This window comes from Streptomyces sp. NPDC050508 (assembly GCF_040655155.1).
GTDB lineage: Bacteria > Actinomycetota > Actinomycetes > Streptomycetales > Streptomycetaceae > Streptomyces.
Map to the genome: position 1 here is coordinate 1 of NZ_JBFAJJ010000009.1, position 109555 is coordinate 109555.

General features: G+C 69.3%; 126 protein-coding genes and 1 rRNA gene (1 of these 127 cut by a window edge). 70 read left to right on the forward strand and 57 right to left on the reverse strand.

Features of this window, described 5'->3' with window-relative positions; genetic code table 11:
• Both rrf and AB0I69_RS25115 read left to right on the forward strand, forming a co-directional pair.
• Window positions 1–93, forward strand: a 5S ribosomal RNA gene (rrf, locus tag AB0I69_RS25110); the annotation flags it as partial.
• Window positions 94–164: 71 nt separating this feature from the next.
• On the forward strand, window positions 165–710 hold the full coding sequence (locus AB0I69_RS25115; protein WP_363097927.1) for a GNAT family N-acetyltransferase: 546 nt from the start codon (window positions 165–167) through the stop codon (window positions 708–710).
• Window positions 711–734: 24 nt separating this feature from the next.
• Here the strand turns inward: AB0I69_RS25115 and AB0I69_RS25120 are convergent, their stop codons facing one another.
• From AB0I69_RS25120 to AB0I69_RS25160, 9 genes are all read right to left on the reverse strand, one after another.
• A complete protein-coding gene (locus tag AB0I69_RS25120) occupies window positions 735–2189 on the reverse strand; it encodes a type IV secretory system conjugative DNA transfer family protein (protein ID WP_363097928.1) in 1455 nt (484 codons plus the stop codon).
• 16 nt (window positions 2190–2205) lie between these two features.
• Window positions 2206–3639, reverse strand: coding sequence for an ATP-binding protein (locus AB0I69_RS25125; protein WP_356060163.1), 1434 nt, complete (start codon window positions 3637–3639; stop codon window positions 2206–2208).
• 7 nt (window positions 3640–3646) lie between these two features.
• The gene (locus AB0I69_RS25130) at window positions 3647–5206 is read right to left on the reverse strand and encodes an SCO6880 family protein (RefSeq protein WP_363097929.1); all 1560 of its coding nucleotides are present in this window, start codon (window positions 5204–5206) and stop codon (window positions 3647–3649) included.
• Window positions 5203–6519 carry a hypothetical protein gene (locus AB0I69_RS25135; protein ID WP_363097930.1) on the reverse strand — a complete coding sequence of 439 codons (1317 nt, stop codon included), beginning with the start codon at window positions 6517–6519 and terminating at the stop codon, window positions 5203–5205. Before AB0I69_RS25135 ends, AB0I69_RS25130 begins: the two co-directional genes overlap by 4 nt.
• Window positions 6509–7348, reverse strand: coding sequence for a hypothetical protein (locus AB0I69_RS25140; protein ID WP_363097931.1), 840 nt, complete (start codon window positions 7346–7348; stop codon window positions 6509–6511). The genes AB0I69_RS25135 and AB0I69_RS25140 overlap by 11 nt, the downstream gene beginning before the upstream one ends.
• A 168-nt stretch (window positions 7349–7516) precedes the next feature.
• The gene (locus AB0I69_RS25145; RefSeq protein WP_014673544.1) at window positions 7517–7825 is read right to left on the reverse strand and encodes a hypothetical protein; all 309 of its coding nucleotides are present in this window, start codon (window positions 7823–7825) and stop codon (window positions 7517–7519) included.
• A 374-nt stretch (window positions 7826–8199) separates the two neighbouring features.
• Window positions 8200–9513: a S53 family peptidase gene (locus tag AB0I69_RS25150; RefSeq protein ID WP_363097932.1), complete on the reverse strand. Its 1314-nt coding sequence runs from the start codon at window positions 9511–9513 to the stop codon at window positions 8200–8202.
• 332 nt (window positions 9514–9845) lie between these two features.
• Window positions 9846–11219, reverse strand: a complete 1374-nt coding sequence (locus AB0I69_RS25155; protein WP_363097933.1) for a peptidase S8 — start codon at window positions 11217–11219, stop codon at window positions 9846–9848.
• Window positions 11220–12044: 825 nt separating this feature from the next.
• Entirely contained in the window at window positions 12045–12644 is a 600-nt protein-coding gene (locus AB0I69_RS25160; RefSeq protein ID WP_363097934.1) for a TetR/AcrR family transcriptional regulator, read from the reverse strand.
• Between the two features lie 81 nt (window positions 12645–12725).
• Here AB0I69_RS25160 and AB0I69_RS25165 point away from each other — a divergent pair, with 81 nt between their 5' ends.
• Window positions 12726–13670 carry an oxidoreductase gene (locus AB0I69_RS25165; protein ID WP_363097935.1) on the forward strand — a complete coding sequence of 315 codons (945 nt, stop codon included), beginning with the start codon at window positions 12726–12728 and terminating at the stop codon, window positions 13668–13670.
• A gap of 140 nt (window positions 13671–13810) precedes the next feature.
• Here AB0I69_RS25165 and AB0I69_RS25170 read toward each other — a convergent pair whose 3' ends face one another.
• Window positions 13811–14398, reverse strand: a complete 588-nt coding sequence (locus AB0I69_RS25170) for a TetR/AcrR family transcriptional regulator (RefSeq protein WP_363097936.1) — start codon at window positions 14396–14398, stop codon at window positions 13811–13813.
• A 56-nt stretch (window positions 14399–14454) separates the two neighbouring features.
• On the opposite strand from AB0I69_RS25170, the gene AB0I69_RS25175 reads away from it, so the two are divergent.
• Window positions 14455–15216 (forward strand): SDR family oxidoreductase, encoded by a 762-nt coding sequence (locus AB0I69_RS25175; protein ID WP_363097937.1) that lies wholly within the window; start codon window positions 14455–14457, stop codon window positions 15214–15216.
• 27 nt (window positions 15217–15243) lie between these two features.
• Here the strand turns inward: AB0I69_RS25175 and AB0I69_RS25180 are convergent, their stop codons facing one another.
• Complete coding sequence (locus tag AB0I69_RS25180; RefSeq protein ID WP_363097938.1) at window positions 15244–15627, reverse strand: VOC family protein; 384 nt, start codon at window positions 15625–15627, stop codon at window positions 15244–15246.
• The gene (locus AB0I69_RS25185; RefSeq protein ID WP_363097939.1) at window positions 15620–15901 is read right to left on the reverse strand and encodes a DUF397 domain-containing protein; all 282 of its coding nucleotides are present in this window, start codon (window positions 15899–15901) and stop codon (window positions 15620–15622) included. The genes AB0I69_RS25180 and AB0I69_RS25185 overlap by 8 nt, the downstream gene beginning before the upstream one ends.
• Window positions 15902–16107: 206 nt before the next feature.
• Here AB0I69_RS25185 and AB0I69_RS25190 point away from each other — a divergent pair, with 206 nt between their 5' ends.
• From AB0I69_RS25190 to AB0I69_RS25200, 3 genes are all read left to right on the forward strand, one after another.
• Window positions 16108–16893: a trypsin-like peptidase domain-containing protein gene (locus AB0I69_RS25190; RefSeq protein ID WP_363097940.1), complete on the forward strand. Its 786-nt coding sequence runs from the start codon at window positions 16108–16110 to the stop codon at window positions 16891–16893.
• A gap of 183 nt (window positions 16894–17076) precedes the next feature.
• Window positions 17077–18021, forward strand: coding sequence for a bifunctional lytic transglycosylase/C40 family peptidase (locus AB0I69_RS25195; protein WP_363098293.1), 945 nt, complete (start codon window positions 17077–17079; stop codon window positions 18019–18021).
• 167 nt (window positions 18022–18188) lie between these two features.
• Window positions 18189–18896, forward strand: a complete 708-nt coding sequence (locus AB0I69_RS25200; RefSeq protein WP_363097941.1) for a phosphatase PAP2 family protein — start codon at window positions 18189–18191, stop codon at window positions 18894–18896.
• A 119-nt stretch (window positions 18897–19015) separates the two neighbouring features.
• Here the strand turns inward: AB0I69_RS25200 and AB0I69_RS25205 are convergent, their stop codons facing one another.
• Both AB0I69_RS25205 and AB0I69_RS25210 read right to left on the reverse strand, forming a co-directional pair.
• On the reverse strand, window positions 19016–20587 hold the full coding sequence (locus AB0I69_RS25205) for an FAD-binding oxidoreductase (protein ID WP_363097942.1): 1572 nt from the start codon (window positions 20585–20587) through the stop codon (window positions 19016–19018).
• 66 nt (window positions 20588–20653) lie between these two features.
• Window positions 20654–20833: a hypothetical protein gene (locus tag AB0I69_RS25210; RefSeq protein WP_363097943.1), complete on the reverse strand. Its 180-nt coding sequence runs from the start codon at window positions 20831–20833 to the stop codon at window positions 20654–20656.
• A gap of 149 nt (window positions 20834–20982) precedes the next feature.
• Here AB0I69_RS25210 and AB0I69_RS25215 point away from each other — a divergent pair, with 149 nt between their 5' ends.
• Window positions 20983–21825, forward strand: a complete 843-nt coding sequence (locus AB0I69_RS25215; RefSeq protein ID WP_363097944.1) for a hypothetical protein — start codon at window positions 20983–20985, stop codon at window positions 21823–21825.
• 107 nt (window positions 21826–21932) lie between these two features.
• Window positions 21933–22115 carry a hypothetical protein gene (locus AB0I69_RS25220; RefSeq protein ID WP_363097945.1) on the forward strand — a complete coding sequence of 61 codons (183 nt, stop codon included), beginning with the start codon at window positions 21933–21935 and terminating at the stop codon, window positions 22113–22115.
• A 10-nt stretch (window positions 22116–22125) separates the two neighbouring features.
• On the opposite strand, the gene AB0I69_RS25225 is transcribed toward AB0I69_RS25220, so the two are convergent.
• Window positions 22126–22479: a metal-sensitive transcriptional regulator gene (locus AB0I69_RS25225; protein WP_363098294.1), complete on the reverse strand. Its 354-nt coding sequence runs from the start codon at window positions 22477–22479 to the stop codon at window positions 22126–22128.
• A gap of 197 nt (window positions 22480–22676) precedes the next feature.
• On the opposite strand from AB0I69_RS25225, the gene AB0I69_RS25230 reads away from it, so the two are divergent.
• Both AB0I69_RS25230 and AB0I69_RS25235 read left to right on the forward strand, forming a co-directional pair.
• Window positions 22677–23297 carry a DUF47 family protein gene (locus tag AB0I69_RS25230; RefSeq protein WP_026151758.1) on the forward strand — a complete coding sequence of 207 codons (621 nt, stop codon included), beginning with the start codon at window positions 22677–22679 and terminating at the stop codon, window positions 23295–23297.
• Window positions 23298–23304: 7 nt separating this feature from the next.
• Window positions 23305–24303 (forward strand): inorganic phosphate transporter, encoded by a 999-nt coding sequence (locus AB0I69_RS25235; RefSeq protein WP_363097946.1) that lies wholly within the window; start codon window positions 23305–23307, stop codon window positions 24301–24303.
• Between the two features lie 349 nt (window positions 24304–24652).
• On the opposite strand, the gene pstB is transcribed toward AB0I69_RS25235, so the two are convergent.
• The 5 genes from pstB to AB0I69_RS25260 form a co-directional block, all read right to left on the reverse strand.
• Window positions 24653–25429: a phosphate ABC transporter ATP-binding protein PstB gene (gene pstB / locus AB0I69_RS25240; protein WP_363097947.1), complete on the reverse strand. Its 777-nt coding sequence runs from the start codon at window positions 25427–25429 to the stop codon at window positions 24653–24655.
• Between the two features lie 46 nt (window positions 25430–25475).
• Complete coding sequence (gene pstA, locus AB0I69_RS25245) at window positions 25476–26537, reverse strand: phosphate ABC transporter permease PstA (RefSeq protein ID WP_363097948.1); 1062 nt, start codon at window positions 26535–26537, stop codon at window positions 25476–25478.
• Window positions 26534–27541, reverse strand: a complete 1008-nt coding sequence (gene pstC / locus AB0I69_RS25250) for a phosphate ABC transporter permease subunit PstC (protein WP_363097949.1) — start codon at window positions 27539–27541, stop codon at window positions 26534–26536. Before pstC ends, pstA begins: the two co-directional genes overlap by 4 nt.
• A gap of 108 nt (window positions 27542–27649) precedes the next feature.
• On the reverse strand, window positions 27650–28777 hold the full coding sequence (gene pstS / locus AB0I69_RS25255; protein ID WP_363097950.1) for a phosphate ABC transporter substrate-binding protein PstS: 1128 nt from the start codon (window positions 28775–28777) through the stop codon (window positions 27650–27652).
• 224 nt (window positions 28778–29001) lie between these two features.
• Window positions 29002–29196 carry a hypothetical protein gene (locus AB0I69_RS25260; protein ID WP_363097951.1) on the reverse strand — a complete coding sequence of 65 codons (195 nt, stop codon included), beginning with the start codon at window positions 29194–29196 and terminating at the stop codon, window positions 29002–29004.
• A gap of 109 nt (window positions 29197–29305) precedes the next feature.
• On the opposite strand from AB0I69_RS25260, the gene AB0I69_RS25265 reads away from it, so the two are divergent.
• A complete protein-coding gene (locus AB0I69_RS25265; protein WP_363097952.1) occupies window positions 29306–29740 on the forward strand; it encodes an NUDIX hydrolase in 435 nt (144 codons plus the stop codon).
• Window positions 29741–29902: 162 nt separating this feature from the next.
• Entirely contained in the window at window positions 29903–30877 is a 975-nt protein-coding gene (locus tag AB0I69_RS25270; protein WP_363097953.1) for a winged helix-turn-helix domain-containing protein, read from the forward strand.
• 8 nt (window positions 30878–30885) lie between these two features.
• On the opposite strand, the gene AB0I69_RS25275 is transcribed toward AB0I69_RS25270, so the two are convergent.
• The 8 genes from AB0I69_RS25275 to AB0I69_RS25310 all read right to left on the reverse strand — a co-directional run bounded on the left by AB0I69_RS25275 (window position 30886) and on the right by AB0I69_RS25310 (window position 39105).
• A complete protein-coding gene (locus AB0I69_RS25275; RefSeq protein ID WP_363097954.1) occupies window positions 30886–31314 on the reverse strand; it encodes a hypothetical protein in 429 nt (142 codons plus the stop codon).
• Window positions 31315–31481: 167 nt separating this feature from the next.
• Window positions 31482–32612, reverse strand: a complete 1131-nt coding sequence (locus tag AB0I69_RS25280) for a CHAD domain-containing protein (protein WP_363097955.1) — start codon at window positions 32610–32612, stop codon at window positions 31482–31484.
• Complete coding sequence (locus AB0I69_RS25285; RefSeq protein ID WP_363097956.1) at window positions 32593–34962, reverse strand: RNA degradosome polyphosphate kinase; 2370 nt, start codon at window positions 34960–34962, stop codon at window positions 32593–32595. Before AB0I69_RS25285 ends, AB0I69_RS25280 begins: the two co-directional genes overlap by 20 nt.
• Before the next feature lie 139 nt (window positions 34963–35101).
• Window positions 35102–36058 carry a hypothetical protein gene (locus AB0I69_RS25290; RefSeq protein ID WP_363097957.1) on the reverse strand — a complete coding sequence of 319 codons (957 nt, stop codon included), beginning with the start codon at window positions 36056–36058 and terminating at the stop codon, window positions 35102–35104.
• Entirely contained in the window at window positions 36055–36810 is a 756-nt protein-coding gene (locus AB0I69_RS25295) for a hypothetical protein (protein WP_363097958.1), read from the reverse strand. Before AB0I69_RS25295 ends, AB0I69_RS25290 begins: the two co-directional genes overlap by 4 nt.
• The gene (locus AB0I69_RS25300) at window positions 36807–37835 is read right to left on the reverse strand and encodes an ABC transporter permease (RefSeq protein WP_363097959.1); all 1029 of its coding nucleotides are present in this window, start codon (window positions 37833–37835) and stop codon (window positions 36807–36809) included. The genes AB0I69_RS25295 and AB0I69_RS25300 overlap by 4 nt, the downstream gene beginning before the upstream one ends.
• Window positions 37832–38722: an ABC transporter ATP-binding protein gene (locus tag AB0I69_RS25305; RefSeq protein ID WP_363097960.1), complete on the reverse strand. Its 891-nt coding sequence runs from the start codon at window positions 38720–38722 to the stop codon at window positions 37832–37834. The genes AB0I69_RS25300 and AB0I69_RS25305 overlap by 4 nt, the downstream gene beginning before the upstream one ends.
• Entirely contained in the window at window positions 38719–39105 is a 387-nt protein-coding gene (locus AB0I69_RS25310) for a GntR family transcriptional regulator (RefSeq protein WP_363097961.1), read from the reverse strand. Before AB0I69_RS25310 ends, AB0I69_RS25305 begins: the two co-directional genes overlap by 4 nt.
• A gap of 124 nt (window positions 39106–39229) precedes the next feature.
• Between AB0I69_RS25310 and AB0I69_RS25315 the strand changes: the two genes are divergently transcribed.
• The 5 genes from AB0I69_RS25315 to AB0I69_RS25335 are packed head-to-tail and all read left to right on the forward strand — an operon-like array spanning window position 39230 to window position 43759.
• Complete coding sequence (locus AB0I69_RS25315; RefSeq protein WP_019064514.1) at window positions 39230–39772, forward strand: RNA polymerase sigma factor; 543 nt, start codon at window positions 39230–39232, stop codon at window positions 39770–39772.
• On the forward strand, window positions 39769–40608 hold the full coding sequence (locus AB0I69_RS25320) for a zf-HC2 domain-containing protein (RefSeq protein ID WP_363097962.1): 840 nt from the start codon (window positions 39769–39771) through the stop codon (window positions 40606–40608). Before AB0I69_RS25315 ends, AB0I69_RS25320 begins: the two co-directional genes overlap by 4 nt.
• Before the next feature lie 54 nt (window positions 40609–40662).
• A complete protein-coding gene (locus tag AB0I69_RS25325) occupies window positions 40663–41523 on the forward strand; it encodes an ABC transporter ATP-binding protein (RefSeq protein ID WP_363097963.1) in 861 nt (286 codons plus the stop codon).
• Window positions 41520–43049, forward strand: a complete 1530-nt coding sequence (locus AB0I69_RS25330; protein WP_363097964.1) for an ABC transporter permease — start codon at window positions 41520–41522, stop codon at window positions 43047–43049. Before AB0I69_RS25325 ends, AB0I69_RS25330 begins: the two co-directional genes overlap by 4 nt.
• Window positions 43050–43108: 59 nt before the next feature.
• Window positions 43109–43759 (forward strand): ABC transporter, encoded by a 651-nt coding sequence (locus AB0I69_RS25335; RefSeq protein WP_363098295.1) that lies wholly within the window; start codon window positions 43109–43111, stop codon window positions 43757–43759.
• Between the two features lie 111 nt (window positions 43760–43870).
• Here AB0I69_RS25335 and mshD read toward each other — a convergent pair whose 3' ends face one another.
• Window positions 43871–44800, reverse strand: a complete 930-nt coding sequence (mshD, locus tag AB0I69_RS25340; protein ID WP_363097965.1) for a mycothiol synthase — start codon at window positions 44798–44800, stop codon at window positions 43871–43873.
• Between the two features lie 145 nt (window positions 44801–44945).
• Between mshD and AB0I69_RS25345 the strand changes: the two genes are divergently transcribed.
• Window positions 44946–46751: a bifunctional metallophosphatase/5'-nucleotidase gene (locus AB0I69_RS25345; RefSeq protein WP_363097966.1), complete on the forward strand. Its 1806-nt coding sequence runs from the start codon at window positions 44946–44948 to the stop codon at window positions 46749–46751.
• 1305 nt (window positions 46752–48056) lie between these two features.
• Complete coding sequence (locus AB0I69_RS25350) at window positions 48057–49904, forward strand: ABC transporter ATP-binding protein (RefSeq protein ID WP_363097967.1); 1848 nt, start codon at window positions 48057–48059, stop codon at window positions 49902–49904.
• Window positions 49905–49907: 3 nt separating this feature from the next.
• Here AB0I69_RS25350 and AB0I69_RS25355 read toward each other — a convergent pair whose 3' ends face one another.
• The 5 genes from AB0I69_RS25355 to AB0I69_RS25375 form a co-directional block, all read right to left on the reverse strand.
• Entirely contained in the window at window positions 49908–50651 is a 744-nt protein-coding gene (locus AB0I69_RS25355) for a response regulator transcription factor (protein ID WP_363097968.1), read from the reverse strand.
• A gap of 44 nt (window positions 50652–50695) precedes the next feature.
• Window positions 50696–51433, reverse strand: coding sequence for a PH domain-containing protein (locus AB0I69_RS25360; protein WP_363097969.1), 738 nt, complete (start codon window positions 51431–51433; stop codon window positions 50696–50698).
• Window positions 51434–51502: 69 nt separating this feature from the next.
• Window positions 51503–51742 carry a hypothetical protein gene (locus AB0I69_RS25365; protein ID WP_363097970.1) on the reverse strand — a complete coding sequence of 80 codons (240 nt, stop codon included), beginning with the start codon at window positions 51740–51742 and terminating at the stop codon, window positions 51503–51505.
• A complete protein-coding gene (locus AB0I69_RS25370) occupies window positions 51739–52065 on the reverse strand; it encodes a DUF6247 family protein (protein ID WP_363097971.1) in 327 nt (108 codons plus the stop codon). Before AB0I69_RS25370 ends, AB0I69_RS25365 begins: the two co-directional genes overlap by 4 nt.
• A 98-nt stretch (window positions 52066–52163) precedes the next feature.
• Window positions 52164–52475, reverse strand: coding sequence for a hypothetical protein (locus AB0I69_RS25375; RefSeq protein ID WP_363098296.1), 312 nt, complete (start codon window positions 52473–52475; stop codon window positions 52164–52166).
• A gap of 178 nt (window positions 52476–52653) precedes the next feature.
• Between AB0I69_RS25375 and AB0I69_RS25380 the strand changes: the two genes are divergently transcribed.
• From AB0I69_RS25380 to AB0I69_RS25410, 7 genes are all read left to right on the forward strand, one after another.
• Window positions 52654–53478 carry a helix-turn-helix transcriptional regulator gene (locus AB0I69_RS25380; RefSeq protein ID WP_363097972.1) on the forward strand — a complete coding sequence of 275 codons (825 nt, stop codon included), beginning with the start codon at window positions 52654–52656 and terminating at the stop codon, window positions 53476–53478.
• Window positions 53475–53684, forward strand: coding sequence for a DUF397 domain-containing protein (locus tag AB0I69_RS25385; protein WP_363097973.1), 210 nt, complete (start codon window positions 53475–53477; stop codon window positions 53682–53684). The genes AB0I69_RS25380 and AB0I69_RS25385 overlap by 4 nt, the downstream gene beginning before the upstream one ends.
• Window positions 53681–53890: a DUF397 domain-containing protein gene (locus tag AB0I69_RS25390; protein ID WP_363097974.1), complete on the forward strand. Its 210-nt coding sequence runs from the start codon at window positions 53681–53683 to the stop codon at window positions 53888–53890. Before AB0I69_RS25385 ends, AB0I69_RS25390 begins: the two co-directional genes overlap by 4 nt.
• Window positions 53887–54054 carry a DUF397 domain-containing protein gene (locus tag AB0I69_RS25395; protein WP_363097975.1) on the forward strand — a complete coding sequence of 56 codons (168 nt, stop codon included), beginning with the start codon at window positions 53887–53889 and terminating at the stop codon, window positions 54052–54054. The genes AB0I69_RS25390 and AB0I69_RS25395 overlap by 4 nt, the downstream gene beginning before the upstream one ends.
• Before the next feature lie 202 nt (window positions 54055–54256).
• Window positions 54257–54607 (forward strand): hypothetical protein, encoded by a 351-nt coding sequence (locus AB0I69_RS25400; RefSeq protein ID WP_363097976.1) that lies wholly within the window; start codon window positions 54257–54259, stop codon window positions 54605–54607.
• Complete coding sequence (locus AB0I69_RS25405) at window positions 54604–54963, forward strand: hypothetical protein (protein ID WP_363097977.1); 360 nt, start codon at window positions 54604–54606, stop codon at window positions 54961–54963. The genes AB0I69_RS25400 and AB0I69_RS25405 overlap by 4 nt, the downstream gene beginning before the upstream one ends.
• 2 nt (window positions 54964–54965) lie before the next feature.
• Window positions 54966–55136: a hypothetical protein gene (locus AB0I69_RS25410; protein WP_363097978.1), complete on the forward strand. Its 171-nt coding sequence runs from the start codon at window positions 54966–54968 to the stop codon at window positions 55134–55136.
• 161 nt (window positions 55137–55297) lie between these two features.
• Here the strand turns inward: AB0I69_RS25410 and AB0I69_RS25415 are convergent, their stop codons facing one another.
• The 4 genes from AB0I69_RS25415 to AB0I69_RS25430 all read right to left on the reverse strand — a co-directional run bounded on the left by AB0I69_RS25415 (window position 55298) and on the right by AB0I69_RS25430 (window position 59146).
• A complete protein-coding gene (locus tag AB0I69_RS25415; RefSeq protein ID WP_363098297.1) occupies window positions 55298–56710 on the reverse strand; it encodes a HAMP domain-containing sensor histidine kinase in 1413 nt (470 codons plus the stop codon).
• A gap of 62 nt (window positions 56711–56772) precedes the next feature.
• Window positions 56773–57510, reverse strand: coding sequence for a response regulator transcription factor (locus AB0I69_RS25420; RefSeq protein WP_019064547.1), 738 nt, complete (start codon window positions 57508–57510; stop codon window positions 56773–56775).
• Between the two features lie 140 nt (window positions 57511–57650).
• Window positions 57651–57857, reverse strand: a complete 207-nt coding sequence (locus AB0I69_RS25425; protein ID WP_363098298.1) for a hypothetical protein — start codon at window positions 57855–57857, stop codon at window positions 57651–57653.
• A 56-nt stretch (window positions 57858–57913) separates the two neighbouring features.
• On the reverse strand, window positions 57914–59146 hold the full coding sequence (locus tag AB0I69_RS25430) for a trypsin-like peptidase domain-containing protein (protein WP_363097979.1): 1233 nt from the start codon (window positions 59144–59146) through the stop codon (window positions 57914–57916).
• A 342-nt stretch (window positions 59147–59488) separates the two neighbouring features.
• On the opposite strand from AB0I69_RS25430, the gene AB0I69_RS25435 reads away from it, so the two are divergent.
• Entirely contained in the window at window positions 59489–61249 is a 1761-nt protein-coding gene (locus tag AB0I69_RS25435; protein ID WP_363097980.1) for a trypsin-like serine protease, read from the forward strand.
• A gap of 28 nt (window positions 61250–61277) precedes the next feature.
• Here the strand turns inward: AB0I69_RS25435 and AB0I69_RS25440 are convergent, their stop codons facing one another.
• Together AB0I69_RS25440 and AB0I69_RS25445 are read right to left on the reverse strand one after the other, a co-directional pair.
• Entirely contained in the window at window positions 61278–62303 is a 1026-nt protein-coding gene (locus AB0I69_RS25440; RefSeq protein WP_363097981.1) for a LacI family DNA-binding transcriptional regulator, read from the reverse strand.
• Between the two features lie 118 nt (window positions 62304–62421).
• Window positions 62422–63222, reverse strand: a complete 801-nt coding sequence (locus tag AB0I69_RS25445) for a response regulator transcription factor (protein ID WP_363097982.1) — start codon at window positions 63220–63222, stop codon at window positions 62422–62424.
• A gap of 203 nt (window positions 63223–63425) precedes the next feature.
• Between AB0I69_RS25445 and AB0I69_RS25450 the strand changes: the two genes are divergently transcribed.
• From AB0I69_RS25450 to AB0I69_RS25480, 7 genes are all read left to right on the forward strand, one after another.
• A complete protein-coding gene (locus AB0I69_RS25450; RefSeq protein ID WP_363097983.1) occupies window positions 63426–64328 on the forward strand; it encodes an alpha/beta fold hydrolase in 903 nt (300 codons plus the stop codon).
• A gap of 61 nt (window positions 64329–64389) precedes the next feature.
• Window positions 64390–64644, forward strand: a complete 255-nt coding sequence (locus tag AB0I69_RS25455) for a MoaD/ThiS family protein (RefSeq protein ID WP_363097984.1) — start codon at window positions 64390–64392, stop codon at window positions 64642–64644.
• Window positions 64645–64652: 8 nt separating this feature from the next.
• A complete protein-coding gene (locus AB0I69_RS25460; protein WP_363097985.1) occupies window positions 64653–65786 on the forward strand; it encodes a hypothetical protein in 1134 nt (377 codons plus the stop codon).
• Between the two features lie 155 nt (window positions 65787–65941).
• The gene (locus tag AB0I69_RS25465; protein ID WP_363097986.1) at window positions 65942–66685 is read left to right on the forward strand and encodes a DUF2993 domain-containing protein; all 744 of its coding nucleotides are present in this window, start codon (window positions 65942–65944) and stop codon (window positions 66683–66685) included.
• Window positions 66686–66869: 184 nt separating this feature from the next.
• Window positions 66870–66980, forward strand: coding sequence for a putative leader peptide (locus AB0I69_RS25470; protein ID WP_363097987.1), 111 nt, complete (start codon window positions 66870–66872; stop codon window positions 66978–66980).
• A gap of 115 nt (window positions 66981–67095) precedes the next feature.
• Window positions 67096–67935, forward strand: coding sequence for a sulfurtransferase (locus tag AB0I69_RS25475; protein WP_363097988.1), 840 nt, complete (start codon window positions 67096–67098; stop codon window positions 67933–67935).
• 41 nt (window positions 67936–67976) lie between these two features.
• On the forward strand, window positions 67977–68264 hold the full coding sequence (locus AB0I69_RS25480; RefSeq protein ID WP_019064558.1) for a DUF1416 domain-containing protein: 288 nt from the start codon (window positions 67977–67979) through the stop codon (window positions 68262–68264).
• 88 nt (window positions 68265–68352) lie between these two features.
• Here AB0I69_RS25480 and AB0I69_RS25485 read toward each other — a convergent pair whose 3' ends face one another.
• Window positions 68353–69096, reverse strand: a complete 744-nt coding sequence (locus AB0I69_RS25485) for a hypothetical protein (protein ID WP_363097989.1) — start codon at window positions 69094–69096, stop codon at window positions 68353–68355.
• A 49-nt stretch (window positions 69097–69145) separates the two neighbouring features.
• On the reverse strand, window positions 69146–69712 hold the full coding sequence (locus AB0I69_RS25490) for a hypothetical protein (RefSeq protein ID WP_363097990.1): 567 nt from the start codon (window positions 69710–69712) through the stop codon (window positions 69146–69148).
• A gap of 195 nt (window positions 69713–69907) precedes the next feature.
• Between AB0I69_RS25490 and AB0I69_RS25495 the strand changes: the two genes are divergently transcribed.
• Both AB0I69_RS25495 and AB0I69_RS25500 read left to right on the forward strand, forming a co-directional pair.
• Complete coding sequence (locus AB0I69_RS25495) at window positions 69908–70168, forward strand: DUF3099 domain-containing protein (RefSeq protein WP_363097991.1); 261 nt, start codon at window positions 69908–69910, stop codon at window positions 70166–70168.
• A 29-nt stretch (window positions 70169–70197) separates the two neighbouring features.
• A complete protein-coding gene (locus AB0I69_RS25500) occupies window positions 70198–70572 on the forward strand; it encodes a VOC family protein (RefSeq protein ID WP_363097992.1) in 375 nt (124 codons plus the stop codon).
• 37 nt (window positions 70573–70609) lie between these two features.
• Here AB0I69_RS25500 and AB0I69_RS25505 read toward each other — a convergent pair whose 3' ends face one another.
• Window positions 70610–71239 carry a TetR/AcrR family transcriptional regulator gene (locus AB0I69_RS25505; RefSeq protein WP_363097993.1) on the reverse strand — a complete coding sequence of 210 codons (630 nt, stop codon included), beginning with the start codon at window positions 71237–71239 and terminating at the stop codon, window positions 70610–70612.
• Window positions 71240–71343: 104 nt separating this feature from the next.
• Between AB0I69_RS25505 and AB0I69_RS25510 the strand changes: the two genes are divergently transcribed.
• Window positions 71344–72402 carry an aldo/keto reductase gene (locus tag AB0I69_RS25510; RefSeq protein WP_363097994.1) on the forward strand — a complete coding sequence of 353 codons (1059 nt, stop codon included), beginning with the start codon at window positions 71344–71346 and terminating at the stop codon, window positions 72400–72402.
• Here AB0I69_RS25510 and AB0I69_RS25515 read toward each other — a convergent pair.
• Together AB0I69_RS25515 and AB0I69_RS25520 are read right to left on the reverse strand one after the other, a co-directional pair.
• Window positions 72392–72589, reverse strand: a complete 198-nt coding sequence (locus tag AB0I69_RS25515; protein WP_363097995.1) for a hypothetical protein — start codon at window positions 72587–72589, stop codon at window positions 72392–72394. The two genes, AB0I69_RS25510 and AB0I69_RS25515, sit on opposite strands and share 11 nt — an antisense overlap.
• Before the next feature lie 62 nt (window positions 72590–72651).
• A complete protein-coding gene (locus tag AB0I69_RS25520) occupies window positions 72652–73017 on the reverse strand; it encodes a hypothetical protein (RefSeq protein WP_363097996.1) in 366 nt (121 codons plus the stop codon).
• A gap of 171 nt (window positions 73018–73188) precedes the next feature.
• Here AB0I69_RS25520 and AB0I69_RS25525 point away from each other — a divergent pair, with 171 nt between their 5' ends.
• Together AB0I69_RS25525 and AB0I69_RS25530 are read left to right on the forward strand one after the other, a co-directional pair.
• A complete protein-coding gene (locus tag AB0I69_RS25525) occupies window positions 73189–74031 on the forward strand; it encodes a helix-turn-helix transcriptional regulator (RefSeq protein ID WP_363097997.1) in 843 nt (280 codons plus the stop codon).
• Entirely contained in the window at window positions 74013–74210 is a 198-nt protein-coding gene (locus tag AB0I69_RS25530; RefSeq protein ID WP_363097998.1) for a DUF397 domain-containing protein, read from the forward strand. Before AB0I69_RS25525 ends, AB0I69_RS25530 begins: the two co-directional genes overlap by 19 nt.
• On the opposite strand, the gene AB0I69_RS25535 is transcribed toward AB0I69_RS25530, so the two are convergent.
• Window positions 74204–74566, reverse strand: coding sequence for a DsrE family protein (locus AB0I69_RS25535; protein WP_363097999.1), 363 nt, complete (start codon window positions 74564–74566; stop codon window positions 74204–74206). The two genes, AB0I69_RS25530 and AB0I69_RS25535, sit on opposite strands and share 7 nt — an antisense overlap.
• 129 nt (window positions 74567–74695) lie before the next feature.
• Here AB0I69_RS25535 and AB0I69_RS25540 point away from each other — a divergent pair, with 129 nt between their 5' ends.
• The 6 genes from AB0I69_RS25540 to AB0I69_RS25565 all read left to right on the forward strand — a co-directional run bounded on the left by AB0I69_RS25540 (window position 74696) and on the right by AB0I69_RS25565 (window position 79590).
• Complete coding sequence (locus AB0I69_RS25540) at window positions 74696–75418, forward strand: hypothetical protein (RefSeq protein ID WP_363098000.1); 723 nt, start codon at window positions 74696–74698, stop codon at window positions 75416–75418.
• Entirely contained in the window at window positions 75415–76260 is an 846-nt protein-coding gene (locus tag AB0I69_RS25545; RefSeq protein ID WP_363098001.1) for a hypothetical protein, read from the forward strand. The genes AB0I69_RS25540 and AB0I69_RS25545 overlap by 4 nt, the downstream gene beginning before the upstream one ends.
• A gap of 254 nt (window positions 76261–76514) precedes the next feature.
• Window positions 76515–77327, forward strand: coding sequence for a hypothetical protein (locus AB0I69_RS25550; RefSeq protein ID WP_363098299.1), 813 nt, complete (start codon window positions 76515–76517; stop codon window positions 77325–77327).
• A gap of 222 nt (window positions 77328–77549) precedes the next feature.
• On the forward strand, window positions 77550–78125 hold the full coding sequence (locus AB0I69_RS25555) for an FABP family protein (RefSeq protein WP_363098002.1): 576 nt from the start codon (window positions 77550–77552) through the stop codon (window positions 78123–78125).
• 15 nt (window positions 78126–78140) lie between these two features.
• Window positions 78141–78614, forward strand: a complete 474-nt coding sequence (locus AB0I69_RS25560) for a transcriptional repressor (RefSeq protein ID WP_363098003.1) — start codon at window positions 78141–78143, stop codon at window positions 78612–78614.
• Between the two features lie 10 nt (window positions 78615–78624).
• Window positions 78625–79590 (forward strand): folate-binding protein, encoded by a 966-nt coding sequence (locus tag AB0I69_RS25565; RefSeq protein ID WP_363098004.1) that lies wholly within the window; start codon window positions 78625–78627, stop codon window positions 79588–79590.
• Window positions 79591–79594: 4 nt separating this feature from the next.
• Here the strand turns inward: AB0I69_RS25565 and dtd are convergent, their stop codons facing one another.
• A complete protein-coding gene (dtd, locus tag AB0I69_RS25570; RefSeq protein WP_363098005.1) occupies window positions 79595–80020 on the reverse strand; it encodes a D-aminoacyl-tRNA deacylase in 426 nt (141 codons plus the stop codon).
• A gap of 159 nt (window positions 80021–80179) precedes the next feature.
• On the opposite strand from dtd, the gene AB0I69_RS25575 reads away from it, so the two are divergent.
• From AB0I69_RS25575 to AB0I69_RS25590, 4 genes are all read left to right on the forward strand, one after another.
• Window positions 80180–80782 (forward strand): aerial mycelium formation protein, encoded by a 603-nt coding sequence (locus tag AB0I69_RS25575; RefSeq protein WP_363098006.1) that lies wholly within the window; start codon window positions 80180–80182, stop codon window positions 80780–80782.
• 12 nt (window positions 80783–80794) lie between these two features.
• Window positions 80795–81760 (forward strand): asparaginase, encoded by a 966-nt coding sequence (locus tag AB0I69_RS25580; protein ID WP_363098007.1) that lies wholly within the window; start codon window positions 80795–80797, stop codon window positions 81758–81760.
• Window positions 81761–81943: 183 nt separating this feature from the next.
• Entirely contained in the window at window positions 81944–83212 is a 1269-nt protein-coding gene (locus AB0I69_RS25585) for a GNAT family N-acetyltransferase (protein WP_363098008.1), read from the forward strand.
• Window positions 83213–83439: 227 nt separating this feature from the next.
• On the forward strand, window positions 83440–84360 hold the full coding sequence (locus AB0I69_RS25590) for a winged helix-turn-helix domain-containing protein (protein WP_363098009.1): 921 nt from the start codon (window positions 83440–83442) through the stop codon (window positions 84358–84360).
• Between the two features lie 40 nt (window positions 84361–84400).
• Here AB0I69_RS25590 and AB0I69_RS25595 read toward each other — a convergent pair whose 3' ends face one another.
• The gene (locus tag AB0I69_RS25595; RefSeq protein ID WP_363098010.1) at window positions 84401–84589 is read right to left on the reverse strand and encodes a hypothetical protein; all 189 of its coding nucleotides are present in this window, start codon (window positions 84587–84589) and stop codon (window positions 84401–84403) included.
• 156 nt (window positions 84590–84745) lie between these two features.
• Here AB0I69_RS25595 and AB0I69_RS25600 point away from each other — a divergent pair, with 156 nt between their 5' ends.
• The 5 genes from AB0I69_RS25600 (at window position 84746) to AB0I69_RS25620 (ending at window position 89303) form a co-directional block, all read left to right on the forward strand.
• Window positions 84746–85621, forward strand: coding sequence for a winged helix-turn-helix domain-containing protein (locus AB0I69_RS25600; protein WP_363098011.1), 876 nt, complete (start codon window positions 84746–84748; stop codon window positions 85619–85621).
• A gap of 29 nt (window positions 85622–85650) precedes the next feature.
• Window positions 85651–86364, forward strand: a complete 714-nt coding sequence (locus AB0I69_RS25605) for an HAD family hydrolase (protein ID WP_363098012.1) — start codon at window positions 85651–85653, stop codon at window positions 86362–86364.
• Window positions 86365–86772: 408 nt separating this feature from the next.
• Window positions 86773–87873: a phosphotransferase gene (locus AB0I69_RS25610; RefSeq protein WP_363098013.1), complete on the forward strand. Its 1101-nt coding sequence runs from the start codon at window positions 86773–86775 to the stop codon at window positions 87871–87873.
• Window positions 87870–88058: a hypothetical protein gene (locus tag AB0I69_RS25615; protein ID WP_363098014.1), complete on the forward strand. Its 189-nt coding sequence runs from the start codon at window positions 87870–87872 to the stop codon at window positions 88056–88058. Before AB0I69_RS25610 ends, AB0I69_RS25615 begins: the two co-directional genes overlap by 4 nt.
• A 201-nt stretch (window positions 88059–88259) precedes the next feature.
• On the forward strand, window positions 88260–89303 hold the full coding sequence (locus AB0I69_RS25620) for an ATP/GTP-binding protein (RefSeq protein ID WP_363098015.1): 1044 nt from the start codon (window positions 88260–88262) through the stop codon (window positions 89301–89303).
• An 18-nt stretch (window positions 89304–89321) separates the two neighbouring features.
• Here AB0I69_RS25620 and AB0I69_RS25625 read toward each other — a convergent pair whose 3' ends face one another.
• Complete coding sequence (locus tag AB0I69_RS25625) at window positions 89322–89606, reverse strand: hypothetical protein (protein WP_363098016.1); 285 nt, start codon at window positions 89604–89606, stop codon at window positions 89322–89324.
• 83 nt (window positions 89607–89689) lie between these two features.
• Between AB0I69_RS25625 and AB0I69_RS25630 the strand changes: the two genes are divergently transcribed.
• The 5 genes from AB0I69_RS25630 to sigJ all read left to right on the forward strand — a co-directional run bounded on the left by AB0I69_RS25630 (window position 89690) and on the right by sigJ (window position 93193).
• Window positions 89690–90313 carry an RraA family protein gene (locus tag AB0I69_RS25630; protein WP_363098017.1) on the forward strand — a complete coding sequence of 208 codons (624 nt, stop codon included), beginning with the start codon at window positions 89690–89692 and terminating at the stop codon, window positions 90311–90313.
• Window positions 90314–90355: 42 nt separating this feature from the next.
• Window positions 90356–90841: an HAD domain-containing protein gene (locus tag AB0I69_RS25635; RefSeq protein WP_363098018.1), complete on the forward strand. Its 486-nt coding sequence runs from the start codon at window positions 90356–90358 to the stop codon at window positions 90839–90841.
• A 35-nt stretch (window positions 90842–90876) separates the two neighbouring features.
• A complete protein-coding gene (locus tag AB0I69_RS25640) occupies window positions 90877–91341 on the forward strand; it encodes a GNAT family N-acetyltransferase (RefSeq protein WP_363098019.1) in 465 nt (154 codons plus the stop codon).
• 134 nt (window positions 91342–91475) lie between these two features.
• The gene (locus AB0I69_RS25645) at window positions 91476–92261 is read left to right on the forward strand and encodes an NAD(P)H-binding protein (RefSeq protein WP_363098020.1); all 786 of its coding nucleotides are present in this window, start codon (window positions 91476–91478) and stop codon (window positions 92259–92261) included.
• Between the two features lie 59 nt (window positions 92262–92320).
• Window positions 92321–93193: an RNA polymerase sigma factor SigJ gene (gene sigJ, locus AB0I69_RS25650; protein ID WP_363098300.1), complete on the forward strand. Its 873-nt coding sequence runs from the start codon at window positions 92321–92323 to the stop codon at window positions 93191–93193.
• 32 nt (window positions 93194–93225) lie between these two features.
• Here sigJ and AB0I69_RS25655 read toward each other — a convergent pair whose 3' ends face one another.
• Both AB0I69_RS25655 and AB0I69_RS25660 read right to left on the reverse strand, forming a co-directional pair.
• Entirely contained in the window at window positions 93226–93762 is a 537-nt protein-coding gene (locus AB0I69_RS25655) for a DinB family protein (protein ID WP_363098021.1), read from the reverse strand.
• 50 nt (window positions 93763–93812) lie between these two features.
• Complete coding sequence (locus AB0I69_RS25660) at window positions 93813–94760, reverse strand: LysR family transcriptional regulator (protein ID WP_363098022.1); 948 nt, start codon at window positions 94758–94760, stop codon at window positions 93813–93815.
• 173 nt (window positions 94761–94933) lie between these two features.
• On the opposite strand from AB0I69_RS25660, the gene AB0I69_RS25665 reads away from it, so the two are divergent.
• On the forward strand, window positions 94934–95461 hold the full coding sequence (locus AB0I69_RS25665) for a DUF6817 domain-containing protein (RefSeq protein ID WP_363098023.1): 528 nt from the start codon (window positions 94934–94936) through the stop codon (window positions 95459–95461).
• Between the two features lie 53 nt (window positions 95462–95514).
• Here AB0I69_RS25665 and AB0I69_RS25670 read toward each other — a convergent pair whose 3' ends face one another.
• Entirely contained in the window at window positions 95515–96207 is a 693-nt protein-coding gene (locus tag AB0I69_RS25670) for a TetR/AcrR family transcriptional regulator C-terminal domain-containing protein (RefSeq protein WP_363098024.1), read from the reverse strand.
• Window positions 96208–96274: 67 nt separating this feature from the next.
• Between AB0I69_RS25670 and AB0I69_RS25675 the strand changes: the two genes are divergently transcribed.
• The 4 genes from AB0I69_RS25675 to AB0I69_RS25690 all read left to right on the forward strand — a co-directional run bounded on the left by AB0I69_RS25675 (window position 96275) and on the right by AB0I69_RS25690 (window position 99102).
• The gene (locus AB0I69_RS25675) at window positions 96275–97393 is read left to right on the forward strand and encodes an NAD(P)/FAD-dependent oxidoreductase (protein WP_363098025.1); all 1119 of its coding nucleotides are present in this window, start codon (window positions 96275–96277) and stop codon (window positions 97391–97393) included.
• Between the two features lie 81 nt (window positions 97394–97474).
• On the forward strand, window positions 97475–97924 hold the full coding sequence (locus AB0I69_RS25680) for a helix-turn-helix transcriptional regulator (protein WP_363098026.1): 450 nt from the start codon (window positions 97475–97477) through the stop codon (window positions 97922–97924).
• 75 nt (window positions 97925–97999) lie between these two features.
• Entirely contained in the window at window positions 98000–98647 is a 648-nt protein-coding gene (locus AB0I69_RS25685) for a hypothetical protein (protein WP_363098027.1), read from the forward strand.
• Window positions 98648–98760: 113 nt separating this feature from the next.
• Window positions 98761–99102: a DUF2516 family protein gene (locus tag AB0I69_RS25690; protein WP_363098301.1), complete on the forward strand. Its 342-nt coding sequence runs from the start codon at window positions 98761–98763 to the stop codon at window positions 99100–99102.
• A 34-nt stretch (window positions 99103–99136) separates the two neighbouring features.
• Here AB0I69_RS25690 and AB0I69_RS25695 read toward each other — a convergent pair whose 3' ends face one another.
• The 3 genes from AB0I69_RS25695 to AB0I69_RS25705 form a co-directional block, all read right to left on the reverse strand.
• A complete protein-coding gene (locus AB0I69_RS25695; RefSeq protein ID WP_363098028.1) occupies window positions 99137–100540 on the reverse strand; it encodes a fused response regulator/phosphatase in 1404 nt (467 codons plus the stop codon).
• Window positions 100541–100829: 289 nt separating this feature from the next.
• Entirely contained in the window at window positions 100830–101876 is a 1047-nt protein-coding gene (locus AB0I69_RS25700) for an NlpC/P60 family protein (protein WP_363098029.1), read from the reverse strand.
• Window positions 101877–102132: 256 nt separating this feature from the next.
• Window positions 102133–102945: a class I SAM-dependent methyltransferase gene (locus AB0I69_RS25705; protein ID WP_363098030.1), complete on the reverse strand. Its 813-nt coding sequence runs from the start codon at window positions 102943–102945 to the stop codon at window positions 102133–102135.
• 133 nt (window positions 102946–103078) lie between these two features.
• Between AB0I69_RS25705 and AB0I69_RS25710 the strand changes: the two genes are divergently transcribed.
• From AB0I69_RS25710 to AB0I69_RS25725, 4 genes are all read left to right on the forward strand, one after another.
• On the forward strand, window positions 103079–103603 hold the full coding sequence (locus tag AB0I69_RS25710) for a hypothetical protein (protein ID WP_363098031.1): 525 nt from the start codon (window positions 103079–103081) through the stop codon (window positions 103601–103603).
• Window positions 103604–103779: 176 nt separating this feature from the next.
• Window positions 103780–105117 carry a D-inositol-3-phosphate glycosyltransferase gene (gene mshA, locus AB0I69_RS25715; RefSeq protein WP_363098032.1) on the forward strand — a complete coding sequence of 446 codons (1338 nt, stop codon included), beginning with the start codon at window positions 103780–103782 and terminating at the stop codon, window positions 105115–105117.
• Window positions 105110–105622: a YbjN domain-containing protein gene (locus AB0I69_RS25720; protein ID WP_363098033.1), complete on the forward strand. Its 513-nt coding sequence runs from the start codon at window positions 105110–105112 to the stop codon at window positions 105620–105622. Before mshA ends, AB0I69_RS25720 begins: the two co-directional genes overlap by 8 nt.
• Before the next feature lie 110 nt (window positions 105623–105732).
• Entirely contained in the window at window positions 105733–107361 is a 1629-nt protein-coding gene (locus tag AB0I69_RS25725; RefSeq protein ID WP_363098034.1) for a glycosyl hydrolase family 28-related protein, read from the forward strand.
• 1 nt (window position 107362) lies between these two features.
• Here AB0I69_RS25725 and AB0I69_RS25730 read toward each other — a convergent pair whose 3' ends face one another.
• A complete protein-coding gene (locus tag AB0I69_RS25730) occupies window positions 107363–108184 on the reverse strand; it encodes an AraC family transcriptional regulator (protein WP_363098035.1) in 822 nt (273 codons plus the stop codon).
• A 49-nt stretch (window positions 108185–108233) separates the two neighbouring features.
• Between AB0I69_RS25730 and AB0I69_RS25735 the strand changes: the two genes are divergently transcribed.
• Entirely contained in the window at window positions 108234–108671 is a 438-nt protein-coding gene (locus AB0I69_RS25735; protein ID WP_363098036.1) for a DUF2000 domain-containing protein, read from the forward strand.
• Window positions 108672–108673: 2 nt separating this feature from the next.
• Here the strand turns inward: AB0I69_RS25735 and fxsT are convergent, their stop codons facing one another.
• Window positions 108674–109555 carry the 3' end of an FxSxx-COOH system tetratricopeptide repeat protein gene (gene fxsT / locus AB0I69_RS25740; RefSeq protein WP_363098037.1) on the reverse strand. 1626 nt of this gene lie beyond the right edge of the window, so 882 of the gene's 2508 nt are visible here — the last part of the coding sequence; its start codon lies beyond the right edge, outside the window — the gene reads right to left on this strand; the stop codon is at window positions 108674–108676.

A 109555-nucleotide genomic window follows, 5' to 3' on the forward strand; every position in this document is an offset into this window, starting at 1 on the left:
ACGCCCGGTTACATTCCGAACCCGGAAGCTAAGCCTTACAGCGCCGATGGTACTGCAGGGGGGACCCTGTGGGAGAGTAGGACGCCGCCGAACAAATATTGCGAAAACCCCTGTACCGTTTATTCGGTACGGGGGTTTTCTGCGTTTCGGCTACCGTTGCTGGCATGAACTACAAGATCCGTTCGATACGCGCCGACGAGTGGGCCGCGGCGAAGGAGCTGCGGCTCGTTGCCCTGCAGGATCCCGTCGCGCACCTTGCCTTCCTGGAGACCTACGACACGGCGCTGGCCAGGCCTGACTCCTTCTATCAGGAGCGGGCCGTAGGAGCCGCTGAAGGTGCTGAAGGGGCTCAGCAGGTCATTGCTGAGGGGCCGGACGGGGAGTGGGTCGGTACGGCGACCGTGCTGCTTGAGGAGGCCGGGACCGTCGACTGGGCCGGCTTTGCGGTCGAGCGGAAGCAGGGGCACATCGTCGGGGTGTTCGTGCGGCCGGAGGTCCGGGGCATCGGACTGACCGAGGTGCTCTTCGACGCGGCGCTGGAGTGGGCCTGGGGGCGCGGTGTCGAGCGGGTGCGGCTCATCGTGCATGAGGACAACGAGCGGGCCCGGCGGTTCTACGGCAAGATCGGCTTCATCCCCACGGGCATCACCGTGCCGCTCGGCGCGAACGCGGACGAACGTGAGCTTGAGATGGCGGTCGAGCGGCCGTAGCCGTAGTCGACGTAAGTCTGCTTGCTAGACCGGTAGTTCGTGGTGGGGCCAGCGGGCCCTGGCCTGTTCTCTGGAGCGGAGCAGGGCCAGGGTCGGCAGGCCTCGGTCCGCTCCCGTGGCGAGGAGCTCCGGGAGTTGGGGGAGCGGGGCTACAGCCGCTACGTCGTCCAGGACAAGCGTCATTGGTGGGTCGAGGCGACCGGCCGATGACCGTTCGGCCATGTGCCGGCCGCGCTCGACCACGCTTGATGCGAGGGCGGTGAGGAGAGGCATCGCGCCCGGATTCGTACGGGGGTCCTCGATGGATTCACCGACCAGATAGAGCGTGCCCCCTTCGTTCGCGAAGGAATCCAAGGAGAGGGCGTCAGTTCTGTTGGGTGTGCAGGCTTCGCGGATGTTGACCGTGAAGAGGGAGGACAGTGCGCGGCTCGTCAACTCCTGGGCGATGTCCCGGCGTTCGGGGTGGGACGTGAGTGCCGCTTCCAGTTCGCCTGCTGCGCCGGGGGCTGCCTTGGGGTTCGTGCGGAGGATGCGTACCGCGTCCTGGATCTGGGTGCCCTGGGACCAGCGGTGCACGTGGCGGATGGTGCGGCCGTCGATCGCGGCTGCGTGCAGGTAGCTCCGCAGGAGCGTTTCGGCTGTGTCGGCCACCGCCTGGTCGATCTTTGCCGTCGGTCTTACCGGGGCGAGCAGCGCGGTGGCTCTTTTCACCGCCGTTTGTTTGTCCTCGCAGCCTGTGGTGGGGGACCAGTGGAGGCGGGCCGGGGTGTCGCAGAGGTGGGTGGGGTCGTAGAGGAGGACCGGGCCCAGTTTGGCTCTGGCGTCTTTTGTGTCCTGCCAGACCGTTTTGTTGGACGTGACTACCAGGGCTGGGCCTTCTGCGTCCCGTACGGCTTGGGTGGCTGTGGACTGGCGACTTTCCGCCGTCGCCAGGAAGACTTTTTCCCACCCGCCCACCCGTTCGCCGTTGGACAGAGAAGTCCCCAAGTGCGGTGCAGGGGGCGCCTGTTCCAGGAGGACCGTCGGCTGCGGTTGTTGTTGCTGTGGTGGTTCCGGGCGCTGTATCGGTACCTCTTGGGGCTCCGGTGAGGGCGGGGCGGCCAGGCTCTTCGCCCGCGCCCTCGCCCGTACCGCCCGCCATCTCGCCACCGTGCCCATCACGAACACCGCCAGGACGACCAGGATCATCAACTGGCCGATGAACAGGCCCCAGAAGAGGCCGTAGCCGGAGAACTGGGCGGGTGGGGACTGCGGCCAGGCGCCGGTGATGTCGTGGGGCTGGGCGATCAGGTGGCGCATGGCCATGGGGGTGCGGGCGAAGGTCACGCCCGTCGGCCAGGCGCCCTTGGAGAACAGGGCGGCCAGGCCTGTGGCCGACCACACCAGCAGGGTCATGCCGATGAGGAACGCGAGCAGGCCCACCAACAGGCCGTCGGGGATGCCCCCTTGGCGCTCGCGTCCGCCGTCGTCCGGTCTCATGTCATGCCACCGCCGTTCACGCCACCGTGGACTCGGAGGAGCCGTCGAGATCGCTCAGGTGCTGTTCCATGAAGGCCGCCGCGCGTTCCTCCGCCTCCAACTCGGCGGCGCGCAGGGCGTCGTCGGTCAGTTCGCGGTCGTGGTCGCGGGAGGACTGGGTCATCGCGCGGTCGGTGAAGACGAGGGGGCGTTCCGTCTCGGTGATCAGGTGTTTGACCACCTGGACGTTGCCGTTGACGTCCCAGACCGCGATGCCGGGGGTGAGGGTGGGGATGATCTCCACCGCCCAGCGTGGCAGTCCCAACACCCGCCCGGTTGCTCGGGCTTCGTCCGCCTTTTGGGCGTAGATCGTTCGCGTCGACGCCATTTTCAGGATTGCTGCGGCTTCCTTTGCCGCGGCTCCGTCGACCACGTCCGACAGGTGGTGGACCACCGCCACGAACGACAGACCCAACCGTCGGCCGAACTTCAGCAGGCGCTGGAAGAGTTGGGCCACGAAGGGGCTGTTGATGATGTGCCAGGCCTCCTCGACCAGGAAGATGCGCTTCTTCCGGTCGGGGCGGATCCAGGTGTGCTCCAGCCAGACGCCGACGATCGCCATCAGGATGGGCATGGCGATGGAGTTGCGGTCGATGTGGGACAGGTCGAAGACGATCAACGGCGCATCCAGGTCGATGCCCACCGTCGTCGGGCCGTCGAACATGCCGCGGAGGTCGCCGTCGACCAGGCGGTCGATGACGAGGGCGACGTCCAGGCCCCAGGCCCGTACGTCGTCTATGGCGACATTCATCGCCTCGGCCGACTCCGGTTCGGGGTGGCGTAGTTGCTCGACGATGTCCATGAGGACCGGCTGGCGTTCGACGATCGTCTCGTTGACGTAGGCGTGCGCCACCTTCAGCGCGAAGCCGGAGCGTTCGTCGAGGCCGTGGCCCATCGCCACCTCGATGATGGTGCGGAGCAGGGCGAGTTGGCCCGTGGTGGTGATCGCCGGGTCGAGGGGGTTGAGGCGGATTCCCATGTCCAGGGCGGCAGTTGGGTCCAGGCGGATGGGGGTTATCCCCAACTCTTCCGCGATCAGGTTCCATTCGCCGACGCCGTCCTCGCCCTGTGCGTCGAGGACGACGACCTGGCGGTCGCGGAAGCGCAGTTGTCGTAGGACGTACGTCTTCTCCAGGGCCGACTTGCCGTTGCCCGACTCGCCGAGGACCAGCCAGTGGGGGGCGGGGAGTTGCTGGCCGTAGAGCTGGAAGGGGTCGTAGATGTAGCCCTTGCCGGAGTAGACCTCGCGGCCGATGATGACGCCCGAGTCGCCGAGGCCGGGGGCGGCCGTGGGCAGGTAGACCGCCTGGGCCTGGCCTGTTGAGGTGCGGACCGGGAGTCGGGTCGACTCGATCTTTCCGAAGAGGAAGGACGTGAAGGCGTCGGTGAGGATGGACAGCGGATCCCGCATCTGAGCCCTACCTCCGGATGCCGGTGGCGAACGGCAGTGTGTTCACAAACGCGCGGTGGTGCTCGCGGTCGCACCACTCCAGCTTCAGATACGACTTGCCGGCGGACGCCCTTATCGTGCGCTTGTCGCGCGCGAGGGCCTCGGGGTTTCGGGAGGAGACGGTGATGTAGCCGACGAGGTTCACGCCGGCCGCGCCGCTCGCCAGGTCCTCGCCGCGCTGGTCCATGCGACCGTGGGCGGCGACGTCGCGGGGGTCGACGGTGCGGTTCATCTTGGCGGCGCGGGAGGCGTCGGCCTCGTCGTTCGTCTTTTCGGTCAGCATGCGCTCGATGGCGACCTCTGTGGGTTCGAGGTCCATCGTGACGGCGACCGTGCGGATGACGTCCGGGGTGTGGACCAGCAGCGGGGCAAGGAAGTTGACGCCGACCGGGGTCATCGGCCACTCCTTCACCCAGGCCGTGGCGTGGCACCACGGCTCGCGGGTCGACGACTCACGGGTCTTCGCCTGGAGGAACGTCGGTTCCATGGCGTCGAGTTCGGCCGGCCAGGCGTTGCGCTTCGTCATCGCCTGGAGGTGGTCGATGGGGTGGTCCGGGTCGTACATGGAGTGGATGAGGGAGGCGAGACGGCCCTGGCCGAGGGGCTGCCGTACGCGGATGTCGGCTTCCTGGAGGCGGGAGCAGATGTCCGTCAACTCGCGTGCCATGACGACCGCGAGGCCCGCGTCCCGGTCGAGTTTGCGGCCCGCCTGGGGGCGCGAGGCGCGGGCCATCGCGTGGGCCTCGGCGGAGAGTTCGCGGTTGAAGTGCATGCAGGCGACGAGGTAGGCGCGGTGCTGCTCGCTGCTGGTGGACACCATCGACTGCAGTTGGTCGTACGACTGTTGCAGCCAGGTCAGTGCCTTCTCGTCGCCGCGCATGGCCACGTCCTTGGCGTGCGCGTCCGGGTCGGCGGGGAGGGTGCGGGCGAGCATCTGGATGCGGGTGACGAAGCCGTCGCCGTTCGCCACGTGCTTGAGGAGCGTGCCGAAGCGGTCGACGAGGGCTTCCTGGTCCTCGCTGTCGCGCAGGCCGACGCCCGGGCCCTCGATCTCGATCGCCGCGGTGACCGTACGGCGGTCGGCGTGCAGGAGTACGGCGATCTCGTCCGGGCCGAAGGGGGCGGCCAGCCAGTTGATGCGGCCGATGCCCGGCGGCGGGCCGATCTCGACCTCGCGCCCGTCGAGGTGGACGCCGGCCTCCATGACGGAGGAGCGGTACGTCGTGCCGTTGCGCAGGGTCCGCTTGTAACTGCGGTTGATCTCGAACCACTTGTAGAACGTGCGGCGCTTGTACGGCACGTAGACCGCCATCAGCGCCAGCATCGGGAAGCCCGTCAGCAGCACGATGCGCAGGGACAGGACGGGGACGAGGAGTCCGCTCATCATGCCGAGGAACGCGCCCATGATGATGAGCGCGATCTCGCCGGTCTCGCGATTCTTGCCGACGATCGCGTTCGGCCGGGCTCGGCCGATGAGATATGTCCGGCGGGGCGTGATCGGATGGGACAGGTGGGACTCTGTCGTCAACGCCCTTCACCTCCCGTGCGGTTGTTGCGGGCGTTGCTGGCGTGCGGGGTGTTCGCCGGGCTCTGGCGGGGCGGGGGCGCGGCGGAGGGGACAGCTCCGCCGCCACCGCTCGACGGGCGGCTGCTGTGGGCCGCGACGCCGCCGGAGACCGGATTGGACGGGCGGGCGCCGCCGCCGGACGAGGACTGGCCGCCCCCGCCGTCGTTCGTGCGGGCGCTGTGGGTCTTGATGCCCTGGGCGACCATGGTCGCCGGGGAGCTGATGACCGCGGCGGCCTTGCCCTCGGCGCCCTGCATGATGCGGTTGTTGCGGCCGTTGGCGATGTCGTCGCCGAAGCCGGGGACGAAGCGGTAGATCATCGCGCTGGCGAAGATGGCGAGCAGGATGATCGCGAGGCCGGAGACGACGGCGGAGAAGGAGTCCGGGCCGTCGGCGGTGGACAGGGCGCCGGCCAGGCCCAGCACGATCACGATGACCGGTTTCACCAGGATCACCGCGATCATGATGCCGGCCCAGCGGCGGACGTGGCCCCACAGGTTCTTGTCGACGAGGCCCGCGTAGACGACGGTGCCGAGGAGGGCGCCGACGTAGAGGAGGGCGGCGCGGATGACGAGCTCCAGCCAGAGGACGCCGGCGGCGAGGATGCTGACCAGGGAGACGACGATCAGCATGATCGGGCCGCCGCCGATGTTGTTTCCCTTGGCGAGGGCGCCGGAGAAGTTGCCGAAGAAGGTGTCCTGGTTGCCGGTCGTCTTCGCGAGGACATCCGTGATGCCGTCCGTGGCGGAGACGACGGTGTACAGGATCAGGGGGGTGAACGCGGAGGCGATGACCGTGAGCCAGAGGAAGCCGACGGCCTCGGAGATCGCGGTGGTGAGGGGGACGCCTCGGACCGCGCGCTTCGCTACCGCGAGGAGCCACAGGAGGAGGGTGAGGATCGTGGACGCGGCGAAGACGACGGCGTACTGCTGAAGGAACTTGGAGTTCGTGAAGTCGACGGTCGCGGTGTCCTTGACGGCGACGCTGAGCTTGTCGATGGTCCAGGAGGCGGCTTCGGCGCAACCCTTGGCGAGGGAGGAGAGGGGGTCGAGGGTGTCGGTGGTGCTGGGGGTCGTGCCGGAGGTGGCACCACCCTTGCCGGTCTCGCAGATGTCCTTGGCCTGGCCGACGAGGAGCTTGCACTGTGCGGACTTCGAGGGCGACGGGGTCGGTGAGGGTGCCGCGACAGCCTGGGTGGCCCACAGCACGGCAGTGGTCTGTACGGCGGTGAAAGCGGCCGCGACCTTGAGTACGCGACGCGAGCTACCGGGCATAGGTGAACCCTCCGTACTCCTGGACGGCCTTGGCCATGTCGTCGGCGGTGGATGCCTTGTTGTCGCCGGGGACCGGGGCGGGGCCGTCCTTCTGGGAGAAGCTGTCGGCCTTCCAGTCGTTGTCGCTCCAGCGCAACCGGAGGGTCAGGGTGAACCAGTCGCTGGTCACCGGGTTGGTCGAGGTCGTGCCTGCTGTGCCGTACAGCCCGGTGCACCAGACTTCGACCGTTGCTGCGGTGTCCGAGTAGCCCGTGACCTTGGTGCCGATGGGCACGGTGCGGGAGATGTAGGTGTTGCCCGCGGTCGCGTTGCCGTTCGCGTCCAGGCCGAGCTTGCCCAGGAAGTCCTTGGAGTAGGCGTGGTCGAGGCTGTTCTCCAGCGAGACCTGCTTGTCGGCGGCGAAGACCTGCTGCACGATCTCGCTCCGCCGGGCCGGCTTGAGGATGTCGGCCGAGACGAGCACTGTGGCGTAGTTGGTCGCCGCGCTCTCCGCGCCCTGCTGAGTGTGTGCGAACCCGGCCGGAATCCCGCTCGTCTTCGACTCCACCGGCTTCGTCCCGCTCGCTGCCGTGGAGGCGGCATCCGGCTTCGAGCCGCTTGCCGTGTTGCCGTCGGTCGATGAGGAATCCCCTCCTCCGCGGTTCGCGAAGGCGATTGCGGCAATGAGGAGTACTACGACTCCGACCACCGTCACCAGGCTTCTTGATGACGATCGGCCGCCTCGGCGGGCGCCGCCGTACACGTCTCCGCCGCCCTGTGGCAGACGTGTGCGGGTCTGGCCGGTGCCGCCGTAACCGCCGGAGGTCTCGTGCTCGTCTCCGGGACTCATGCCGGGTACGCCCCTTCGCCGTCGTCCAGAAACATCTGGAAGTACGACGGTAGCCGTGCTGGTTCCCGCGCGGGCGCGGTGTGGTGACTCGACATCAGGGAAACGCAACCTCAGCCGGTGGGCGCGACGGGCGGGTGGGGTGGGAAGCGGGGGACCTACCGGGCTTGGCTATACGGCCATGCCGTACACGATCGTGAAGAGGGTGCCGAGGGAGCCGATGATGAAGACCCCGGTCAGACCGGCGATGATGAGGCCCTTGCCCTGCTCCGCGCTGAAGGTGTCGCGGAGCGCCGTCGCGCCGATGCGCTGTTTGGCGGCACCCCATACGGCGATTCCGAGGCAGAGCAGGATGGCGACCGCCATCACGACCTCGATCATCACCTTCGCCTCGTTGCCCAGGCTGCCGAAGGGGCCCCAGTCCGGAGCGATCCCGCCGATGATGGTGTTGATGTCTCCCTTGTCGGCCGCAAAGAGCATGTAAGTCACCGCCCCTGGTGGGTAGTTCCGCATCCCCTGCAGGTGCGCAGAGGTCAGGCATCATTGTCGCCGACAAAGACGCCGTCGGATGTCGACTTGGCGTCATTGGTTGGCGGGTTTCGTACGAATACTACGTACGGTCACTCTGTGTATCACGGTAGGTAACGCCGGGCAATGAGGCCTGGGCGGAACCTGTGTCCGGTTCGGTCGTTAGCCCCTGATTACCGGGTTGCTCGTGCTGATGTTCTCATGATGAACGGGCCGCGGCTGGATGCCGCGGCCCGTTCTCCCGTGCCAGGTGTGGCCCCCACGACCCACTGTGGCACGACATGTGACTGGTGATCAGTTCAGGGTGGGGGGCAGGTCACCGTCCGTCAGTTGGCGAAGGCGGACACACCTTCCGGGGTGCCCCAGCCGGTCGGGCCGTCGTAGCCGGTCTCGGCGGTGCAGAAGTACGCCGTCGAGCAGGAGCCGTTGTAGCCGCTGGTCACGTCGTTGAGGGACGAGGTGCCGGCGTAGTCGTAGGGGTACTGCGCCGGGTAGGTGCCGCTGGCCGGGGTGCCGGCCAGGGCGTAGACGCCGGCGATGATCGGGGCGGAGACGCTGGTGCCGCCGAAGGTGTACCAGCCGGCGGTGACGCCGTAGGAGTCGTAGACGGAGACGCCGGTGGCGGGGTCGGCCACGGCGGAGACGTCGGACTCCATGCGCTTGGTGCAGCCGGTGTCGGTCTGCCAGGTGGGCTTGGCGTCGTAGGAGGAGCAGCCGGAGCCGGTGCCCTCGGTGCTGGAGGTCCGCCAGACGGCCTCGGTCCAGCCGCGGGTGGTGGAGGAGGTGGAGAGCTTGGTGCCGCCGACTGCCGTCACGTACCGGGACGTTGCCGGGTACTCGGCGCCGTAGGCGCTGTCACCGGAGGAGACGGTGATGGCCACGCCCGCGTGGTTGTAGTACGAGGTGTCGTACGTCGTCTGGGAGGAGGACTCCGAGCCGCCGTAGCTGTTGGAGACGAACTTGGCGCCGAGGGCTACGGCCTCGTTCTCGGCGGTGCCGAGGTTGGCGTAGCTGGCGCTGGTGGCCTCGACGAGGGTGATGTTGCAGAGCGGGCAGATCGCGCTCGCCATGTCGAGGTCGAGGGAGATCTCCTCGGACCAACCGGCGTCGGACGAGGGCAGGGAAGTCGTCGAGCCGGTCTGACTGACCTTCTTGAAGCAGCCGTTGGCCGTCGTGCAGGCCGAAAGGCCGTAGTACGAACGGTAGGTGGCGAGGTCGGACTCCGCGTTCGGGTCGTTGTACGCGTCGACGATCGCGATCGTCTCACCGGAGCCGTTGGAGGCGGCGGCGGAGGTCAGGCCGTAGGCGGACCGGAGGTTGGTCGGGCTGTAGCCGGAGGGGGTCGTCGCGTCGGCCGCCTTGGGGGTGATGCCGGTCTTCGCGGCCTGCATCTTCTGGAAGGCGGTGAGGCCGCCGGTGACGCGGTAGGACTTGCAGGTGAGGTCGCCCGTGTGCTTGGGGGTCGCACAGGGGGTGGCGGCGTAGGTCACCTTCGTGGAGGTGGTGGCGCTCTGTGCGGCGTCGGCCTGTACGGCGGTGCCGAGGCCGGTGAAGACGAGTGCGGCTGTGGCTATGGCGACGGACCCGATGCGGCGCCATCTACCGTGCGCGTGGGGGGAGTTGGGGGTCGTGGTACGCAAGGTGCAGCCTCCTGAGTTGGTGGAACAGGGGCGGTGCGGGTGCGTCTCGCCGGTGCGGTTTCCCCGGCGGTGGGGGGCGGCCCGCGATGACCATCTCTTGTTGAGTACGCGACAACAAGAGGCTGCTGGAATCCTGACTTCCGGCTTACCGAACAGGGTCTGGCTCTTTACCAAACCCACAGGTTTTTCATGGGAGTCGGCGGCTGCGGAACGGCGAACGGGCCGCGGCTGGTTGCCGCGGCCCGTTGCCACTTGCTCCGCCAAGGGGACCCCACGTCCCCCTCTTGCCGGCGGCTCCCCGTGACCCGACGGGGAGGCTCTGCGGGGAGGTGTCAGCCGGTGAAGGCGGACACGCCCTCCGGGGTGCCCCAGCCGGTCGGGCCGTCGTAGCCCGAGCCGGCGGTGCAGAAGTAACTCGTCGAGCAGGAGCCGTTGTTGCCGCTCGTCACGTCGTTCAGGGCGGAGGTGCCGGCCGCGGCGTACGGGTACGAGGCCGGGTAGTCGCTGGTGCCCGGGGTGCCGGCGAGGGCGTAGACCGAGGCGATGATCGGGGACGAGGCGCTGGTGCCGCCGTAGGTGCCCCAGCCGGTGCCGTCTGAGCCGTAGGTGTCGTAGACGGAGACACCCGTGGCCGGGTCGGCGACCGCGGAGACGTCGGAGATCATGCGCTTGGTGCAGCCGGTGTCGGTCTGCCAGGTGGGCTTCGCGTCGTACGCGGAGCAGCCGGAGCCGGTGCCCTCGGTGCTGCTGGTCTTCCAGACGCTCTCGGTCCAGCCGCGGCTGTTCGAGGAGGTCTTGAGGGCGGTGCCGCCGACCGAGGTGACGTACCGGGAGCCGGCCGGGTACTCGGCGCCGTAGGCCTCGTCGCCCGCGCTGGCGGTGATGGCGACGCCCGCGTGCTTGTAGTACGAGGTGTCGTACGTCGTGTCGGAGGAGGACTCCGAGCCGCCGTAGGAGTTCGAGACGAACTTGGCGCCCAGCTTCACGGCCTCGTTCACCGCGGTGCCCAGGTTGGCGTCACTCGCCGACTTGGCCTCGACGAGGAGGATGTTGCAGTTCGGGCAGGTCGCGCTGACCATGTCGAGGTCGAGGGACTCCTCGCCGGCCCAGCCGCTGTCGGCGGTGGGGAGGGAGGTCGTCGACCCGGTCTGGCTGACCTTGCTGAAGCAGCCGTTGTCCGTGGTGCAGTCCGAGAGGCCGTAGTACGACCGGTAGGTCGCGAGGTCGGCCTCGGCGTTCGGGTCGTCGTAGGCGTCGACGATGGCGACGGTCTCGCCCGAGCCGCTGGAGGAGGCGGCGGACGCCAGGCCGTAGGCGGACTGGATGTCGGTGGGGCCGTAGCCGGTGGGGTCGGCGGAGGCGGCCTTCGGGGAGATGGTCTTGGGCGCGATGCCCTTCAGCGCGGCCTGCTTCTCCATGAAGGCGGTGGTGCCGCCGGTGACGCGGAGCGCGTTACACGCGGCGTAGCCCTTCTTCGGGGTCGCGCCGCAGCCGGCCTTCGTGTACTGCACGTGGGCCTTGGCGACCTGCGCGGCGATGGTCTTGGCGCTGACCTTCGTGGTGCTCGTGGTGGTGTCGGCGACCGCGCTCGCGTGGGCCGCGGTGCCGAGTCCGGCGATCAGGAGCGCGGCGGTCGCGGCGGCGGCAGAACCGATTCTGCGCCAGTTGCCGCGTATGTGGGGGGAATTGGGGGGTGACGTACGCAACGTACAGCCTCCAGAGAGAGGTGGGCAGAGGCCTGCGGGTGGGGGGTCCACCGGTGAGGTTCCCGGTGGGGGCGGCGGCCCGCGATGACCATCTCTTGTTGAGTACGTGACAACAAGGAGGGTTCCGGAATTCTGACTTCCGCGTTACTCAAGGGGGTTGGGGGATTGCTGATCAATGGCGCCGGGATGGCGTGGGGATGGCTCGGGCTTGACTCTCTCCACGGGAAATCCACAGTGGGACGCGCGTTGACAAGGGGGCGGGTGGGTGGAGCGGGGCCGGGTCGGGGGTGGGTGGTTCGGGTTGTTTGCGGGGTGCGGGTGGGTGGGGGTTGGTCGCGCAGTTCCCCGCGCCCCTAAGGGCATCAGGGCACGCGGGGTGAGGGGGTGAGGGTGGCTTGTCGTGGCCGTGCGGTGGAGCCGCATATCGACACAGTCCCGTGCCCCTGAGGGCATGAGGGTTGGGGTGTGTTGGGAGTGCGTGGGGGCTGGTCGCGCCCTCGCGGCGGCGCCGCATATCGACACAGTCCCGCACCCCTAGGGCATCAGGGCGTGCGGGGTGCGGGTGTGCGGGTGTGTGGGGGTGTGGGGGTCGGTTGGACCCTCGCGGTGGAGTCGCATGTCGATGCAGCCCCGCGCCCCTAAGGGTGTTGCGGTGGGGCGGGGTGACGGGGTGCGGGCGGCTTGTCGTGGCCGTGCGGTGGAGCCGCATGCCGACACGGCCCCACGCCCCTAGGGCATCGGGGCTCGCGAAGCCGTCGGCCCAGTCGTAGGGCGGCTCGTTGAGTTACGGGGCGGTCGGAAGCGCCGGCAGGTAGTTGTCGTTCGTCACTCGCTCTCGCGGGGCTTGAGGCCGTTCAGCAAGTGGTGGATCAGGGGTGGGATGCCGGTCACCGCGGCCTCCGGGGTGAGGGTGCCCTGGGCTGTGAAGGAGGCTGTGCCGTGCAGGGCGGCGCCGATGACGAGGGCGATGGTCCAGGGGTCGCCGGGGATCACCTCGCCCCGCTCCTGGGCGTCGGCGACGATCCGTACGAAGTGGGTCGTCGTCCCCTCCACGGCCGCCCGCAGCTGCTCGGAGATGTCCGCGTCGTGCTTGCGGGAGTACATGACCTCCAGCAGCTCGGGGTTCGAGACCGCGAAGTGGACGTAGGTCTTGGCCAGTTCGGTGAGGCGTGCTTCGAGTGTCAGCTCGGGGCTGTCGGCGGCGTTCAGCTCCTTGGTCATGCGCTCGAAGCCGGTCAGGGCCAGGGCGTCGAGCAGCGCCTGCTTGTCCTTGAAGTGGCGGCCGGGGGCGGCATGGCTGACCCCCGCGTCCCGGGCGAGTTCGCGCAGGGACAGCGCCGCGACCCCCTTCTCCAGCAGGGTGCGCTCCGCGCTCGCGAGCAGGGCGGAGCGCAGGTCTCCGTGGTGATAGGGGCGTACGGGCATGCGAACCATCGTATCCCGATGTTGGCGGTGCCAGCATTGTTGTCATTGACATCATTGTAGTCGTTGCCTACATTGGGAGGCATGGACAAGACCAGCAGCAGTAAGAGCACGAGCAAGTGGGACGTGAGTCGGATGCCCGACCTCTCCGGCCGTACGGCGGTCGTCACCGGTGCCAACAGCGGTATCGGCTTCGCGGCCGCCGCCGAGTTGGCCCGCGCGGGTGCGCATGTCGTGTTCGCCGTACGGGACCTGGAGCGGGGGCGGGCCGCGGCGGCCAAGGTGAGGGGGAGTGCCGAGGTGCGGCGGCTGGATCTCGCGGATCTGGCGTCCGTACGGGAGTTCGCCGCGGGGTGGGACGGGCCGCTGGACCTGCTGGTCAACAACGCGGGCGTGATGATGCTCCCGGAGCAGCGGACGCGGGACGGCTTCGAGATGCAGTTCGGCACGAACCACCTGGGCCACTTCGCCCTCACGAACCTGCTGCTGCCGCACATCACCGACCGGGTGGTGACCGTCTCCTCCGGCGCCCACCGGATGGGCGACGGCTTCATCCACTTCGAGAACCTGAACCTGGACGGCATCTACAGCCCGCAGCGCGCCTACTCCCAGTCCAAGCTCGCCAACCTGCTCTTCACGCTCGAACTCCAGCGCAGGCTCACGGAGTCGGGCTCGCGCGTCCGCACCCTCGCGGCGCATCCGGGCTGGGCGGCGACCAACCTCCAGAGCCACACCGCGAACCCCGTCAGCCGCGTGCTCATGGCCGTCGGCAACAAGGTCGTGGCCCAGGACGACAAGGGGGGTGCCCTGCCGACGCTCTTCGCGGCGACGCAGGACCTCCCGGGCGCGAGCTACGTCGGGCCGAGCGGGCCGATGGAGATGCGCGGGGCGCCGACGCTGGTGGGTCGGAGCACGGCGGCGAGTGACGTGGCGGCGGCGGAGCGGCTGTGGGAGGCGTCGGAGGGACTGACGGGAGTGGGCTTCCCGGTGCTGAGCCTTCCGGCGCGGGCGGAGTCGGGGCAGGCGTGAGGTCGGTGGCGGTGGTATCGGGTGCTCGGCGGTCGGTGGTCGGCGAGCAGTGGTCGGCGGATCCGGGCCACCGGGAATCGGATTCGCCCAGCGTCCCGGCGCACCGCCGGCTCGCGAGGGAATCCCGGTGCACCGACGGTTCACAGCTGCCAGGTGTGGCCCGCGGCCGTTCTCACCCGGCCGTCGTCTCCGCAGGCCAGTAGGTCGAGCAGGAGGCCCCGGATGAGGGCCAGTGCCCGGGTGGCCCTGGTCTCCGCCAGCGCGGGCGGTGTGTCGGGGGGCTGGGCCCGTACGAGGAGGTCGAGCCAGTCCCGGGCCGCCTCGCCGGCGAAGCCCGCCCAGGGGCCGGGATCGTGGCTGAGGGACAGCAGGAAGGCCTCGTACGTCAGCCGCACCATGGGGCGTTGTTCCGGTGCGGAGAGGAAGGTCCACAGGCTGTCGGTCAGGGCGTCGAAGCCGTCACCGGCCGTACCGGCTTCGTTGTTCGGCTCCGCCAGGACCGCGGCCATCATCCCGAGCTGTTCGCGGCGGGCCCGGGCGAGCAGTTGCCGTAGGAGCTCGTCCTTGCTGCCGAACAGGTAGAGCAGGACGCGCGGGCTGGTGCCCGTGGCAGTGGCCAGGGGGCGCAGGGACAGGCCGGTGAGGCCGTGTTCGAGGAGGTAGCCGTAGCAGGCGTCGAGGAGTTCGGTGCGCCGGGGAGAAGACGGTGATGACGGTGTCGTACCCACTGCGCTACCGTAACTGAAACGGGTGTTTCAGTGTCGGCTTCGGTGGAGGTCGCGGTATGGGTGGTCACGACGACTTCTCGCTCGGTGGGCGTACGGCTCTGGTGACCGGCTCGGTGCGCGGGCTGGGCCTGGAGATGGCGCGGGGCCTGGCCAGGGCGGGCGCCCGGGTGCTGGTCAACGGGCGGGATCCGGTCACCGTGGAGGCGACCGTCGCCGCGCTGCGGGACGACGGGCTGGACGCCGCTGCCGCCGTCTTCGACGTGACCGAGCGGACTGCGGCGCGGGAGGCGGTGAGCGGGCTCGGGGACATCGACGTACTGGTCAACAACGTCGGCCACCGGGACCGGCGGGGCCTGCACGAGATGACCCCGGACGAGCTGGCGCGCATGCTGGACGTCCACCTGACCTCGGCGTACGCGCTGAGTCAGACGGTCGCCGAAGGGCTGGCCGGGCGCGGCACTCCCGGCCGCATCATCAACGTCTCCTCGGTCATCGGCCAGTTGGGCCGCACCGGCGACGTCGCCTACGCCACCGCCAAAGCCGGCCTCGACGGGCTGACCCGGGCGCTCGCCGCCGACCTGGGGTCCAGCGGCACGACGGTCAACTCGGTGGCACCGGGGGCGTTCGCTACAGAGGTCAACGCCCGGCTCGCGGACGACCCCGAGTGGGGACAGTGGCTCAAGACCCGTACCGCGCTGGGGCGTTGGGGGCGGCCGCCGGAGATCGCCGGGATCGTCGTGTTCCTGGCGAGCGACGCGGCGTCGTTCGTCACGGGGCAGACGATCGCGGTGGACGGCGGGATGACGACGAAGCTCTGAGTCGTTCCCCAGCTCCCCTGGCTCGCCTCAATTCCAGGTGTGCGCCTGCGCGTTGAAGACCGCCGGGTCGCTGTGCACCGGCAGGACGCACAGCAGGTGGCCGCCCGGGGCGCGCAGTACCCGGCACTCCAGCCAGCGGGCGACCTGGGTCGCGCCCAGGGTGAGGAGGCGGGCCGTTTCTGCCTCCACGTCGTCCGTCTCGATGTCGATGTGGAAGCGCGGGTCGGTGTCGTCGATCGACTGAACCGCCGTGACCAGACCGGGAATTGCCTCGTGCAGGCTGGTGAACTGTTCCTCCCCGGGGACGGGTTCGGCGGGGGCGCCGAGTGCCGCCGACCAGAAGGCCGCCGCCGCGGCGGCCTCCGGTCCCGGCGTGTCGATCAGGAGGGCGAAGACGCGGCTCCTATGCATGCGGGGAGTTGCCCGGATCTTCCTCCACGCCCTCCACGCCCTCCACGCCCTCCACGAAGTGGTCGAACTCGCCTGCCTGTACGCCTAGTACGAAGGCGTCCCACTTGCGGCGGTTGGTGGTGACCACGTTCTCCGGGTCGCTGGTCTCGCGGATGTAGACCGGGGTCTCGCCGTCGTCTCCCTCGCCGAAGGCGATCTCGATCCAGGGGCCGGGGCCGGTGGCGTCCGGCGGGGCGGCCCGTTCCCAGGTGAGGTCGGGGGGGATGTCAGACACGGGGTTTCCTTCGTCGGGTGCCGGGGAGACGTCGAGTATCGCGCAGGAGAGGCGAGAGGGCAGGAGAGGCGGGAGTGACGGGTGGACAGTACGGTGGACTGACCACCGGACCAAACGTCGATCCAGGCGCCGAACGCGCAGTCCACAGCGAAATCTCAGTAAACGTCGACGTCCTTTCTCACCTTCGTGGGACAGAGTGGGGCCCGATGAAGCGCAGCTCACGCATCTCCCGTTCCGCTCGCCTCGCGGGCAACCGTAGGTACGCGCTGTTTGTCGCCGTGGTCACGCTGGCCCTGACCTCGGCGTCCGTGGCGACCGCCGACGACGGTCCAGGGCCCTTCGGGGTGACCACCGTGGCCGAGGTGAGCAAACAGAGCCTCCGGGTGGGCGCCCTGTTCGGGGCGGGCCATGCCTCCAGCCTCGCCGGCGGGCACCACTGCACCGCGTCCGTGGTGCACAGCGCCGGGCGCGACCTCATCGTCAGCGCGGCGCACTGCCTGGACGGGGACCCCGGCGACGTGTTCGTACCCGGCTACCGGGACGGCACGGCACCGTACGGGGTGTGGAAGATCGAGCAGCGGTTCCTGCCGGACGGGTGGTCCAAGGGGCAGGCGGAGGACAGCGACATCGGTTTCGCCACGCTCGTCGAGGTGGACGGTAAGAACATCGAGGACGTGGTCGGGGCCTACCGGTTCACGACCGGGATGGCGACCGGGGCCACCGCTGTGACCGTCACCGGGTACCCCTCCGCCACCGACCAGCCGATCAGCTGCACCAACAAACCCACCCAGCACAGCAGCACACAGCAGCGCATCGACTGCCCGGCCTTCACCGGCGGCACCAGCGGCAGCCCCTGGGTCAACGGGGACGAGCAGGTGGTGGGCGTCATCGGCGGGCATGAGCAGGGCGGACTGACACCCGACATTTCCTACAGTGTCGTGCTCGGCAAAGAGGCGGCCGAGTTGTACAAGGACGCCACGACTGCCCCGTAATAAGGCCAGGTGCAAGGCACCGCCGACTCGCTGAATACGCGTCAGATGTGGCGGAAGCACGGCGAAATGCCGCCACCCTCCCCGGAAATGGCCTTGAACAGGGCTGACATGGGGGAGGGTTGAGCCGTGCGAAAAGTATGGGTGGCCGGTGGGGTCGCGGTTGGGCTGGGGCTCAGCTTTGTGATGCTGCTCGTCGTCGGGGTGTACCTCGTCGCCGGGAACCTCGTGAACGGGGCCGGCGGCGGGAGCGTCGCGCTCGCCAAGGGCGCGGTGCCGACGGCGTACTCGGCGCTCGTGCAGAAGTGGGGCAACCTCTGCCCCGCCCTCAACCCCGCGCTGCTCGCCGCCCAGCTCTACCAGGAGAGCGGGTTCAACCCGAACGCGAAGAGCCCGGCGAAGGCCGAGGGGATAGCGCAGTTCATCCCGGGGACCTGGGCCACGCACGGGATCGACGGCAACGGCGACGGCGTACGCAACGTATGGGATCCGAATGACGCGATTCCGTCGGCCGCGACGTACGACTGCCAGCTCGCCTCGTACGTGAAGGACGTGCCGGGGAACCAGAGCGAGAACATGCTCGCCTCGTACAACGCGGGGGCGTACGCGGTCATCAAGTACGGGGGAGTGCCGCCGTACTCGGAGACCAAGAACTACGTGAAGACGATCACGTCCCTGGAGCAGAGCTTCGCCGCGCCCGTCAGCCGGGTCGATCCCTCCCAGCAGGCCGCCACCGCCATCACCTACGCCCAGGGCAAGCTCGGCACCCCCTACCTGTGGGGCGGGAACGGCACCGCCGACCAGGGCGGGCGCTTCGACTGCTCGGGGCTGACCAAGGCCGCGTTCGAGAGTGCGGGAATCACGCTCCCGCGGGTCGCCAACGACCAGTACAACGCGGGACCGCATCCGCAGCGGGCCGAATTGCTGCCGGGAGATCTGGTGTTCTTCTCGGACGACCTGACCAATTCCCGGGCCATCCGGCATGTGGGGATTTATGTCGGCGGCGGGTACATGATCGACGCACCCCGGACGGGTGCTGTGATCCGTTTCGACCCCATTGACACCCCCGATTACTTCGGCGCCACCCGGGTCACCGAAGATGGCGCGAAAGCACTCCCCACGACGGTGTGAACCGAGCGTGAACCCACCCCCTGAGCTGCGGCGATGAGTCTCTCTTCGATAACGTCTGAGTGATCATTCGGTGGAGTGTGGAACGTACTAAGTGAGACCGTGCGTTCCTATTGCGACAGCGCGCACGCGAGGTGCGCCCGGAACCACGACGAAGGAGCCGCAGCACCATGGCTGTACTCGCCGAATCCGGGTCGAACCCCGACGTCGATCTGCTCTACGACATCAATGGCCTCGCCAAGGACGCACCGCACTGGTTCGACCGGGGCGTGGAGTTCGTCGGTGAGTACGGGCTGCTCGTCGCCATGGTGCTGCTGGTGGTGTGGTGCTGGTGGTCCGTACGGCGGCGGGGAGCCGAGGACTCCGCCTCGTCCGTCGCGGCGCTTGTCTGGGCCCCGCTGGCCGCCGCGCTCGCCGTCCTCGTGAACGTGCCCATCCGCGGGTTCGTCGAGCGGCCCCGGCCCTTCCTCGATCACACCGGGCTCGACGTCCTCATCTCCGGGAAGACCGACTACTCCTTCGTGAGCGACCACGCCACCATCACCATGGCGATGGGAGTCGCGCTGTTCGTCGCGGACCGGCGGTTCGGGCTGGTCGGGATCGGGCTCGCGCTGCTCGAAGGGTTCTGCCGGGTCTATATGGGCGTGCACTATCCGACTGACGTGATCGGCGGTTTCGCGCTGGGTACGGCTGTGGCTCTGCTTCTTTCTCCGCTTGCCATGGCTCTGCTTACGCCGGTGCTCAAGGCGGTCGAGGGCTCGTCGTGGGGTGGGTGGTTGGTTCGGTCGGCCTACGCCCGGGGGGTGGGGCGGGATGCCGTGATTCCGGGGGCCCGTGCTGAGTCGTCCGGTACTGAGGAGCGGGACCTCGCGGCGTAGGGCTCCGCCGGGAGGTCGGTTCGTCGTCTGCGGGTCCGATGTGGCTGGTCGCGCCCACGCGGCGGAGCCGCATATCGATACAGCCCCGCGCCCCTAGGGTGCTGCCGAACCGGGGCTGACTAGAGGCCCTGGGGATACGTGAAGAAGTGACTCGGGTCGTACTGCTTCTTCAGAGTCGCCAGGCGCGTCGCCGCATCGCCGTAGTACGCCTTGCGCCAGTCGGTGAGGGTGGGGTCGGTGTAGTTCTGGTAGGCCGCGCCCGAGGCGTACGGCTTCATCGCGTTGTGGAAGGACGTCAGCCAGGACTGGGCCGACGTGCCGGCCGTGCCGGAGGGCCAGGAGACTATGTACTGGGCCAGGATGCGGGAGCGGCGGTGGACGAAGGCCGTCGCCGTGGGGGAGACCCGGTTGACCGCGCCGCCCAGGGCCGTCAGCGCGATGTCGCCGGAGTTGCCGCGGACCGCCTTCATCTGGTTGAGCATCGTCTGGATGCCCGTGGCCGAGATCGAGCGGTCGAAGAAGTCGGAGCGGCCCACGTAGGTCTCCCGCGCCAGCGCGCCCTGCGGAGAGCGGCCCGGGGTCGAGCCGGGGAGGTGGCACTGGGCGTCCGTCGAGAACGACGAGCAGCCCGCGTACGCGTTCATCGACTCCTCGTACGTGTGCCGCTTCAGCGAGACGCTCGACGCGTTGCCGCCGACCAGGTGGGCCAGCTTGTCGACCGCGTTCTGGAGCTCGTTGTAGGTGCCGAGGGAGAAGGCGGCGACGGAGACGCGGGGCGTGCCGCCGGGCGTGTTCGTCAGGTGGCAGGACGACCAGATCTCGTCGGGCTGGTCCGGGCCCCACTCCTGCCAGGCCTTCACCACGGCCGCCGCCATCGACGACGGCCAGGTCAGGTAGCCCGATACGGCCTGGGGCGCGGGGTGGGTCCTGAACTGCAGCTCGGTCACGACGCCGAAGTTGCCGTTGCCGGCGCCGCGCAGCGCCCAGAAGAGGTCCTTGTTCTCGCTCGCGTTGGCGACGAGCTGCTTGCCGTCCGCGGTGATCAGCGTGGCCTGCGTGAGGCTGTCGCAGGTCAGGCCGTACGCGCGGGAGACCACGCCGTGGCCGCCGCCGAGGGTGAGGCCGGAGACGCCGACCGTCGGGCAGGAGCCGGCGGGTATCGTCACGCCCTTGGCGGCGAGCCCCCGGTACACGTCGATCAGTTTGGAACCGGCGCCGACGACCGCGCTCGAACCACTCGCCCGGATCTTGTTCAGCTTCGACACGTCGACGATCAGGCGGCCGTCGCCGGAGGACCAACCCGCGTAGGAATGGCCGCCGTTGCGGATCGCGACGCGGATGTTGTGGGCACGGGCGTAGGAGAGGACCGAGCGGATGTCGTCGGGGTTCGCGACGTACGCCACCGCGGCCGGCTTCAAGGAGTCGAAGCGGGTGTTGTAGAGCTGGTGGGCCGTCTTCCAGGAGGCGTCACCGGGGCGGACCAGGGTGCCGTCCAGCTCCCGGGCCAGGGCGGCCCAGTTGGCGGCGGCGGAGGCGCTGGTGGTGCGCAGTCCCGCCGTGCCGGTCGCCTTGGAGGCGTTGTTCGCGGTGGCGGTCGCGTCACCGCCGCCCATGTTCTTGCCGTTGCACGCGGTCGTCGCGACCGCGGCTATCGCGGCCACGCCGCCACCTATGAATGAACGCCGTTCCATTACGCCTCCTGTGGGGGTTCCGTGAAGTGAGATACGTCCGGTGCCCCACAAGTTCTCGTGGCCATGTCACGGATTCGGAACAGCCGAGTGCCCCGCCGCGTCCGTCCTGGCCTGGCTTCTCGCCCGTCTCGCCGGCCCCCGCCAGCCACAGACGCAGCGGGCCACACAGAACGGTCCCTGTTCGACCGTCGTCGTGCGATGTTCCGGGTGTTCGGGGGGAGCCTCTCGGCTGTCCGGCTGAGCCACTCCGACAACGTTACCGATGTTCGGTAAAGGGTTCGTATGGCGGTCCTACGTCCTTGTCCGTGCCCCTGATCCGCGTGACGGGGCCACCTACCCGCTCGTTAGGCGGAACGACAGGGGGCCCGTGACGATGTACCGGGGGTACGGCAGCTATGGAGCGGCAGCACAGGCGGACCGGCGGGGCGGTCGTCGCGGCGGGACTCGTGGTCGGGGTCTGTGTCGGAACCGGTGGATGCGGTGCCGGTGACGGGGCGGCGACCGCGGACGCGCGAGGTGGCGGGGACTCCGTCGCGGTGGTGCGGCGCGCGGCCGACTCCCTTGTGGCGGCGGGGAGTTCGCAGGCCCGTACGTCCATGGAGATGGCCACCGGCGGCACCCGCGTGACCATCCGCGGCGAGGGTGTCTACGACTTCCGCCGGCAGCTCGGCCGGCTGAAGGTGCAGTTGCCGCAGGACCCGGCCGGTGCCAGTGAGCACCGCCCGATCACCGAACTCCTCGCGCCGGGCGCCCTGTTCATGAAGAACCGGGGTGCCGGGGTGCCCGCCGACAAGTGGGTACGGGTCGACACGGGGACGCTGTCCGACGGGAACCTCGTGACCGGCGGCGCCACCGACCCCTATGCCGCCGCCGAGTTGCTGCGCGGGACGACTAGGGCGACGTATCTGGGGAAGACGGAGGTGGCCGGGGCTTCCGTGCGTCACTATCAGGGGGTCGCCGATCTCGCCGTCGCCGCACGGAGCGCGTCGGCGGGGAACGAGGCGGCCCTGAGGTCGGCGGCGAAAGGGTTCGCCACCGCCCGGGTGCCCTTCGACGTCTACCTCGACGACCAGGGGCGCATCCGCAAGGTCCGGCAGCGGTTCAGCTTCGTCAACGGGCAGCGCCGCAGCACCGTGGCGGTCGCCTCGACGACGCTGCTGTACGACTTCGGGGCCCCCGTGGACGTACGGCTTCCGGCGTCGAAGGACATCTACGCCGGGCAGATCGCCGAGAAGTGACCTGAACCGGTCGGTGTGGGTCGGGGTGAGGACTAGCCCGTCCGTGCCATGCGCGTTGTGTAGACCGCTCCCTACTCTAGGAAGTCGGTGACGGCAGAGAAGAGGTGATGCACGTGGCTCCGGTCGGCGGTACGGCAGTTCAGGACCACGTGGCCCTCGCCGAGATCGAGCTGTGCGGAGACCTGATCATCGCGGCCTCGGCCGCCGAGGACCGGCTCAGCCTGGAGAGCATCGACGAGGTGCTGAAGGTCGCCGAGGAACGGGATGCCCCCGGCGGACCCAGGGGCTAGGTGCCAGGGGTTAGGTGCGGAGCAGTCGGGCGATCGCCTTCGTCGCCTCTTCGACCTTCGCGTCGATCTCCGTGCCGCCCTTGACGGCCGCGTCGGCGACGCAGTGCCGGAGGTGTTCCTCCAGGAGCTGCAGTGCGAACGACTGCAGGGCCTTCGTGGAGGCGGACACCTGGGTGAGTATGTCGATGCAGTAGACGTCCTCGTCGACCATGCGCTGCAGTCCGCGGATCTGGCCCTCGATCCGGCGCAGGCGCTTGAGGTGCTCGTCCTTCTGCTTGTGGTAACCGTGCGTCACCGGCTCGTGTGCCGGTTCCTGTGCCGGTTCGGAGGGCGCTGCCGCCGCGCCGGCCTCGGTGGTCGTCATCGCGTCCATCGCGTCCTCCAGACATATACCCCTAGTGGGTATATCGTAACGAACTTTGCTGGGTATAGGGCCCTTGGTACGCCCCCGTGCGGATCACTGTGCCTGATGGGCGACACTGGGGGACGGCCCATTAGCCGTGGCCGGATGATGCACTTAGCATCAGCCTGACCGAAACCGATGCATCCCGAGGACCCCTTGTGCGCTTTCGTCTGACCCCCAGGGAGACGAGCTTCTACGACATGTTCGCCGCATCCGCGGACAACATCGTCACGGGCTCGAAACTCCTCATGGAACTGCTCGGGGCGGACACCGCCGGCCGGGCCGAGATCGCAGAGCGTATGCGGGCCGCGGAACACGCCGGTGACGATGCCACGCACGCGATCTTCCATCAGCTGAACTCCTCGTTCATCACGCCCTTCGACCGCGAGGACATCTACAACCTCGCTTCCTGCCTCGACGACATCATGGACTTCATGGAGGAGGCCGTCGACCTGGTCGTCCTCTACAACGTGGAGGAACTGCCCAAGGGCGTCGAGCAGCAGATCGAGGTGCTGGCGCGGGCGGCGGAGCTCACCGCTGAGGCCATGCCGAACCTGCGCACGATGGACAACCTCACCGAGTACTGGATCGAGGTCAACCGCCTTGAGAACCAGGCCGACCAGATCCACCGCAAGCTGCTGGCCATGCTCTTCAACGGCAAGTACGAGGCCATCGAGGTGCTGAAGCTCAAGCAGATCGTGGATGTGCTGGAGGAAGCGGCGGACGCGTTCGAGCACGTGGCGAACACGGTGGAGACCATCGCCGTCAAGGAGTCCTGACCTCTCCATGGACACCTTCGCTCTGGTCGTGACCATTCTGGTCGCGCTCTTTTTCACGTACACGAACGGTTTTCACGACTCTGCGAACGCCATTGCTACGTCCGTCTCGACGCGGGCGCTGACTCCGCGCGCGGCGCTGGCGATGGCCGCGGTCATGAATCTCGCCGGTGCGTTTCTCGGTTCCGGGGTCGCCAAGACGGTCAGCGAGGGGCTGATCGAGACGCCCCAGGGGTCGAAGGGGATGGGGATCCTCTTCGCGGCACTGATCGGTGCGATCACCTGGAACCTGGTGACCTGGTACTTCGGGTTGCCGTCGTCGTCCTCGCACGCGTTGTTCGGCGGGATGGTCGGGGCCGCGCTGGCCGGCGGTACCGACGTCCTCTGGCACGGTGTCGTCGACAAGGTCGTCGTCCCGATGTTCGTGTCGCCGGTCGTCGGTCTGATCGCCGGTTATCTGGTGATGACCGCGATCATGTGGATCTTCCGGAAGGCCAATCCGCACAAGGCCAAGCGCGGGTTCCGTATCGCGCAGACGGTGTCCGCGGCGGGGATGGCTCTGGGGCACGGGCTCCAGGACGCGCAGAAGACCATGGGTGTCGTGGTGATGGCCCTGGTGATCTCCGGGCATTCGACCTACGGCGACCCGATCCCGGTCTGGGTGAAGATCGTCTGCGCGCTGATGCTGTCGCTGGGGACGTATGCGGGTGGCTGGCGGATCATGCGGACGTTGGGGCGGAAGATCATCGAGCTGGATCCGCCGCAGGGATTCGCCGCCGAGACGACCGGGGCGGCGATCATGTTCACCACGGCGTATCTCTTCAAGGCGCCGGTGTCGACGACGCATGTCATCACCTCGGCGATCATGGGTGTGGGCGCGACAAAGCGGGTCAACGCTGTTCGGTGGGGTGTTGCCAAGAACATCGTGATGGGGTGGTTCATCACGATGCCGGCGGCTGCGATTGTCGCGGCGCTGGCGTTCTGGGTCGTGGACCTGGCGTTCCTGTAGGCGCTGAATGCCGGGGGCTGCGCCCCCTGGCCCCCCGTTTCCCACCCACCCACCCGTTTACGGTGGGTTGAGAAGGCGCCGTAGAAGCAGAACGGACGGGCTCGGGTCTCCTGAGCGGCTCACCTGCTGACCGACCGCAAACGGGTGGGCGGGTGGGAAAGCATGGACGCGCACTCCCACTCACCCGCGCAAACGAACGGCCCCCGAAGGCACCTCTCGGCCCACCGAGTCGGGTGGGTGGGTGGGAGAACAAACGAACGGGCCCGCCCCCGGGAGCCAGGGGCGGGCCCTTTTCGTCCTCGCGGTGGCACCGCCATGCAGCACCGCGAGGGGTTCTTGAGGCCGGCGTCTAGCCGAAGCGGCCCGAGATGTAGTCCTCCGTGGCCTGGACCGACGGGTTGGAGAAGATGCGCTCCGTGTCGTCGATCTCGATCAGCCGGCCGGGCTGGCCGACCGCTGCCAGGTTGAAGAAGGCCGTACGGTCCGAGACGCGCGCCGCCTGCTGCATGTTGTGCGTCACGATGACGATCGTGAAGCGTTCCTTCAGCTCGCCGATCAGGTCCTCGATGGCCAGGGTCGAGATGGGGTCGAGGGCCGAGCAGGGCTCGTCCATCAACAACACCTTCGGCTCCACCGCGATCGCGCGCGCGATGCACAGCCGCTGCTGCTGGCCGCCCGACAGGCCCGAACCGGGCTTGTTCAGGCGGTCCTTGACCTCGTTCCAGAGGTTCGCGCCCTTCAGGGACTTCTCGACCACGTCCGACAGCTCGCTCTTCTTGTACGAGCCGGCGAGGCGCAGGCCCGCCGCCACGTTGTCGAAGATCGACATCGTGGGGAACGGGTTCGGGCGCTGGAAGACCATGCCGATCTCGCGGCGGACCGACACCGGGTCGATGCCGTGGCCGTAGAGGTCCTCGTCGTCCAGGAGCACCTTGCCCTCGACCCGGCCGCCGGACGTCACCTCGTGCATGCGGTTGAGCGTGCGCAGGAACGTCGACTTGCCGCAGCCGGAGGGGCCGATGAAGGCCGTCACCGAGCGCGGCTCGACCGTCATCGAGATGTCTTCGATCGCCTTGTGTGAGCCGTAGAAGGCGGTGAGCCCGCTTACGTCGATTCGCTTGGACATGACTGCTTCACTTCCAGAGTTCAGAACGGTCGCTGAGGGGGTCGCGTCAGCGACCGGACTTGGGGGCCTTCCAGCGGGCGATGCCGCGAGCCACCAGGTTGAGGATCATCACGAAGGCGATCAGGCTGAGCGAGGCCGCCCAGGCACGGTCGTAGGCCGCACCGGCGCCCGCGCTCTGCGCGAACTGCTGGTAGATGTACAGCGGAAGCGACGCCTGCGCCCCGTGGAACGGGTCGTTGTTGATGAACGGGTTGCCGAACACCAGCAGCAGGACGGGCGCGGTCTCACCGGCGATACGGGCGACCGCCAGCATGATGCCGGTGGTGATGCCGCCGATCGCGGTGGGGAGGACGACCTTGAGGATCGTGCGCCACTTCGGGATGCCGAGGGCCAGCGATGCCTCGCGCAGCTCGTTCGGTACGAGCTTCAGCATCTCCTCGGTGGAGCGGACCACGACCGGCATCATCAGGATCGCCAGGGCCATCGAGCCGGCGAAGCCGAAGGGCTGCATGTCCCACATGAGCATGAGGGACAGGATGAACAGACCCGCGACGATCGACGGGATGCCCGTCATGACGTCCACGAAGAACGTGACCCACTTGGAGAGGGCGCCGCTTCCGTACTCGACCAGGTAGATCGCGGTGAGGACACCGATCGGGGCGCCGATCAGGGTGGCGAGGCCGACCTGCTCCAGGCTGCCGATGATGGCGTGGTAGATACCGCCGCCGGGCTCGGTGTCGGCGACCACACCCATCGAGTGGGTCAGGAAGTAGACGTCGAGGACCTTCACACCGCGCGAGATCGTCGTCCAGAGAAGGGAGACGAGCGGGACGACGGCGAGGAGGAACGCGACCCAGACCAGGCTGGTCGCGATCCGGTCCTTGGCCTGGCGGGTGCCCTCGACGCGGGAGGCGATGACGAACGTACCGACGACGAAGAGGATCGCCGCGATCAGGCCCCACTGGATCTTGCTGTCGAGGCTGCCGACCAGTCCGATGAGGACGGCCAGGACGATCGACCCGCCGGCGATCGCGTACGGCGACCACTTCGGGAGGGTGGCACCCTGCAGGGTGCTCGCGGGCTTTGCCGCTACGGCTGCGTTGCTCATGCGTTGGCCCCCGAGTACTCCGCGCGGCGGGCGATGATGAGCCGGGCCGCGCCGTTGACCAGCAGGGTGATGACGAACAGGACGAGACCGGACGCGATGAGCGCGTCCCGGCCGTCCTGCGACGCCTCGCTGAACTTGCTGGCGATGTTCTGGGCGAAGGTGCCGCCGCCCGGGTTGAGCAGGCTGCCGTGGATGATGAAGTCCGGGGAGAGCACGGTGGCGACGGCCATCGTCTCGCCGAGCGCGCGGCCGAGGCCGAGCATCGAGGCGGAGATCACACCGGAGCGGCCGAAGGGGATCACCGCCATGCGGATGACCTCCCAGCGGGTGGCGCCGAGGGCGAGGGCCGCCTCTTCGATCATCTGCGGGGCCTGCTTGAAGACCTCGCGGCTCACGTTGGTGATGATCGGCAGGATCATGATCGCGAGCAGGATGCCGACGGTGAGCATCGAGCGGGGCGCGCCGCCGTCCCAGGAGAAGATCCCGGTCCAGCCGAAGTAGTCGTTGAGCCAGCCGAAGAGCCCGACCATGTGCGGTACGAGGATCAGGGCGCCCCACAGGCCGTACACGATGGACGGTACGGCGGCCAGCAGGTCGATCACGTAGGAGACCGGGCCGCGGAGCTTGCGCGGGGCGTAGTGCGTGGTGAAGAGGGCGATGGCGACCGCGACCGGGACCGCGATGACCATGGCGATGATCGAGGACACCACGGTGCCGAACGCCAGGACGGCGATGCCGAACTTCGGCGGCAGCAGGTTGGTGTTCCACTCGAAGGTGGTGAGGAAGTTCGCGTGGTCCTTGCTGATCGCGAGCGAGGCGCGATAGGTGAGGAAGACCGCGATGGCGGCCATGATCACCAACAGCAGGATGCCCGACCCACGGGAGAGACCGAGGAAGATCCGGTCACCGGGTCGGGTGGCGCTGCGGGCTGTGCGCTTCTGCACGGCGGCGGGTGAGGGGGTGGGGGGAGGTGCTTCTTCAGGGTTCTTCGTCGATATATCCATCGGGTTTCTCCGGTCTGCGGGTCCACACGTGCTGTGTGCGGTCCGTGGCGGCGGTGCACCGGACGGTGCGGCCGGGTCCCTGACGCGGGACCCGGCCGCACACTCGGACTAGCTGATGCTCGCGATGGTGCTGCGAACCTTGGCGATGATCGCGTCGGGGATCGGCGCGTAGTCGATGGTGGAGAGGACCTTCTGGCCGTCCGCGCTGGCGATGTAGGTGAGGAACGCCTTCGTGGCGGGCAGCGTGTCGGCCTTGTTGCCCTTGTCGCAGACGATCTCGTACGTCACCAGGGTGATCGGGTACGCGCCCTCGGCCTTGGTCTTGTAGTCCAGCTTCAGCGTCAGGTCGGAGCCGGTGCCCACGACCTGGGCGGCGGCGATGTCCTTGGTGGCGCTGTCGGTGCTGGGCGCGACCGGGGCCGAGGCGCCGGTGTTGATGCTGACGGCCTTGACGCCGTCGGCGACGTACGAGAGCTCGAAGTAGCCGATGGCACCCGAGGTCGCCTTGACCTGCTGGGCGACGCCCGCGGAGCCGGCCGCGGACTGGCCGCCCTTGGCCTGCCAGGCCTTGCCGCCGGTGTACTTCCAGTTGTCCGGGGTGGTGGCGATCAGGTACTTGGTGAAGTTGTCCGTGGTGCCGGACTCGTCCGAGCGGTGGAACGCCTGGATCTTGAGGTCGGGCAGCGTGGCGGACTTGTTCAGCGCCTTGATGGCCGGGTCGTTCCACTTGGTGATCTTGCTGTCGAAGATCTTGGCGAGCGTCGGGGCGTCCAGGACCAGGTTGTCGACACCCGGGACGTTGTAGCCGAGCGCGATCGGGCCGCCGACCATCGGGAGGTCGATGCCCTGGCCGCCGGAGCAGACCTGCTTGGAGGCGGTGACCTCTTCGGGCTTCAGCGCGGAGTCGGAACCGGCGAAGGCCAGCTGACCCTGGTTGAAGGAGGTGACACCGGCGCCGGAGCCGCCGCCCTTGTAGTTGATCTGGACGCCACAGGCCTGGCTGAACGCCTTGACCCACGCGTCGATCGCGTTCTTCTGCGCGGACGAGCCGTCGGCCAGCAGCTGCTGGCCCTTCTTCGCGGTGCCGCAGCTGGCGGAGTTGGCGTTGGCCGACGTGGAGCTGTTGCCGGTCGCCGTGCCGTTGTCGTCCGAGCCGCACGCCGTGAGGGCCAGGGCGCCGGAGACGGCGAGAGCACCGAGGGTGAGGGCCCGCCGGTTCATGCGCTGAAGCTTCACTTGAGGGATTTCCTTCCGAGAGCCGCCGTCCTGAATTACGGCGGCGTGCGAAGACGGGGTGACGCGGGTGGCGACCCCCAGGTCGCGGCTCGCATCGCGTAAGGCCGAAATTAGGCAGAACAGGTGAAGGCGCCTATGGGCATAAGTGAACGGAGGGTGAACCCCTGTGGGCGGTGCGGTTAGGTCACGGAACGCTCACGTCGAGGACACGGGCTGATTCCGGACTATGCCAGGTGTAGCGCGGTCCGCAGGGTGTCCACGAGGGTGCCGTCCCTCGGCTGGGTGAGGCGGTTGCGGGCGGCCGTCGGAGGGGGCCGCAGGGTGCGGTCCACCTCGGTGTTCGGTGTGAAACCGCCCTCGCCGGCCTCGGCCGCCCGGTCACGGACTCGCTCCGGCCGCTCGTTCGTAAGGTAACGCACGGTGGGCGGTGCGGCACCGGTAGTAGCCGTGTGCCGGTCTCCTTCGCGACCTCGCGCCGGGTGCGGCAGGTCAGAGGTCAATCAGCGGCAGCGCGGGAACATAGGGGTCATGGGATGTGAATCTCCGGTTCGTGCGGCGGGTTGCGTGCTGTGGCGCCGCTCGTCCGACGGCAGGGTGGAACTCGCGCTGGTCTACCGGCCCAAGTGGGCCGACTGGTCCTGGCCCAAGGGGAAGCTCAAGCGAGGTGAGACCTCCGAAGAGGCGGCTCGGCGTGAGGTGCTGGAGGAGACCGGTCACACGTGCCGCTTGGGGACGGGGCTCCCCTCGGCTCGGTACATCGACCATCAGGGTCGGCCCAAAGAGGTCCGCTACTGGGCGGCGGAGGCAACCGGGGGAGCGTTCCAGCCCAACGAGGAGGTCAGCGATCTCGTCTGGCTCTCGCCGGACGAAGCCCGTGATCGCCTCACACGGGAGATGGATCGGAGCATGATCTCCCTCGCGCTCATCGCCATCGGCACGGACGAGGGCATGAGGGGGCTTTGACGCCGGAGCGACAAGAACGCCGTCCGTGGCGGCGAACCGTACGACTCCCTCTTGTCCGGGTGCGGGGCGGGCCAATGGCCCGTAAAGCAGCCTGCCAGTCCCACCCGGGCATGAGCATGCTGATTCCACTGGCCGTCAAAGACCAGGTCGGAGGGGAATCTGATGCTCCGTATCCATTTCACCGACGCGGACCTGGCGCGTACCCGAATGGCGGCCGAGCCGGATCCCCTGTGGGAGATCGGGCTGAGCCTGTGCCGGTTCCAGACCCGGCAGGGGCGGTGGGCGTACGCCGACTGGTACCGGGACACCAGGCAGCGGCTGGCCGAGACCGGGCTGGACCGCATCGTGCGCACCACGCTCATACCGTTGTTCCCCAGAGCCACGTATTACCCGGACTTCCTCAATCCCGCCGAGGCGGCGGACGGCCTCGACGCGGGACTCACGGCCATCGTGGAGACCCCGCCGGACCGCATCCGGCGCGAAGTGAGGCACTTCGCGGACATCACGACCGCACCCTCCTGGGCGGAGCGCCTGGTGGAACGCGACGTACGCGAAGACATAGCCGACTGCCTGCGGCGGTACTACGACACGGCCATCGCGCCCTACGGCGAACGCGCCCAGGCCCGGATCGACGCCGAGCGGTCGATCCGGGCCCGCGCACTTCTGCACGGCGGCACGGAGGCGCTTCTGGGCGACCTCGGACCCACCATGCGATGGCAGGCCCCCGTACTCCACGTCGAATATCCCGCCGATGACTGCGACCTCCACCTCGGCGGACGCGGGCTGCTGCTCGTGCCGTCGTACTTCTGCTGGGGATGGCCGATCGCGCTGGCGGATCCCCTGCTTCCGCCAGTTCTCGTCTACCCCCTGCTCCACGAGCACCCCGCCCCCACCGGTACCGCCGCCCCCCTCACCGCACTGCTGGGACGGACCCGCGCCCTGGTGCTGCGAGCCACGGCGGCCGGGGCCACCACCGGGGAACTCGCACGCGCGGCCGGGGTCTCGGCGCCGGCCGCCAGCCAGCACACGACCGCCCTGCGGGACGCGGGCCTGATCAGCAGCCACCGGCACGGTCCGATGGTCCTGCACACCCTCACACCTCTTGGCGCGTCCTTACTGCGCGCCGCCACGAGATGAACGAGTCGTCAGACGCCGATCGAGACGGGCGGGCTGCAGTGCGCGGCTCCGAGTGACGATCCCCAGTTGAACCGGAAGCAGATTCTGGCCTGGTAGCCGGAACCGTTCCAGATGTTGGGGGTCTGGACGACTCCGCTCGGCGCGATGGCCGTGGTGCTGCCGACCTGGTACCACCCCGTGCTGTTGACGTTCCGTTCCATCCAGAAATCGCAGGTGTACCCGGCGTTCTGGTTCTCATAGAAGCCGCCGGCGAAGTTCCCGTACAGGTAGTAGTTCTCGTTCGCGTCCGTCTGGTTGATGAGGGCCTGGCAGTAACCGCTGCCCATGTCCTCGTACACCTCGCACACGCCCTGGCTGCAACTGGAGACGATGGCCGCGTTGGCCACGCCTGAGAAACCGATGACGGCCGATCCCGCGAGCAGGGTCGCAGCTGCCACTGTGGTGAACCTACGCATCTTCTTCTGCATGTTCTCCCCATGTTTTTCGGTGGGCCACGCAGCGCGCGTGATGAGTAGCAGAAGGGTGCCCGTGGTGGACGTCGGGCGGCCATGCTCTGTCGCCTGGACTTAAAAGCCCAGGTCAGAGGAGGGAGCGCGGAGTTCCGCTAGGGCGTGCCCACCGTCTGTTTCTGCCAGGACTGCTGGAAGGCGAAGCGGGCCGCCTCCACCTCGTGGCGCTGGTCGGCGTGCAGTACTCCGAGCGCGTACGCGGTCGCCGGGGCGATGCGCGGGGTGCGGGCCGCCGACGCGGCGGCTGCGGCGGCCTCCGAGGCGTCCCGGTGCAGATTGAGGGCCTGGCCGGCCGTCAGCAGGCGTACGTCCGTCGGAGCGCCGTCCCGGTGGAGGACCTCGATGGCGTAGCGGTGCAGGCGCAGCAGCAGGCGGACCTGGTGCCAGGGGCCGTCCTGGGGGTGCGGGGCGGTGTCGGGGGAGAGGCCGTGGATGAGGGCCTCCGCGTTGTACGGGTGCCCGGCGGTGACCAGGGGCAGTGCGGTGACCGCGTCCGTGAGGCGCTCCCCGGCGGCTGCGGCCAGCGGGCGCAGGTCGGCGAGGGCCGCGGCCGGGGTCAGGGGCACCTCGCTGGCCAGTACGGCGACCTTGTCGGCGACCGCGTGGAAGCGGGAGGAGCCGAGGGCCTGGAGGGCGGTGGAGTGGGCCCGGGTCCGGGCCAGGGTGAGCTGGCGCTCCAGCAGGGCGCCCGCTTTCGCGGCGCCCACGGTGAGGTTGCCGCGCTCGGCGGTGGCCGTCGGTGTCGGGATCGGTCCGCTGCCGCCGGCCCGGCCCGCGCCGATGACCCGGCCGCCGACCGCCGAGGCCGCCGACTGCGCGGGGAACGCTGTGGAGCCCGACAGCCGGTGCAGGGCCAGCAGCAGCCGCTCCAGCCGGGCCGCGCAGGCGTGCTCCAGGGCCAACGTGCCCGACAGCCACGCCAGTTCGGGGCGCATCTCCTCGGACCAGTCGGCGTCGAGCAGGGGGCGGAAGGTGTGCAGGCTGCCGCTGATGCGGCGGGCCGAGCGGCGCAGGGCGCGCGCCGCGTCGACGGACTCCTCGGCGCCGTTCTGCCCGCTGCCGGTCTCCCGGTGCAGCCGCAGGGCACGGAGGAACTCCGTGGCCTGGCCCCGCAGGTAGCCCGCGAGGGCGTCACCCGTGGGGGCCCCGCCCGCCCGGCCGGGGCCGGGAGCGGGGGAGGGCCTGGCCGTGGCCGGGTCCGTCGGGTCAAGGTGTTGCTGTGCCACGCCGGCGCCTCCGGGCGTCTATGAGCATCTCCTGGACGTTGCGCAGGGGTTGGCCCTCCGCGTCGGTCGCGTGCCGGGTCCACTCGCCGTCCGGGCCCAGGTGCCAGGAGGAGGTGGTGTCCGACATACCGGTTTCCAGCATCCGGTTGATCGTGGCGCGGTGGGCCGGGTCGGTGACCCTGACCAGGGCCTCGATACGACGGTCGAGGTTGCGGTGCATCATGTCGGCGCTGCCGATCCACACCTCGGGTTCGCCTCCGTTGCCGAAGCCGAAGACCCGGGAGTGTTCGAGGAAGCGGCCGAGGATGGACCGTACGCGGATGTTCTCGGACAGGCCGGGGACGCCGGGCCGTACCGCGCAGATGCCGCGGACCCACACGTCGACCGGGACGCCCGCCTGGGACGCGCGGTAGAGCGAGTCGATGATCGCCTCGTCCACCATCGAGTTGACCTTGATGCGGATGAACGCGGGGCGTCCGGCACGGTGGTGCTGGACCTCCTTGTTGATCCGTGAAATGAGGCCGTCGCGAAGGGACTTGGGGGCGACCAGCAGGCGGCGGTAGGTCTCGCGGCGCGAGTAGCCGGACAGCCGGTTGAAGAGGTCCGAGAGGTCGGCGCCGACCTGCGGGTCCGCCGTCAGCAGGCCGAGGTCCTCGTACAGGCGGGCCGTCTTCGGGTGGTAGTTGCCGGTGCCGACGTGGCTGTAGCGGCGCAGCAGGTCGCCTTCCTGGCGGACCACGAGCGACAGCTTGCAGTGGGTCTTGAGTCCGACCAGGCCGTAGACGACGTGGCAGCCGGCCTCCTCCAGCTTGCGCGCCCACTTGATGTTGGCGTGCTCGTCGAAGCGGGCCTTGATCTCGACCAGGACGAGGACCTGCTTGCCGGCCTCGGCCGCCTCTATCAGCGCGTCGACGATCGGGGAGTCGCCCGAAGTCCGGTACAGGGTCTGCTTGATCGCGAGGACGTCGTCGTCGTTCGCCGCCTGCTCCAGGAACCGCTGCACGGACGTGGAGAACGAGTCGTACGGGTGGTGCAGCAGCACGTCACGGTTGCGCAGGGCGGCGAAGATGTCGGGCGCGGAGGCGGACTCGACCTCGGCGAGGTCGCGGTGGGTGCCCGCGATGAACTTGGCGTACTTCAGCTCGGGCCGGTCCAGGCCGCCGATCCGGAACAGGCCGGTGAGGTCCAGCGGGCCCGGCAGCGGGTACACCTCGGCCTCGCTGATCTTCAGCTCGCGCACCAGCAGGTCGAGCACCTCGCGGTCGATGGACTCCTCGACCTCCAGGCGCACCGGCGGCCCGAAGCGGCGCCGCATGAGCTCCTTCTCCAGGGCCTGGAGCAGGTTCTCGGCGTCGTCCTCCTCGACTTCGAGGTCCTCGTTGCGGGTCAGCCGGAACGCGTGGTGCTCCAGGATCTCCATGCCAGGGAAGAGTTCCTCCAGGTGGGCGGCGATGACGTCCTCCAGGGGGACGTACCGGCCGGGGGAGGACTCCAGGAAGCGGGAGAGCAGCGGCGGCACCTTGACGCGCGCGAAGTGGCGGTGACCGGTGACCGGGTTCCGTACGACGACCGCGAGGTTCAGCGAGAGGCCCGAGATGTACGGGAAGGGGTGCGCGGGGTCGACGGCCAGCGGGGTCAGCACGGGGAAGATCTGGTGCCGGAAGAGGGTGAAGAGGCGGGCCTGTTCCTTCTCGGTCAGCTCGTTCCAGCGGACCAGGTGGATGCCCTCCTCCGCGAGCGCGGGGGCGATGTCCTCGTGGTAGCAGGCGGCGTGCCGGGCCATCAGCTCGCGCGAGCGCGCCCAGATCATCTCCAGCACCTCGCGCGGCTGGAGGCCGGACGCGGAGCGGGTGGCGACACCGGTGGCGATACGGCGCTTCAGGCCGGCCACCCGGACCATGAAGAACTCGTCCAGGTTGCTGGCGAAGATCGCGAGGAAGTTCGCCCGTTCGAGCAGGGGCGTGTTCGGGTCCTCGGCCAGCTCCAGGACCCGCTCGTTGAACGCGAGCCAGCTGCGCTCCCGGTCCAGGAAGCGGCCCTGCGGCAGTTGGGGACCGTCGTACGGCGACTCCTCGTACTCGTCGAGGTCGGCGTCGATGTCGGGTTCCAGATCGGAGACCGCCGCCGACACCGTGTGCGGGCGGTGCGCGGCTATGGAGCCCACGGAGGGCTGCGCGTGCTGGACCTGGGCCTGGGCGTTGGGCTGGCTGCTCATGGACCCATTCTTCCGCGCCACCAGCGATACGGGCGCGTCGGAGAGCGCGGTGGGGAGCGTGAGGGCGAGCGGAGCGTCCCCGTTTTCCCCGTTCACCTCGTGAGGCGGCGAAGGCTCTGGCACGACGGGCTTCATTCGCCGAGCGTCGCAAGCCCGTCTGAACCGTTGGTTACGGCGACATGGCGTGCGGGATATCGGGGGGCGGCTCCCGGACGTCTACGGCACGGAAACGAACGTAACGGATGCCTGGGAGCCGCGGGCGGGCGGGAACCGGTCAGGCCGTGCGGCGGCGGAGGAGGGTGAAGGCGGCGGTGACGGCCAGGGCGGCGACGGTGAGGATCAGGGCGGTTTCGGTGAGCTGGAGGGGCCAGAACTGGGAGGAGGGGTGGTACTCCCGGTAGTAGCCGACGACGTCATGGGCGGCCAGGCACGCCTTTTCGGCTCCGCTGCACGGGTAGGGGATGTGGGCGCCGGTGGAGGTGACGACGCCTTCGTCGCCGTAGAAGGCCGCCTTCATCGGCGGGTAGCCGTCCTTCAGGGCTCTGACGTCGACCTTCCACGGCCAGAGGTGGGGGCTTGCCCAGAGGACGAGGCTCCTCGCGGTCGCCGTCGCCACGCCGGCGATGGCGAGGCCGGCCACGGCGCGGCGTACGACCAGACCCGCGAGGGCGCCGAGGGCGAGGCCGAGCAGCGGGAACGCGACGGCGACCGGCCCGTTCGTCTCGAAGGTGCCGTTGTCGGACCAGTTCCAGCCCTCCGGCACCTGGTGCGCGTCGAACAGCAGGCGGTGCAGCAGGACGAGCAGGGTGGTGCCCGCGGTGAGCAGTGCGGCCGGGGCGGTGAGCTTGGTCGCCAGCCAGCGGGCCGGGCTGACCGACTGGGTCCAGACGAGCTCGGCGGTGCCGTTCTCCAGTTCGCGGCCGATCAGCATGCTGCCCGCCCAGAGGGCGACGAGGACCGGCAGGAAGTCGATCGCGGCCTCGCTGAACCGGTAGGCGAGGTGGTAGGCGTCGACCGAGTAGTCCCAGTCGCAGAGGTCGGCGGTGCACTTCTTCTGCCACGCGGCACTGGCCGCGTTCCCTCCCGGGCCGTACGCCCAGAGGAGTACCGCCGAGACCACGGCGACGAAGACTCCCCAGAGGATCAGGGCGGGCCGGTGCAGGCGCAGGACGGCGCGCCAGGCGCGGGCCGGTCGCGGCCGGGCCGTCGGGGCGGTGGCCAGGGCGGTCATACGGCGGCTCCCGTGGTGTTCGTACGGCGGCCGAGCAGGGCGAAGGCGGCCACGAGGGCGAGTGCGGTGAGGGCGAGGAGCAGGGCGGTCGCGGTGAGCTGGACCGGCCAGAAGTGGCGGTCGGGCCAGATGTTGTCCCACTTGCGGCCGAAGAAGTAGCGCGCCGCGTAGGTGACGGCGGCGGCCACCGCCAGGGCGGGCAGCGCGCGGCCGAGGGCGACTCCTGCGAGGGTGCCGACGGCCAGGGCGAAGAGGACCAGGGCCACGGAGAGCGGGCCGGCCGGGACGAGGACGCGGTCCCAGGACCAGTTGGTGACCAGGACGTCCTGGTCGCCGGTCCAGACCCAGGCGAAGAGCAGGCCCAGCAGGGTGGTGCCGGCGACGAGCGGCAGGGCCGCCGCGGTGAGTTTGGCGGTCAGCCAGCGGGCGGGGGTGACGGACTGGGTCCAGGCGAGGCGGGCGGTGCCGTTCTCCAGTTCGCGGCCGACGAGGGCGGCGCCCGCCCAGGCGGCGACGGCTATGGACGTGTAACTGAGCATCTCGCCAAGGAAGTTCATGACGTTGTTGACGTCGGTGAGGACGAAGTACTGGTCTACGGGGTGCCGTTCGGCGGGCGCCCGGAACAGGTGCACCCAGAGCAGCGCGCCCACGGCGAGCAGCAGGAACGCGCCCCACACGGTCAACGCCGGTCGGTGCAGCCGCAGTACGGCGCGCCGCGGTCGGGCGGTGGGGCTCAGGGCCAGGGCGGTCATACGGCGGCTGCCTTACGGACGGGCGCCGGACCGGTCTGGCGCTTGAGGATACGGAACGTGACCACGGTGAGGGCGGCGGTGGCGGCGAGGGCGATCGCGGTCGCGGCCAACTGGAGGGGCCAGTAGTGGGATTGGGGGTGGTAGTCGTTGAAGTAGCTGACGGCGTCGAGCTTTTCGTAGACGGCCCGGCACTTCCCGTCGGTGGCGGGGCCGCACTGCGGGTCGGCGATACGGGCGCCGGTGGAGGTGAGGAGGCCCTGGTTGACGACGATGCCGGAGCCGGCCGGACGGCTGTGGTCGAGGCTGCTGATCTTGGTGACCGTGGGCCAGAGGTGGGGTGTCGCGATGCCGAGGGCGCTCCACACGAGCCCCGTGGCGCACAGCGCGACGATGAGCGAGACGAGGGACTCGCGCTTGCGCAGGCCGTAGAAGGCGCCGCTGACCAGGCCCGCCAGGGCGACGGCGACGGTGGCCGGGCCGTTGGCGGCGTAGGTCCCCAGGTCGTACCAGTTCTTGGCCGTGTCGATACGGCCCTGGCCCGTCGACCAGGCCCAGTGGTGCAGGCCGACCAGGAGTCCGGAGCCGACGGTGACCAGGACGGCCGGGACGGCGAGCTTGAAGGCGAGCCAGCGGGCCGGGGAGATCGACTGGGTCCAGGCCAACTGCGCGGTGCCCTGCTCCAGTTCGCGGCTGACCAGCGCGGCGCCGGACCACGCGGCGACCAGGAACGGGACGGCGAGGACGGCGATCGTCGTGTAGTTGTACCAGTCCTTGTAGCGGCCGATCGCGCCCGCGTCGTAGGTGCAGTGGAAAGCCGACGAACAGGCGTTGTACTGCTTCCACGCGTCGGCCGACGCGTCGGTGAGCGGGCCGCCCACCCACAGCAGGAGGGCGCCGACGACGATCACGAGCCCGACCCAGACCAGCAGGGCCGGCCGGTGCAGGCGGAGCAGCCAGCGGAGCAGGTGCGGCGTCGCGGACCGGCGGGCGGCGGCCGGGGGCGCGGGGGTGGCGAGGGCGGTCACGCGACGGTCTCCTCGGTCTTGGCGGGAGCGGCGGGGGCCTGGGGGTTGCGCAGGTAGGAGAGGACCAGTTCCTCCAGCGAGGGCGTGCCTGCCTGCCAGGTGTCGGGCAGCGGGGCCGTGGGGCGGATCAGCGCGGTCAGCTGGCGGCCGGTGGTGCGGGACTCGACGACCGCGTGCGCGGTGAGGTCGGCCGCGTCGGCCGGGGCGGAGACGAGGGCGTGGGCGGCCCGCAGGTCGTCGATGTCTCCGGCGAGACGGACCTGCCCGTCGCCGATCAGGAGCAGGTGGTCGCAGGAGTTCTCCAGCTCGGCCACCACGTGCGAGGACATCACGATCGTGCTGCCGGACTCGGCGGCCTGCGCCATGAGGAGGCCCATCATCTCGTGCCGGGCCAGCGGGTCCAGGTCGGCCATCGGCTCGTCCAGGAGCAGCAGTTCGGGCCGTTTGGCCAGCGCGAGGGCGAGGGCGACGCGGGTGCGCTGGCCGCCGGAGAGGGTGCGGATGGCGGACTTCGGGTTCAGGTCGCCGTCGGCCACGATGCGCTCGGCGACGGAGGCGTCCCAGCGGTCGGTGTTGAGGTCGGCGCCCATGCGGAGCGTCTCGGCGACCGTGAGCTGGGGGTAGAGCGGCTTGTCCTGGGCGACGTAGGCGACCCGTTCGCGGGCGGCGCCCGGACGGTCACCGAGGACGGCTATCGCGCCCTCGGTGGGGGCCAGCAGTCCGGCGGCGAGGGCCAGGAGCGTGGACTTGCCCGCGCCGTTGGGGCCGACGACCGCGCAGACCCGCCCCGCGGGCAACCGGAAGGCGCAGTCCCGAAGAGCCCACCCTCCCCGCCGGCCGAACCGCTTGCCGAGCGCGGCGGCCTCTATCGCGGCGGTGCCTGTCATGAAGGTTCTCCTTGGAAGTGCTTGTCGAGTACGGCGGTGAAGAGTGCGGCGACGTCGTCCCGCCCTAATCCGGAGGCCCGGGCGCGTTCCGCCCAGTCGTCGAGTTCGGTGCGCAGGGGCGAGTCGGCGGGGGTGGTGCTCAGGCCGCGGCGGACGAAGGTGCCGATGCCGCGGCGGGCCTCGACCAGCCCCTCGCGTTCCAGCTCGCGGTAGGCCTTGAGCACGGTGTTCGGGTTGATGGCGGTGGCCTCGACGACCTCGCGGGCCGTCGGCAGCTTGTCGCCGGGCTCCAGCATTCCCAGGCGCAGGGCCTGCTTGGTCTGCTGGACGATCTGGACATAGGTGGCCACGCCGCTGTGCCGGTCGATGCGGTACTCGACCACTGGGGTTCCACCACCCTTTCACTAATTGAGTAGTGAAAGGGTGTTGGAAGGAGGCTGAGAAAGTCAAGACAGATCCACCTGCCGGACTGTGAACCGATCGGCGGGGCTCGTGCGATGAGGAGATGTGAGCGATACGGGAAGCGACGGGGAGCTGCTGCGGGCCATCGCGGCGGACGGCGACCGACGCGCGTTCGAGGAGCTGTACCGGCGGTACGCGCCGTGGCTGACCGCGCGGCTGCGCGGCCGGTGCGCCGACGCCGGGATGGTCGACGACGTCGTACAGGAGACGTTTCTCGCGGTGTGGCGGGGCAGTGCCCGCTACCGGGAGGACGGCGATGTGGCCGGGTGGTTGTGGCGGATCGGGTCGCGGCGGCTGATCGACGTGCTGCGCGGCGACGGGGCGCGCGGCCGGATGCGGCAGGCGCTGGCGCGGCTGCGGCACCGGGACGAGGCGTCGGCGGAGGAGCGCGTGCTCGCGGGGGTGGAGCACGGCGACCTCGCGGGCGCGCTGGTCCGGCTCTCGCCGGAGCTGCGGGCGGTCCTCCAGGCCACCGTGATCGACGGGCTGACCACCCGGGAAGCCGCCGTGCTGCTGGGCATTCCGGCCGGCACGGTCAAGACGCGGGCCATGCGGGCCCGTAAGCAACTGCGGGAGGAGCTGGCATGACCTGGCATGTGGCCGAAGACGACGTACGCGCCTATGCGCGGGGCGAGTTGGCACCGCCCATGCTCTGGTCCGCCGACACCCACCTCGCGAAGTGCGCCGAGTGCCGGGCCCTGCTCGCGAGCGTCACCGACCCGGTGGCCCTCGACGCGGGCTGGGAGCGCCTCGACGCCGAACTCGACGCCCCCAGAAGGGGGTTCATGGAATCGCTGCTCGTGCGGATCGGCGTCGCCGACCACGCGGCACGGCTGCTCGCGGCGACACCGGTACTGCGCCGCTCGTGGTTCGGGGCGGTGACCCTGCTGCTCGTGATGACGGTCCTGGTGACCGACGCGTCGAACGTCGCGGCGCCCAACGTCTTCCTCGCCCTCGCCCCGCTGCTGCCGCTCGCGGGAGTGGCGATGGCGTACGGCCCGGTGCTCGACCCGACCTACGAGATGACCGTCGTAGCCCCGATGCACGGCTTCAAACTCCTGATGATCCGCACAACCGCCGTACTGGTGGCGGGACTTGGCCTCAACGGCCTCGCGACCCTGGCCCTGCCCGGATACGGCCTCGCCGCCCTGGCCTGGCTGCTCCCCGCGCTCGCCCTCACCTCGACGAGCCTCGCGCTGACCCCGCGCCTCGGCCCGGTCCTCGCGCCGGGTGTGGTCGGCGGAGCCTGGACGGTCCTGCTGCTGGTGGCCCACGGGCGGGCGGCGCGCGGCGGCACGCTCGCACCGTTCACCGCGACCGGCCAGACGGTGGCCGCGGCGGTGGCGGTCCTCGCCGCGGGACTCCTCTACCTGGCCCGCGACCGCTTCGACACGAAGACCCCGGGCTTCGGCCCGACTGCCTGATTTCTCAAGCGACTTCACGCCTCACTTCATGCCACTTCCTGACTGGAGTACGTCATGACCACCACCGTCTCCGCGGCCGGGCTCAGCCTGCGCTACGGCCTGACGACCGCCCTCGACGACGTGTCGCTGCGGCTCACCGAAGGCGTCACCGGCCTGCTCGGCCCCAACGGGGCCGGAAAGACAACCCTGTTGAGGGTGCTGGCCACCGCGGTCCCCGCCGACGAGGGCAGCTTCACCGTCCTCGACCACGACCCCCGCACACCCGCGGGCCGCCAGGAGACCCGGCGCGTGCTCGGCTACCTCCCGCAGACGCCGGGCTTCCACCCCGACTTCTCGGCCTTCGACTTCGTCGACTACGTAGCGATCCTCAAGGAGTTGACCGACCGCACCGCCCGCCACAACGAGGTACGGCGCGTGCTCGCCGAGGTCGACCTGTCGGACGTACGCGGCAAGCGCATCAAGAAGCTGTCCGGCGGTATGCGCCAGCGGGTCGCGCTCGCCGCGGCGCTGGTGGGCGACCCGGGCTTCCTGGTCCTGGACGAGCCGACGGTCGGCCTCGACCCCGAACAGCGCATGCGCTTCAGGGAGTTGATCGCCAGGGCGGGCGAGGGACGGACGGTCCTCCTCTCCACCCACCAGACCGAGGACGTGGCGATGCTCTGCCACCGCGTCGTCGTGATGGCCGGCGGCCGCGTCCGCTTCGACGGCACCCCGGCCGAACTCACCGCACGGGCCGCGGGCCGCGTGTGGAGCAGCTCGGAACGGGACCCGAACGCGAAGGCGGGCTGGCGCACCGGCCTGGGCGTCTTCCGCAACGTGGGCGACCCGCCGGCCGGCGCCGAACTCGTCGAACCCACCCTGGAGGACGGCTACTTGCTCACCCTCGACGGCATGCACGCGGAGGCGACGGCATGAGCACCGTACTGACCCTGGCCCCCGCCGACACGAGCACGGCACCCGCCCGCCAGTCATGGCAGGCGATCTTCGCCCTGGCCCGCTTCGAGTCCCGCAAACTCCTCCTCCGTATCCCGGTGCTGTTCATGCTGGCGGCCTACGTCGCCTGGATCGTGTGGCGCACCAAGGGCGCCTGGTACGGCTATCCGGCGCTCCAGGACGTCGACCGCGAAACCCAGACGGGCCCGCTGCTGGTCGGCTTCGCGGTCCTGCTCTGCGTCAACCAGGCCGTGCTGCGTTCCCAACGGAACGACACCGAGCGGCTGTTCGGGGTCCTGGTCCTCGAACCGTGGCGCCGTACGGTGGCGCACGCGCTGTCGATCCTGCCGGTGACCGGACTCGTGGCGCTGGGCGTGGCGGCCCAGTTCGGCTGGCAGGCGGTCAAGTCGACGGCGGTGGGCAACGGTTCGGTGGGCGAACTGCTGGTGGGCCCCCTGTGCGTGCTGCTCTGCGGGGGAGTCGGCCTGCTGATGGCCAGGCTGGTGCCGAAGGCGTTCGCGATCCCGGTGGCCGCGGTCCTGTTCCTCGTGTTCTCCCTCCTCGCGCCGGTCTCGTTCGGCGGCGACGGTGCCTCGCGCTGGATGCCGATCATCACGGAGGCGAGCACCAAGACGCTCCCCTCCGACCTGATCGGCCGCCCGGCCGCCTCGCACTCCCTGTACCTGGCCGGCCTGGCCCTCGCTCTCGCCCTGCTCGCGGTGCTGATCAGCAAGGGCCGCACGAAGACGGCGACGGCGGCACTGGCGGGCTCGCTGGCCGGGGCGATCGCCCTGGGCGTGGTCGGCGGAATCGGCCAGTCGGCCGGCGTCTCGTCGGAGATGGTCGCGGCGCGCACAGTGGCCACGCTCAACCCGCAGAAGGACCAGACCTGCGTCCGGCACGGCAGCTCGACGTACTGCGCGTTCCCCGAGTGGGTCCCCAGGACGACGACGTGGGCCGAGGTCACGGACCACGTCCAGTCCCTCGCGGGCGGCACCGCGCAGACCCGGAAGCTGCTCGTACAGCAACGCGTCGAGGCCCGCTACGGCATGGAGGCCGACGGTGCGATCGAACCGTCCAGCACGCCGAACCAGGTGACCGTCCGCACGATGTGGGGCGGACCCCGGACACCGGAGTTCTCCGCCGCGGTCGCCTCCGTACTGGTCCTCGGGAACGAGAAGGCCGGCGGTGACGTGTGCGACGGCCGCATGGTCACCATCATGTGGCTGGCCCTGGGCTGGACCTCCGACCCGGTGACCGAGCTCCGCGCGGTCCGCCTGGACGACACCGTGACCGGCTCCGCCTCCGTCCTGTCGCCGACCAACGGAATGATGATGACGGCCGGACAGACCAGCGTCGTAAGGGAGTTGTTCGTGGCGGGCCAGTCCGCGGTCACCCCGAAGGTGAAGGCGCACTGGGCGGAACTCACTTCCCCGAAGGTGACGACGGCAAAGGTGGCCGAGCTGCTGGGCGTCAAGGCTCCCGCTGGGGCTGACAAGTGCGAGTGATGACGAGGGGGAGTGGGAAGACCGAGCAGACGGACACCCAACTCCACTCTACAGCAAGGGTGTTGGCGCAGCTGATCCGACCGGTCCTGCGCGCCCTGCCGGTACGGGCGCTGGGCTCGACCGCCGCCGTGGCCCTGCTGATCGCGGCCCTGCCCCGCCTCCTCTCGGACGAACCGAACCCGTGGTCCGCGCTCGTCGCGCTGCGCGCCGCCGCCCTCGCCTTCGCCCTGGGCCTGGCCTTCGTCCTGGACGACCCGACCCGCGACCTCACGTCCTCGGTACCGACCCGCCGCATCCTCCGCACGACCCTGCGGGTGGCACTGGTCGCCCCGTTCGCGGCCCTGTGGTGGACGGCGGCGGTCCTGCTGGTCCCGTCGGAGGTCCGCCCTCCGGTGGGCGACATGACCCTGGAGGCGGCAGCGGCGGCGGCCCTCTCCCTGGCGGCAGCGGCGGCGGTCCTCCGCTTCACGGACGAGCCGGAACCGGGCCAACGGGTGGCCGCCGGTTTCCTGCTCATCGCCCTGGTGTCCCCCCTGGCACTGCCCTACGACTGGGGGATGTACGTCTCCCCGGCGGAGAAGCAGTGGGGGGTGGGGCATGACCACTGGGCGATGGTTCTGGTGGGCGCGGGGTTGGTGTGGGCGGCTTGTGGGCCGGAGCCGGTGCGGCGGAGGCTGCTGAGGCGGAGGTCGGCGGTTACTTCTTGTTGACCCGGGCCGGCAATATTCAGCCCGTCCGGCGTTTGAGGACGAGGCCCCTTCAGGGCCGATGGGGGTCTGGGGGCGCAGCCCCCAGGGACGGTCACGCAGGCACAGCGAGCTCTACGACTCCGACCGGTACATCAGGTCCGTCTCGTACGTGGTGAATCCCAACCGCTCGTACACCGACACCGCCGCCTTGTTGTCCGCGTCGACGTACAGCATCGCCGTGGGAAGCCCCTGCAAGGCCAGGTGTCGTAGCCCGATAGTCGTCAGGGCCTTGCCCAGCCCGCCCCCCTGCGCGCCGGGCAGGACCCCGACGACGTACACCTCACCCCGCTGCTCCTCCGCGTGGACCTTGGTCCAGTGGAAGCCGACGAGTTCGCCACCCCGCTCGGCCAGGAAGAAGCCCGCGGGGTCGAACCATGCCTCGGCCTTGCGGTCGTCGAGGTCCCGCTGAGTGAGGGAACCCTGCTCAGGGTGGTGGGCGAAGGCCGCGGCGTTGACGGCGAGCCACGCCGCGTCGTCCGCGCCGGGCACGAAGGTCCGTACGGTCACGCCCTCCGGAAGCACCGGATCGGGCAGCTCCAGATCGGTCAACGGCCGCCGCAGCTGGCGGAGTTCACGGAACAGGGCGAGCCCGAGCACCTGGGCCAGATGCCGGGCGGCGGGATGCCCGCCGTGCGCCCACACCCGCAGCCGTTTCCCGGACGCGGCCAGTAGCGCGGCGCCCAGCGCCCGCCCGTGCCCGTGCCCCCGGTGCGCGGGACGGACGACGAGTTCGGCGGCCGGCGCCTCCACCGGGTCGGTGTCCTCCAACTGCCCGTAGCCGACGAGCTCGTCGCCCAGGGTCAGCAGCAGATGCGAGACCCCGGCCCGCTCACCGCCACGGATCCGCAACCGCCCCTGCTCCGACACCGCCTGCTGGCCGTCGGTCCGGGCGGCCTCGGCGATCAGCGCGAGGACGGCCGTGGCCTGGTCCGGGGAGAGCGCGGAACAGGTCTCGATGGATCGGGAGGCGGAGGCGGGCAGGCCGGTGTCGTCGCTGGTCATGGGTATGAGGGTAAGCCGATCCCCCCGCAAAGTGGCGGCAAAGAAGAAACCAGGATGTAACCAAGAACCCCCTGTCACGCTACGCGCGTTGACCCTAGGCTGCGCCGGAACGTGGTGACTTCTCAGCCGACACACAGGGGGGCTCATGCCAGCCACTTCCCAGCCGAACCGCCCGCGCAGACGCCGTACCGCAGGCCTGCTCGCAGCCGCCGCGAGCCTGGCCACGGCGGGTGCGCTGGTCGCGGCACTGCCCGCCGACGCACACACCGACCCCAGCGGTTACGGGCACAAGCCCAGCCGCTACCAGGACGTCCAGCTGCTGTCCTTCAACGACCTGCACGGCAACCTGGAGCCGCCGTCCGGTTCCTCCGGCCGGGTCAGCGAGCTCCAGGCGGACGGCACGACGAAGACGATCGACGCGGGCGGTGTCGAGTACCTCGCGACGCATCTGCGGGACGCCCGCAAGGGCAACCCGTACTCGATCACCGCGGCCGGCGGCGACATGGTCGGCGCCTCCCCGCTGATCTCGGGTCTGTTCCACGACGAGCCGACCATCGAGGCCCTCAACAAGCTTGACCTGGACGTCACTTCGGTCGGCAACCACGAGTTCGACGAGGGCGCGAAGGAGCTGGCCCGCCTCCAGAACGGCGGCTGTCACCCCACCGACGGCTGCTACACGGACAAGAAGTTCAAGGGCGCCGACTTCCCCTACCTGGCGGCCAACGTCCTCGACGAGAAGACGAAGAAGCCGATCCTCAAGCCGTACTGGGTGTGGAAGAAGAACGGCGTCAAGGTCGGCTTCATCGGCGTCACGCTGGAGGGCACCCCGGGCATCGTCTCCGCGGACGGCGTCAAGGGCCTCCAGTTCAAGGACGAGGTCGAGACGATCAACAAGTACGCCAAGGAGCTGCAGAAGCAGGGCGTCAAGTCGATCGTCGCGCTGATCCACGAGGGCGGCTTCCCGGCCTCCGCGTCGTACAACTACGACTGCGACGCGTCCGGCGGCGGCTCCGGCATCTCCGGCCCGATCGTCGACATCGCGAAGAACGTCACCCCGGCGGTCGACGCCCTCGTCACCGGCCACACCCACAACGCGTACGTCTGCACGATCGACGACCCAAGTGGCAAGCCCCGTATGGTCACTTCGGCGGCCTCCTTCGGCCGCCTCTACACGGACACCACGCTGACGTACGACCGTAGGACCGGCGACATCGCGCGTACGGCGGTCAAGTCGGCGAACCACGTGGTCACCCGTGACGTGCCCAAGGCCGCCGACATGACCTCGCTGATCAGCAAGTGGAACACCCTTGCGGCCCCCATCGGCAACCGCGCGATCGGCTACATCTCCGCGGACGTGGGCAACACCGGCACCGAGTCCCCGATGGGCGACCTGATCGCCGACGCCCAACTCGCGTACGGCAAGGAGCTGGACCCGGAGACCGACCTCGCGCTGATGAACCCGGGCGGGGTGCGGGCAGGGCTGACCTACGCGGCCAAGGGGAGTGAGGGCGACGGCGTGGTGACGTACGCCGAGGGCTTCACGGTGCAGCCGTTCGCGAACACGGTGAACCTCCAGGACTTCACGGGCGCCCAGGTGATCCAGGCGCTCAAGGAACAGGTGAGCGGCACGAACGCGGCGGCGCCGAAGGTGCTCCAGGTGTCGTCCGGGCTGACGTACACGCTGGACCTGACGAAGACGGGCGCGGACCGGGTGGTCACGGACTCGATCAAGCTCAACGGTTCCGCCATCGACCCGGCGGCCACGTACCGCGTCGCCACGAACAGCTTCCTCGCGGGCGGCGGTGACGGCTTCACGACGCTGGGGCAGGGCACCGGTGACCTGGTCGGCACGGACGACCTGACCGCGCTGGCGGACTACCTGACGGCGCACTCGTCGGCGACGAGCCCGCTCGTCCCCCCGGCGGCGAACCGGATCACGATCGTGCAGTAGGAGGACCTGACCCCTCGGGGGCCCGGTGCCGCAGGTCGGCGCCGGGCCCCTTCTGTTTTCCCGTTCTAAATTCTGTGTAAGACCCGGTTCAGTTCCGCAAATTCCATAAGAGTCTTCCACAGGAATCACTCAGGAAGGTCTAAGCGAAAATCGCTTTTCCTGCGCCAGAAGTCCAGTAGTGTTTTCCATGTCGAAAGCGAACGGCGCAAACGACAAGAAGACGCAAGAGACGAAGGAGACCACGATGAGCTTCCACAAGATCGCCCCGGTGAAGAAGGCCCACAAGCCCGCCCCGGCCCCCAAGAAGGCCCACAAGAAGCCTGCTCCGGCCCCGAAGCGCCGCCCGGTCGGCCACAAGTAAGTCGCACATAAAAACTCGTACCAGGGAGGGAATTAATCATGAGCTTCAACAAGATTCACCCCATCAAGAAGACCTGCAAGCCCGCTCCGGGAGCCAAGAAGGTGGCTCCGAAGAAGCCCGCCCCGAAGCGTCGCCCGGTCGCCGACAAAGGCTGACAAAGAATTTACAGGCGTAATTCAAAGGTAATTGCAGCAGATCGGTAGAGGAACTGTTGCAGAACCGCAGCAGAGACAGACGCGGCAGCAGCCGCATCAGAGAGGGACACAGACATGAGCTTCCACAAGATCGCCCCGGTGAAGAAGACCCGCAAGCCCGCCCCGGCCCCGAAGAAGCCGGCGCCGAAGAAGCACACCCCGAAGCGTCGTCCGGTCGGCCACAAGTAAGCCGCCCCGCGAGCCGCAGAAGACCCGCAGCACTCCACAACCCGCCGCAGCCGAGCGGCACTCCCAGGGAGGGAACCCACCATGAGCTTCCACAAGATCGCCCCGGTCAAGAAGCACCACAAGCCCGCTCCGGCGCCCAAGAAGGCCCCGAAGAAGCCGGCTCCCGCTCCGAAGCGTCGTCCGGTCGGTCACAAGTAAGCCGCAGGGCAGGCCGTAGAAGACCCGCAGCACTCACAGCACCCGCAGCACCACTTGCAGGACCCCACAACCCGCCGCAACACAGCGGCACTTACCGGGAGGGAACCCACCATGAGCTTCCACAAGATCGTCCCCGTCAAGAAGCACCGCAAGCCGGCCCCGGCCCCCAAGAAGCCCGCGCCGAAGAAGCCCGCGCCGAAGCGCCCCGTCGGTCACAAGGGCTGACGCGGCACACCCTGAGGCGGGGCCACCGGTTAGCGAGCGAACTCGCTCCGGCGGCCCCGCCTCGGCCACGTCCAGCCCGTGTACTCACCACATCGGCCGGCTACTGATCCAGGCCTGCTCTGAAGGGAGTTGTTGACCATGAGGGAAGCCCGTGAGGCCTTCCGCCGTTTCTGGCCGCTGACCCGCGGTGACCGCAAGTGGCTCGCGGTGATCATCGCGTGCGTCATCGTGTCGGCGCTCTCCGAGACCGCCGCGATCCTGCTGTTCGCGGACCTCACCGACAACGCCCTCAAGGCCGGTTCGCTGTCCGACTTCTGGGGCCCGGCCGCGGCCTGGCTCGGCGTCGCCGCACTCGGCGCGCTCGTCGGCTACTTCGGCAACTCCCTGGCCACCTGGACCGCCGAACGCTTCGTCCTGCGCCTGCGCGCGAACGTCTTCCGCCACGTCCAGGACCTCCCACCCCACTTCTTCCAGAAGCACCGCCAGGGCGACCTCGTCGAACGCCTCACCGGAGACGTCGAGGCCATCGAGCAGATGGTCGTGTCCGGAGTGGTCGGCACGATCTCGGCCGCCTTCTCCGCGGTCTTCTACGCCTGCGCGGCCCTGTACCTCCGCTGGGACCTGGCCCTGGCCACCTTCGTCCTCGCCCCCCTCTTCCTCTTCGCCGCCCGCCGCTTCTCCGGCCGCATCAAGCAGGCCTCGCAGGACGAACGGGTCGCCGACGGCGCGATCACCTCGGTGGTCGAGGAGTCCCTCGGCAACGTGGTCCTCACGCAGGCGTACAACCGCCGCCGGGACGAGGAGAAGCGCCTCGACGTCGAAGCCCGCGCGTGGATGAAGGCATCGGTCCGAGGCGCCCGACTCAGCGAGATGTACGAGCAGTTCGTGGAGGTCGTGGAGACCCTCTGCGTCCTGTCGGTGATCGGCCTCGGTGTGTGGGAGATCTCCGCCGACCGCATGACCCTCGGCGCACTCCTCGCCTTCGCCGCCTTCATCGGCTACCTCTACCCCCCGGTCCGCAACCTCGGCCAACTCGGCCTCACCCTCACCGCCGCCACGGCCGGCGCCGCCCGCATCAACGAGATCCTGGACGCCACCCCGTCCGTGGGTGACCCCAGCGAACCCGTCCAGGCCTGGCCCGTCCACGGCTGGGTCAGCTTCCACGGCGTGACCTTCCGCTACCCCGGCGCGGCGCGCGACTCGGTGAACGAGGTGACGTTCAGGGCGGACCCGGGCGAGCTGGTGATCATCACGGGCGAGAGCGGAGCAGGCAAGTCGACCCTGTCGAAACTCCTCACCCGCTTCTACGACCCCTCGGGCGGCGTGATCTGCCTGGACGGCGTCCCCCTCCGTGACGTGCCCCTCGAATTCCTGCGGGAGAACGTGGCGTTGCTGCCCCAGCAGACCCTCATCCTCAACGGCACGATCCGGGAGAACATCGAGTGCGGTCGCCCCGGCGCGACGGACGAGGAGATCGAGCGGGCCGCGAGGTCAGCGGCGGCGCACGACTTCATCGCCGCACTTCCCCAGGGCTACGACACCGAGATCGCCCCCGGCACGGCGGCACTCTCCGGCGGCCAGCTCCAACGGATCGCGATTGCCCGCGCGATGCTCCGCGAGGCCCCGGTACTGGTCCTGGACGAACCGACGGCAGGCCTCGACTCGGTGGCGGCCCGCCAGGTGATCCAACCCCTCCGCCGCCTCATGTCGGGCCGTACGACCATCATGATCACCCACGACCTGAGCCTTGCCCCGGATGCGGACCGCATCCTGGTGGTGGACGGCGGACGCCTCGTCGAGACGGGAACGCACGCGGAGCTGGTGGCAAGGGGCGGCGCGTACGCGCGACTTGCGGGCCCGCTCCCCGAGATGGCGATCACGGGAACGGGCACGGGACGGCACCGTGCGGAGGACACGATGATCCTGCGCCAGGTCCCGCCGCAGGCACCGGACGAGACGATGATCCTGCGGCTGCCCCTCAAGTAGGGATCAGCCGACGGGAGTTGCACGGAGGCTGTACCCGAGCCCCCGCACGGTGTGGATGAGCCGCGGTTCGCCGCGGCTCTCCAGTTTTCGGCGCAGGTACATGACGTAGACGTCGAGGGTGTTGGACGCGGGCTCGAAGTCGAAGCCCCACACGTGCCGGTGGATCCGGGACCGGGTGAGCGCGGCGGACGGATGCCGCAACAGGTACTCCAGCAACAGGAATTCGGTCCGCGTGAGATCGAGCGGCCGGCCGCCACGGGTGACGGTACGGGTACGCAGGTCCATGAAGAGATCCTGGAAGGCAAGCCGTTCGAGGTCGGCCAACGGATCGTCCGGATCGCCGTCGACGGTCCGTTGGGTACTGCGGCGCAGCAACGCCCGTACCCGGGCGAGGAGTTCCTCGACGGCGAACGGCTTGCTGAGATAGTCGTCGGCACCGTTGTCGAGGGCGACGATACGGTCGCCGACCGCGTCCCGCCCGGTGAGCATCAGGATCGGCACGGTGGACCCGGAGGCGCGGATGCGTCGCGTGGCGGCGAGTCCGTCCAGCTCCGGCATGGTGACGTCCATCAGCACGAGGTCGGGCGCGGCGGCATCCTCCGGTACGCCGAGGGATACGCCGAGGAGATCGAGGGCGGTACGCCCGTCTCCGGCGAGGACGGTCTCGTACCCCTCGAATCTGAGCACCCGGTCGAGCCCTTCGCGTACGTCCACGTCGTCGTCGGCCAACAGGATCTTCCGCGCCATCTCAACACGGTGTGACGGGGGGCTGTGCTGGGGCTGGCAGCGGGTTATGCGTGGGCTAGGGCTCGGGTGTACCGCCGGCGGAAGAGAGGGGTGAGCAGGCCGTAGGTGGCGAGGGGCGCGCCAATGAGCAGGAGGAAGAGGAAGGTGTGGGGACCGTCGTCGACGGCTGTCTCCCACAGCAGACAGGTGAGGGCGGCGAAGAAAACGATCAGGGCCCAGGTGATCCCTCGCTCCTGGGCCTTGCGGTACGCGGCCCGCTCGCCGATGCGCACCTCGACCGCCGGGCGCCGCTCCCAGGTCATGCCCCGGTGCCGGGCCGCCGCGGTGTGCAGGTCGGCGACCTCGGCCCAGAGGTCCGGGAGCTGCCAGTCGTCGAGGTGGGGGAGGCGTGCCCTGCGGCCGTCGTTGTCGTAGAGATAGGTCAACGACTTGACGTCGGCGCTGCGTTGGCCCGGACGGGCTTCTATGCGGAGATCGTAGATGTCGTGCCAGGCCCACCTGCGCACACGGAAGGCTCCGCGGGTGGCTACGCCGTCGGCCCCCACGGTGGTGCGCCCCCGCCGCACGGTGAGAACCGCCCAGACAACCAGCACCGCCATGAGCGCCACCGCGAGCAGCCTGTACCGGCCGGGGATGCTGTCGGGCCGCGCCATCTGAAGGGCGAAGTTCCCTTCGACGATGCACAGTCCGACGAACCGTCCCCGGGACATCTTCCGCCGCCTGCTGTACTCCCGCTCGATCCCACGCACGTCGCCGCGGTCGTCCTCGTAGTCCCCGCCCATCGACCCTCCCCAGAGCCTGCCGGGAGTGATCGTAGGGCGGGAAGCTGTGCCCCGTCAGAAAGGGTGTGTTCAGAGGGCCACTAGATCGACGACGTTGATCACGACATGCCGGTTGGACACGACGTAGGTGATGAAACCGCCCTTGAACGCGGCCGACCAGCTGTTGTCCCGGTTGCTGATCGCAGGCGGGCCGAAGGGATTCAGAATGAGCCGTTTCTCAAGCTCTTCCAGCGACGCGCGCTGAGGCGCGGTCAATGTGGCTTTGCGCTGGGCGGCGCGGGCGACGTACCGGATCGCGTATGCGCTCACCCGTGCCTGCCGGCGTCGATCGGATGGTTGTCGGCGTCGTAGGCGTTCCCGTTCGCGTCGCGGAAGACCATGCCCTCGGTGTCCCCCTCGGTCATCCGCTTGACCGACTGTTCCACCTCGTCCAAGTAGCCGGGTGTCGCGCAGGCACACGCGAAGGGGAACCACTTGTCGGTCACGGCGTCGAGCGCCGGCTGATCGAAGTCCGCCGCCGCGCTGAGCCAGTCCCGCTCGAAGGCCTGGAGCCAGTCGGGACGTCGTTGCAGGGCCGCGCGGATCGCCTCCGGGGTTCTCTCGCAGGAGTGGGGATCCACCTCGTGAGCCATGATCGGTTTCTCTTCTCCGGCAGGGGTGATGGGGCGACCGGAGGTCCACGGTAAAGCGTGATGAGGGGCGAGCGCTGGAAGACAAGACCGGTTAGGTGTCACAGTTCGCACCCCGGGATGCGGTCGCCCCGGCTGACGGCGATACGGAGGACGTCCCCGAGGGACTCGGACGCCCTGGTGAGCGCGAAACGTACGGCTCGTTCGCCGGCCTTCGGGTCCGCGAGTACGGCCTTGGCTCCGGCCAACACCTGCTCTCCGGAGTCGAGTTGGGCCGCCTCGATGTCATCGGCGAGGAGGGAGAGACGGCTGTCGTGGCTGTCGGCGCTGAGGTAACAGGGCTTGCCGTCGGGGGTGGTCCAGGGCAGTAGGCGCAACTGCCGTTCGCCGTATGTGTTGTTGGGGGTGTTCATTCGCAGTAACTCTCGGAATCCCGTGATGCGTTCACTCATGTCGGCGCACTCCTCTGTTGTTCCTCCGGTGTCCTGACGAGCGGTGATTACCGTTCGTGCCTCGATGGTCACTGGTGCGGCGTACGCTGCGGAAGAGGGTTGGCGTTGTCTGCGGGCCCAGGCAACGGGGAGGGGTGAAGTGACCGAACAGGTTGACGCGGAGGGCGAGTCGGGGCGCGCGGTGCTGGGACGGACGCTCCGGTATCTGCGGGAGAAGGCGGGGAAGTCACTCGGGCAACTGGCCGAGGAGACCGGCTACGACAAGAGTTATCTGAGCCGACTGGAGTCCGGGGAGCGGCTGTCCAAGGTGACGGTCATGGAGGACCTGGACGTTTATTACGAGGCCGGTGAGCTGCTGGTCAGCCATTGGAAGGCGGCTCGGCTGGACGCGTTCAAGGACCAGTACAAGAGGTTCATGGGGCTGGAGGCGACGGCGCGGGTCATGTGGAAGTTCGCACTGGGTGTACCTGGACTGGTGCAGACCGAGGATTTCGCTCGGGAGGTGTTGTCTGGGGCCCAGACAACACCTGGTCGTGCGGAACTGGTCGAGGAACAGGTGGCGGTGCGGTTGGGCAGGCAGTACCTGTTGCAGCAGAAACCGGAGCCCAACGTGCGCATCATCATGGACGAGTTCGCGTTCCGGCGCCCTGCTGCGAGTGGGAAGACCTGGACCGACCAGTTGCTGCGTCTTGAGGCTGTTGCGATGTGGCCCAACGTTGCGCTTCAGGTGCTGCCGTTCGGAGCCGGGGTCCACCACCACATGAACGGCACTGTGACGCTGTTGTGGCAGCAGGACGGAAGTGCCGTTGCCTACACGGAGGGCAACAGCCGGGGCGAACTGATCGAGGAACCGGACGACGTTCTGCGACACCGACTGTCCTACGATCGGCTCAGGGATCTTGCGTTGTCCCCGTCGGACTCGCTCGCTTTCATCAGGGACGTACTGGAGGAACACAGATCATGAAGTCCACCCCCGACCTCAGCACCGCCGCCTGGCGTAAGTCGAGCTACAGCGACGGGGGAGACAACAACTGCGTCGAGGTTGCCGACGGCTACACAGGCCTCGTCCCTGTCCGGGACAGCAAGACCCCGACGAGCCGCCCGCTGGTCTTCGCGGCCGGGTCCTGGCTCACGTTCGTGGAGTCGGTCCGGGGCCAGGAGGGCGCATGAAATCCACCCCTGACCTCAGTACCGCTGCTTGGCGCAAGTCGAGCTACAGCGACGGGGGAGCCAATAACTGCGTCGAGGTCGCCGACGGCTACACAGGCCTCGTCCCTGTCCGGGACAGCAAGACCCCGGCGAGCCGCCCGTTGGTGTTCGCGACCGGTTCCTGGCTGGAGTTCGTGGAACTGGTCCGAGGCGAGGAGTGCGCATGAGTTCCATCCCTGACCTCAGCACTGTGGCCTGGCGTAAGTCGAGCTACAGCCAAGGCGGAGCCAACGACTGCGTCGAGGTTGCCGACGGCTACACCGGCTTGGTCCCCGTCCGCGACAGCAAGACCCCGACCGGCCACCCGCTGATTCTCGCGGCCGGGACATAGTCCGAGTTCGTGGACGGAGTCAAGGCTGAGGCAGACGTGCACACGTTCGGGTGACGTGGATCGAAAGGCCTGACGTTCGCCGCTGCGCCCCCCTCATCGTTGATCTTCCGGTCGAATGGACGGCCGGGTGACCAACAACGGAGAGGCAAGGAACGAGCCGGTTATGGTCGTAGACACAACGCGTCGAAGGAGGGCACCGGCCATGACCGCTCACGCTGCTGAACCCGAGCCGTCCGTCCCGCCGATGCCCGAGCGGACGCCGAAGGCGCTGCGCAGGGCCATCGCGCAGAACACTCCGGAACTTCTCCCGGATTTCGACGCTCACTGGAAGTGGGCTGTCGCCGACGCGTACGACGTGGGTCCTGTGCCCGCGTTCATGGCCCGCTGGTGGGGTGAGTACGCCCTCGCCCGTGACCCCAGGCTGGACGCGCATGTCCGCGATCTCGAACACCGTGCCGCGTACGAGTCCACCGACATCGCCGAGGCCAAAGCCCTCCTCGAAGAGGCGGCGAAGATTCACTACCGGGTCCGCGACCTGGAGCCCGGCGAGTGACCGATGGGTTTATGGGGCCGCCTTGGCAGGCGGACTGGCGAACCGACGCCCTCGCCACCTTCGAGGCACTGCCCGACCACGCTCGTAAGATCGTCCTCGCGGCGCGAGCCGAACTGGTCACCGCGAAGGATCCGTACTTCCGTGGCATCAATGCCGACGCAGGCTTACCCGAGGGCATGAGTGTCATGCCGGGCCGGTCCACCGAACCGAAGGGCCGCCACCTCTGCTTCTTCGACCGTGGAAACGGCTGGCTGAAGTACACCTTCGTCCGCCGAACCGAAGATCCCCAGATCGTGGTCGAAGAGGTCTTCTGGCAAGAACCTGAACCTCTTGTTCTGCCTCCGGCGGAGGAGTAGCCATGGCAGGGACCGTGAGGCAGCTCGTCGAGCAACTGGCCGCCGAGCAGCCGACATTGGAGCAGGCCGCAGAGCGGATGGCTGCCGCGCACAAGGCGTTGCGGGCGCGTATGGGCGGCACACTCGGTGAAGAGCAATTCGCGAACGGACCGGACGTCCTGGCACAGCCGTGACCGGCAGTCCGTTCCAGCCGACGCACCCTGAACAGGGTGTCGGAGACACGGAGTTGCTCGTACACCTGCCTCGGCGGTGCGGAGGTCGTCCGGGAGGCAGGCCGACCCTCCCCGCGAAAGTGTGACACTTCCCGTCGAAGTGTCACACTTTTTCAACTCACCTACTGGGGGGTCGACCCTTCCGGCGGCGGAGTGGCCGCCCCTGGCATCCGCACCGTCGCCACCGTCCCACCACCCGGCGCGCGCGCGAGGGTCACCTCGCCGCCCGCCTGCTGGACCGTGCGGGCCACGATCGACAGGCCCAGGCCCGAGCCCGGCAGGGCCCGTGCGCTCGGCGAACGCCAGAACCGGTCGAAGACGTGCGGGAGTTCCTCGGCGGGGATGCCGGGGCCGTGGTCGCGGACGGTGAGGACGCCGCGGGTGAGCTGTACCTCGATCGTGCCGCCCTCGGGGCTGAACTTCACGGCGTTGTCGAGGATGTTGACCACGGCGCGTTCCAGGGCGGAGGGCTCCGACTGGACGAACCACGGCTGTACGTCGGCCGTGATCGTCAACTCCGGGCCGCGCAGGCGCGCTCGGCGGAGGGCGGACTCGACCGTGTCCTGGAGTGAGACCACCTGGACTCGCTCACCCCGCTGGCCTTCCGAGCGGGACAGTTCCTGCAAGTCGCCGATGAGGGAGGCCAGTTCGGTCATCTGCGCCTTCACCGAGGCGAGCAGTGCCTTGCGGTCCGCCGGGGGGATCGGGCGGCCGGTCTCCTCGCTGCGGGTGAGGAGTTCGACGTTCGTACGGAGGGAGGTGAGGGGGGTACGGAGTTCGTGACCGGCATCCGCGATGAGTTGTTGTTGCAGCTCACGGGAGTTGGCGAGGGAGGTCGTCATCGAGTTGAAGGAACGGGAGAGGCGGGCCACCTCGTCGTCGCTGTCCTCGTCCACGGGGATGCGGATGGCCAAGTCCTCGGTGCGAGCCACGTGTTCGACGGCTTCGGTGAGCTTGTCGACGGGGCGCAGGCCCGCGCGGGCCACCGCGAGTCCGGCTGCGCCGGCGCCGACGACTCCGATGCCGGAGACGAGGAGGAGTAGCAGGGCAAGTTCATTGAGGGTGGACTGTGTGCCCTTGAGTGGCAAGGCGTATACGAGGGCGACGTCTTCGACCACCGTACGGTTGCCGTTTGCGTCGATGGTGACCAGCGGCACCGTCAGCACCCGTACGGGCGTTCCTTTGGTGTCGACGCCGTTGTGGATGATGGTTTTCGTCGGATTCTTGGCCACGTCGATGTCTGCGCCGGTGACCTTTACCGTGCCCGGGGAGTCCGACGGGATGCAGGACTTGCCGTTCGACCTCACCAGCTGGAAGTAGTACTCGGAGGGCGGATGGAAGCCGTTCGTGTCCGTCGGGGACGAGTTGGCCTGGTCGCAGCTCCTGATGGCATCCATGACGCTGCGCTGCTGCGGGTTGCTCGCCGACGTCTTGAGCTGGTTGTTGAGCTGGTCGTACAACTTCCCCTGCACAATGAACCAACAGGTGACGGAAACCGCCGCAACCGCGAACGCCACCGCCGCCGCCACCAGCATCGCCAGCCGGGACCGGATCGGCAGGGTCCGGAACCGGTGCAGGAACCGGTTGAGGACGTTCTTCACTCCGCTCCACCCTGTCGCAGCACATACCCCACGCCCCGCACCGTGTGCACAAGCCGAGGCTCGCCCCCGGCTTCCGTCTTCCGGCGCAGGTACATCACATACACATCAAGGGAGTTGGAGGACGGCTCGAAGTCGAAGCCCCAGACCGCCTTCAGGATCTGCTCGCGGGTGAGGACCTGGCGGGGATGCGCCAGGAACATCTCCAGCAGCGTGAACTCGGTGCGGGTCAGCTCGACTTGGCGGCCGTTGCGGGTAACCTCGCGCGTCGCGAGGTCCATGCGGAGGTCGGCGAAGGTGAGGGAGTCGTCCTCGGGGGCGTTCCCGGCGGCGGCTGCCGCCGCGTACGAGCTGCGTCGCAGCAACGCCCGTACCCGGGCGAAGAGTTCGTCGAGTTCGAAGGGCTTGACCAGGTAGTCGTCAGCGCCCGCGTCGAGACCGGTGACCCGGTCGCCGACCGTGTCGCGGGCCGTCAGCATCAGGATCGGCGTCGTCGTGCCGGCGCCCCGCATCCGGCGGGCCGCCGTGAGGCCGTCCATGCGCGGCATCTGGATGTCGAGGACGACCAGGTCGGGCTGGTACGCGGTCGCCTTCTCCAGCGCGTCCGCGCCGTCGACGGCGACCTCGGTGTCGTACCCCTCGAAGGCGAGGCTGCGCTGGAGTGCTTCGCGCACAGCCGGCTCGTCGTCGACGATCAGGATGCGCTGGGTGTCACGGTCGCCTTCGGCGGGGCTCATGGGCTGGATTCCTCGGGTGCGGTGGGACAGGGAGACAACGATCGGCTGGTCGCAATCAGCCTCGCATGTTTCCCGGCCGGTGCGTGAAGAGGGGAGGAAGTGAGAAAAAGGGTGAGATCGGCTTCCCCAAGGTCTCCGACTCAGCCTCGCATCGTCTGGAGGCGGTTCAGCGGCACCTTGCGGTGGTGCGGGCGGGCCGCGCTGGTGCGCAGGCCCATCAGCTCCGGGGCGGGCGCCACTTCCGGTGCCCGTGCCGCCGGCGCGTGCAGTTCGTACGCCACCCCGAGGGCCAGGCCGAGACCGGCCGCTCCGGTGTCGGTCACCATGTGCGAAACCTGCTTGATCATCTTGATCATGACGTACTCCCTACTGATCACTGAACACTGGCCGTTGGACTACGGACTCAGCTGTCGGAACCGCCCGCCCGCAGCGAAGCCAGGTCCGCCTTGACGGTGTTGATCGGGATGGCGAAGCCGAGGCCGACGCTGCCCGCGTCGGACGACGAGGACGAGGAGTCCGAACTCGCGGAGTACATCGCGGAGTTGATGCCGATGATGTTGCCGCTCGCGTCGATCAGCGCGCCGCCGGAGTTGCCGGGGTTGAGGGACGCGTCCGTCTGGAGCGCCTTGTACGTCGTGGTGGACGTACCGGTGGTGCCGTTGAACTGCTGGCCGCCGAACTGGAACGGCCACTGGCCGTCGCTGCCGCCCGAACCCTGGCTCTGGCTCTCGTCCGTCGAGACGGTCACGTCACGGGACAGGGCCGAGATGATGCCGCTGGTGACCGTGCCGGTCAGCCCCTCGGGGGAGCCGATCGCGACGACCGTGTCGCCGACCTTGACGCCGTCGGAGTTGCCGAGGGTGGCGGGCTTGAGGCCGGAGGCGTTCGCCAGCTTGAGGAGCGCGAGGTCCTTCTTGCTGTCGGTGCCGACGACCTTCGCCGTGTACGTCTTCCCGTCACTCGTCTTGACCTTGATCGAGGAGGCGCCGGAGATGACGTGGTTGTTGGTGACGATCTGGCCGTCGCTGGTGATGATCACGCCGGCGCCGGTCGACGAGCCGTTGCTCAGGGTGGCCTCGACCTCGACCACGCTGGGGCTGACGGTCGCGGCGATGGTGGCGACGTCGCCCTTCTTGCTGGAGGGCACGACGGCCGTGGTGGTGCTGGAGGCGGCGACGGTGTCCTTGCCGGTCAGCTCCTGGAAGGCGTACGCGGTACCGCCGCCGACGGCCGCGGCGACGATCGCCACGGCGGCGAGCAGCGCGAGCGGGCCGCGGGCCCGCTTCTTCGGCTTGGGTGCCTCGGCCTGGACGGTGGGGAGGACGGTCGTACCGCCGCCGTTGCCGTCACCGCCGAACTCGCCGCCGTACGCTCCGCCGTCGGCGCCGAAGGCGGCCTGCGGGGCGGGCGAGGGGGCGGGCGTCTGGCCCGGCCACACCGTCGTGCCCGGCTCGACGGCGACCGGCTGCTGCGTCGGCTGCTGTACGGGCTGCGCCTGCTGCACCGGCTGGTAGGCCGGCGGGGGCGGCCACTCCGGGTTCACGGGAGAAGAAGCGTGCTGCTGCTGGGGGTACGCCTGCGGCTGCTCGCCCTGGGGGGTCTCGTACTCGCCGCTGCGGCGGAAGCTCTCGGTCATGGAACAGAGCCTGTCGCGCGATCATGAGAGGTACCTGAGTCCCCGCTGAGAAGCCCGACAGAACCTCGTATGCCCGATATAAAGACGCCGGAGGCCCGGAAACTCGGGGAAACGGGAGGTGGCGGGGGAGTTATTGCACGGCACGCGCCGGGCGAATACTTGTGGGACCTCTGTGTAGTACGTGTGTGCGGTGACAGGTGAGGCCTACGCTCGCCGGGCCGGAGGGGGGCTCCGCGAACAGCGCCGGTACATGCGCCGCTACAAAAGGCATGTCGCCGGCTCTGCGTGGTCGCGTCGTACGCCCTTCTCGGGCCCACTACGACACCCACACCAGGAGCCCGAGTGATACGGATACGTGCCCTGCGCGGCCGGCTGAGACGCCCCGCCACGGCGTTCCCGGCCGCCGCTCTCGCGCTGGCGCTGAGCTGCGCCGGCGTTCTCGCGGCGCAGCCCGCCACCGCGGCCGACGGCCCGCCCGGACTGCCGTCCGCCGCGGCCGCCGCCCTCGCGGTGGCCCCGCAGCACACCGCCCCCGACAAGGAACTGCGCTCCCGCGTCGTCGACGCCGCGAAGACTCAGGCGACTGAGAAGAAGGCGGCCGGCAAGACCCCGTACATCATCGGCGGCACCGAGACCACCATCTCCAGCGCGCCCTGGATGGTCCAGCTCGCCTACTACGACGCCACGACCGGCGACGGCTACTTCTGCGGCGGCACCCTGGTCGCCCCGAACAAGGTCCTCACCGCCGCGCACTGCGTCGCTGGCCTGGACTGGACGAAGAACGGCGCCGTCCTGGCCGGCGCGACCGGCCTCTACGACGACACGACCGGCACGGTCGCCGGCGTCCTGCACCAGTGGAACCACCCGCGCTTCAACGCCACCACGGCCCAGAACGACATCGCGGTCCTCACCCTGGACCGCCCCCTGGACGAGCAGTGGATGCGGCTGGCCTACCTGAACGACCTCGGGTACGTCACCCCGGGCAGGACCGCCACCGTCTACGGCTGGGGCCTGACCTCCGGCACCGGCACCGACCTCTCCGCGAACCTGCGCAAGGCCACCCTGCCGATCGTCGACGACGCGACCTGCGACAGCGCGATGAAGTCGGTCCTCGGGGACGACGAGTTCATCGAGGGCTCGATGTTCTGCGCGGGCACCCCCGCCTCCGGCACCGACGAGGGCACCACGAGCCCCTGCAACGGCGACTCCGGCGGCCCGGTGATCGTCGACAACAAGGTCATCGGCATCGTCTCCTGGGGCGTCGCGGGCTGCACCGCCAAGGGCGCCTACCCGGTCTTCACCAAGGTCGGCTCCTACGCCTGGGCCGCCCAGCCGCGCATCGACGACACCGACATGTCCTTCGACGGCCGCGCCGACATCCTGGGCCGTACGCCCTCGGGCGGCCTCTTCGAGCAGGACAGCAAGGGCACCTCGCTCGCGCAGCGCGCCTACCTCGGCAGCGGCTGGCAGACGGCGAGTTGGGGCCTTCAGGCCGACCTGGACCGGGACTACTACCAGGACCTGATCGTCCGCGACAAGACGGACGGCCACCTGTACCGCGACTACCTGGACCACTCCACGGGCGCGTACGAGTGGATGCAGATCAGCTCGGTGTGGGGCGGCTACAAGTCGTACGCGATCCCCGGCGACCTGACCGGTGACGCCCGCCCCGACCTGGTCGCGGTGGACGCCGACGGCTCGGTCTACCTCTACCCGGGCAAGGGCAACGGCCAGTTCTACGGCAAGGTCAAGGTCGTCGACAAGGCGTGGAAGAACGTCACGATCTTCGGCCACGGCGACCTGACCGGCGACGGCCGCGCCGACCTCCTGGTCCGCAACTCCTCCGGTGTTCTCTACCTCTACGCCGGCACCCAGGTCGAGAAGGCCCCGTGGAAGCCCCGCGTCCAGGCGCGCACAGGCTGGAACTTCACTTCCTACGTCTCGAACGGCGACGTCACGGGAGACGGCATCGCGGACGTCGTCACCCGCGACTCGGGCGGCACGCTGTGGCTCTACCCGGGCACCGACAAGGCGACGACGGCCCTCTTCGGGACGCGGATCAAGCTGGGTACGGGCTACAACCAGTACAACCTGCTGTTCTGATCCCCACAGCGTGAGGCGGTGGTCCTGCTCAGCCTTCGCAGCCGCAGGACCGCCGTGTCACCAGGCGCGACGGGAACACCTTCAGCCGCTCGCGACGGGAACCGGCCACCCGGAGTCCGTCGTCGAGCACGAGGTCCACGGCCGCCCTGGCCATCGCCGGCCGGTCCGAAGCGATCGTTGTCATCGGCGGGTCCGCCAGGGCGGCTTCCTTGATGTCGTCGAAGCCGATCACCCCCAGCTCCCGCGGCACGTCGATACGCAGCTCACGGGCCGCACGCAGCAGACCGATCGCCTGGTCGTCGGTGGAGCAGAAGATCGCGGGCGGGCGGCGGGGGCCGGCGAGGATGCCGAGGGCGACCTGGTAGGCGTCGTAGCGGTTGTACGGCGCCTCGAAGAGGCGGTCCTCGGTCGGCAGGCCGGCCTCGGTCATCGCGCGCCGCCAGCCCTCGACGTGGTCGGAGACCGGGTCACCGACGGACGGCGTCTCCGCCGTACCGCCCATACAGGCGACGTACTCGTAGCCGTGCTCAAGCAGATGGCGTACGGCGAGCTGGGCGCCGCCGAGGTCGTCCGTGACGACGGCCACGTCGTCGATCGCCTCGGGGCGTTCGTGCAGGAGGACGACCCGGGCGTCCCAGGCCTCGATCTCGGCGGCGGCGAGGTCGTTCAGCGCGTGGCTGACGAGGATCAGGCCGGAGACGCGCATACCGAGGAACGCGCGCAGGTAGTGGACCTCGCGCTCGCCCACGTAGTCGGAGTTGCCGACCAGCACCATTTTTCCGCGCTCGGACGCGGCCTGTTCGACCGCGTGCGCCATCTCCCCGAAGAAGGGCTGGCGCGCGTCCGGCACGATCAGGCCTATGAGGTCCGTACGCCGCGACGCCATGGCCTGGGCCACCCGGTCCGGTCGGTACCCCAGTTCCTTGATCGCGGCGAGGACACGCTCGCGCGTGGCCGGGGCAACCGGCCGGGGTCCGTTGTTGATGACATAGCTGACAACGGCGGTAGAGGTACCCGCCAGCCGCGCTACATCATCCCGAGTCACCTTGGCCACGCGCGGAGTCTACGCGGATGGACCCGCTCTGGGCAGGGCGTTTCGAAGCTTCTCTCAGCTTCCGCGCACCATCTCCGCGCGGAGGCGACACCGACAAGCGACGCCCTGCCCGGAACGATTACGCCTCGGCCGGGATCTCGGCGGCGTCCAGGGCGGCCGAATCGGCCGTACCGTCCGCATCCTCCGGCTTTGCGTCGGCGAGAGCGGCGCTTGCCTTGAGCTTGGCCTCCTCGCCGCCCCGGTCACCCTTCTCCGGGGTAACGAATCGATAACCGACGTTCCGGACGGTCCCGATCAGCGACTCGTGCTCGGGTCCGAGCTTCGCGCGCAGGCGTCGTACGTGGACGTCGACCGTGCGCGTACCGCCGAAGTAGTCGTAGCCCCAGACCTCCTGCAGCAGCTGGGCGCGCGTGAAGACGCGGCCCGGGTGCTGGGCGAGGTACTTGAGGAGCTCGAACTCCTTGAAGGTCAGGTCGAGGACCCGGCCCTTGAGCTTGGCGGAGTACGTCGCCTCGTCCACGGAGAGATCGCCGTTGCGGATCTCCATGGGGGAGTCGTCGTTGACGATCTGCTGGCGGCCCATGGCGAGGCGCAGTCGCGCCTCGACCTCGGCCGGGCCGGCCGTGTCGAGCAGGACGTCGTCGATGCCCCAGTCGGCGGTGACGGCCGCGAGGCCGCCCTCGGTGACGACGAGGATGAGCGGGCATCCCGGTCCGGTGGACCGGAGGAGCTGACACAGGCTGCGGACCTGGGGCAGGTCACGGCGGCCGTCGATCAGGATGACGTCGGCACCTGGGGTGTCGACGAGAGCGGGGCCTTCCGCCGGTGCCACGCGCACGTTGTGCAGCAGCAGGCCAAGGGCCGGAAGCACCTCCGTAGACGGCTGGAGGGCATTGGTCAGGAGCAGCAGAGAACTCATAAGTCTGGTTCCTCCTCGGTCCCTGCGAGGACGTATGCGGCACTGCGGCATTGCGGCGATGCTCTGTGCTGACAGGGGCCTTGTATCACCGGCGGCCACCTGTGGTTTCCCGTGGTGTACCACTTCGTATACAACGCTCCTGGAAGCACAAAAGGACCCGGGGGCTTCGCTGCCCGAGTCCTCTGTCGAGCAGAATAGCCCACATGAGCGCTGGTACGGCAGGTCATGTGGCACGATCCACCGTTCGTCCGAACTCTGAGACGATCAGACGCACACCTTTGCGGACGTTTCTGCACACCGACGACGGGGTGACGATCGATTCCGTATACGAACCGGGGGCGGCCGTATACGACGCCTCCCGGTCACCTTCCGGTGATCCGGTGTTCGTCGTGGCGCACGGTTTCACGGGCGATGTGGACAAGCCTCATGTGCGTCGGGTGGCCGAGGCGTTGGCCCAGTACGGGGCCGTGGTCACCTTCTCCTTCCGGGGCCACGGCGCCTCCGGCGGACGCTCCACGGTCGGCGACCGCGAGGTCCTGGATCTCGCCGCGGCGGTGTCCTGGGCGCGTGAACAGGGGCACGCGCGCGTGGTCACCGTCGGCTTCTCGATGGGCGGTTCGGTGGTGCTGCGGCACGCGGCGCTGTACGGACCGGGTCGTTCCGAAAGTTCACCGGGTGATTCCGGGGGTTCGGGGCGCGAGGGGCGCACGGAAGCGCACACGGACGCGGTGGTTTCGGTGAGTGCGCCGGCCCGTTGGTACTACCGGGGCACGGCTCCCATGCGGAAGGTCCACTGGCTGGTGACCCGCCCCGAGGGCCGCCTGGTCGGCCGCTACGGCCTCAACACCCGTATCGAACACAGGGGTTGGGACCCGGTCCCGCTCTCCCCGGCCGAGGCGGTCCCGCGCATCGCGCCCACCCCCCTCCTCATCGTGCACGGCGACCGCGACGGCTACTTCCCCGTCGACCACCCCCGCATGCTGGCCGACGCCGCCGGTGACCACGCCGAACTCTGGCTGGAGCCGGGCATGGGCCACGCCGAGCACGCCGCCGCCGACGACCTGCTGGCCCGCATCGGGCGCTGGGGCAGTTCACAGGACAGCTAGCCTGGCGTTTGCAGGAACCGATCAGAAACCGATCGATCGACCGTCTCGACTGAGGAAGCAGATGCCAAAGGTCACGGTGCGCTACTGGGCCGCCGCGAAGGCCGCGGCCGGGATCGCCGAGGAGCCGTACGACGCGGCCACCCTCGCCGAGGCCCTCACCGCGGTACGCGAGCGACACCCCGGGGAACTCGCCCGCGTACTGCTGCGATGCTCGTTCCTCATCGACGGTGACCCCGTGGGCACTCGTGGACATGAGACGGTACGGCTGGCCGAGGGCGGCACGGTCGAGGTGCTCCCGCCGTTCGCAGGAGGATGAGCGAAGCGATGAGCAACCAGCCGTATGAGGGCTACGACGAGCCCTACGACCCCTACGCCCAGCAACAGCAGCCGCAACAGGCCCAGGCGCAAGCACAGGCATGGCCCGGTCATCAGCAGCAGGCGTACGACGACCCGCAGGGCGCCCAGCAGTACACCCAGCAGTGGCAGGGCCAGACCTGGGACACCCAGGTCCACCAGACCACGACGCCCGCGGCTCCGGACCCGGCGTATCTGCCACCGCAGAACCACCAAGCGGCACCGCAGAGTTACGACCCCTACGCCCAGGCCCAGGCGTACGCCCCGCCGCCCGCGCCCGTGCCCGAGGTACAGGCACCCTCCGCCGCAGACGGCTACGGCCCGCCCTCCCTCGCCGGCAACGCCCGCATCACCGACGCCCAGCGGGCCCGGCTGGAGGGCCGTTCGCCGATCATCGAGCCCGGGATGCAGCCGGCCGGCCTCACCGCCGTACTGGCGCTCCTCCTCTCCGTCACCGCGCAGATCGGGTCGTACGCCCTCGTCGTACCGCTCGTCGTCCTTCAGGCGGTCACGGCCGCGGGCTGGTTCCGGCTGAACGGGATGTGGCCCGCCCGGCAGGGCATCGCGCTGGCCTTCGCGGGCGCGCTCGTCGCAGACGTGGCGCTGCTGGCGGCCGGCCGGGAGAACGGCCCCGCCGCGATCCTCGGCACCCTGGGCGTCTGGGTCCTGCTCTCCCTCGTCATGCAACTGCGCTCGCACGCCGACCCCGACACCCGCATCCAGAGCCTGATGGCGACGGTCGCCTCGGCGGCCCTGGCCATCGTCGCGGCCGGTCACCTCGCGGCCGACCCGGACGCGGTGACGGTCGGCGCGGCGGCGGTCGCGGTGGCGATCCTGGCCCGCGCGCTCCCGCTGCCGACGGTGGCGTCGGTCGTCGTGTCTCTCCTCGCTGCCGCCGGCGCCGGCATCGCGGTCGGCGGGATGACGGACATGGGCGCGAAGGGCGCGCTGCTCGGCGCGGGCGCCGCGGTCTGCGCCCTGATCGGCCACCGCGTGGCGAGCTACGACTACCCGTCCCGCTTCGTCCACTTCACGGCCGGCGTGGCCCTGCCGCTGGCGGCCGCGGCCCCGGCGGTGTATGTGCTGGGCAGGGCGCTGGGGTAGTCAAGTTCCGTGTTGTAGGCGGCAGTTAAGCGCCCTGTCACAGGTGATCGACAATTTTCTGCCGCGCGCATCTCGCAGGACTACGCTCGCGCTGGGCGGCTACTCGATGGTCGTACCGCTTCTGTCGACGACCATCAGGTGGGGGATCACCGTAAATGCGTGGGCTGCGAATACTTCTGACCGTCGTGGTGATTCTGGGCATCCTGTTCGTGGTCGTGGACCGGGTCGCGGTCTACTTCGCCGAGGACGAGGCGGCGTCCAAGGTGAAGACCACCGAGAACCTGGCCAGCACCCCCGACGTCTCCATCAAGGGCTTCCCCTTCCTCACCCAGGTCGCCTCCGGTGAGCTGGACGACGTCGAGCTGAACATCAAGACCTACCAGGCGCCCACGAACACCACGGGCGGTGCCGGCGCCTCCACGATCCGCATCGACGACCTCAAGGCCCAGATGAAGGACGTCAAGTTCTCCGGCGACTACAGCTCCGCCACGGCGGCCACCGCGACCGGCTCCGCGAGCATCTCCTACGACCAGCTGCTCAAGGCCGCCAAGTCCGAACCGACGAGCGTCTTCACCGGGGTCAAGGCCCAGATCGTCGGCCTCTCCGACGGCGGCGACGGCAAGATCAAGGCCGACATGAAGGTCACGGTCGCGGGCGTCGGGACGACGACGTATCCGGTGCTCAGCACGGTCACCGTCGTGGGCAACACGGTGAAGGTGCACGCCGACAACCTGCCCAAGCTGGTCGTCGACCTCGCCGACTCCCGGATCCGCTCGATCACCGACTTCCAGCAGACGATCGACGAACTGCCGGGCGGCGTGAAGCTGGACAGTGTGCAGGCCGCGCAGGGCGGTGTGGACATCAAGGTGAAGGGTTCGAACGTCAGGCTGGCCGGGTAGGACGGCGGGTGTCCGAGGGGCGAGACGCGTGTGTCCGTGCGGTGGGGGAATTAACGGCCACGCGGGTCCGGATTCCCCGCCGTAGCGCCTCCAGCGGCTTTCTCGTCTCACATCGCGGACGATCGCGTCTCAAAATACGACACACCGGTGACATGTGCCGCGATCCGTCCCTACGATCGACCCTATGCAGTGCACACGGAGCGCCCTCCGGCCGCAGGGCCAGGCGGACGACCTCACGAAGCGGCGGGCAGTAGACCTGTGCCGCGTCGCCGCCATGCTCTGTCGCACTTTCTGAGCGGAAGCGCAGACTTCCGTCTTCCCCCCGTGCCCCTGATCAGGGGCACCCGCGCGAGCGCGCACCCCTTTCTCTCACGCACCGCACCGCCGTAACTGCCCCGGAGGAGAAAAGCATGAGCCGCAGCGACGTCCTGGTCGACGCCGACTGGGTCGAGGCAAACCTCGACAACCCGAGCGTGGCCGTCGTCGAGGTCGACGAGGACACGTCCGCGTACGAGAAGAACCACATCAAGAACGCGATCCGGATCGACTGGACCAAGGACCTCCAGGACCCGGTACGCCGTGACTTCGTCGACCAGGAGGGCTTCGAGAAGCTCCTGTCCGGCAAGGGCATCGCCAACGACACGCTGGTGATCCTCTACGGCGGCAACAACAACTGGTTCGCCTCGTACGCCTACTGGTACTTCAAGCTGTACGGCCACGACAACGTCAAGCTCCTCGACGGTGGCCGCAAGAAGTGGGAGCTGGACGCCCGCGAGCTGGTCGAGGAGGTCCCCGCGCGCGCCGAGACCTCCTACAAGGCCAAGCCGCAGAACAAGGCGATCCGCGCCTTCCGCGACGATGTCGTGGCGGCCATCGGTGCGCAGAACCTGGTCGACGTCCGTTCGCCCGACGAGTTCAGCGGCAAGCTGCTCGCGCCGGCGCACCTTCCGCAGGAGCAGTCGCAGCGTCCGGGCCACGTCCCGTCCGCCCGCAACATCCCGTGGTCGAAGAACGCCAACGACGACGGCACCTTCAAGTCGGACGACGAGCTCAAGGAGCTCTACGCCGACGAGCAGGTCGACCTCGCCAAGGACACCATCGCGTACTGCCGTATCGGCGAGCGCTCGGCCCTGACCTGGTTCGTGCTGCACGAGCTGCTCGGTGTCGAGAACGTCAAGAACTACGACGGCTCCTGGACCGAGTACGGCTCCCTGGTCGGCGTTCCGATCGAGCTCGGCGCCAACAAGTAAGCCCCGACCAAGCCCAAGCCCTAACCCCGTAAGGACAGACCATGTGTGGAGCGAAGGCCGGCGGCCCCGACGCCTCGACGATCAAGCCCGGTGAGACCACCATCCAGGGCCAGGTGACCCGTAACGGCGAGCCGGTGACGGGCTACGTCCGTCTCCTGGACTCGACCGGCGAGTTCACCGCGGAGGTCCCCACCTCCGCCACGGGCCAGTTCCGCTTCTACGCGGCCGAAGGCACCTGGACCGTCCGCGCCCTCGTTCCGGGCGCCACCGCCGACCGCACGGTCGTCGCCCAGACGGGCGGGCTGGCGGAGGTCGCGATCGCTGTCTGATCGCCGTCACGGCAGCACCTGACTGTCGAAGGGCCGCACTCGTTCCGGGTGCGGCCCTTCGACATGCGGCGGGTACGGGCGGCGGGTGTCAGCGGCCCCGGACCACGCTGACCAGCAGGGGCGCCCGCAGCCCTCCCAGCGCGGCACAGTCGGCGACGACCTCGCCCAGCCATCCCACGGCGTCGCACGACCACTCGGCCAGCTCGCCGCGCAGCACCACGTGGTGCCGGGCCGGACCGTCCCAGAAGGTGTCGTCGAAGGGCGCGGCCGGAATGCCGTCGGGAAGGGCCGTGCCAGGCGACGAGGACGACGACCGGTGGACGAAGACGTCCTGCTTCAGACCGGCGAGCCGCTCCTCGATGCCGTGGAGCTCCGGGCCCCCGCTGCTGACGGCGACCGTGACCGGGGTCCGCGCACGGGGGTCCCGTTCACCGAACCACCCGACCGCCATCAAGGACGGCACGCTCGCGTAAGCCGGCCGCGACGCCGGATCGATGCCCTGCACAGGCAGCAGCAGCTGTACGGCGGTGAGGTCCGCCCGCCCGCTCCGCGCGACCGCGTCCCCGGCACAGGCCAGGAACGGCCGCACGGGCAGCGGCCGGTCACCGGCGACTGCCCCGGCCTCGACCTGGAACCAGGAGATCAGCCCCGTCCCGGAGACACCGCCCGGGTGCTCCCGACCGGCGTCGTTCATGCCCCAGAGCTGATCCAGCCAGCCCATGGCGAGCGACCGCTGGTGGAACAGCTGGTAGGCGTCGTGCTCGGGATCGTGCCAGGGATACGGGACGAGCTCGCCGTAGAAGGCACCGAACAGGGTTCCGGCACTGTTCACTGTGCCCCTCCTTGGCTGTCGGACTTGGCTGTCGGACTCAGTTGTCGGTCTAGCGGACCCGGCAGTTGACGTCGGCCTGGTTCATCGGCTTCTCGGCCGTGTCGATCTCACCGATGACGTCGACATCCACATGGTTGCGCCAGGACGTCCGCTCGGTGTCGGTGCAGTCGTGCCGGGCCACCGTACGGTTGCTGCTCCCGCCGCCGGGCTTCAGTTCCTTTGTCGGGGAACACGCCTTCTGGACCCAGCTGTTGTCCGTGTACCACTCGTACAGGCAGTTGAAGACGTTCGCGCGGTTGTTGTCGCAGTTTCCCTTGTCCCACCAGCCGTGACCCGAGGCCGCCACCCCGGTGCCGGACCGGTGCGGGTTGTCCCGCCCGCTGACGGGCGTGCACCCGAACCGCTGTGCGGTGGCCGTCCGGCCCAGGTCGGCCTGCGGGATGATCCGGCCGTCCACGTCCTTGTAGACGGCGGTCTCGTCGGCGCCGGGTGGTGCGATTCCGGGCACCGGCTCCGCGGACCTGACCGGTGCGGCCGACACCGACGCCGGAACGCCCCAGACGGCCAGGGACACGAGCGCGGCAACCAGGGCGCTTCGGGAGTACGAGGGCGTCAAGTCGGCCGCCTTTCAGCAGATGATCAGTGGAAGTACCGAACGTAGAGGGGGCAGTGCCCACGGCGGTCCCGCCGAAAGAGGGAATCGCGGCGCGCATCGGACGTACGCCCGCTCCCGCTCGAACCTGTCGCGCGCCCCTGCGCTGGTGGGCCCGCACCTGTGGAGTCGGCATCAATGCGGGCCTACGCTGGAGAGATGCTGGCACGTCGCCGTCGCGTGTACTTCGTCATGATGGGCATCTGCATCGGACTCTTCGTCCTGGCCTGGGGAGTCGTGCGGATCTGGTCGGTGCCCGTGGCCGTCGGGATGTGTGTGGTCGCGATGCTGATCCCTCCGGTCGCCGCCATGGTCGCCAACCGGCGTGGCCCCGACGACCGTTGGTGGGACGACCCCTCCGGTGACGCCAAGTCCGACGAGTGGTGGGACGAGCTGGACGGGAAGAAGCGGCGCCCGTAGGGCACGCGGTGAGCGGGTAGAGGGCGGGCATGTCGCCTACGAGACTGTCCACCGTGGTGCTCGACGCGCGGGACGCGCACGAGCTGGCCGGCTTCTACCTCCGCCTGCTCGGCTATGTGATCCGGGCCGAGGAGCCCGACTGGGTCCTGATCGGCCCGCCCGACGGCGGCACCGGCCTCTCCTTCCAGACCGAGCCGGAGTACGTCCCACCGGTGTGGCCCACCCGCAGGCCCGGCGAGCAGCAGATGATGCTGCACCTGGACATCGAGGTCGACGACCTGGAGGGCGAGGTCGAGCGGGCCGTGCGCGAGGGGGCCACGCTCCACGCGTACCAGCCGCAGGACGACGTACGAGTCCTGCTGGACCCGGCAGGCCACCCCTTCTGCCTGTGGCGACAGGAGTAGGGGGTGTGACCTGTGGTGTGACCTGTGCCCCCGGAGATCACGTACGACCTTCCTCGCCCCGCAGGTACGCTCCCGCCCGCGCCGCAGCCACCGCGGCCCCGGCGGCCCGGTCCGCGGTGGCTTCGTCGAGGTGGTCGTTGCTGGTCAGCAGGCGGTAGTAGAGGGGGGCGGAGACAGCACGGATCACCTCGTATGGATCCGTGCCCTTGGGCACCTCGCCGCGGTCGATGGCCTGTTGGACGCAGGGTGCCCACTCCTCGACGCGGATCTCGTAGAAGCGGTGCAGGGCCTCGGCGGTCTTCTCCTCGCAGGTGGCGGCGGCGATCACTGCCTTGAACAGCGCTCCTTGCCGCGGGTCGGCCAAGGTGCGCTGCACGAGCCGGGCGTTGGCCGTGAGGTCACCGAGCAGCGAGCCGGTCTCGGTACGCGGCAGTGACAGCTCGGCCATGTCCAGCAGCAGATCGGCCACCAGGCCGGTCACCGTTCCCCAGCGGCGGTAGACGGTGGTCTTGCCCACCTCGGCGCGGCGCGCGATGTCGGCGAGGTCCAGGTGGGCAAAGCCGTGCTCGGCCAAGGCGTCCCCGGCCGCCTCCAGCACCGACGCCCGCACGCGCGCCGTGCGCCCTCCTGGACGGACGGTCCCCGGATCCGCACCCTCAAACCCCATAACGGGACTCCAGTTTCGTTAATCGCTCACGCCTGCTACGTTGATGCCACAGTAACGGAACTGTAGAACCGTTAGCCAAGTCTGGCGACGAGAGAGGAACAGCCATGGAATACCGGCGGCTGGGCGCATCCGGCCTCAAGGTCCCCGCACTGAGCTTCGGTGCCGGCACCTTCGGCGGACAAGGGCCGTTGTTCGGCGCCTGGGGCAACACCGATGCGCAGGAAGCACGCCGTCTCGTGGACATCTGCCTCGACGCCGGCGTCACGATGTTCGACACCGCCGACGTCTATTCCGGCGGGGCCTCCGAGGAGGTGCTGGGCGAAGCGATCAAGGGCCGCAGGGACCAGGTGATCGTGTCCACCAAGACCGGCCTGCCGATGGGCGACGGCCCGGGCGATGCGGGCTCCTCTCGTTCGCGCCTGATCACCGCGTGCGAGGACGCCCTGCGCCGGCTCGGTACCGACTACATCGACCTGTTCCAGCTGCACGCCTTCGACGCCGGCACGCCGATCGAGGAAGTCCTGTCCGCGCTCGACGATCTCGTACGGGCGGGGAAGGTCCGTTACCTCGGCATCTCCAACTTCTCCGGCTGGCAGGCGATGAAGTCCCTTGCGAGCGCGGAGAGATACGGCCACCCGCGCTATGTCTCCCATCAGGTCTACTACTCACTCGTCGGCCGCGACTACGAGTGGGAGCTGATGCCCCTCGGGCTCGACCAGGGACTCGGAGCCCTCGTCTGGAGCCCGCTCGGCTGGGGACGGCTCACCGGCAGGATCCGTCGCGGCCGGCCGCTCCCGGCCGACAGTCGCCTGCACGACACCGCGGACTACGGCCCGCCGGTCGAGGACGAACACCTCTACCGCGTGGTCGACGCCCTCGACGAGATCGCGCGGGAGACCGGCAAGACCGTTCCGCAGATCGCCATCAACTGGCTGCTGGAGCGACCGACCGTCTCCTCCGTCATCATCGGCGCCCGCGACGAGAACCAGCTCCGCCAGAACCTCGGCGCCGTCGGCTGGACGCTCACGCCCGACCAGCTGGCGAAACTCGACGCGGCGAGCGGCAGGACAGCGCCCTACCCGTACTTCCCCTACCAGCGCCAGGAAGGCTTCGCCCGCCTCAACCCACCGCTTGTCGCACCTCCGCAGGTGCTCAGGTCGTAGCGATGATCGCCATCAGCAGTCCGCCGATGCACATCGCCGTGAGCGCCCCGGTCCAGAAGGCGTCCTCGCGCAGGGCCCGGGGTGCGCGGAACCGTCGCCGACGCCGGGCGGGTGGGGGTGTGGGTACGGCGCGTGGTGGTGCCGGGGGTTCCTGCTGTCGTACGTCGGGCCAGGGCGCCGTGGGCATGAGCGGTGGCGGTACGGACCAGCCCGGGGGCACCTGGATCAGTTGGTGAGGACACGGGCCGTTCATACGGGGTGTGCCTCACTTCGGTGTTTGCGGAGCAGTACGTTCGCGTCGGTCTCGGCGCTGTAGTCGTGTTCCGTCCGTGCGGTGGACCGGAGGCCGGTGAGTTCTGCGCAGGTCGCGCAGTCGGGGGCCGGCTGGGGCGTGACGGCGACGAGGAACGGGGCGTCGGTTCGCGGGCGGGCGTTCGCCGCGCGGACCCCGGCGCTGAGGCGCTCCGCGTCCGTGGCCGGTCGCAGTGACCCGGGGTCGGCCTGCCATTCGCGCCCGCCGCCGACGGGGCGTAGCAGGGCGTAGGGGCCCGACTTGTCCTGGTACTCGCCGACCTTGTCGGTGGCCGGGTCGTACAGCAGTGCTCCGGTTTCCATCGGCTCCTCCTCCTTTTTGTGCAACTTCCGTACAGAATGCGACAGTTGTATTACTCTGTGCATTCCTGGGTGTGTTACGAGGATGACCCAGGGCGGAGGCGAATACAGCGCCAACGGGCTCAACTTCCGCACGGGGCGCGCCAAATTCCACAAATTCCACAGGAGGTCGAGATGCCGCAACGGCTGGTGGTCACGGAGATGAGCCATGAGCCCAGGAAGCGGTTTGCTGAGGAGTTGCGGCAGCTGAGGCATCAACGAGGCCTGAGCTTGCGGGAGTTGTCGAGGCAGGTCGGGTGGGACGCGTCGCTGTTCGGCAAGATGGAGCGAGGGGGCACGCTGGGCGGACCTGAGGTCGTACAGGCGCTGGACCAGTTCTACGGAACGGGGTCCCTGCTGCTCATCTTGTGGGAGCTGGCAGTTGGTGATCCGACGCAGTTCAAGGAGCAGTACCGGCGCTACATGATGCTGGAGGCCGAGGCGGTGAGCCTGTGGCACTACGCGGTGAGCGCCCCGCCAGGTCTGCTTCAGACGGACGGGTATGTTCGCGAAGCCCTTGCGGCGGGTGGGCTCCAGGGTGAAGAACTGGAGCAGCAAGTCGAAGCGCGCGTGCGGCGACGGAAGTTGCTGGAGGGCGATGACGTGCCGCCGTTCCGCACCATCATGTCCGAAGCGGTCCTGCGTCTGGCGCTGCGTGACAAGCTGGCCTGGCGTGAGCAGTTGAGGTTCCTGGCGGAGGCCGCTGAGCGCCCGGACGTCATGATCCACGTGTTGCCGTTCGGCACTGGACTGCACGGCCTGACGAACACCGACACCATGTTCCTGAGGCTGTCCGACGGTCGTACCGTGGCCTACACGGAGAACGACGTACGCGGCGAACTGATCGAAGAAACCGAACGGGTTGAGCGGCTCCAGCGTGCATATGATGCGGTACGCGACCTGGCGCTATCTCCGGCCGAGTCGCGATCGTTCATCCTGCGGATGTTGGAGGAAGTGCCGTGCGAGCCATCGACCTGAGCAGCGTGACGTGGCGTAAGAGCAGCTACAGCAACACCGACGGCGGCCAGTGCGTTGAGTTCGCCCCCAACATCCCCGCACTCGTCCCCGTCCGCGACACGAAGAACCCCGCCCACGGCACCCTCCTCTTCGGCACCGACGCCTGGGCGGATTTCGTAAGCTCGGTCAAGGCTCAGTAGACGAGCGCCTGCGTACCGTCAGCCATAACCTCCTGCACGAACACCTGCGCCCCCGCAATCCGCACCCCCTCGATGACATCCTTCTCCGTGATGTCCCGCCGGGCCGCGCACTGCGTGCACAACGTGACGCGGCCGGCCGCGAGGATCGAGTCGATCAGGTCAACCAGCGGAGCGGCATGCGGGAGTTCGAACTCGGCGGCGCGGCCCGGCAGCGCGAACCACGCTGACTCGCCGGTCAGCCACAGGGAGACGTCCACTCCGCTGGCAACGGCGACCGCGGCCACCGTAAACGCCTGTGAGCAGCGTTCGGGGGCGTCGGCCCCTGCCGTCACCTTGATCACGAGCTTCTTCGCCATGACCGAATCGTAATCAACTTCCCTACAACTCCCTGCAACGACCATGGGTCTCCTGTGCGCGCATATGGAATGCGCATGCCATGTTCCGTGGGGGACGTTTTGGAAGTACCGGAAGAAACCATCGAAGAAGTGCCGGAGCCGGAGCCGGAGTTGGGGCCCGCGCCCCGCCCGCGCCGCCGTGGCCGCACCACACTCCTGATCGCCGTCGCCGCCGTGCTCGGTGTCGTAGCCGGTACCTGCACGGGTTTCCTCGTACAGGTGAACCGCACACCCGACAAGCTGCCCTCGCTGTCGCAGCCGAAGCTCGCGCAGGCGAAGGGGCCGGGGCCGGAGCCCCTGTCCGCCGCCGAGGACCGTCAGGTCAAGGTCGACGGCGACCTGCGCAAGGTCCTGCTGAAGAAGCCGAGCGGGGCGCGGGTGGGCACCGTGGAGGGCAGTGCCGGCTGGCTGAGCCTGGCGGACTACTCCGCGCGGTACGAGGATCCGAGCAACGCGTACTCGTACTACATCGGCGAGGAGTTCCGGCGCGCGGCCGGTATCCGCTGGTCGCAGGGGACGCGGGACGTCGAGATCGTCCTGGTGCAGTACCGCCAGGTGGAGGCCCTCGGCGCCTCCGACGCCGCCGCCGACGACAGCTCCTACGCCGAAGACCCCTCCGGTACCGACAGCTGGGCCATCCCCGGCACCGGTGACGGAATGGCGTACGTCCACCCGGCCGACGGCGGCGAGTACAGCGCCGAGGCCCACGCCTGGCGCGGCGACATCGCCATGGAGGTCTGGATGTACGACACGAAGCCGATCTCGAAGAAGGCGATCATGGATGTGGCCGAGCGGCAGATGGGGCGGCTGTGACCGAGAACCAGTCAGACCAGGTCGGTGAGGTCGGTGAGGTCGAGTTCGTGGAGCCCACGGAGCCGGCCGTGGCCGTACCCGAGGCCCCTGAGAAGCCCGTCCGCAGGGGTCGTATCGCCGCGGTCTCCGCCTGTGTCCTGCTCGCCCTCGCCGTCGTCGGCGGGGTCGGATACACCGTGGTGACCGTGAACGGTGCCGACCGGGACGCGGGCGCCCCCACGTGGAAGTTCCCGAAGGTGGCGGCGGAGCCGACGGCGGCGCCGGCCAAGGGGTTGCTCGGCGTCCTCGTGCCGTACGCCACCAGCGGGTTCGGCCGTGGCCCGGACATCGCCCAGTTCGGCTCCGAGGCCGAGCTGACCGGGCGCGAGGCCACCGCGCTGCGCAAGGAGGGGATCGGTGAACTGCCCCGCTCCCAGCGGCTGTTGCTGGAGAAGCAGATCGACCGGGAGCACATCAAGGGCCTGGCCATGCGCAGCTACCTCAACGTGCCCGACGCGGCGAACTCGACCCTCGACCAGGACCACGCCTTCACCGTCAACGTGCAGCTGGCCCAGATGGACGAGGGCGCCGCGCGGGACATCGCCACCTACCAGAGCGCGCTCCTGGACGCCCTCACTGCGTTCCGCAAGGGGCCCACCATCAAGGGCCACAAGAACGCGCGCTGCTTCCTGCCGTCCGAGTCGGCCGGGGAGGCACTCGGCGAGATGGTCTGCTCGGCGTACGAGGGCGACATCCTGGTCGCGCTCACCGCGTCCGGCACCCATTCGATGGACCCGAAGAGCGTCGCGTACTTCCTGCGCGAGCAGCTCGACCGCATCAAGTCGACGGGGGAAGCGGTATGACCGAGCAGCAGGAATCCACGACCCCGGCCGCAGCTCCGGCCGCGATCCCGGCGGAGGCGTCGGCGGTGGCGCCGGTCGCGACCTCGGGCGCAACCCCGGCTGTGATCTCGACGGAGGCGTCGGCGGCGCCGGCCGAGACGTCGGCGGAGACCCCGGCCGCGATCCCGGCGGAGACCTCGGCGGCGATTCCGGCCGCAACCTCGGCCGAGACCTTGGTCACGACCCCGGCCGAGACCCCGGTGGTGATCCCGCCCATGCCGGACACACCCCCGCCGGTACCCGAGCCGCAGCCCCCGGTGCGCAAGGACCGCCGGGTGCTGCGCGCGGCCCTCCGCTGGACGGCGGCCGTCGTGGTGTTCGCGGCGGCCGGGGCGGGCACGGCGTACGGCGTCACGCAGATGAAGCGGACCGACGTACCCGGTCTGGCGACCGCGTCGGACGGGCGCTGGGACTACCCGGAGATCGTCATGCCGCCGCTGCCCTCCGGCAGCCCGGGCCCGTTCGCGCGGGCCAACAAGACGGGCGCCCACTACGCGGACCTGCGCGCCCTCCTCCTGCCGGCGCCGAAGAGCGCGAAGGCCGATGCGGCCCTGCGCGGCACGGACGGCTGGCTGGCGGCGAAGGACTTCCTCGCGCAGTACGCCTCCGCGGACGACCGCGAGGAGTTCGGGCAGAAGCTGACCGACAACGGCCTCAGACACATCGCGGCCCGCGGTTGGACGACACCGGACGGCACGCGCACCCGGATCTACCTGCTCCAGTTCGACACCGCGGAGGTCGTGGACGAACTGTTCTCCCCGGGCCTGATCTCCTACGGCTCACCGGCCTACGCGCTGAGCGGAGCACCGAACGCCACCTTCGACGACGGTTACCCGGAAGCGGCCCGCTCCGAGAAGGTCACCATGTCGGCGTTCAACGAGTCGAAGCCGTACGGCGCCGAGCAGGTCCGGCAGGCCTACCTCTCCGCCGGCGACACCATCGCGCTGGTCGTGCAGTCCCGCAAGGGCACTGCGAAGGCCGTCCCCTTCCAGCAGACGGTGGCCCTCCAGAGCCAGCTGCTGGACTGAGCCGTACCTCGCCAAGAGCACCGGGCCCCAGCCGCGTAAGCTGGGGCCCGGCCCTGTGTACATATGCGTACCGCACCACGCTCATCCGAGGAGCACCCGTGGAGATCTTCTTCGAAACCCTGCTGGTCCTGGTCTGCGTCGGCGTTCTCGCCTTCGCCGGACTGAGCGTGAAGAAGCTGTACCAGGGCCAGCGCTGACCCCCACCGAGGAACTGCTGACGTCATGATCGAGATCCCGTCCGACCTCCACAAGGACCTGGTCCCCCTCGTCTTCCTGCTCGGCGACTGGGCCGGTGCGGGTGTGCACGACTTCCCGGGCTCCGAGAAGTGCAACTTCGGCCAGGAGGTCTCCTTCAGCCACGACGGCCGTGACTTCCTGGAGTACCGCTCCCACACCTGGGTCCTGGACAACGACGGCAACAAGGTCCGCCCCCTGGAGACCGAGTCCGGCTTCTGGCGCATCGACGCCGACCGCAAGGTCGAGGTCACGATGACGCGTGACGACGGCGTGGTCGAGATCTGGTACGGCGAGCTGGCCAAGCAGAAGCCCCAGATCGACCTGGTCACCGACGCCGTAGCCCGCACGGCCGCCTCCGGCCCCTACACCGGCGGCAAGCGCCTCTACGGCTACGTCAAGAGCGATCTCATGTGGGTCGGCGAGAAGCAGACCCCCGAGGTCGAGCTCCGCCCCTACATGTCCGCCCACCTGAAGAAGATCGTCACCCCGGACGACGTCGAACGCTGGGCGAAGGCCCTCCCGGACGACATGCCGGACGACGGGATCGCTTTCTTCAAGTAGCTCTAGACTTCCAGTGTGGTGAGCACCGACTGGAAAAGTGATCTGCGGCAGCGCGGCTACCGGCTGACCCCGCAGCGGCAGCTTGTGCTCGAAGCCGTGGACACGCTTGAGCACGCGACCCCTGACGACATCCTCATCGAGGTGAGGAAGACGGCGTCGGGGGTCAACATCTCCACGGTGTACCGGACCCTGGAGCTCCTGGAGGAGCTTCAGCTGGTCAGCCATGCCCACCTCGGGCACGGGGCGCCGACGTACCACCTCGCGGACCGGCACCACCACATCCACCTGGTCTGCCGTGACTGCACGAACGTCATCGAGGCCGATGTCGAGGTGGCCGCCGAGTTCCGGGCCAAGCTGCGCGACACCTTCGGCTTCGAGACCGACATGAAGCACTTCGCGATCTTCGGCCGCTGCAAGGACTGCACGGGCAGGACGGGCAAGAAAGCGACCGGTAAGACTTCCGCCGAGTCTTCAACTACCGAGTCGTAGGCTTACCCGTATGAAGAGCCCCCTGCTGTCCCTGCCCGGCGCCGTCCCCGCCGAAGGAGTGGACGAAGGCGTCGCCGCCCACTACGGCGACCTGTTCCGTGAGCAGCGCACCCTCGCCGACGGCACCGGTTTCGTGGACCTCTCGCACCGCGGGGTCGTCGCCGTCACCGGTGACGACCGGCTGAGCTGGCTGCACCTGCTGCTCACCCAGCACGTCAGCGACCTGCCCACCGGCGTGGCCACCGAGGCGCTGATCCTCTCCGCGCACGGCCACATCGAGCACGCCCTGTATCTCGTCGACGACGGCACCACGGTGTGGATGCACACCGAACCGGACACCCAGGAGGCGCTGATCGCCTACCTGGAGTCGATGAAGTTCTTCTACCGCGTCGAAGTCACCGACCGCACAAGCGAGTTCGCGGTCGTGTACGTCCCCGCCGGTTCCATCGCCGAGGTCCCGGCCGGTGTCGTCGTACGCGAGACACCGTACGGCCGTGATCTCTTCCTCCCGCGCGAGGACCTGGAGTCGTACGCCGAGAAGTCGGGCCCGCCGGCCGGGATCCTGGCGTACGAGGCGCTACGCGTCGAGCACCACCGCCCCCGCCTCGGCTTCGAGACCGACCACCGCACCATCCCGCACGAGTTGGGCTGGATCGGTACGGCGGTTCATCTGCAGAAGGGCTGCTACCGGGGTCAGGAGACGGTGGCGCGCGTAGAGAATCTGGGCAAGCCGCCGCGCCGCCTCGTCTTCCTCCACCTCGACGGCAGCGAGGTCCATCTCCCGGGCCACGGCACGGAGTTGCGGCTCGCGGAGGAGGGGGTGGACGGTCGCAAGATCGGCTTCATCACGACGTCCGTACGGCATCACGAACTGGGCCCGATCGCGCTCGCGCTGGTGAAGCGGAACGTGCCGTTGGACGCGCCACTGCTGGCGGACAGCACGGCGGCGGCCCAGGAAGTAGTCGTAGAGCCCTAGAGCCCTAGATCTCGACGAGGACCGTGAACGGGCCGTCGTTCGTGAGCGAGACGCGCATCTGGGCGCCGAAGCGGCCCGTCGCCACCGTGGCGCCCAGGGCGCGGAGTTGGGAGACGACCTCGTCGACGAGCGGCTCCGCGACGTCGCCGGGGGCGGCGGCGTTCCAGGTGGGCCGGCGTCCTTTGCGGGCGTCGCCGTAGAGCGTGAACTGGCTGATGACGAGCAGCGGGGCGTCGATGTCGCTGCACGACTTCTCGTCGTGCAGCATGCGGATCGACCAGAGTTTGCGGGCCAGTTGGGCCGCCTTCTCCTTCGTGTCCTCGTGCGTGACCCCGACGAGGACACACAGCCCCTCGCCCTCGATCGCTCCCACGGTCTCGCCGCCCACGACGACGCTCGCGCCGTCCACCCTCTGCACCACTGCTCGCATGGGCTCCATGATGCCGTGCGGGCGAGAACGACTCCCGGCAGGCCTATTTTTGATCCTTAACCCCCCATCTGGGGCCGTTCGGGGGCACTCGGTCACATAGCGGCCAGTTGGGGTGGCACGATGCTGTCCACACGCCGGTCGAGGGGACGGTTGAGGCACATGAGCACACCGAGTACCGGGCAGAGCCCCGGGCCTGTCTCGCTGATCCGCGCGGGAGGACCGGCCACGCGCCGCCCGCCCGTGCAGCGCGTCGACAGCCCGCTGCTGCCCGCGGAACCGCCCGCACCCGACCTGACCGCGCTACGGCTTCCGGAGCTGCGCGCGCTGCGCCGCGACGCCCAGCGGGACGAGGCCGACCTGAGTTACGTACGACGGCTCCTGCAGGGCCGGATCGACATCCTGCGCGCCGAACTGGCCCGGCGTTCCCCGGCGGGCGCGGCCTCGGTCGTCGACCGGCTGTCGGAGATCCTGGCCGACGCACCGGCCCGGCACCGCTCGTCGGCCCGGCACGTCACGCTGGGCACCCCGCACAGCGAGGAGTACCGGCTACTGGCCGCCGAGATGCTCGCCGAGGTCGAACTGTCCGACCTGGAGGCGCGCACGGACCTGGAGTTGACCACCGCGATGGGCCGCCTCGTGCGGTACGAACAGCAGGTGTCCCGCCGCCGCCAGCTCCTCCAACACACGGCCGACGGCTGCAGCGCGGAGATCGCCCGCAGGTACCGTGAGGGAGAGGCGCAGGTGGACGATCTGCTCGTGTGAGGGGTGCCCGGCGTGACGACCGAGGGTTCTGAGAGTTCCGCCACGGCACCTCCGGTGCTCGCCGAGGTCGTCCGATCCGGCTTCGTGGAGAGCCGGCACCGGGGCAGCCTGGTGATATTGGCGGCGGACGGTTCCGTGGAACGGGCGTTGGGTGACGTGAGCACCCCCGTCTTCCCCCGCTCCTCCAACAAGCCGATGCAGGCGGCGGGCGTCCTGCGCGCCGGCCTCGACCTCACCGGCGAACGCCTCGCGATTGCCGCCGCGAGCCACTCCGGCGAACTCTTCCACCGCGATCTCGTACGCCGCCTCCTCGCCGAACACGGCCTGGAAGCGGGCCAGTTGCAGTGCCCGCCGGACCTCCCCCTCGACCCCGTCGAGCAGGAGACGTACCTGGCGTCGGGCGCCGTACGCGACCGCATCGCCATGAACTGCTCCGGAAAGCACACGGCCATGCTGGCGGCGAGCGCGCTGCGAGGCTGGCCCCTGGATTCCTACCTCGACCCGGACCACCCGCTCCAACAACTTATCCACAGGGCTGTGGAAGAAGCGTCGGGCGAGCGAGTCGCGGCCGTGGGCACGGACGGCTGCGGCGCCCCCCTCCTGGCGATCACCCTGACGGGCCTGGCCCGAGCCTTCCGTTCCTTCGTCCTGTCCGACCCAGGCTCCCCGGAACGCCGCGTCGCCGACGCGATGCGCACCCACCCCGAGTACGTCGCCGGCACCCGCCGCCCCGACACCCTCCTGATGCGCGCGGTACCGGGCCTCCTGTCAAAGATGGGCGCGGAGGCGGCCCAGGCGGTGGCTCTGCCGGACGGCCGGGCCCTGGCGTTCAAGGTGGAGGACGGGGCGGGGCGGGCGTTGGGGCCGGTGTTGGGGCGGGGGCTGGAGTTGATGGGGGTGACGGTGGGGGAGGGATTCGGGAGGGTCGCGGTGTTGGGCGGGGGGCGTGAGGTGGGGGAGATCCGGGCGGTTTTCTGAGGGGGGCGACTGTCAGCCCGTCCGGCGTTTGAGGACGAGGCCGTTCAGGCCGAAGCGGGGTCTGGGGGCGCAGCCCCCAGGCGGGGTCGAAGGGGCGGCAGCCCCTGGTGATGGGACGGGTAGGGGCGGCGGGGGCGAAAAAAATCCCCGCGTCCCCCACCTCCACCGACCTACCGTGACCTCATGGAACTCCGCACCCGCCCCGAACACGACCTAGCCGTACGCCCCATCGAAGAGCCCGAGATCCCCGACTGGATCCGCGCCCTGAACACCGGTTTCCTGCGCACTCCGTACGTCCCCGCCGAGGAGATCGCCGACCGCAGCACCTACATCGTCCCGTCCCGCACCCTCGGCGCCTTCGACAACGGCCGCTGCGTGGCAACGTTCCGCTCCTTCCCGCAGCAGATCACGGCGGTGGGCGGCCACCCCGTCCCCGCCGACGCCATCACGAACGTCACGGTCACGGCCACCCACCGCCGCCGTGGCCTGCTGACCCGCATGATGACCCAGGACCTGGCCGCCGCGAAGGAACGGGGCGACGTCGTCGCCACGCTCATCGCCGCCGAGTACCGGATCTACGGCCGCTACGGCTTCGGCCCCGCCACCTCGGCGACCCAGTGGGAGATCGACGTCCAGCGCGCAGGCCTGGACCCCCGCTGGTCGGCCCCGGAGGACGGCGGCCGTATCGACCTGGTGGACGGCGAGGACGTACGCAAGCTCGGCCCCGAACTGCACGAGCGGCTGCGCCGCGCCCAGCCCGGCGCGATCGACCGGGACGACCGGTGGTGGCAGGTCAACACGGGTGCCGTACTCCTGACGCGCGCGCCGTGGACCGAGCCCTTCCACGCCGTGTACCGCGCGGCGGACGGCGAGGTCCAGGGCCTGGCCTCGTACGTCTGCGACGACACCTGGACCGACGCCAAGCAGCCGCACGACACGGCCACGGTGAAGGGGCTGATCGCCACGACCCCGGCCGCCGAACGCGCCCTGTGGTACCACGTCTGCTCGATCGACTGGGTGACGAAGGTCAAGTCGGGCTGGCGCTGCCCCGACGACCTGCTGCCCCACTTCCTGCCGGACCCACGGGCGGCCACGATCACGTCACAGGCGGACTGGCTGTGGGTGCGGATCCTGGATGTCGTACGGGCCATGGAGGCGCGGTCGTACGAGGGGGAGGGCACGCTGGTGTTCGAGGTGGTCGACGGGGCCGGACTGGCGGGCGGGCGCTACCGGTTGACGGCTTCGGCGCAGGGGGCGTCCTGTACGCCGACCACGGAGAGCGCCGAACTCACCCTGGATGTAGGGGAGTTGGGGTCGCTGTGGCTCGGTGACGAGTCGGTGGTGCGGCTCGCGGCGCTGGGCAAGGTACGGGAAGAACGAGCGGGCGCCGCCCGAGTGGCCGACGCCCTGCTGCGTACGTCCGGGCGGCCTTGGTGCCCGGACATCTTCTGAACGACCTTTCCGCTGGTGCCTGTTGATGGACTCATCCGTAGCTGTTCAGTTGTGGTTGTCGTGCGGCGGTAACGACCGACCGGGCTCTCGGCTCCCCTCCAGGAGAGAGGTCCGGTCGGCCAAGTTACCTAAGTTGGTTACCAACTCTTCTCTACTTATCTCCACTTGGATACGTCTCATAACCACCTTTCCATGAACTGCCCAAAGATGGCGGGAAGTTGTAGGGTTTGGTCGTGGAGCCGGAACACGCCACCGTCAATGGACGGTCGAGGTCCCCACGGTCACCGTGGTCACACCGCGAGCTGGCCGACGAGCTGCGCACCCGGATCAGGTCCGGTGTACTGCGGCCCGGCCAGCGCATGCCCACCCAGGCCAAGCTGGCGGACGAGTTCGGTGTGGAGCGCGGGGCCGTACGGCAGGCGCTGCGCATCCTGCAGTCCGAGCGTCTGCTCACCAACATGTCCAAGGGGAGCCCGGCGACCGTGGCTCCCGACCTCGGCCTGGCCCTGACCGGCCCCGGAGCCCCGCCGCAGCCCACGATGGTGGGCCTCGCCCCGCGCATAGCGGAGGCCTTCGCGCAGCCGCACGTGGAGATCGAGGCCCTGTGTCTGACCGCGGTCTCGCTCACGATGGCCATCGGCGAGCCGCTGCGTCTGATCCACGCCGGGCGGCTGAAACCGGCCAAGGTCGACGTCCGGGTGCTGCTGCCGAGCAGTGACATCGAACTCGCGTTCCCGTCCCGGGTGGACGCCCCGGCCGACGGCCTGCTGCAGCGGCGCTGGCTGGCCCATCGCAACGCCCAGGGCCAGGTGCTGCGGCACAACCTCCTCGCCCTGCGCGCGACGCACGGCATCGACGTACACATCACGTTCCGCGCGCTGCCGTTCACGCCGCCCGTGAAGCTGTACCTGCTCAACGGCTCGGAGGCGCTCTTCGCGTACTACACGCTGAGCCAGCGCGAGGAGGAGATCGGTCAGGAGCAGGTGGAGATGTACGACGCCGAGGGCACCCGGTCGATGCTGTTCGCCTTCGAGCAGGGTGCGGGGCTGCGGGACACGACGTTCGTGGAACAGTCCCAGCTGTGGTTCAACGCACTGTGGGAGACGATCAGTTCGGAGCTGACGCTGACGCCGACGCCGACGAGCTGATCGCCTCCCACAGTGGCTGACCCGGAGGGCGGCTTCCAGGTCACAGAGCTGGTCCGGTGACCAGCAGGGCCAGCATGACGGCCCCGATGGAGCTGATGGCCGGCTTCTTGGCCTTGATGCCGATGGAGATCAGGAGCAGGCCGATGATGCCGGTGGCGCCGAACTTCCACTGGACGATCTGCTCGAAGCCGACGACGAAGACGGCGGACAGGAGGGCGATGGCAGGCATGGTGGTTCCCCCTTCGGGCTGCGGAAGCAAAACTTCCACCAACTTGGATAAGTTGGCAGCCAACTCTTCCTAAGTTGTTCCCGATTGGCACCTACTCACACCTACTTACAATCAGGTTCCAAACAACTCCCCTTAGATGGGGCAGAGTTATACCGTTTGGTCGTGACCCAGGAGAACGTGGCAGTGAACGGCAGCAGAAGTTTCTCGCCCCAGGAGATCGCCGACGCCCTGCGGGACCGCATCCGCACCGGTGACCTCAGGGCGGGAGACCGCCTGCCCACCCAGGCCGACCTGGCAGAGGAGTTCGGCGTGGAGCGGGGTGCCGTACGGCAGGCGCTGCGGGTCCTCCAGGAGGCCGGGCTGCTGACCAACGTCAGCAAGGGGAGCCCGCCGAGGATCGCTGAACCGGCTCCGGTGCCGGACCGGCCCCAGCCGACCATGGTGGGGTTGGCGCCGCGGCTGACCGAGGCATTCTCGGAGCCGAACGTACACATAGACGTCGTGTGCCATACCGCCGAAACGCTGATGGTGGCCATTGGCGAACCCCTCCGCCAGATCCACGAGGGCCGCCTCAGCCCCCGGTCGATCCACGTCCGCATCCTCGTCCCCTCCAGGGAGATCGCCCTCGCTTTCCCCGTCCCGGTCGACGGCCGCGACGACGACTCGGTCCACAAGCGCTGGCTGGCCATGCGCAACGCCCAGGGTCAGGTTCTCCAACACAACCTGCAGGCCCTGAAGGCCACACATGGCATGGAGGTAAAGGTCACCTTTCGCGCCCTCCCCTTTACCCCACCCGTGAAGTTGTACCTACTCAACGGGGAGGAGGCGCTGCTCGGTTACTACCTGCTCGCGCGACGTGAGGAGGAGTACGGCACCCAGACCCTGGACATGTACGACGCGCTCGGCTCCCAGTCCCTCCTCTTCTCCTTCCAGCAGCAGGCCGGTCAACGGGACGCTGCTTTCGTGGAGCAATCGCAGCTGTGGTTCGACGCCCTCTGGGAAACCATCACGACGGACCTGACACTCTCCTAGTGACTTCTGATACAGCGCAGACTGAACTGGTGCCAACAGAGACCGAGAACGAGACGGAGAAACTCCGGGAACTGATCACACCCGCTCGCGTCGTGCTGTGGGACTTCGACGGGCCGATCTGCCGGCTGTTCGCCGGCCACTCGGCGGAGCGGGTGGCGAGGGAACTGGTGGTGTGGCTGGAGGCGCGTGGCCTGCGCGGTCTCCTGACGGAGGCTGAACGAGACTCCCTGGACCCCCACGACGTCCTGCGGGCGGTCGACCGCCGGCACCCGGGCAGTGATCTGGTCACTGAGTTGGAGGAACGCCTGACTCAGGAAGAACTGAGAGCTACGTCCTCGGCGATGCCCACCGCATACGCCGACCCGTTGATACACACCTGGTCGGCCGTAGGCGTCCGGCTGGCGGTCGCCACCAACAACTCACCCCGAGTGGTGCGCAAATACCTGGCGGGTCGCAGCCTCATCTCGTGTTTTGCTCCGCACATCTACGGCCGCACGCAGGATCTCCGACGCCTCAAGCCCGACCCCCACACTCTCAATCATGCGCTGAGGGCGATGGGTGCGGCCCCTGAATCCGCCTTGATGATCGGCGACGCTCCTACGGACTGCGAGGCGTCACTCCACGCAGGGGTGCCGTTCCTCGGCTACGCGCGTAACCACAGGAAGGCCAAGCTGCTGAGAGAGTCCGGGGCCGGCCTTGTAGTCGCTTCGCTGGAGCCGTTGCTGAACCTGCTTCGAAGGTAGGCGGAACGAGGTCCGCGCGGCCGGATGACGTACGTCGTGCTCCTGGCGTGGCGGTCGGCCAGGGGGCGGCTGGGGCTGCTGGCGAGGGTGATCGAGCGTTCCGCTGTCAGCGTGGGGCCGCGTGACGCGTCTCTACGGCATCGTTCCGAGAGTGCCCGTTGAGTCATCCTGCGTCCGCCGCTCGTACGTTCCTCCGAACGGGTTCTCTCCACGGAGTCATGGCCGGTTCCGAACAGGGAGGGGCAGGGGGTGGTCACAGTGGGGACGTGCACGAATATCGCCTGGCAACTCGACGCAGTAGCTGTGGTGTTCCTGGCAGTTGCGGCCCCGCCACCATGTGGCCGGAATGGAGAGGCTATGTTCTGCCAGGTGCCCCCTCTCTTGTCCCACACAACACACAAGGCGCTCGTGCATCGCCTCGTCGAGCGTCAGCTCAGGGGCAGGAGTCAGGTGCTCAAGGGCCACCACAACACCAACTACGTTCTGCGTGTCGGAGTGCTGCTGGCTCTGTTGCTGGGTGTCATGCCCTTCGCCCGCCTGAAGTACCGGGTACCGCTGGACTCGATCCCAGTGGTACCGCGTATCTGGCCGCGTGAGGCTGATGTGCTTGAGATCGTCTGCCGCTATCTGCGTGAAGTGCCGCGCTGCGTGATCGACCTCGGGGACCGCACCGTGCACCGGTACCACAGGGGCAAAGCACTCAGTGAGAAGTACCCGCATGAACCTCTCGACGACGACATGATGCGTTGGTTCGCGGAGTTCTTCGTTCGTACCGCCCATGTGCCAGTCACGGAACTGCCGACCCCCCCGGAGGACTGGCCGGACGACGGTGACAGCGAGGGCTTTCTGCACTGGCTGATCGACTTCACGGAAGCACAGGTGCATCGGCCGAATCAGGAGCGATTTGGTTTGCTCTTCAACGCCGTCGGGATCCGCGAGGATGCGATGGCGATGTTCCGGAAGAGCCATTCAGGCCTTACTTCACGCCCGTTCAAGCTCCTCCACACCGATGTACACCGGGCCAACGTCGTGGTCCGCGGGAAGCGGTTGTCGGTGATCGACTGGGAGCTGGCCATATTTGGCGATCCACTGCACGACCTGGCGACGCATGTCGTGCGTATGGGGTACGAAGAACCACAACAGCGAGACATGACGCGGCTGTGGGCTGCGGCCATGGAAAACGCTGGCTACGGGGCGCTTACGGCCGGTCTTCACGAGGATCTTCCCGTCTACGTGGACTTCGAGTACGCGCAGTCGGTGTTTCCGGACGTCATGCGCGCGGCACTCAGCCTTCGGGCGGATGCAGACCAGGAGCACTTCCAGCAAGCCGCAGACCGAGTCCGGCGCGCAGTGGTCAGGGCCTCCGGGCCCTTGGGCCTGGCAGGCGTGCCGTGTGCGGTGGACGTCGTGGAAGCCCTACGTGAGTGGCACAGCACGTCCGTGCCTTCGACAGAGCGGCTGGCCGAAGGGATGCCGTCCTACGAACAGACCGACCTGGTCGCAGGGTGACCGACGACCTGTTCCTCGTGGGGAAGCCAGCGGAACGCATCCCGAGTGGGCGGTACGTGCTGTTCGACTTCGACGGGCCGTTCCGTCGGCTCTGTCTCGATGCGACGTCGGCCGGGCTGGTACAGCTACTCAAGGGGCATGTCACCGCGCAGCGTGCACAGGAACTGCTTCAGTCGGACACCTGAGTATCGATCCCCGGACCGTGCTACGCGCGATGCACCGGGCCAGGCCCGACAACTCCCTCGTCGTCGGCCTGGAGAGGCACGAGGCGAAGGAGTCGTGGAAAGCGGGCGCGTGACTCGTTCTCTCGGACTTCGGCGTGCTCTCCGACATGATTGCGCCGTTCCCTTCCTGTCCGCAGCTCTCGACGGGCACCATGAACAGTCTTGGTCGAACTCTCTGATTGGCTGGGGGACTTGGTGTCGGAAAGCAGGACAGCACTGAGCAGGAGAGTGGCGGCAGGCTGGGCACGTGCAGAAAGTACGGCGACCAGGCTTCTGCTGTTGGCTGTCTTTCTCGTCGGGCTGATCGCACAGTTCGTGAAGCCGGTGGGCGACGCATTGGAGGGAAAGGCATATCTCGGCGGCGCCTTGCTGAGCCTCGTGGGATACGTGCTCTACACCGAGGTGCAGAAGCTGAATACCGCGCACGAGTCCCAGCGGGACAGCTCCGAGCAACTCCAGGAAACGATTCGGCTGTTGAGTGGAGAGATCCAGAACCTGGCCTCGAACCAGGTCCCGCAGCCGGGCGCGGATGCCACCATGGACGACCTCATGGAGCAGTGCAGGCAGAGGCTTCAGCTGGGTGGTGACGTACACCTGTGGGCGATGTGCTTCACCGGAGAAACCTTCGTCAACTCACTGAAACGCCTGCTGGAAGGCCTGCCGCCTGATCACGAGAGGAAGGTCCATGTCCGCATTCTGGTCCCGGACTTCAACCAGCGAATAGAGGTCCCGGGGCTGTTGCGAGACGGGAAGATCACGGACGCCGACGGCTTCCGTCGACATCTGGTCCAGAAGATCAGCCGTCACGAGCGCGATCTCAGGGAAATGATCGGCAGGATGGAGCGCAAGCGCCAGGGCACACTGAAGGTCAAGTTCCACGCGATGCACATGTCTCCCTCCCTCAAGCTCTACCTGATCAACGATGAGCAGGTGTTCGAGGGGATCTACGACAGGATCGAGCTGCGGCCCAACGAGTACGGCTCCGCCCTCCCGGCACAGCCCGGAAGCCGCACCACCGACGATCAGCTTCTCGACCTCATCGGATACGACTCCCTGCTGACCCGTTGGAACCGGGATGACGGCGAGCGGGCCCGTGAGGTAATCGACCGCCGGCGGACACTATTCGACACGTTCTGGGAGGCGGGGCACGACCTGGCGACATTGTCGGCGCGCAGCGTCGACAACGACCCTGAGAGGGTCGTCTGAACACTCATGCCTCCAGCGTCAGCCGTCCTGGACGTACGCCGACACCCGGCGGCCCCGCCACTCCTCCGGGACGCCGGGGCCGAGTTCGGCGACCACCCCGGCGACCCCGCCGCCCGGGACGTACGGCGGGGTCGCCGGGAAGAACTCCCGGCCCCAGCCGGTCCGCAGCTGGGTCTCCACGAAGATCGTGTCGATGTACGCGACGTCGATCAGTACCTCGCCCGGACCGGGGACCGGGTCCGGCAACACCACCGGGACCAGGACCTCCGGCCCGCCGAACTCCTGCACCTGCGCTGCACGCATGGCCAACCTCCACGACATCGGGACAGGCGTGCAGTCTTCGACCTCAAGCAGGCTTGAGGTCAAGGAGCGGTAGCGTCCGGCGTATGACTGACGCCACCGACTTCCAGGACATCCCCACGACCACCCTCGCCGAAGTGCTCGGCCGCGAGCAGGTCATGGACATCGGCATCCGGCCGTTGTGGGGTCCGCTGATGCGTCTCGCCGGGCCTGCCTTCACCGTGCGGTGCCCTCCCGGGGACAACCTCATGCTGCACGCCGCCATCTACCGCGCCGAGCCGGACTCGGTCGTCGTCGTGGAGTCGGGTGACCTCGACTACGCGCTGGCCGGCGGGAACGTCTGCGCCATCGCCCAGCGGCGCGGCATCGCCGGGTTCGTCGTCGACGGCGTGATCCGCGACCTCGGGGAGGTGCGCGGGGCGGGGTTCCCCGTGTTCGCGCGCGGTGTCATTCCGATCCCGGGCGTCAAGAAGGCCGTACTGCCGCTGAACGAGCGGGTGCGGTGCGGGGGAGTGGCCGTCGACGCCGGGGATGTCGTGGTGGCCGACGAGGAGGGGGTCGTGGTCGTGCCGGGCGGGCGCCTGGCGGAGGTGCTCGCCGGGGCGCGGGCCCGGCTGGCGAAGGAGGCCGCCGAGAACCTCGACGACTGGGAGAAGGCGCACCGGGCCCGGGTCGAGGAGATGCTGCGCGCGGGCGGGTTCGAGGGGTGACGCACGTGGCGTAGGAGAGGCGGTTGCCCGATCCTGTTCCCGATGCTTCTCTTCCTCGATGTCGACGGGACGTTGCTCCCCTTCGGTGCGTCGCGGCCGTACCCGGTGTACGTGCCGGGCTTCGCGCCGCCGACTGCCACCGCCCCTCCGCTGCTGACCCGGATCGATCCGGCGCTCGGGCCGCGGCTCGCGGCGCTGCGGTGCGAACTGGTGTGGGCGACGACCTGGATGGACGACGCGAACGTGTGCGTCGCGCCCTGGCTCGGACTGCCCCAACTGCCCCTGGTGGACTGGCCCGACCCCGCGGACGAGGTGGGCGGCCGGCTGCACTGGAAGACCCGACCGCTGGTCGCCTGGGCCGCCGGGCGGCCCTTCGTGTGGGTGGACGACGAGATCGGGGACGCCGACCGCGACTGGGTGGCCGCCCACCACCCCGAACAGGCGCTGCTGCGGCGCGTCGACCACCGGTACGGCATCACGGACGCCGACTTCGACGCCATGGAGGCGTGGCTGGCGGTCAACCGGTGAGGGGGGAGGGGGAGTTGGGCGGTAGCGTGCTGATCATGGCGGACTGGGAGATACGGCCCGCGTCGGCGGCGGACGTCGAGGCGATCGCCGAGCTGCGTGCCGTCGTGCTGCGGGGCGATCTGGAACGGCTCGGGCGGTACGACGCGCGGCGGGTGCGGCAGCGGCTGCGGGACGGGTTCGAGCCGGGGTGCACGTGGGTGATCGAGGTGGGCGACGAGTTCGCCGGCTGCGTGGCGCTACGGCCGGACGCGGACGCCCGCTGCCACTGGCTGGAGCACTTCTATCTCGCGCCGCGGCTCCAGGGCGCCGGCATCGGTTCCGGTGTGCTGCGGGAACTGCTGGAGCGGTGCGACCGTGACGGTGTCCGCGTCGTGCGGCTGAATGTGTTGCAGGGGAGCCCGGCCCGGCGGCTGTACGAGCGGCACGGGTTCACCGTCGAGACCGAGGATCGGGTGGACGTGTTCATGGTGCGCGAAGTGCCCGCCACACGTTCCGCCTGACATTCCGCCTGACATTCGCGGGGGCTGCGTCGTCGTAGACGTATGAACAGAATCCGGTACGTCTACGTCAGCCTCGGCCTCATGGCCGGGATGGTGCCGGTGTCGGTCCCTTCCGCGGGGCGGGGTGACAACCGGTGAAGGAGAGGATCGGCATGCGGGTGGCGGTGGCGGGCGGGACCGGGGTGGTCGGCCGGTACGTCGTCGAGGAGCTGGCCGCGGCCGGACAGGAGCCGGTGGTGCTGAGCCGGTCGAAGGGGGTGGATCTTCTGGCCGGGGGCGCGGGACTCGATGCCGCGCTCGACGGGGTCGAGACGGTCGTCGACGTGAGCAATGTGACGACGACGAGCGCCACGAGGGCGGTCGCGTTCTTCGACGCCGTCGGCCGGAACCTGCTGGACGCGGGCGCCCGGGCCGGCGTACGGCATCACGTGGTGCTGTCGATCGTAGGCATCGACCGGGTCGGGCTCGGCTACTACCGGGGCAAACTCCGTCAGGAGGACGTGGTGAAGAACGGACCGGTGCCGTGGACGGTGCTGCGCGCCACCCAGTTCCACGAGTTCGCGCAGCAGACCCTCGACCGGGTGCCGAAGCCCCTCGCGGTGGTGCCCCGGATGCGGACCCGGCCCATCGCGGCGCGTGAGGTCGCCCGGCATCTGGTGCGGCTCGCGACGACCCCGGCACAGGGCATGTCTCCCGATCTCGCCGGGCCGCGCGTCGAGCAGCTCGTCGACATGGTGCGCCGACTGCTGCGGGCCCGGCACGAGCGCCGGCTGGTGCTGCCTGTGACGATGCCGGGCGCGACCGGGGCGGCGATGACGCGGGGCGGGCAACTGCCGCTCGCCGCCGGGCCGTTGGGCAGCCAGACGTTCGACGAATGGCTCGCCCAGCACGTCAAGCAGCCCGGCCCCCAAGGAGGTTGAGCGCCGCCGTGCCCACCCCGCCGCCCGGAACGGGCCAGGACCCCACCCTCGGTTCCCTCATGGCCGAACGTCGCCGACTGCTCAACCTCGGGTACAGGATGCTCGGTTCGGTACAGGACGCCGAGGACGTCGTACAGGAGACGTACGCCCGTTGGTACGCCCTGTCCGAGGAGGAACAGCGGGCGATCCAGGCGCCGTTGGCGTGGCTGACCCGGGTCGCCTCGCGGATCTGTCTCGACCAGCTCGGGTCGGCGCGGGCCCGGCGCGAGCGCTACACCGGGGAGTGGCTGCCGGAGCCGGTGCGGCACGGTGCCGGGTGGGCCAGTACGGGCGGTGCGGGCGCGGGCGATCCCGCCGACCGGATCACCCTCGACGAGTCGGTGAGCATGGGGATGCTCGTGCTGCTGGACTCGATGACTCCCGCGGAGCGCGTCGCCTTCGTCCTGCACGACGTCTTCGGCCTGCCGTTCACCGAGATCGCCGAGACGGTGGGCCGCACCCCGGCGGCCTGCCGCCAACTCGCCTCCTCCGCACGCCGACGGCTGGCACACCGGCCACCCGGCAGCAGCACGGCGGAGGAACACGGGCGGGTCGTCTCCGCGTTCCGCGAGGCGTGCGAGACCGGTGACCTCGACGCGCTCGTCGCCCTGCTCGACCCCGACGTCGAGTCGCGCAGCGACGGCGGCGGCAAGGTGCGCGCGGCGCTGCGGCCCGTCATCGGCCGGGACAAGGTGGCCCGCCTCATCCTCGGCCTCATGCGCCGCGAACCCGAGGTGGAACTCGTCGAGGACGACGTCAACGGCACGCCCGGAGTCGCGGTCCGTATCGCCGGTACGACGATCGCCGTCCTCGCGGCGGAGGTGCGCGACGGGCTGATCACCGACCTGTGGCTGGTGGTCAACCCGGACAAGCTGCGGGCGTGGACCGGCTAGGACAGGCCCTGGGACCCTGAGGCCCTGGGGGGCTACTCGCCGGTGGCGCCGTCGACGGCCTCGCGCAGGAGGTCCGCGTGGCCGACGTGACGGGCGTACTCCTCGACCATGTGCTCAAGGACGAACCGCACGTCGGTCTGCCCGAACTCCGGGTTCGGCGCGATGCGCGCGGGGTCGGCGGTCACCCGGGCGAACACCTGCCGTGACTCCTCGCACGCCTTCAGGTAGTCCTCGTAGACCTCGGCGGCGGGCGTGGGGTCCGACTCGTCGTACCACTCGTCACCGGCAGCCGTGACGGAGGTCCGATAGGGGAAGAACCGCGGGTCGGTGCCCGCCAACGTCCGCTGGAACCAGGCACGTTCGGCCCCCTGCAGATGGCGCATGAGCCCCAGCAGGGTCAACGCCGAAGTGCCCAGGGGCCGTTGACGCAGCTGGGTGTCCGAGAGGCCCTCGCACTTCCACAGGAAGGTCGCCCGGTGGTAGTCCAGGTTCGAGGCGATCACCTCCAACCACGGGCCGGATGTCCTGCGTTGGGGCCGCACGATCTTCTGGACCACGATGTCGCTCACGCCGGGGTCTCCCGTCTTCCTACTCGCCTCTTGCCACTCGGTACTCGTCTTCAGGCTTCGTTCGGAGAAGACCCTCTGCCGCGTCGGAACTCATCGCTCCGGCTCGCGGCCTTCTCCGTGCAACTGTCGGCGACGGTGTCGGCGAAGACCCGGGCGAGCGGGGTGAGGGCGTCCCAGCGGCGGACTGCCCAGCCGACCGGGAGCGGGGGCAGATCGGGCACGGGGACGAGACGGAGGGGACCGTCACCGGGTACCTCCCAGCCGGGCAGCACGGGTACGACGGCGTGACCGAGGCCGAGTTCGGCCAGCAGGAGGGCGGTGTCCCAGTCGGCGACGCCGGTGTCGGAGCTGCTCCGGACGCCGAGTTGGGCGAACGCGGCGTCGAGGCGGGCGCCCGAAGTGGAGTTCCGGGGGAGCCGGATGAGGCTGATGCCGCTGAGGTCGGCGGCGTCGACTCGGGGCCGGGCCGCGAGCGGATCGTCGGCGCGGACCGCCAGCACCCAGGGCAGGGCGACGACGGGGCGCTGCTCGATACCGCGCACCGGGCCGTCGATCGTGACCCAGGCGAGGTCCAGGTCGCCGGCGGTGAGCGCGTCGAAGCAGTTGCGGCTGGAGGTCTCCGTCCGGAACTCCAGGCCGACCTTCGGATAGCGCCGCCGGAAGGCGACAACGGCCTCGGACATGAAGTGCCGCACGGTGGTGCCGCCCGTGGTGACGCGCACCGAGCCGCTGTCGCCGTTGACGAGGTCCCCGAGCCGCCGTAGGGCCAGATCCAGACCGGCGATGCTGTCCGAGGCGGCCTCGCACAGGACGCGTCCCGCGTGGGTGGGCACGACACCGCGCGGCCGGCGCTCCAGGAGGCTCACACCGGCCTCCCGCTCCAGCCGCTTCACATGCTGGCTCACCGCCGACTGCGTACGGTCCAGCTCCCGGGCGACGGCACTGAGGCTTCCGGCCCGGCACACGGCCACGAAGACGCGCAGATCCTCCAGAGTCACAACTCCCAAGCTACAGCTTGGAGTTGGCTAGAAATCCATAGGATTGACTGGGGTTACCGGGTCCGGGAAGACTCGGTCCAGGGCCCGGGCGGCAACCCGTCCGCGCCTTCGCGGGGTCCGGACCACAGGCGAAGGGCGGACGGGTGTCGACCTCAGGCGGTCACGGTCGAGCCATGGCGCTCCTGCGTGAACTCGGTGCCGCGGAGACCGCCCACCCGGGCGGCACACTCCTCGCGCACCTCCAGCGCGTCCAAGAACAACTCGCCGTATGGGACGCCCGCCCCGCCCTCCAACTCGCGGGCCTCTGCCACGCGTTCTACGGCACCGACGGCTTCCCCACCGCCCTGCTGTCCCTGGACCGACGTGACGAACTCGCAGCGGTGATCGGCGTCGAGGCGGAAGGCATCGTGTACGTCTACGGCTCGTGCGACCGGAGGGCCACCTACCCGACGCTCGCGGATGCCGACGCCGCCTTCCAGGACCGGTTCACCGGTCGTGCCCGCATTCCGGGGCAGCAACTGCGCCGGGACTTCGCCGAGTTGTCCGCCGCCAACGAACTCGACCTCGCCCGCATCGACCCCGCCTTCCGCGAGAAGTGGGGACCTCAACTCCTCGCCTTCTTCACCCGACTTCGGCCCCTGCTGAGCCAACCCGCCTGGTCGGACTGCCGCATGGTGCTTGCGGCGGCTCCGGAGGACTGAGTGAGTCGACCGACTGTGCGTGTCCGTTCCCAGTCGGCTGCGTGAGCTGAGTGTCAGGCCGGCGGCCGGGTGAGTCTGGCGGCCACGGCGTCCAGGACCCAGTCCAGGCCGGTCGCGAAAGATGTCTCGGCGTCCACGTCCGTGCCGTCGTGCACGGCCCTGGCCAGCGCCGGGAAGCGGCCGGTGGCCAGCATTCTCGTCACATGCGGGCCGTGGGCGCGCTGCCAGTCGTGCTTGGACAGTCCCGTGGCGCGCTCGGCCCGCACGTTCGCGATCTCGCGTCTGATCGCGCCGGTGAAATAGGCGCTGACGGTCTCCACGGCGCGCATGACGGTGTCGACGTCGGCGAGGCCGTCGAGGGCGGCCAGCGTGGCCTCGGTCACGGCGAGGCCGTTCGGGCCCAGGGTCGGGCGGCCGCCGAGCAGGTCGGCCAGCCATTCGTGACGGAGGGCGGTCCGCCTGGTGCGGTGGGCGAGGCCGCGCAGCGCCTCCCGCCAGTCACCGGGTCGCTCCTTGGGGAGGATCTCGGCCTGGACCTCGTCCACCATGAGGTCGAACAGCTCCTCCTTGGTGGAGATGTATCCGTACAGCCGCATCGGACCGGCGTTCAGCCGGGCGGCGACCTTGCGCAACGACACCGCCTCCAGCCCGCCCTCGTCGGCCAGTGCGACGGCGGCGGCGACGATCCGCTCCCGGTCGAGCGGCACGGGGCGAGTCGGCGGCTCCGGCCGGTCCCAGACAGTCATGGATCCATCGTACTGTTGCGATGCGGCGTATTGAGAAAATACAGTGTATCGACAACAGTGTATCGGCATGAGACATCGCATCGCTGTCATCGGAGGCGGCCCCGCCGGCCTCACCTTCGCCCGCGTCCTGCACCGCCACGACCACCCCGTCACCGTCTTCGAACGCGATCCCGGCCCCGACGCCCGCCCTCCGGGCGGCACCCTGGACCTGCACGAAGGGCTCGGCCGGCTCGCGCTGGACAAGGCGGGGCTGCGGGCGGAGTTCCAGGAGCTGTCCCGCCCCGAGGGGCAGGCCATGCGCATCCTGGACACGGACGGGACCGTCCTGCGTGACTGGCTGCCCCGCCCGGACGACCGGGCCAATCCCGAGATCGACCGCGGGCAACTCCGCGACCTGCTGCGCGGCCCGCTCGACGTCCGGTGGGGCCGGGGCGTGACGCAGGTGGTGCCGGGGACTCGGGACGGCGTACGGGTCCATTTCGCGGACGGGCGACAGGAGACGTTCGACCTCGTGGTCGGCGCGGACGGCGCCTGGTCCCGGGTCCGCCCGGCCCTCTCGCCGGTGACACCGCACTACACCGGCGTCACCTCGATCGAGACCTCCCTCGACGACGTCGACACCCGCCACCCCGACCTCGGCCGGTTGATCGGCGACGGTTCCATGGCTGTGTACGGCGTCAACCGAAGCCTTGTCGCCCAGCGCAACAGCGGCGGCCACGTGAAGGTGTACACGAAGTTCCGCGCGCCGCTGGACCCGCACCCGAACCTGGACCTGGCCGACGCCGAGGCTGTGCGATCGAACCTGCTGGCCCTGTTCGACGGCTGGGCCGCCCCCGTCCTCGACCTCCTCCGCCACGGCACCGCTTTCGTCCACCGCCCCTTGTACGTCCTGCCCGTCTCCCACACCTGGACCCACGTCCCCGGGGTGACGCTCCTGGGCGACGCCGCCCATCTGATGCCCCCGCTGGGAGTGGGCGCGAACCTCGCGATGCTGGAGGGCGCCGAACTCGCCGAGGTCATCGCCACCGCCCCCGGAGACCTGGACGGGACCGTCCGCGCCTTCGAGGAACAGATGTGGGCACGGGCCGGCAAGTGGGCGGAGATCACGGCGGCCGGACTGGAACGCCTGGTGAGCCCGGACCCCACCGAAGCCCTTGCCCTCTTCGACGAGGTCCAGCCGTCCTGACGTACGGCACCGCAAGTGGCGTGGCGCACTTTTGCAAGCAGGTGCTTGCAATAGTTAGCGGGGGTGAGGCAGGGTAGAGGCATGGCAACGCTCAACGTCGGCAATCTCGGTGAGTATCTGCGTGAACAGCGGCGCACCGCGCAGCTGTCCCTGCGGCAGCTCGCCGATGCCGCCGGGGTGTCGAATCCGTATCTGAGCCAGATCGAGCGCGGGCTGCGCAAGCCGAGCGCGGAGGTGTTGCAGCAGGTCGCCAAGGCGCTGCGGATCTCCGCCGAGACGTTGTACGTGCGAGCCGGCATCCTCGACGCCGAGCGGGACCGGGACGAGGTCGAGACGCGTGCGGTCCTCCTCGCCGATCCCACGCTCACCGAACGGCAGAAGCAGGTGCTGCTTCAGATCTACGAGTCCTTCCGCAAGGAGAACGGGTTCGAGATCGCCGACGGGGGCGAGGACGGCGACGGCGACACCCGCACGACGACCGACGGTGGCGACGGCAGCGACGCCGACCCGCGGGAGCAGACGGCCGGTTGACGATGACACGGCCCGTCCGCTGATCGCGTAAGCAACCCAAACCCTCAGCTGATAGCAACCGGGAGGACCATCACCATGGCCATCACCGATGACCTGCGCAAGACCCTGAGCGACCCCACCCCCCTCTACTTCGCCGCCGGCACCGCCGACCTCGCGCTGCAGCAGGCCAAGAAGGTTCCCGGCCTGGTCGAGCAGCTGCGTGCCGAGGCTCCGGCCCGGATCGACGCCGTGCGCGGCACCGACCCGAAGGCCGTGCAGGAGAAGGCCGCCGCCCGTGCCAAGGAGGCCGGTGCCAAGGCCAAGGAGGCGCAGGAGACCTTCCAGACCAAGGTCAACGACTTCATCGCCGGCCTCGACGGCGACCTCAAGAAGCTCGGCACCACGCTCGACGCCGACCTGAAGAAGTTCGGCGAGTCCGCCCAGGACTTCGCGCTGCGCGGTGTCGGCGTCGCCGCCGAGTACGCCGTCAAGGCCCGCGAGACGTACGAGAAGGTCGCCGAGCACGGCGAGCAGGCCGTGAAGACCTGGCGCGGCGAGGCCGCCGACGAGATCGAGGAACTGGCCGTCGCGGTCGAGCCCGACCCCGAGCCGGCGCCCGTGTCCGAGCCCGTCGTGGTGAAGGCCGAGACCCCGGCCCCGGCCGCGCCGGCGAAGAAGCCCGTCGCGAAGAAGGCTCCGGCCCGCAAGACCACCGCCAAGAAGACCACGCCGCCCGCCAAGTAGGCGGCGCGTACGGATACGCATACGGATACGGGCCGGGCACCTTCGGGATGCCCGGCCCGTTCTACGGGTACGGTGGCGGCGTAGGTGTCGGGAGAGAGCGGGCGGTGGCAAGCATGCTGATGTTGGGCTTCGCGGGGTTCCTGGGGCTCTTGAAGATCCTCCTCATGGGACTGGCCGCCTTCGGGCTGGCCGACGCCGCGTTCCGGCGTGAGGACGCCTTCCGCGCCGCGAACAAGCAGAACAAGATCTTCTGGCTGATCATCCTGGCCATCACCCTCGCGGTGAGCTACCTGTTCTCGGTGCTGGCGATGCTGCCCATCGCGGGCGCGGTCGCGAGCATCGTCTACCTCGTGGACGTCCGGCCCGCCCTGAGGCAGGTCTCGGGCGGCGGAGGCCGCCGAAGCGGCGGCTCCAGCAGCGACGGCCCCTACGGCCCGTACAACGGCGGACGCTGAAGCCGTACGGCCACACACCTGACCTGGACCGGGACTACGGCGCCCGGTCCAGCATCAGCACCGCCACGTCGTCCGTCAGCTCGCCGCCGTTGAGGTCGCGGACCTCGTTCATCGCTGCCCGGAGCAGTTCCTCGCCCCGCAGGCCCTCGGCCAGTTGGCGGCGGACCATGGCCACCATGCCGTCCTGTCCGAGCCGTTCGCGGCGGCCCTCGCCGACGCGGCCCTCGATCAGGCCGTCGGTGTAGAGCATCAGGCTCCACTCGGGGCCCAGGTCCACCTGCATCCGCGGCCAGCGGGCGCCGGGGAGCAGGCCGAGGGCGGGGCCGTTGTTGTCGTAGGGCAGGAGTTCGGCCGGGCGGCCGGGGCGGGCGAGCAGCGGGGACGGGTGGCCGGCCAGGCACAGGCCCGCGCGGCGGCCGTCGGGGGCGATGTCGACCGTGCAGAGCGTCGCGAAGATCTCGTCGTCGGAGCGCTCGTGCTCCAGGACCTGTTGCAGCGTGCCGAGGAGCTGGTCGCCGCACAGGCCCGCCAGAGTCAGCGCGCGCCAGGCGATCCGCAGTTCCACGCCGAGCGCGGCCTCGTCGGGGCCGTGGCCGCAGACGTCGCCGATCATCGCGTGCACGGTGCCGTCGGGGGTGCGCACGGTGTCGTAGAAGTCGCCGCCGAGCAGCGCGCGGGAGCGGCCGGGGCGGTAGCGGGCGGCGAAGCGCAGCGGGGAGCCCTCCAGGAGGGGGGTGGGCAGCAGGCCGCGTTCGAGGCGGGCGTTCTCCTGGGCGCGCAACTTGGACTCGGTGAGCTTGCGCTCCGCCCTGTCGGAACGTTTCCGCTCCACCGCGTAGCGGATCGCACGGCTCAGTAGCCGGCCGTCCAGCTCGTCGCGGAAGAGATAGTCCTGGGCGCCGACACGGACCGCCTCGGCGCCGCGTTCGGTGTCGCCGGACGCGGTGAGGGCGAGGACGGCGTGGTGGGGCGCGAGCCGCAGTACGTGCCTGAGTACGGCCAGCTCGTCGTCGGTGCCGTCCCCGGCCCGGCCGGGGGCGGGCAGCGCGAGGTCGAGCAGGATGCAGTGGACGTCGTCGGTGAGCAGCCGCTCGGCCTCGGTGAGGTTGCGGGCGGTGCGGACCCGGATCGGCTTGCCGGTCGGGTCGAGCAGCTCGGGCACGACCGGCGAGCCGCCGGGGTCGTCCTCGATCATCAGCAGGGTGAGGTGACCGGCGGGGGTGCCGTGGGCAGCGCGGTGCGCGGTCTCGGCCGTGCCGTCGGCGGTCCTGCCGCCTGCCGTGGCGTCGTCGACCGTGTCCTGCGTGCGCGGGGCCTCCACGGCTCCGGAGGTGTCTCTGGAGGTGTCTCCGGAGTGGCCGCCGACCGCGGGCGCGGCCTGCGCCTGACCACTTTCCGCGGCCGGGATCGCTCTCTGCCGCGGTATGGGTGCGGGCATCGTCCTGGTTCCTTCCCTCCCCCCGAGGGCACGGTGGGGCGAGGGACCTCGACCCACCGACCGGGACCATAGCGGTAGTGGGCGCAGTAAAGGAATGGTGTGAGTCAGGTCGCTTGGCAGGCAGCCACTGTCATATGCCGTGATCCGTACGGCAGTTGGGCAGAGGGGCCGCCACCCGGGGATGACGAAGGTCACGCCGGGCGGGAGTTTGGGGCGGGTGGTGCGTGTGCTGGGTCACGCGACCCAGGTCACCGGTCCCATAGGAGGTCACCGGCCGCATAGGGGCACATCACGCGTCCGGTCGCACAACACCCAATATCGGCATCGAACCCGCCCCCGCGATCGTCACCGTCCGCCCCGGTCGCGGGGCGTGGATGATCGCGCCGTCGCCGATGTACATCGCGACATGGCTGGCGTCGTCGAAGTAGATGATCAGGTCACCGGGACGCATGTCCTTGACGTCGACGTGCGGCAGCTGCTTCCACTGCTCCTGCGAGGTGCGCGGGATCGGGTCGCCGGCGCTCGCCCAGGCCTGTGAGGTCAGCCCCGAGCAGTCGTACGACTTCGGGCCCTCGGCGCCCCACTCGTACGGCTTGCCGAGCTGGGCCGTCGCGTACGCCACCGCCGCCTTGCCCTCGGCGGACGCCTTGCCGCTGATGTCCTTGAGGACACCGGAGTCGAGCCAGGCGGTCTGCGCCTTCAGCGCGGCCTGCTGCTCCAGCGCGGCCAGGCGCTTCTTCTCCTGCTGCTCCAGCTGGGACTCAAGCTTCTCGGCCGCCGCGATCTGGGTCGTGACCTTCTTCTTGGCGGCGGCCTTGGCCTGGCGGTTCTTCTCCAACTGCTGCCACTGGGTGGAGGCGTCGGCGGTGTACTGCTGCAAGTCCTGCTGGGTCCGGGTCAGTTCGGCGATCAGGCCCTTGGTGGCGCGCTGGCCCTCCAGCACTCGCCCGGCGCCGTCCAGGAAGGCCTGCGGGTTGTCGCTCAGCATCAGCTGCGCCTCGTCCGGGAGCCCGCCCGTACGGTACTGGGAGCGGGCCGCGGCACCGGCGCGGTCCTTCAACTCGTCCAGCCTGTCCTGGCCCTTGACGATCTTCTTGGCCAGCTCGACGATCTCGGCCGACTGCTTCTGGGCCTTCTCCTCGGCCGCGTTGTAGGCGTCCGTGGCGACGGCGGCGTCGTGGTAGAGCGCGTCGAGCTTCTCGCGTACGGCCTCAAGGTCCTTGTTGGTCACGGGAGTCGGGGACGCTGTCGGGGTAGCCGAAGGTGTTGGGCTCGCGAACGCGGTGCCGGGTGCCGCGAGTACGGTGACCGCGCAGACGACCGCCACGGCCGTCATGATCAGGGCCCGCCTTCCCATACCCCTGCCCCCACATCCACGTCAGCCGTCTGGCATCTGATTGACCGTCAGTAACTTACGGACGCCTGGGGGATCGTGCCATGTCCCTACGGAAAACGACAGAGGTAGTACTTCGCGTGCTTCTTCCCTTTCCTTCAAGGTCGTGAGCTGCCACAACCGGGCATGACGATCTCCCCGTCCGTGTGACGAACGGTCGCCGGGGATCGTTCCCCACGCACCGCACCCGCACCGGGAATCACCCGCGTGGAGCCAACGCCCCCCAGGTCACGGTCACTTCGCCCTGCCGCCAGCGCACCGGTCCGTCCGTCACCGGCCAGTCGGCGGTGAGGTCCCGCACCGCGCGGATCCAGCGCTGGCGGGCGCCGTAGGAGGCGTAGGGCGCGGCGGCGGCCCAGGCGTGGTCGAAGTCGCGCAGGAAGGCGTGCACCGGTTCGCCGGGCACATTGCGGTGGATGAGGGCCTTGGGGAGGCGCTCGGCGAGGTCGGACGGCCGGTCCAGGGAACCGAGCCGCGCCGCGAAGGTGACCGTCCGCGGCCCCTCGGGCCCGAGCGCGACCCACACGTGCCGCCGCCCGATCTCGTCACAGGTCCCCTCGACGAGCAGCCCGCCCCGGGAGCCCCCGCTCGCCGGCGCGAGCCGTCCGCACAGCCGCGCCCACACCTCGGCCACCTGCGCCTCGTCGTACTGCCGCAGCACGTTCGCCGCGCGGATCAGTGACGGCCGCTGCGGTACGGGGATCTCGAACCCGCCGTGCCGGAACACCAGCCCCTCCCGCTCGTACGGCCGGGCCGCCGCGACCCGCGCTGGTTCGATCTCGACCCCGACCACCCGCGCGCGGGGGGCGACGGAACGGAGCCGCTCCAGCAGTTCCACGGCCGTCCAGGGCGCGGCACCGTACCCGAGATCGACGGCGAGGGGCTCGCCTGCCCGCCGCAGCTCCGCCCCGTGCGTCGCCACGATCCAGCGGTCCATACGGCGCAGCCGGTTGGGGTTGGTCGTCCCGCGCGTGACTGTTCCTATGGGGCGGGCGGCTGCGCGGGCTGTCATACGTACGAGGGTAGGCGGCGCGGGACGAGGGGGCCGCCGCACCGGGCACCGGCCGAAGCTGTCGCTTCCCGTCCCGTTGTCAGTGCCGCCTGGCAGGATCGGAGATCAAGTCGCCGAGGTGAGGGTGGGACCGATGAAGGTGCTCGTCACGGACGAAGTCCACGTCGACTACGGCCAGATGCTCATGGAGAGCGGCGGGGACGAATGCGACCTGTACGACGCCTTCGCCGGGCAGGACGGCGTCGGGCTCTGTGGGGGAGGGACGGCCGGGACGCTGCTCCTGCTGACCGGTCTGCACATCGGCGGCGTCGACTTCACCGCCGAACTGCACGACAGCCGGCCTGAGGTGGACGAGACGTGGGAGGAGATCGTCGAGGTACCGTTCCGGCCGCTGTCGGAGGAGACGGTGCTGCGGCAGTGGAACGGGAAGAACTCGTGGGAGCTGGGACTGGAGGAGCGCGACTACCGCGTGCGGTACTCCGCCATCGCCATGGACGCCGGCCGGAGCAAGAACGTGCGGGAGGACGACGAGCCCGCGACCGACGACCGGTATCTGCTGCAGATATGGCCTGCCGCGCCCGAGCCGGCCCGGCTGCTCAAGCAGACCGGCGGCGCGGCCGCGTACTGGCACGCCTTCGCCACGGCGCCCGTGGGCTGACGCCCTGAACGGACACGGCCAACGCACCGTCACCTCGAACGGTTGAGCGACAAAGGGTAATGCCTCGGTAAAATGCCCATGCGCCGGAATGAGAATCCCGCCGCCTGGCGTTGCACCCCCTTGGAGGGACCCGCACGCCCTCCCTCAGGCATGCCCGCAGCGAGGAGGAACGCCACGTGAGCCAGTACGTCGGCAGGCTCGGGCGGCGCTCCCCGGCCACGCCCGCCCGGCTGCGGCTGCACCGCAAGCCCCGCCGCGTCGCCATGCTCTCCGTGCACACGTCACCGCTGCACCAGCCCGGCACGGGCGACGCGGGCGGCATGAACGTCTACATCGTGGAGCTCGCGCAGCGCCTCGCCGCGATCAACATCGAGGTCGAGATCTTCACGCGCGCCACCACGGCCGCCCTCCCCCCGACCGTCGAGCTGGCGCCCGGCGTCCTCGTCCGGCACGTGGACGCGGGCCCCTACGAGGGCCTCGCCAAGGAGGAACTCCCCGCCCAGCTCTGCGCGTTCACGCACGGAGTGATGCAGGCGTGGGCCGGCCACCGCCCCGGCTACTACGACCTCGTCCACTCGCACTACTGGCTCTCCGGCCACGTCGGCTGGCTCGCCGCCCAGCGCTGGGGCGTCCCCCTCGTGCACGCCATGCACACCATGGCCAAGGTCAAGAACGCCAACCTGGCCGACGGCGACACCCCCGAACCGGCCGCCCGCGTCATCGGCGAGACCCAGATCGTCTCCGCCGCCGACCGCCTCATCGCCAACACGGCGGAGGAGGCCGACGAACTCGTACGGCACTACGCGGCCGACCCCGCCAAGGTCGCCGTAGTGCACCCGGGCGTGAACCTCGAACGCTTCCGCCCGGCGGACGGCCGAGCGGCGGCCCGCGCTCGCCTCGGCCTGCCCCAGGACGCCCTGATCCCGCTCTTCGCGGGCCGCATCCAGCCACTGAAGGCGCCGGACGTCCTGCTGCGCGCGGTCGCCGTGCTCCTCGACGAGCGTCCCGAGCTGCGCTCGAACATCGTCGTGCCCGTCGTCGGCGGCCCCAGCGGCAGCGGCCTCGCCAAGCCGGAGGGCCTGCAGAAGCTGGCCGCGCGGCTCGGCATCGCCGATGTCGTACGGTTCCGGCCGCCGGTCGGGCAGGAGCAGCTCGCGGACTGGTTCCGGGCCGCGTCCGTGCTGGTCATGCCCTCGTACAGCGAGTCCTTCGGGCTGGTCGCCATAGAGGCGCAGGCGGCCGGTACGCCGGTGCTCGCGGCCTCGGTCGGCGGCCTCCCGGTCGCCGTACGCGACGGCGAGACCGGCTTCCTCGTCCAGGGCCACGACCCCGCCGCCTACGCGCGCGTGCTGAGCACCCTCGCCGACGACCCGCACCTCGCGCCCCGCATGGGCGAGGCCGCCGCCCGGCACGCGCAGTGCTTCGGCTGGGACACGGCCGCCGCGGCCACGGCGGACGTATACGCGGCCGCCGCGCAGGCCCACCGCCGTCACGTACGCTCGCACCATGGGTGAGGCAGCGGCGGATCAGGACCGGGCGGCGCAGGTCATCGAGGGTTTCCTGAAGGATGCCGAACTGGACTGGGAGAGCCCGGAGTTCGGCACGTTCGTCGTCAAACTCCCCGGCACCCGCAAGCTGTCGACGACCCTCTCCCTCCTCGTCGGCCGCCACTCCCTCTCGCTCAACGCCTTCGTCGTCCGCCACCCCGACGAGAACGAGACGGCCGTCCACCGCTGGCTCCTGGAGCGCAACCTCAAGCTGTACGGCGTGAGTTACGCCGTCGACCAGCTCGGTGACGTGTACGTCACCGGCCGGCTGCCGCTGTCCGCCGTCACCGAGGCCGAGATCGACCGCCTCCTCGGCCAGGTCCTGGAGGCCGCCGACGGCAGCTTCAACACCCTCCTGGAACTGGGCTTCGCCTCCGCGATCCGCAAGGAGTACGCGTGGCGGGTGTCGCGCGGGGAGTCGACGCGGAATCTGGACGCGTTCACGAATCTGACCCAGCAGCCGACCGACTGATCTCGTCCCGACCCCTTTCGTTGTGCCTGGGCATCGTGGCATGCTCACCGCCAGCACATTTCTGAACGTCGTTCACATCCATGAAGAGCCGCGTGGGAGGACGTACGTACATGAGCCACACCCGTCTCACCAGACGAACCCTGCTCGGAAGCACGTTGGCCTTGGCGGTCCCCCTGCCGAAACAGGGGTCGCGAGGTCAAGTCCCTTCCCTTTGGCGGGAGTTCAGTCGGACCCCGTTCACCCACCCGCAGATCCCGTACGTCGGGAAGGTGGGCGCGCAACGCCACCCCCGGCACTCGCGCGTGCTGGACGTCCGCGCGTACGGCGCCGTGGCGGACGGCACGACCGACTCCGCCCCCGCGATCAACCGTGCCATCGCCGCTGCCGGCAGGGCCGGCGGTGGCACGGTTCTCATCCCGCCAGGCACCTTCCGCATCGACGACGTGATCCGCGTAGGCCACTCAGGGGTGGTCCTGCGGGGCGCAGGCAGCGACCGTACGAAGCTCTACGCGACGAAGAATCTGACGGAACTGATCGGTGTCTACGGCTCCCGTTACGGCGGCGACAAGTCGTCCTGGTCCTGGGCGGGCGGCCTCATCTGGCTTGCCCCGACGGCCCGTTGGGACTCGCTGGTCGCCGCGATCAGGGCGAAGGCCTGGCCCTTCGAGGGCTGGACCGGCAACAAGCGTGACGAATGGCGTCCGTTGACGGCGATCGAGCCGGCGAGGCAGGGCGAGTGGACGGTACGGGTGGCGGACCCCTCCCAACTGAAGCCGGGCGAACTGGTGTTGCTCCGCCTGGCCGACGACACCGGCCACACCCTCCTCCAGCACATGGCGGGCGGCGGCCCCGGCCCCGAGGCGTACTACTGGGACGACAAGACGAAGCTGCTGTCGTACGTCCCCTACGAGTGGCCCGTCCGTATCGCGCACGTCCACGGTCGGAGGGTGACTCTGGAACGCCCGCTGCCTCTCGACCTACGCCCCGAATGGAACCCTCAACTGACCACCCATGTAGAGGAGTTGACGGGCTCGGGGGTGGAAGGCCTGACCCTGGAGGCCGTCGAGACCCCGCAACAACCGCACCTCCTCGACAAGGGCTACAACGGGGTCGTCCTCCAATGCGCCTACGACTGCTGGCTCGACGACGTGACGGTCCGTCATGTCGACAACGGCTTCGGCCTGGTGGCGGCGTCGGCCTGCACCCTGAGCCGTACGACCGTGTCGGGCCGCGGCTCCCACCACCCCTACTTCTGCCGCGAGGGTTCGCACGACAACCTCATCGAGGACTTCACGATCGAGGAGCGCACCGTCCCAGCCCCTTCCAACACCCAACTCCACGGCATCAACGTCGAGGGCCTGTCGTCGTACAACGTCTGGTCGCGCGGCGACATGCGCATGGGCACCTTCGACAGCCACCGCGGCCTGCCCTTCGCCAACGTCCGCACGGACATCACCGTGAACAACAACGGCCGCCACGGCGGCGACGCGAACGCCGGCCCGTTGTTCGGCGCCCGCTTCACCCACTGGAACATCCGCGTCACGAACGGCCGCGCGGGCCTGATGAAGATCGACGAACTGGCCCCGTACAGCGCCACGGTGGGCGTCAACACGGTCACCGAGTTCGACCAGATCGACGTCCCCGACTTCACCGGCGACCTGCACGCACGGCTGGAGCTCTACGGCACGACGGATGTCGTACGGCCGCGGAACCTCTACGAGGCGCAGCGGGAGTTGTGACTCACGCGCGCCGGAGTCGACGTGCGTCGCGTGCGTACCGGCCCGGCGTCACGCCCACCAACTTCCGGAAATGCCGGGTGAGATGGGACTGGTCGTAGAACCCGGTCACCGTAGCCACCTCGCCCGGCGGGCGGCCGTCGAGGAGGAGACGGCGGGCGCGGTCGACGCGGCGGGACATCAGGTACTGGTGCGGTGCGATGCCGTACGCCCCGCTGAACGCCCGTACCAGATGGGCGGGATGGGCGTGCACGAGCCGTGCGGCCTCGTCGAGGGCGATGCCTTCGGCGACGCGCTCGTCGAGGAGTTCGCGAAGGGTGCGGGCGAGGACGGGCCCGGGGACCGGGATGGGAGCGGCAGCCGCCGGTCGGAGTCGGGTGCGCAGGCGTTCCGCGATGAGGGTCAGCCGGCTCTCTGCCTCCAACTCGTCACCGGGGTGGCCGAGCGCGGTGTGCAACTGGCCCACGCGCAGCCGCAGTTCGGGATCACGGAGGTCCGGCTGGTCGACGGCGGAACCGATGAGGGTGTCCGAGAGGTGCGTGCCGTCGAGATAGAGGACGCGCTTGCGGAAACCGTGCGGGGTGGCGGGGGAGCCGTTGTGCGGGACGTGCGGCGGGAGCAGCGACACCGTGTCGTGCGGGGTGCCGTGCTCGTGCCGGTCGAGGTCGTACCGTACGGCGCCGTCGTCCACGATCAGCAGCGTCCACGCGTCGTGCACGTGCATCGGGTACGCGTACTCGGTGAAGTGGGCGTGGAAGACCTCGACGACACCGGGGATGCGGGGCCGCCACGCGGAGACTTCCTGCTGGGGACGCTGCGGGGCCATGCAAAGAACGTACAAGACGGAGTTGTGGGGCGGTCGGCAGTCTCGACGTATGAGCACTGACGCGACCACTGAACCGATCCGCTTCGACACCAAGATCGCCGTCCTGCTGCGGGACGACCTTGAGCCCTGGCAGCGGCTGAACGTCACGTCTTTCCTGGTCAGCGGCCTGGGATCACAGATTCCCGAGGTGATCGGGGAGCCGTACGAGGATGCGGACGGGGTGCGGTATCTGCCGATGTTCCGGCAGCCGGTGGTGGTCTTGGAGGGGACGAAGGAGGTGCTGGTGACGGCACACGGGCGGGCGCTGTCCCGTGCCCTGCCGCGTGCGGTTTTCACGTCCGACCTGTTCGGCACCGGCAACGACCGGGACAACCGGGCGGCGGTGCGGGCTGTCGCCACGGCTGAGCTGGATGTGGTGGGGCTGGTTGTTTATGGGCCTCGGAATGGGGTGGACAAGGTGGTTAAGGGGGCGCGGATGCATCCTTGAGGTCAGCGGGGGCGATTTTTCGTGAGGCTCTTGCGCTTGAGGGAGGCTCTTAGCTGCTGGGCGTCGTAGGTCTTTCCTTGGGCTGCCAGGGCCTCGGCCAGGGTACGGGTGATCTCGATGTGCAGACGGTTGTTGACTCCGTAGGCCTCGCGGGCCCGGCTTTTCGTGGTCCGTAGGAGCTGTTCGGCTTCGGAATTCCGGCCGAGAGCGATGAGTGTCCTGCCCAGGGATTCTGCGCTTTGAAGCGTGTGAGTGTGTTTGTTGCCGAGCACCTGTTGGCACTGCGCCAGGACATTCGTCAGAACGGCGTGGGCTTCGTCGAGCCTGTGCATGGCGTACAGGGTGAAGCCGAGGACCCTGGAGGTATCGAGGGCATTGGGGTGTGCGCTGTTCGAAGTGCGATGGAACCGCTCCAGGACGTACATCAGTGTGCTGTGGGCTTCGTCGAGACGATCCATTTGCATCAGGGTGAATCCGAATGCGGCGACGGAGCGGAGCGCATCGAGGTGATCTTCGCCCAGCGCTGCTTCGCGACGCGGCATGATGTCCGCCAAGAGGGCGTAGGCCTCGGAGCCTCGGTCCAGTTGACCGTAAGCAAGGGCGAGGTCGTGGGCCGCACTCAGCGTGTCGGGATGGTCTTCACCCAACACTCGGCGGCGTCTTTCCAAGAGGTCCGTGGCCAGGGGCAGGCATTCTTCGAACGCGCTCAGGTCATTCAGTGCAAGGCCCACCAACTGAGCCGCGTGGAGCGTGTCGGGATGGTCCTCGCCCAGGGACGTGGTCCATGTTTCGTACAGGTTCTCGCTCAGCCCGAGGGCGGCCTCGGACTGTGCGGAGCGGGCGAGATATTCGGCCGCCTTCCGCAAGGTCGGCCGCAGTTCGGG

Coding starts and splice junctions, on each gene's coding strand:
- AB0I69_RS25180 (WP_363097938.1), bottom strand. CDS start 15,627: ATGCATAGGAGCCGCGTCTTCGCCCTCCTGATCGACACGCCGGGACCG.
- AB0I69_RS25640 (WP_363098019.1), top strand. CDS start 90,877: ATGGCGGACTGGGAGATACGGCCCGCGTCGGCGGCGGACGTCGAGGCG.
- AB0I69_RS25175 (WP_363097937.1), top strand. CDS start 14,455: ATGGGTGGTCACGACGACTTCTCGCTCGGTGGGCGTACGGCTCTGGTG.
- AB0I69_RS25505 (WP_363097993.1), bottom strand. CDS start 71,239: ATGGGGTTTGAGGGTGCGGATCCGGGGACCGTCCGTCCAGGAGGGCGC.
- AB0I69_RS25735 (WP_363098036.1), top strand. CDS start 108,234: ATGAGCACTGACGCGACCACTGAACCGATCCGCTTCGACACCAAGATC.
- AB0I69_RS25525 (WP_363097997.1), top strand. CDS start 73,189: ATGCCGCAACGGCTGGTGGTCACGGAGATGAGCCATGAGCCCAGGAAG.
- AB0I69_RS25510 (WP_363097994.1), top strand. CDS start 71,344: ATGGAATACCGGCGGCTGGGCGCATCCGGCCTCAAGGTCCCCGCACTG.
- AB0I69_RS25500 (WP_363097992.1), top strand. CDS start 70,198: ATGTCGCCTACGAGACTGTCCACCGTGGTGCTCGACGCGCGGGACGCG.
- AB0I69_RS25680 (WP_363098026.1), top strand. CDS start 97,475: ATGGCAACGCTCAACGTCGGCAATCTCGGTGAGTATCTGCGTGAACAG.
- AB0I69_RS25635 (WP_363098018.1), top strand. CDS start 90,356: ATGCTTCTCTTCCTCGATGTCGACGGGACGTTGCTCCCCTTCGGTGCG.
- AB0I69_RS25425 (WP_363098298.1), bottom strand. CDS start 57,857: ATGATCAAGCAGGTTTCGCACATGGTGACCGACACCGGAGCGGCCGGT.
- AB0I69_RS25495 (WP_363097991.1), top strand. CDS start 69,908: ATGCTGGCACGTCGCCGTCGCGTGTACTTCGTCATGATGGGCATCTGC.
- AB0I69_RS25625 (WP_363098016.1), bottom strand. CDS start 89,606: ATGCGTGCAGCGCAGGTGCAGGAGTTCGGCGGGCCGGAGGTCCTGGTC.
- AB0I69_RS25675 (WP_363098025.1), top strand. CDS start 96,275: ATGAGACATCGCATCGCTGTCATCGGAGGCGGCCCCGCCGGCCTCACC.
- AB0I69_RS25415 (WP_363098297.1), bottom strand. CDS start 56,710: ATGCTGGTGGCGGCGGCGGTGGCGTTCGCGGTTGCGGCGGTTTCCGTC.
- AB0I69_RS25565 (WP_363098004.1), top strand. CDS start 78,625: ATGAAGAGCCCCCTGCTGTCCCTGCCCGGCGCCGTCCCCGCCGAAGGA.
- AB0I69_RS25535 (WP_363097999.1), bottom strand. CDS start 74,566: ATGGCGAAGAAGCTCGTGATCAAGGTGACGGCAGGGGCCGACGCCCCC.
- AB0I69_RS25160 (WP_363097934.1), bottom strand. CDS start 12,644: ATGCCCGTACGCCCCTATCACCACGGAGACCTGCGCTCCGCCCTGCTC.
- AB0I69_RS25670 (WP_363098024.1), bottom strand. CDS start 96,207: ATGACTGTCTGGGACCGGCCGGAGCCGCCGACTCGCCCCGTGCCGCTC.
- AB0I69_RS25665 (WP_363098023.1), top strand. CDS start 94,934: ATGGCGCTCCTGCGTGAACTCGGTGCCGCGGAGACCGCCCACCCGGGC.
- AB0I69_RS25370 (WP_363097971.1), bottom strand. CDS start 52,065: ATGGCTCACGAGGTGGATCCCCACTCCTGCGAGAGAACCCCGGAGGCG.
- AB0I69_RS25135 (WP_363097930.1), bottom strand. CDS start 6,519: ATGCCCGGTAGCTCGCGTCGCGTACTCAAGGTCGCGGCCGCTTTCACC.
- AB0I69_RS25555 (WP_363098002.1), top strand. CDS start 77,550: ATGATCGAGATCCCGTCCGACCTCCACAAGGACCTGGTCCCCCTCGTC.
- AB0I69_RS25460 (WP_363097985.1), top strand. CDS start 64,653: ATGAGCAACCAGCCGTATGAGGGCTACGACGAGCCCTACGACCCCTAC.
- AB0I69_RS25595 (WP_363098010.1), bottom strand. CDS start 84,589: ATGCCTGCCATCGCCCTCCTGTCCGCCGTCTTCGTCGTCGGCTTCGAG.
- AB0I69_RS25710 (WP_363098031.1), top strand. CDS start 103,079: ATGAAGGTGCTCGTCACGGACGAAGTCCACGTCGACTACGGCCAGATG.
- AB0I69_RS25220 (WP_363097945.1), top strand. CDS start 21,933: ATGCACGTGGCTCCGGTCGGCGGTACGGCAGTTCAGGACCACGTGGCC.
- AB0I69_RS25320 (WP_363097962.1), top strand. CDS start 39,769: ATGACCTGGCATGTGGCCGAAGACGACGTACGCGCCTATGCGCGGGGC.
- AB0I69_RS25375 (WP_363098296.1), bottom strand. CDS start 52,475: ATGAACACCCCCAACAACACATACGGCGAACGGCAGTTGCGCCTACTG.
- AB0I69_RS25585 (WP_363098008.1), top strand. CDS start 81,944: ATGGAACTCCGCACCCGCCCCGAACACGACCTAGCCGTACGCCCCATC.
- AB0I69_RS25385 (WP_363097973.1), top strand. CDS start 53,475: ATGAAGTCCACCCCCGACCTCAGCACCGCCGCCTGGCGTAAGTCGAGC.
- AB0I69_RS25140 (WP_363097931.1), bottom strand. CDS start 7,348: ATGAGTCCCGGAGACGAGCACGAGACCTCCGGCGGTTACGGCGGCACC.
- AB0I69_RS25235 (WP_363097946.1), top strand. CDS start 23,305: ATGGACACCTTCGCTCTGGTCGTGACCATTCTGGTCGCGCTCTTTTTC.
- sigJ (WP_363098300.1), top strand. CDS start 92,321: ATGGCCGAACGTCGCCGACTGCTCAACCTCGGGTACAGGATGCTCGGT.
- AB0I69_RS25390 (WP_363097974.1), top strand. CDS start 53,681: ATGAAATCCACCCCTGACCTCAGTACCGCTGCTTGGCGCAAGTCGAGC.
- AB0I69_RS25705 (WP_363098030.1), bottom strand. CDS start 102,945: ATGACAGCCCGCGCAGCCGCCCGCCCCATAGGAACAGTCACGCGCGGG.
- AB0I69_RS25355 (WP_363097968.1), bottom strand. CDS start 50,651: ATGGCGCGGAAGATCCTGTTGGCCGACGACGACGTGGACGTACGCGAA.
- AB0I69_RS25225 (WP_363098294.1), bottom strand. CDS start 22,479: ATGACGACCACCGAGGCCGGCGCGGCGGCAGCGCCCTCCGAACCGGCA.
- dtd (WP_363098005.1), bottom strand. CDS start 80,020: ATGCGAGCAGTGGTGCAGAGGGTGGACGGCGCGAGCGTCGTCGTGGGC.
- AB0I69_RS25195 (WP_363098293.1), top strand. CDS start 17,077: ATGCTGCTCGTCGTCGGGGTGTACCTCGTCGCCGGGAACCTCGTGAAC.
- AB0I69_RS25470 (WP_363097987.1), top strand. CDS start 66,870: ATGCAGTGCACACGGAGCGCCCTCCGGCCGCAGGGCCAGGCGGACGAC.
- AB0I69_RS25305 (WP_363097960.1), bottom strand. CDS start 38,722: ATGACAGGCACCGCCGCGATAGAGGCCGCCGCGCTCGGCAAGCGGTTC.
- AB0I69_RS25285 (WP_363097956.1), bottom strand. CDS start 34,962: ATGAAGCCCGTCGTGCCAGAGCCTTCGCCGCCTCACGAGGTGAACGGG.
- AB0I69_RS25730 (WP_363098035.1), bottom strand. CDS start 108,184: ATGGCCCCGCAGCGTCCCCAGCAGGAAGTCTCCGCGTGGCGGCCCCGC.
- AB0I69_RS25410 (WP_363097978.1), top strand. CDS start 54,966: ATGGCAGGGACCGTGAGGCAGCTCGTCGAGCAACTGGCCGCCGAGCAG.
- AB0I69_RS25360 (WP_363097969.1), bottom strand. CDS start 51,433: ATGGGCGGGGACTACGAGGACGACCGCGGCGACGTGCGTGGGATCGAG.
- AB0I69_RS25515 (WP_363097995.1), bottom strand. CDS start 72,589: ATGCCCACGGCGCCCTGGCCCGACGTACGACAGCAGGAACCCCCGGCA.
- AB0I69_RS25720 (WP_363098033.1), top strand. CDS start 105,110: ATGGGTGAGGCAGCGGCGGATCAGGACCGGGCGGCGCAGGTCATCGAG.
- AB0I69_RS25475 (WP_363097988.1), top strand. CDS start 67,096: ATGAGCCGCAGCGACGTCCTGGTCGACGCCGACTGGGTCGAGGCAAAC.
- AB0I69_RS25550 (WP_363098299.1), top strand. CDS start 76,515: ATGCCGGACACACCCCCGCCGGTACCCGAGCCGCAGCCCCCGGTGCGC.
- AB0I69_RS25145 (WP_014673544.1), bottom strand. CDS start 7,825: ATGCTCTTTGCGGCCGACAAGGGAGACATCAACACCATCATCGGCGGG.
- AB0I69_RS25430 (WP_363097979.1), bottom strand. CDS start 59,146: ATGACCGAGAGCTTCCGCCGCAGCGGCGAGTACGAGACCCCCCAGGGC.
- AB0I69_RS25480 (WP_019064558.1), top strand. CDS start 67,977: ATGTGTGGAGCGAAGGCCGGCGGCCCCGACGCCTCGACGATCAAGCCC.
- AB0I69_RS25575 (WP_363098006.1), top strand. CDS start 80,180: ATGAGCACACCGAGTACCGGGCAGAGCCCCGGGCCTGTCTCGCTGATC.
- AB0I69_RS25725 (WP_363098034.1), top strand. CDS start 105,733: ATGAGCCACACCCGTCTCACCAGACGAACCCTGCTCGGAAGCACGTTG.
- AB0I69_RS25205 (WP_363097942.1), bottom strand. CDS start 20,587: ATGGAACGGCGTTCATTCATAGGTGGCGGCGTGGCCGCGATAGCCGCG.
- AB0I69_RS25190 (WP_363097940.1), top strand. CDS start 16,108: ATGAAGCGCAGCTCACGCATCTCCCGTTCCGCTCGCCTCGCGGGCAAC.
- AB0I69_RS25395 (WP_363097975.1), top strand. CDS start 53,887: ATGAGTTCCATCCCTGACCTCAGCACTGTGGCCTGGCGTAAGTCGAGC.
- AB0I69_RS25325 (WP_363097963.1), top strand. CDS start 40,663: ATGACCACCACCGTCTCCGCGGCCGGGCTCAGCCTGCGCTACGGCCTG.
- AB0I69_RS25630 (WP_363098017.1), top strand. CDS start 89,690: ATGACTGACGCCACCGACTTCCAGGACATCCCCACGACCACCCTCGCC.
- AB0I69_RS25270 (WP_363097953.1), top strand. CDS start 29,903: ATGCTCCGTATCCATTTCACCGACGCGGACCTGGCGCGTACCCGAATG.
- AB0I69_RS25700 (WP_363098029.1), bottom strand. CDS start 101,876: ATGACGGCCGTGGCGGTCGTCTGCGCGGTCACCGTACTCGCGGCACCC.
- pstB (WP_363097947.1), bottom strand. CDS start 25,429: ATGTCCAAGCGAATCGACGTAAGCGGGCTCACCGCCTTCTACGGCTCA.
- AB0I69_RS25290 (WP_363097957.1), bottom strand. CDS start 36,058: ATGACCGCCCTGGCCACCGCCCCGACGGCCCGGCCGCGACCGGCCCGC.
- AB0I69_RS25420 (WP_019064547.1), bottom strand. CDS start 57,510: ATGAGCCCCGCCGAAGGCGACCGTGACACCCAGCGCATCCTGATCGTC.
- AB0I69_RS25450 (WP_363097983.1), top strand. CDS start 63,426: ATGAGCGCTGGTACGGCAGGTCATGTGGCACGATCCACCGTTCGTCCG.
- AB0I69_RS25125 (WP_356060163.1), bottom strand. CDS start 3,639: ATGCGGGATCCGCTGTCCATCCTCACCGACGCCTTCACGTCCTTCCTC.
- AB0I69_RS25165 (WP_363097935.1), top strand. CDS start 12,726: ATGGACAAGACCAGCAGCAGTAAGAGCACGAGCAAGTGGGACGTGAGT.
- AB0I69_RS25445 (WP_363097982.1), bottom strand. CDS start 63,222: ATGAGTTCTCTGCTGCTCCTGACCAATGCCCTCCAGCCGTCTACGGAG.
- AB0I69_RS25345 (WP_363097966.1), top strand. CDS start 44,946: ATGCCAGCCACTTCCCAGCCGAACCGCCCGCGCAGACGCCGTACCGCA.
- pstA (WP_363097948.1), bottom strand. CDS start 26,537: ATGAGCAACGCAGCCGTAGCGGCAAAGCCCGCGAGCACCCTGCAGGGT.
- AB0I69_RS25120 (WP_363097928.1), bottom strand. CDS start 2,189: ATGAGACCGGACGACGGCGGACGCGAGCGCCAAGGGGGCATCCCCGAC.
- AB0I69_RS25465 (WP_363097986.1), top strand. CDS start 65,942: ATGCGTGGGCTGCGAATACTTCTGACCGTCGTGGTGATTCTGGGCATC.
- AB0I69_RS25330 (WP_363097964.1), top strand. CDS start 41,520: ATGAGCACCGTACTGACCCTGGCCCCCGCCGACACGAGCACGGCACCC.
- AB0I69_RS25200 (WP_363097941.1), top strand. CDS start 18,189: ATGGCTGTACTCGCCGAATCCGGGTCGAACCCCGACGTCGATCTGCTC.
- AB0I69_RS25455 (WP_363097984.1), top strand. CDS start 64,390: ATGCCAAAGGTCACGGTGCGCTACTGGGCCGCCGCGAAGGCCGCGGCC.
- mshD (WP_363097965.1), bottom strand. CDS start 44,800: ATGACCAGCGACGACACCGGCCTGCCCGCCTCCGCCTCCCGATCCATC.
- AB0I69_RS25295 (WP_363097958.1), bottom strand. CDS start 36,810: ATGACCGCCCTGGCCCTGAGCCCCACCGCCCGACCGCGGCGCGCCGTA.
- AB0I69_RS25350 (WP_363097967.1), top strand. CDS start 48,057: ATGAGGGAAGCCCGTGAGGCCTTCCGCCGTTTCTGGCCGCTGACCCGC.
- AB0I69_RS25685 (WP_363098027.1), top strand. CDS start 98,000: ATGGCCATCACCGATGACCTGCGCAAGACCCTGAGCGACCCCACCCCC.
- AB0I69_RS25695 (WP_363098028.1), bottom strand. CDS start 100,540: ATGCCCGCACCCATACCGCGGCAGAGAGCGATCCCGGCCGCGGAAAGT.
- AB0I69_RS25215 (WP_363097944.1), top strand. CDS start 20,983: ATGGAGCGGCAGCACAGGCGGACCGGCGGGGCGGTCGTCGCGGCGGGA.
- pstC (WP_363097949.1), bottom strand. CDS start 27,541: ATGGATATATCGACGAAGAACCCTGAAGAAGCACCTCCCCCCACCCCC.
- AB0I69_RS25265 (WP_363097952.1), top strand. CDS start 29,306: ATGGGATGTGAATCTCCGGTTCGTGCGGCGGGTTGCGTGCTGTGGCGC.
- AB0I69_RS25400 (WP_363097976.1), top strand. CDS start 54,257: ATGACCGCTCACGCTGCTGAACCCGAGCCGTCCGTCCCGCCGATGCCC.
- AB0I69_RS25520 (WP_363097996.1), bottom strand. CDS start 73,017: ATGGAAACCGGAGCACTGCTGTACGACCCGGCCACCGACAAGGTCGGC.
- AB0I69_RS25115 (WP_363097927.1), top strand. CDS start 165: ATGAACTACAAGATCCGTTCGATACGCGCCGACGAGTGGGCCGCGGCG.
- AB0I69_RS25690 (WP_363098301.1), top strand. CDS start 98,761: ATGCTGATGTTGGGCTTCGCGGGGTTCCTGGGGCTCTTGAAGATCCTC.